Source organism: Williamsia sp. M5A3_1d, from assembly GCF_053345315.1.
Genome location: NZ_JBKEZX010000003.1, coordinates 914,484 through 1,006,544 on the forward strand (window position 1 = coordinate 914,484; position 92,061 = coordinate 1,006,544).

The 92,061-nt window shown below is 69.7% G+C and carries 80 protein-coding genes, 1 pseudogene and 1 riboswitch (1 of these 82 cut by a window edge); of the genes and pseudogenes, 52 read left to right on the forward strand and 29 right to left on the reverse strand.

Features of this window, described 5'->3' with window-relative positions:
* Nucleotides 1-120, forward strand: a riboswitch (cyclic di-AMP (ydaO/yuaA leader) (it extends 82 nt beyond the left edge of the window).
* Between the two features lie 16 nt (nt 121-136).
* From ACLBW1_RS16545 to ACLBW1_RS16590, 10 genes are all read left to right on the forward strand, one after another.
* Complete coding sequence (locus ACLBW1_RS16545) at nt 137-730, forward strand: C40 family peptidase (RefSeq protein ID WP_447812875.1); 594 nt, start codon at nt 137-139, stop codon at nt 728-730.
* 199 nt (nt 731-929) lie between these two features.
* On the forward strand, nt 930-1,964 hold the full coding sequence (locus ACLBW1_RS16550; RefSeq protein WP_447812876.1) for an NlpC/P60 family protein: 1,035 nt from the start codon (nt 930-932) through the stop codon (nt 1,962-1,964).
* A 2-nt stretch (nt 1,965-1,966) separates the two neighbouring features.
* Nucleotides 1,967-3,301 (forward strand): hypothetical protein, encoded by a 1,335-nt coding sequence (locus ACLBW1_RS16555; RefSeq protein WP_447812877.1) that lies wholly within the window; start codon nt 1,967-1,969, stop codon nt 3,299-3,301.
* Nucleotides 3,302-3,315: 14 nt separating this feature from the next.
* Nucleotides 3,316-4,434, forward strand: coding sequence for a glycosyltransferase family 4 protein (locus ACLBW1_RS16560; RefSeq protein ID WP_447812878.1), 1,119 nt, complete (start codon nt 3,316-3,318; stop codon nt 4,432-4,434).
* A 111-nt stretch (nt 4,435-4,545) separates the two neighbouring features.
* Nucleotides 4,546-4,959, forward strand: a complete 414-nt coding sequence (locus ACLBW1_RS16565) for a hypothetical protein (protein WP_447812879.1) — start codon at nt 4,546-4,548, stop codon at nt 4,957-4,959.
* A gap of 4 nt (nt 4,960-4,963) precedes the next feature.
* Nucleotides 4,964-5,401: an SRPBCC family protein gene (locus ACLBW1_RS16570; RefSeq protein WP_447812880.1), complete on the forward strand. Its 438-nt coding sequence runs from the start codon at nt 4,964-4,966 to the stop codon at nt 5,399-5,401.
* Nucleotides 5,402-5,406: 5 nt separating this feature from the next.
* A complete protein-coding gene (locus ACLBW1_RS16575) occupies nt 5,407-6,570 on the forward strand; it encodes an ArsA-related P-loop ATPase (protein ID WP_447812881.1) in 1,164 nt (387 codons plus the stop codon).
* Nucleotides 6,571-6,669: 99 nt separating this feature from the next.
* Nucleotides 6,670-7,050, forward strand: coding sequence for a hypothetical protein (locus ACLBW1_RS16580; RefSeq protein ID WP_447812883.1), 381 nt, complete (start codon nt 6,670-6,672; stop codon nt 7,048-7,050).
* On the forward strand, nt 7,047-8,024 hold the full coding sequence (locus ACLBW1_RS16585; protein WP_447812884.1) for an ROK family protein: 978 nt from the start codon (nt 7,047-7,049) through the stop codon (nt 8,022-8,024). The genes ACLBW1_RS16580 and ACLBW1_RS16585 overlap by 4 nt, the downstream gene beginning before the upstream one ends.
* Before the next feature lie 71 nt (nt 8,025-8,095).
* Nucleotides 8,096-8,818: a lysophospholipid acyltransferase family protein gene (locus ACLBW1_RS16590; RefSeq protein WP_447812885.1), complete on the forward strand. Its 723-nt coding sequence runs from the start codon at nt 8,096-8,098 to the stop codon at nt 8,816-8,818.
* Here ACLBW1_RS16590 and ACLBW1_RS16595 read toward each other — a convergent pair.
* Nucleotides 8,740-9,981 carry a glycosyltransferase 87 family protein gene (locus ACLBW1_RS16595; protein ID WP_447812886.1) on the reverse strand — a complete coding sequence of 414 codons (1,242 nt, stop codon included), beginning with the start codon at nt 9,979-9,981 and terminating at the stop codon, nt 8,740-8,742. The genes ACLBW1_RS16590 and ACLBW1_RS16595 overlap by 79 nt on opposite strands.
* Before the next feature lie 33 nt (nt 9,982-10,014).
* On the opposite strand from ACLBW1_RS16595, the gene ACLBW1_RS16600 reads away from it, so the two are divergent.
* Nucleotides 10,015-10,497 carry a polyadenylate-specific 3'-exoribonuclease AS gene (locus ACLBW1_RS16600; protein WP_447812887.1) on the forward strand — a complete coding sequence of 161 codons (483 nt, stop codon included), beginning with the start codon at nt 10,015-10,017 and terminating at the stop codon, nt 10,495-10,497.
* Between the two features lie 54 nt (nt 10,498-10,551).
* Complete coding sequence (locus ACLBW1_RS16605) at nt 10,552-11,952, forward strand: class II 3-deoxy-7-phosphoheptulonate synthase (RefSeq protein WP_447812888.1); 1,401 nt, start codon at nt 10,552-10,554, stop codon at nt 11,950-11,952.
* Here ACLBW1_RS16605 and ACLBW1_RS16610 read toward each other — a convergent pair.
* Together ACLBW1_RS16610 and ACLBW1_RS16615 are read right to left on the reverse strand one after the other, a co-directional pair.
* A complete protein-coding gene (locus ACLBW1_RS16610) occupies nt 11,908-12,525 on the reverse strand; it encodes a GNAT family N-acetyltransferase (protein WP_447812889.1) in 618 nt (205 codons plus the stop codon). The genes ACLBW1_RS16605 and ACLBW1_RS16610 overlap by 45 nt on opposite strands.
* 118 nt (nt 12,526-12,643) lie before the next feature.
* Nucleotides 12,644-13,867: a protein kinase domain-containing protein gene (locus ACLBW1_RS16615; protein ID WP_447812890.1), complete on the reverse strand. Its 1,224-nt coding sequence runs from the start codon at nt 13,865-13,867 to the stop codon at nt 12,644-12,646.
* Nucleotides 13,868-13,977: 110 nt separating this feature from the next.
* Here ACLBW1_RS16615 and ACLBW1_RS16620 point away from each other — a divergent pair, with 110 nt between their 5' ends.
* On the forward strand, nt 13,978-14,343 hold the full coding sequence (locus ACLBW1_RS16620) for an Rv2175c family DNA-binding protein (protein WP_447812891.1): 366 nt from the start codon (nt 13,978-13,980) through the stop codon (nt 14,341-14,343).
* A gap of 31 nt (nt 14,344-14,374) precedes the next feature.
* On the opposite strand, the gene ACLBW1_RS16625 is transcribed toward ACLBW1_RS16620, so the two are convergent.
* Complete coding sequence (locus ACLBW1_RS16625) at nt 14,375-16,150, reverse strand: S53 family peptidase (protein WP_447812892.1); 1,776 nt, start codon at nt 16,148-16,150, stop codon at nt 14,375-14,377.
* Nucleotides 16,151-16,378: 228 nt separating this feature from the next.
* On the opposite strand from ACLBW1_RS16625, the gene ACLBW1_RS16630 reads away from it, so the two are divergent.
* Complete coding sequence (locus tag ACLBW1_RS16630; RefSeq protein ID WP_447812893.1) at nt 16,379-17,248, forward strand: cutinase family protein; 870 nt, start codon at nt 16,379-16,381, stop codon at nt 17,246-17,248.
* Between the two features lie 6 nt (nt 17,249-17,254).
* Here the strand turns inward: ACLBW1_RS16630 and ACLBW1_RS16635 are convergent, their stop codons facing one another.
* The 4 genes from ACLBW1_RS16635 to ACLBW1_RS16650 are packed head-to-tail and all read right to left on the reverse strand — an operon-like array spanning nt 17,255 to nt 22,387.
* Nucleotides 17,255-18,157, reverse strand: a complete 903-nt coding sequence (locus ACLBW1_RS16635; RefSeq protein ID WP_447812894.1) for a phytoene/squalene synthase family protein — start codon at nt 18,155-18,157, stop codon at nt 17,255-17,257.
* On the reverse strand, nt 18,154-19,722 hold the full coding sequence (locus ACLBW1_RS16640; protein WP_447812895.1) for an alpha-(1->6)-mannopyranosyltransferase A: 1,569 nt from the start codon (nt 19,720-19,722) through the stop codon (nt 18,154-18,156). The genes ACLBW1_RS16635 and ACLBW1_RS16640 overlap by 4 nt, the downstream gene beginning before the upstream one ends.
* A complete protein-coding gene (gene crtI / locus ACLBW1_RS16645; RefSeq protein WP_447812896.1) occupies nt 19,719-21,239 on the reverse strand; it encodes a phytoene desaturase family protein in 1,521 nt (506 codons plus the stop codon). The genes ACLBW1_RS16640 and crtI overlap by 4 nt, the downstream gene beginning before the upstream one ends.
* A 14-nt stretch (nt 21,240-21,253) precedes the next feature.
* Nucleotides 21,254-22,387, reverse strand: coding sequence for a polyprenyl synthetase family protein (locus ACLBW1_RS16650; protein ID WP_447812897.1), 1,134 nt, complete (start codon nt 22,385-22,387; stop codon nt 21,254-21,256).
* 104 nt (nt 22,388-22,491) lie between these two features.
* Between ACLBW1_RS16650 and metF the strand changes: the two genes are divergently transcribed.
* Entirely contained in the window at nt 22,492-23,427 is a 936-nt protein-coding gene (gene metF, locus ACLBW1_RS16655) for a methylenetetrahydrofolate reductase [NAD(P)H] (protein WP_447812898.1), read from the forward strand.
* A gap of 48 nt (nt 23,428-23,475) precedes the next feature.
* Here the strand turns inward: metF and ACLBW1_RS16660 are convergent, their stop codons facing one another.
* The 5 genes from ACLBW1_RS16660 to ACLBW1_RS16680 are packed head-to-tail and all read right to left on the reverse strand — an operon-like array spanning nt 23,476 to nt 28,556.
* Nucleotides 23,476-24,657 carry a glycosyltransferase gene (locus tag ACLBW1_RS16660; RefSeq protein ID WP_447812899.1) on the reverse strand — a complete coding sequence of 394 codons (1,182 nt, stop codon included), beginning with the start codon at nt 24,655-24,657 and terminating at the stop codon, nt 23,476-23,478.
* Nucleotides 24,658-24,684: 27 nt separating this feature from the next.
* A complete protein-coding gene (locus ACLBW1_RS16665) occupies nt 24,685-25,401 on the reverse strand; it encodes an LppM family (lipo)protein (protein ID WP_447812900.1) in 717 nt (238 codons plus the stop codon).
* 26 nt (nt 25,402-25,427) lie between these two features.
* Nucleotides 25,428-26,288, reverse strand: a complete 861-nt coding sequence (locus tag ACLBW1_RS16670; RefSeq protein WP_447812901.1) for a carotenoid biosynthesis protein — start codon at nt 26,286-26,288, stop codon at nt 25,428-25,430.
* Nucleotides 26,285-27,964 (reverse strand): phytoene desaturase family protein, encoded by a 1,680-nt coding sequence (locus ACLBW1_RS16675; RefSeq protein ID WP_447812902.1) that lies wholly within the window; start codon nt 27,962-27,964, stop codon nt 26,285-26,287. Before ACLBW1_RS16675 ends, ACLBW1_RS16670 begins: the two co-directional genes overlap by 4 nt.
* Entirely contained in the window at nt 27,948-28,556 is a 609-nt protein-coding gene (locus ACLBW1_RS16680) for a GNAT family N-acetyltransferase (protein WP_447812903.1), read from the reverse strand. The genes ACLBW1_RS16675 and ACLBW1_RS16680 overlap by 17 nt, the downstream gene beginning before the upstream one ends.
* 294 nt (nt 28,557-28,850) lie before the next feature.
* On the opposite strand from ACLBW1_RS16680, the gene ACLBW1_RS16685 reads away from it, so the two are divergent.
* Nucleotides 28,851-29,336 (forward strand): SAV_6107 family HEPN domain-containing protein, encoded by a 486-nt coding sequence (locus ACLBW1_RS16685; RefSeq protein ID WP_447812904.1) that lies wholly within the window; start codon nt 28,851-28,853, stop codon nt 29,334-29,336.
* Nucleotides 29,337-29,473: 137 nt separating this feature from the next.
* On the forward strand, nt 29,474-29,881 hold the full coding sequence (locus ACLBW1_RS16690; RefSeq protein WP_447812905.1) for a DUF3040 domain-containing protein: 408 nt from the start codon (nt 29,474-29,476) through the stop codon (nt 29,879-29,881).
* A 32-nt stretch (nt 29,882-29,913) separates the two neighbouring features.
* Here the strand turns inward: ACLBW1_RS16690 and ACLBW1_RS16695 are convergent, their stop codons facing one another.
* Entirely contained in the window at nt 29,914-30,159 is a 246-nt protein-coding gene (locus ACLBW1_RS16695) for a hypothetical protein (protein ID WP_447812906.1), read from the reverse strand.
* Nucleotides 30,160-30,290: 131 nt separating this feature from the next.
* Between ACLBW1_RS16695 and mraZ the strand changes: the two genes are divergently transcribed.
* The 20 genes from mraZ to ileS all read left to right on the forward strand — a co-directional run bounded on the left by mraZ (nt 30,291) and on the right by ileS (nt 54,727).
* Nucleotides 30,291-30,722, forward strand: coding sequence for a division/cell wall cluster transcriptional repressor MraZ (gene mraZ, locus ACLBW1_RS16700; protein WP_447812907.1), 432 nt, complete (start codon nt 30,291-30,293; stop codon nt 30,720-30,722).
* A gap of 266 nt (nt 30,723-30,988) precedes the next feature.
* Nucleotides 30,989-31,966 (forward strand): 16S rRNA (cytosine(1402)-N(4))-methyltransferase RsmH, encoded by a 978-nt coding sequence (rsmH, locus tag ACLBW1_RS16705; RefSeq protein WP_447812908.1) that lies wholly within the window; start codon nt 30,989-30,991, stop codon nt 31,964-31,966.
* 88 nt (nt 31,967-32,054) lie between these two features.
* The gene (locus ACLBW1_RS16710) at nt 32,055-33,005 is read left to right on the forward strand and encodes a hypothetical protein (RefSeq protein ID WP_447812909.1); all 951 of its coding nucleotides are present in this window, start codon (nt 32,055-32,057) and stop codon (nt 33,003-33,005) included.
* Nucleotides 33,006-33,146: 141 nt separating this feature from the next.
* The gene (locus tag ACLBW1_RS16715) at nt 33,147-35,081 is read left to right on the forward strand and encodes a peptidoglycan D,D-transpeptidase FtsI family protein (RefSeq protein ID WP_447812910.1); all 1,935 of its coding nucleotides are present in this window, start codon (nt 33,147-33,149) and stop codon (nt 35,079-35,081) included.
* Between the two features lie 141 nt (nt 35,082-35,222).
* Complete coding sequence (locus ACLBW1_RS16720; RefSeq protein ID WP_447812911.1) at nt 35,223-36,842, forward strand: UDP-N-acetylmuramoyl-L-alanyl-D-glutamate--2,6-diaminopimelate ligase; 1,620 nt, start codon at nt 35,223-35,225, stop codon at nt 36,840-36,842.
* Entirely contained in the window at nt 36,839-37,351 is a 513-nt protein-coding gene (locus ACLBW1_RS16725) for a glutamate ligase domain-containing protein (protein ID WP_447812912.1), read from the forward strand. Before ACLBW1_RS16720 ends, ACLBW1_RS16725 begins: the two co-directional genes overlap by 4 nt.
* A gap of 52 nt (nt 37,352-37,403) precedes the next feature.
* Nucleotides 37,404-38,501: a phospho-N-acetylmuramoyl-pentapeptide-transferase gene (mraY, locus tag ACLBW1_RS16730; RefSeq protein WP_447812913.1), complete on the forward strand. Its 1,098-nt coding sequence runs from the start codon at nt 37,404-37,406 to the stop codon at nt 38,499-38,501.
* Nucleotides 38,494-40,119, forward strand: a complete 1,626-nt coding sequence (gene murD, locus ACLBW1_RS16735; protein ID WP_447812914.1) for a UDP-N-acetylmuramoyl-L-alanine--D-glutamate ligase — start codon at nt 38,494-38,496, stop codon at nt 40,117-40,119. The genes mraY and murD overlap by 8 nt, the downstream gene beginning before the upstream one ends.
* A complete protein-coding gene (gene ftsW / locus ACLBW1_RS16740; RefSeq protein ID WP_447812915.1) occupies nt 40,116-41,792 on the forward strand; it encodes a putative lipid II flippase FtsW in 1,677 nt (558 codons plus the stop codon). Before murD ends, ftsW begins: the two co-directional genes overlap by 4 nt.
* Nucleotides 41,789-42,922: an undecaprenyldiphospho-muramoylpentapeptide beta-N-acetylglucosaminyltransferase gene (gene murG / locus ACLBW1_RS16745; protein WP_447812916.1), complete on the forward strand. Its 1,134-nt coding sequence runs from the start codon at nt 41,789-41,791 to the stop codon at nt 42,920-42,922. The genes ftsW and murG overlap by 4 nt, the downstream gene beginning before the upstream one ends.
* Before the next feature lie 53 nt (nt 42,923-42,975).
* On the forward strand, nt 42,976-44,475 hold the full coding sequence (locus ACLBW1_RS16750; protein ID WP_447813005.1) for a UDP-N-acetylmuramate--L-alanine ligase: 1,500 nt from the start codon (nt 42,976-42,978) through the stop codon (nt 44,473-44,475).
* Nucleotides 44,472-45,281, forward strand: coding sequence for a cell division protein FtsQ/DivIB (locus ACLBW1_RS16755; RefSeq protein WP_447812917.1), 810 nt, complete (start codon nt 44,472-44,474; stop codon nt 45,279-45,281). The genes ACLBW1_RS16750 and ACLBW1_RS16755 overlap by 4 nt, the downstream gene beginning before the upstream one ends.
* A gap of 234 nt (nt 45,282-45,515) precedes the next feature.
* Nucleotides 45,516-46,673, forward strand: a complete 1,158-nt coding sequence (gene ftsZ, locus ACLBW1_RS16760) for a cell division protein FtsZ (protein WP_447812918.1) — start codon at nt 45,516-45,518, stop codon at nt 46,671-46,673.
* Nucleotide 46,674: 1 nt separating this feature from the next.
* Complete coding sequence (gene pgeF / locus ACLBW1_RS16765; protein ID WP_447812919.1) at nt 46,675-47,418, forward strand: peptidoglycan editing factor PgeF; 744 nt, start codon at nt 46,675-46,677, stop codon at nt 47,416-47,418.
* On the forward strand, nt 47,415-48,191 hold the full coding sequence (locus ACLBW1_RS16770) for a YggS family pyridoxal phosphate-dependent enzyme (protein ID WP_447812920.1): 777 nt from the start codon (nt 47,415-47,417) through the stop codon (nt 48,189-48,191). Before pgeF ends, ACLBW1_RS16770 begins: the two co-directional genes overlap by 4 nt.
* Nucleotides 48,192-48,279: 88 nt before the next feature.
* The gene (locus ACLBW1_RS16775) at nt 48,280-49,023 is read left to right on the forward strand and encodes a cell division protein SepF (protein WP_447812921.1); all 744 of its coding nucleotides are present in this window, start codon (nt 48,280-48,282) and stop codon (nt 49,021-49,023) included.
* Between the two features lie 56 nt (nt 49,024-49,079).
* Nucleotides 49,080-49,364, forward strand: a complete 285-nt coding sequence (locus ACLBW1_RS16780) for a YggT family protein (RefSeq protein WP_447812922.1) — start codon at nt 49,080-49,082, stop codon at nt 49,362-49,364.
* A gap of 319 nt (nt 49,365-49,683) precedes the next feature.
* Nucleotides 49,684-50,532 (forward strand): DivIVA-like cell division protein Wag31, encoded by an 849-nt coding sequence (gene wag31 / locus ACLBW1_RS16785; protein WP_447812923.1) that lies wholly within the window; start codon nt 49,684-49,686, stop codon nt 50,530-50,532.
* A gap of 81 nt (nt 50,533-50,613) precedes the next feature.
* Nucleotides 50,614-51,240 carry a hypothetical protein gene (locus ACLBW1_RS16790; protein ID WP_447812924.1) on the forward strand — a complete coding sequence of 209 codons (627 nt, stop codon included), beginning with the start codon at nt 50,614-50,616 and terminating at the stop codon, nt 51,238-51,240.
* 277 nt (nt 51,241-51,517) lie between these two features.
* On the forward strand, nt 51,518-54,727 hold the full coding sequence (ileS, locus tag ACLBW1_RS16795) for an isoleucine--tRNA ligase (protein ID WP_447812925.1): 3,210 nt from the start codon (nt 51,518-51,520) through the stop codon (nt 54,725-54,727).
* Here ileS and ACLBW1_RS16800 read toward each other — a convergent pair.
* The gene (locus tag ACLBW1_RS16800) at nt 54,716-55,405 is read right to left on the reverse strand and encodes a TetR/AcrR family transcriptional regulator (protein ID WP_447812926.1); all 690 of its coding nucleotides are present in this window, start codon (nt 55,403-55,405) and stop codon (nt 54,716-54,718) included. The two genes, ileS and ACLBW1_RS16800, sit on opposite strands and share 12 nt — an antisense overlap.
* 110 nt (nt 55,406-55,515) lie before the next feature.
* On the opposite strand from ACLBW1_RS16800, the gene ACLBW1_RS16805 reads away from it, so the two are divergent.
* Together ACLBW1_RS16805 and ACLBW1_RS16810 are read left to right on the forward strand one after the other, a co-directional pair.
* Nucleotides 55,516-55,974 carry a nitroreductase family deazaflavin-dependent oxidoreductase gene (locus ACLBW1_RS16805; protein ID WP_447812927.1) on the forward strand — a complete coding sequence of 153 codons (459 nt, stop codon included), beginning with the start codon at nt 55,516-55,518 and terminating at the stop codon, nt 55,972-55,974.
* 407 nt (nt 55,975-56,381) lie between these two features.
* Nucleotides 56,382-57,758, forward strand: a complete 1,377-nt coding sequence (locus tag ACLBW1_RS16810; RefSeq protein ID WP_447813006.1) for a DNA polymerase IV — start codon at nt 56,382-56,384, stop codon at nt 57,756-57,758.
* Between the two features lies 1 nt (nt 57,759).
* Here ACLBW1_RS16810 and ACLBW1_RS16815 read toward each other — a convergent pair whose 3' ends face one another.
* The gene (locus tag ACLBW1_RS16815) at nt 57,760-58,719 is read right to left on the reverse strand and encodes an asparaginase (RefSeq protein ID WP_447812928.1); all 960 of its coding nucleotides are present in this window, start codon (nt 58,717-58,719) and stop codon (nt 57,760-57,762) included.
* A gap of 259 nt (nt 58,720-58,978) precedes the next feature.
* Between ACLBW1_RS16815 and ACLBW1_RS16820 the strand changes: the two genes are divergently transcribed.
* Entirely contained in the window at nt 58,979-59,515 is a 537-nt protein-coding gene (locus ACLBW1_RS16820; protein ID WP_447812929.1) for a hypothetical protein, read from the forward strand.
* Nucleotides 59,516-59,581: 66 nt separating this feature from the next.
* Here ACLBW1_RS16820 and ACLBW1_RS16825 read toward each other — a convergent pair whose 3' ends face one another.
* Nucleotides 59,582-60,574, reverse strand: a complete 993-nt coding sequence (locus ACLBW1_RS16825) for a hypothetical protein (RefSeq protein ID WP_447812930.1) — start codon at nt 60,572-60,574, stop codon at nt 59,582-59,584.
* A gap of 40 nt (nt 60,575-60,614) precedes the next feature.
* Here ACLBW1_RS16825 and lspA point away from each other — a divergent pair, with 40 nt between their 5' ends.
* The 4 genes from lspA (at nt 60,615) to dnaE (ending at nt 66,555) form a co-directional block, all read left to right on the forward strand.
* Nucleotides 60,615-61,196, forward strand: a complete 582-nt coding sequence (gene lspA, locus ACLBW1_RS16830) for a signal peptidase II (protein ID WP_447812931.1) — start codon at nt 60,615-60,617, stop codon at nt 61,194-61,196.
* Nucleotides 61,189-62,115, forward strand: a complete 927-nt coding sequence (locus ACLBW1_RS16835) for an RluA family pseudouridine synthase (protein WP_447812932.1) — start codon at nt 61,189-61,191, stop codon at nt 62,113-62,115. Before lspA ends, ACLBW1_RS16835 begins: the two co-directional genes overlap by 8 nt.
* Nucleotides 62,105-62,782, forward strand: coding sequence for a hypothetical protein (locus ACLBW1_RS16840; RefSeq protein WP_447812933.1), 678 nt, complete (start codon nt 62,105-62,107; stop codon nt 62,780-62,782). The genes ACLBW1_RS16835 and ACLBW1_RS16840 overlap by 11 nt, the downstream gene beginning before the upstream one ends.
* A 218-nt stretch (nt 62,783-63,000) precedes the next feature.
* Entirely contained in the window at nt 63,001-66,555 is a 3,555-nt protein-coding gene (dnaE, locus tag ACLBW1_RS16845; protein WP_447812934.1) for a DNA polymerase III subunit alpha, read from the forward strand.
* Here the strand turns inward: dnaE and ACLBW1_RS16850 are convergent.
* A complete protein-coding gene (locus ACLBW1_RS16850; protein WP_447812935.1) occupies nt 66,545-66,793 on the reverse strand; it encodes a hypothetical protein in 249 nt (82 codons plus the stop codon). The genes dnaE and ACLBW1_RS16850 overlap by 11 nt on opposite strands.
* Before the next feature lie 228 nt (nt 66,794-67,021).
* On the opposite strand from ACLBW1_RS16850, the gene ACLBW1_RS16855 reads away from it, so the two are divergent.
* Together ACLBW1_RS16855 and ilvA are read left to right on the forward strand one after the other, a co-directional pair.
* The gene (locus ACLBW1_RS16855; RefSeq protein ID WP_447812936.1) at nt 67,022-67,465 is read left to right on the forward strand and encodes a nitroreductase family deazaflavin-dependent oxidoreductase; all 444 of its coding nucleotides are present in this window, start codon (nt 67,022-67,024) and stop codon (nt 67,463-67,465) included.
* A 37-nt stretch (nt 67,466-67,502) separates the two neighbouring features.
* Complete coding sequence (gene ilvA, locus ACLBW1_RS16860) at nt 67,503-68,864, forward strand: threonine ammonia-lyase IlvA (RefSeq protein WP_447812937.1); 1,362 nt, start codon at nt 67,503-67,505, stop codon at nt 68,862-68,864.
* Between the two features lie 81 nt (nt 68,865-68,945).
* Here ilvA and ACLBW1_RS16865 read toward each other — a convergent pair whose 3' ends face one another.
* The 7 genes from ACLBW1_RS16865 to ACLBW1_RS16895 form a co-directional block, all read right to left on the reverse strand.
* Nucleotides 68,946-69,965 (reverse strand): LLM class flavin-dependent oxidoreductase, encoded by a 1,020-nt coding sequence (locus tag ACLBW1_RS16865; protein WP_447812938.1) that lies wholly within the window; start codon nt 69,963-69,965, stop codon nt 68,946-68,948.
* A 20-nt stretch (nt 69,966-69,985) separates the two neighbouring features.
* A complete protein-coding gene (gene treZ / locus ACLBW1_RS16870; RefSeq protein ID WP_447812939.1) occupies nt 69,986-71,767 on the reverse strand; it encodes a malto-oligosyltrehalose trehalohydrolase in 1,782 nt (593 codons plus the stop codon).
* Nucleotides 71,768-71,805: 38 nt separating this feature from the next.
* Entirely contained in the window at nt 71,806-72,915 is a 1,110-nt protein-coding gene (locus ACLBW1_RS16875) for an ABC transporter ATP-binding protein (protein ID WP_447812940.1), read from the reverse strand.
* A gap of 62 nt (nt 72,916-72,977) precedes the next feature.
* Nucleotides 72,978-73,856, reverse strand: coding sequence for a carbohydrate ABC transporter permease (locus ACLBW1_RS16880; protein WP_447812941.1), 879 nt, complete (start codon nt 73,854-73,856; stop codon nt 72,978-72,980).
* Nucleotides 73,856-74,809: a carbohydrate ABC transporter permease gene (locus tag ACLBW1_RS16885; RefSeq protein ID WP_447812942.1), complete on the reverse strand. Its 954-nt coding sequence runs from the start codon at nt 74,807-74,809 to the stop codon at nt 73,856-73,858. The genes ACLBW1_RS16880 and ACLBW1_RS16885 overlap by 1 nt, the downstream gene beginning before the upstream one ends.
* 3 nt (nt 74,810-74,812) lie before the next feature.
* Nucleotides 74,813-76,129: an ABC transporter substrate-binding protein gene (locus ACLBW1_RS16890; RefSeq protein ID WP_447812943.1), complete on the reverse strand. Its 1,317-nt coding sequence runs from the start codon at nt 76,127-76,129 to the stop codon at nt 74,813-74,815.
* A gap of 68 nt (nt 76,130-76,197) precedes the next feature.
* A complete protein-coding gene (locus ACLBW1_RS16895; protein WP_447812944.1) occupies nt 76,198-77,229 on the reverse strand; it encodes a sugar-binding transcriptional regulator in 1,032 nt (343 codons plus the stop codon).
* Between the two features lie 124 nt (nt 77,230-77,353).
* Here ACLBW1_RS16895 and ACLBW1_RS16900 point away from each other — a divergent pair, with 124 nt between their 5' ends.
* Together ACLBW1_RS16900 and ACLBW1_RS16905 are read left to right on the forward strand one after the other, a co-directional pair.
* Entirely contained in the window at nt 77,354-78,397 is a 1,044-nt protein-coding gene (locus ACLBW1_RS16900; RefSeq protein WP_447812945.1) for an NAD(P)-dependent alcohol dehydrogenase, read from the forward strand.
* On the forward strand, nt 78,394-79,899 hold the full coding sequence (locus tag ACLBW1_RS16905) for a mannitol dehydrogenase family protein (RefSeq protein WP_447812946.1): 1,506 nt from the start codon (nt 78,394-78,396) through the stop codon (nt 79,897-79,899). Before ACLBW1_RS16900 ends, ACLBW1_RS16905 begins: the two co-directional genes overlap by 4 nt.
* Nucleotides 79,900-79,944: 45 nt before the next feature.
* Here ACLBW1_RS16905 and ACLBW1_RS16910 read toward each other — a convergent pair whose 3' ends face one another.
* From ACLBW1_RS16910 to ACLBW1_RS16925, 4 genes are all read right to left on the reverse strand, one after another.
* Nucleotides 79,945-81,339: a xylulokinase gene (locus tag ACLBW1_RS16910; protein WP_447812947.1), complete on the reverse strand. Its 1,395-nt coding sequence runs from the start codon at nt 81,337-81,339 to the stop codon at nt 79,945-79,947.
* An 11-nt stretch (nt 81,340-81,350) separates the two neighbouring features.
* Entirely contained in the window at nt 81,351-83,720 is a 2,370-nt protein-coding gene (gene treY, locus ACLBW1_RS16915) for a malto-oligosyltrehalose synthase (protein WP_447812948.1), read from the reverse strand.
* A gap of 3 nt (nt 83,721-83,723) precedes the next feature.
* Nucleotides 83,724-86,075: a glycogen debranching protein GlgX gene (gene glgX, locus ACLBW1_RS16920; RefSeq protein WP_447812949.1), complete on the reverse strand. Its 2,352-nt coding sequence runs from the start codon at nt 86,073-86,075 to the stop codon at nt 83,724-83,726.
* Between the two features lie 121 nt (nt 86,076-86,196).
* On the reverse strand, nt 86,197-88,443 hold the full coding sequence (locus ACLBW1_RS16925) for an acyltransferase family protein (protein ID WP_447812950.1): 2,247 nt from the start codon (nt 88,441-88,443) through the stop codon (nt 86,197-86,199).
* A 142-nt stretch (nt 88,444-88,585) separates the two neighbouring features.
* Here ACLBW1_RS16925 and ACLBW1_RS16930 point away from each other — a divergent pair, with 142 nt between their 5' ends.
* The 4 genes and pseudogenes from ACLBW1_RS16930 to ACLBW1_RS16945 all read left to right on the forward strand — a co-directional run.
* Nucleotides 88,586-89,938 (forward strand): adenosylmethionine--8-amino-7-oxononanoate transaminase, encoded by a 1,353-nt coding sequence (locus ACLBW1_RS16930; protein ID WP_447812951.1) that lies wholly within the window; start codon nt 88,586-88,588, stop codon nt 89,936-89,938.
* A 19-nt stretch (nt 89,939-89,957) separates the two neighbouring features.
* The gene (locus ACLBW1_RS16935; protein ID WP_447812952.1) at nt 89,958-91,148 is read left to right on the forward strand and encodes an 8-amino-7-oxononanoate synthase; all 1,191 of its coding nucleotides are present in this window, start codon (nt 89,958-89,960) and stop codon (nt 91,146-91,148) included.
* Nucleotides 91,145-91,834 carry a dethiobiotin synthase gene (bioD, locus tag ACLBW1_RS16940; RefSeq protein ID WP_447812953.1) on the forward strand — a complete coding sequence of 230 codons (690 nt, stop codon included), beginning with the start codon at nt 91,145-91,147 and terminating at the stop codon, nt 91,832-91,834. Before ACLBW1_RS16935 ends, bioD begins: the two co-directional genes overlap by 4 nt.
* Before the next feature lie 51 nt (nt 91,835-91,885).
* Nucleotides 91,886-92,061 (forward strand): annotated as a pseudogene (locus ACLBW1_RS16945) (biotin synthase BioB); the annotation flags it as partial.

Here is a 92,061-nt window from a genome sequence, read left to right on the forward strand (position 1 = left end):
TGGGAATCGAACGGCCGGTCGGGATCAGATCTCGCACGTCCGCACGACGTCACCGGGGGTAGGGCCAGTCTTCCGGCCCGAATCCGACAGCTAACCCGGTAGGCGGTCGAGGAAGATATTGAGGAGAACTCGCTTCGTGGCGAAACATCGTTTGCAACAGCCGAGCACCGGTCTCAAGACGGCGCGAGGAGCGGTGATCGCAGGGTCGATCACCCTGGGCACCGTGGCGATGGGGGCAGGGCCCGCGTTGGCCGCCCCGGTGAACGTCCCCGGCATCGGGACGTTCGAGATCCCCGGCATCACCGAGAACCAGATCCCGCCGCAGTTCAAGGCCAAGCCGAAGCCGAACGGCCCCGAATCGTCGCCCGATCTCTTCGGACGCAACGGTGCGATCGGTCAGCGCGCCGCGTCGGCCGCGGTCACCCGCATCGGCTCGCCGTACGTCTACGGCGCCGCGGGCCCGAGCGCCTTCGACTGCTCCGGACTCGTCTACTGGTCCTACAAGCAGGCCGGCAAGACCATCCCGCGTGACAGCTACGGACAACTCGGCGGCGGCCGTCCCGTGGCGGAGAGCGACCTGCGTCCCGGCGACGTCGTCATCTTCAACGGCGGCTCCCACGCCGGTCTCTACATCGGCAACGGCACCATCGTGCACTCGAGCACCGAGGGTGTCCCCGTGCAGAAGGCCAGCCTGAAGTCGATGGACTTCTACGCCGCACGTCGCTACTGATCGACACCCGGCGGTCGGCCGATCCGACTGTCGCCGAACGCCCCGCGCGGGGGTCCGGTGACCGCGTATCGTTCGCGGCGGACGCCGGTGGGTACGGAATCTCTCCCGGCTGCGTCGACTGCCCTACGGGCGTCGTGAACCGGAAACCGGTGTGGTGGAAGTGGTGAGTCGACGAATGCGTGTGGTGACGGACAACGCGATGACCCGTGCTCTCGGGGCCATCCAGATGGCTGTCGTGCTCGCTGTCGCTGTCGTTCTCGCCGTGACGCTCGCGGCGCCTGCGGGTGCCGAGCCCGCACCGCGTTCGCCCGACCAACTCCTGACCCGCTACACCTCGCTCGGACGTGAGGCCGAGAAATCGGCCGAGGCCATGCACCGCGCCGAGGAAGAACTCGGCCAGCGACGCCGTGACGTCGCCGCAGCCGACGCACGGGCCGCCAAGGCCACGGCCACCCTCGACGGTCTCTCGTCACGACTCGACGAGCTGCAGGACCGCGTCGACGCGCTGGTGCGTGCCGGCTACCGCGGTGCGCGTGTGAACCGTCTCTATGCGGTGCTCGTCTCCGACTCGCCGCAGTCACTGCTCGACCAGATGTCCGGCCTCGAGATGGTGTCGCGCCAGACCGCGGACGACCTGCGGGCCTACAAGAAGGCCTCCGCCTCGGCGACCGCGGCGCGCACGGAGGCCGTGGCCGCGCGCGACTCCGCCGCCAAGGCACTCGCCGCCGTCGACAAGACCCGCGGCGACCTGCAGGCCAAGCAGAGTGATCTGCAGCTGCAGATCGCTCAGGTCAAGGCGGTCTACGAGTCGCTCACGGGCAAGCAACTCGCAGCGCTACGTGGACCGAACATCGACTTCGACGCCTCCCTCATCCCGAAGGGCACCGCCGCAGCCGTCATCGCGGTGCAGGCCGCGCTCACCCGTATCGGCGACCCGTATGTGTGGGGTGCCACCGGACCGACCCAGTTCGATTGCTCGGGACTGATGGTGTGGGCGTTCAAGCAGGCCGGCGAGACGTTGCCGCGATCGAGCGAATCCCAGCTCTCCGGGGGCACGCCGGTCGCGCGAGGCGACCTGCGACCGGGCGACCTCATCATCTACTACCCCGATGCCACCCACGTCGGCATGTATGTCGGCGACGGGTACGTGGTGCACGCCTCGACGTTCGGCGTCCCGGTCAAGGTCGTACCGATCGACCAGGCCGGCCCGTACAACTCCGCCCGGCGCTACTGACGGTGGCGCGCCGATGGGGTGCGGTCCCGCTGGCGATCGCACTGACGGTCCTGGCCGCCTGCGGCGACGGTGGTGCTGACAGCGCGGCACCGACGTCGTCGACGCAGAACGTCTTCGAACAGCAGCGCACCGACGGTGTCCGAACGACTCTGGACAAGCTGAGTGCGGCGCAGAAGGCCGGTGACGCGAACGCGATCGGGGCATTGGTCGACGTGACCGCCGCCCCGGCGTTCCGGCAGATGCTCGTCGCCGAGGGCGTCGCCATCCACGACGTGGGCCTGTCGACGCTCGACTACCGCATCGATCCGGCCAGCTCCGGCGGCCTGGGCGAACAACTCCTCCCCGAGCCCGTCCAGTCCCGACTCGACGACGCCGGCAGCTCCGATTCCTGGGTCGTCCCCACCGTGGCGCGCTACGCCATCGCCGGCGTCGACGAACCACCGGTCACGGTCACCGACCCCTTCGTGTTCGCGCGCTACGGCGACGACTGGAAGATCGTCGGCCAGGCCGGACCGTTGCTGGGGACGTCCGCGGCTCCCGGGCCACAGTTCTTCGACTTCCCCGGCGTCGCCGCGCGCCGCGTCGCGACCGGCGGCAAGCAGTCGGTGGTGCTCGACTACCCGGGCAGTCGAGCGCTGGGTGCACGCATACAGGCGGCGATGCCGGGAGCGGTCGCCGCGGTCGCCGCGTTCTGGGGTCCCGACTGGCCGCGACGCACCGTTGTCGTGGCGACCGATTCGACCACCACCTTCGCCGCTCTGTCGCGCAGCGCGGCGGCCGATGCGAGCGCTGCCGCGGCCGCCACCGTCTCGGCCTCCGACGACGCGGTGGACGGGTACACCGTGGGCCAGCGGGTGGTGTTCACCCCCGGCGCGATCACGGGTCTGCCCGGACCCGCACTCGACGTGGTGCTGCGACACGAACTCACCCACGTCGCGGCCCGCACCGCGACGAAACCGACCGCCGCGACCTGGGTGACCGAAGGTGTCGCCGAGTACGTCGGACGAGCGGGGACCTACCGGTCGATCTCCGACGCCGCCCCCGACCTCATGGCCGAGGTCGCCGCCGGATCGGTGCCGGCCGGGTTGCCCGCCGACGACGCGTTCACGGTGTCCGGGGCAGGGGCGCCGGTGGCCTACCAGACGGCCTGGTCGTTCGCGGCCTACGTGGCACAGACCCACGGAGCAGCCGACCTGAAGAAGCTCTACCTGTCGCTCTCGGGTGGTCCCAGCACGCCCGCACAGCAGGCGCAGGCCATGACCGCGGCACTCGGTGGTCCCGGCGCCGCGGTCATCTCGGGCTGGCGGCAGTGGCTGCGCGACGCCGCACGAGGGTGACCCGTGATCGACCGATGAACCGAACCCTTCTGGTGACCAACGACTTCCCGCCGCGACCGGGCGGTATCCAGTCGTATCTGCTGAACCTGGTCGAGCGGATGCCCGCGCGCGACATCGTCGTCTACGCGCCGCGGTGGCATGGCTGCGATGCGTTCGACGCAGCGCAACCGTTCACCGTCGTGCGCCACCGCACCAGCCTCATGCTGCCGACACCCGCGGTCGCCCGACGGGCCCGCGCGTTGATCGCCGAGCACGACATCCACACGGTCTGGTTCGGCGCGGCGGCACCGTTGGCCGTGCTCGCGCCGCACCTGCGGTCCGGCGGCGCCCGGCGGATCGTGGCCAGCACACACGGCCACGAGGTGGGGTGGTCGATGCTGCCCGTGGCCCGCCAGGTGCTCGGCCACATCGGCACCCACGCCGACGTGGTGACCTACGTCAGCCGCTACACCCGCAACCGTTTCGCCGCCGCTTTCGGGGCCGACGCCGCACTCGAACATCTTCCCCCCGGCGTCGACAGCCGGCGCTTCGCGCCCGATCCGGCTGCGCGCGAACGTATCCGGGATCGACACGACCTCGGCGACGCACCGGTGGTGCTGTGTCTGTCACGACTGGTGCCGCGCAAGGGGCAGGACGCCCTGATCGAGGCACTCGCCGACATCCGGCGCAACGTCGCCGGAACCCGGCTCCTCATCGTCGGTGGCGGCCCCTATCGCGAGACGCTCGAACGCCGCGCCCGCGAGGCAGGCGTCGCCGAACACGTGGTGTTCACCGGATCGGTGGCCGCCGAGGACGTACCGGCCTATCACGCGGCCGCCGACGTCTTCGCCATGCCGACCCGCACCCGGGGGCGTGGTCTCGATGTCGAGGGGCTCGGCATCGTCTACCTCGAGGCCTCGGCGTGCGGCGTGCCCGTCGTCGCCGGCGACTCCGGTGGCGCACCCGAGACCGTGCAGGAGGGCGTGACCGGCACCGTGGTCGACGGTCGCGATGTCTCGGCCGTCGGACTGGCGATCTGCGCCATCCTCTCCGATCGGCCACACGCCGCGCAGATGGGTGCAGCGGGCCGCGACGTCGTCGTGTCCGACTGGCAGTGGGATTCCATGGCCGCGCGCCTCATGCAGCTGCTGTAGAACCATGGGCCACGGACCGATGCACAGCGGTACACAGCCCGGTCGCGGACGGCCGCGACGATGCGGCACGCTGCGGTGTGTGCGCCGGGGTCGATATGTGAAGCTAGTGCGGTGAGCAGCATCCAGGTCGCCGACGAGACGTTCGTCGCCGCGTCGGCGCACGACGCTCCGCGCGTCCTCGCCGATCGATCACGATGGCGTCGATGGTGGCCCGACCTGCAACTCACCGTTGTCGAGGACCGCGTCGAGCAGGGGATGCGGTGGTCGATCACCGGCGGCGCGAACGGCACCATGGAGGTCTGGCTCGAGGAGGTGCTCGACGGTTTCGTCCTGCACTACTTCATGCACGCCGAACCCGCCGAGAACGCCGATGGTGTCGCTGAGGGTTCCGCGCGCCGCCGCGCCGCGTGGTTGGCGTCGGCCAACCACCGTCGTCGCGTCGCCGGGCGCACGATGTCCACCGAGGTGAAGGATCGCCTCGAAGCCGGGCGAGCGGCCGGGGAACCGGCCGTGGGGAGAGGGTGAGTCGATGGCCGACCGCACCGAACAATCCATAGTCATCAACGCCGACGCCGAGGCGATCATGGCGGTCATCGCCGATTTCGCGCGGTATCCCGAATGGGTGTCGGCGGCCGACGAGGTGACCATCACCGACCCCGGCGACGGCCACCGTGCCAAGCAGGTGCGCTTCCGTCTCGACGCCGGGGTCCTCCGAGACACCTATGAGCTCTCCTACGTCTGGGCGCCCACCGGCGATGCGGTCGAATGGGATCTGATCAGCAGCGACCTGCAGACCGCGCAGCAGGGGCGGTACAGCCTCGTGCAGCAGACGTCGGGCTCGACGAAGGTCACCTACGAACTCATGGTCGACCTGGCGATCCCGATCATCGGGGCGCTCAAGCGGCGCGCCGAGAAGGCGATCACCGACGTCGCGTTGAAGGAACTCAAGAAGCGAGTCGAGGGCTGATCGACGTGGCGCCGGTCCACATCGTGCTGGGGCCGGGGGGAGCAGGTGTGTCGACCATCGCCGCAGCGGCCGCAGTCGGGCCGGTGCGGGGCGGATCCGACGGGCGAGCGCTGCTGATCACCCTCGACCGGTTCCGGCAGGCGTCACGTGTGTTCGGGGTGTATTCCACTCCGGGCGTTGCCGTTCCGATCTCGCAGGGCGCCGCACTGCTCGAGATCGACACCCTCGCACTGCTCGGTGAGGCATGGTCGGGACTGCGGGCCCCGGTTTCTCTTGCCGGCGGCACCCTCACCGAGGGCCTGGGCGACATCGATCCCGAGGAGCTGACCGGACTCCCCGGAGTTGCCGAACTCCTCGCGTGGCGTCGCATCCGCGACGAGGCCGTCTCCGGCCAGTGGTCGCGGATCGTCGTCGACTGCTCGGGCGGGATGGACGCCCCGGGCTTCCTGGGCGTCCCGGCCATGGTCGCCGACTACGTGGAGCGGCTCTGGCCTCGACACCGTCGTCTGGCCGGCGCCGCCGAGAACCCCCGACTGACCGGTGGCGCGGCGGTCGTCGACGCACTGGTGGCCGATTGTCTCGACATCGTCGAACTCCTGGTCGACCCGACATGCGTGCACGCGCACGTGGTCGTCCCGACCGGTGTGCACGGCGCCGAGATGGCGCAGCGCCACGTCGCCGTGCTCGACCTCATGGGCATCGTCACCTCGGAGGTCTTCATCAATCCCGGTGTCGCCGCCGCCGAACCGGCGACCGACACCGACACCGTCTCGCCCCGTACCGGCCTGGATGCGGTTGTCGTGCAGTCACTCCCGGTTCCGCCGCGCACCGTGGCCGCGCTACGCAAACTGGATGTGTCGATCTCCGACCGGCCCGGGACGGCGGTGGGCAGCCGTGCGGCAGAGGTCGAGCACCTCACCGGTACCGGGGTGACCGCGACCTATCGGCTCTCGTGGCGCCAACCGTTGCCCGATCCACGATCGCTCGCACTCGGTCGCAGCGGCGACGACCTGTTGGTCACGCTGAGCGGCGTCCGGCACCGCGTGTCGCTGCCCTCGGTCCTGCGCCGATGCACGGTGACCGACGCCCGATGGGAGGATGGCATGCTGAACATCCGGTTCCAGCCCGATCCCCGGGTGTGGCCCCGGACCGGGCAGGGTGTCGACTGACATCCACCCGTCGCCGGGGGACAGCGACCGACGACGACCGGACGACGAGATGACGCGTGTCCCGCCGACACGTGTCGGCGAATGCTCGAGGGAGAAGGAATGGACGAATCGGCCCGCGGGGAGAGACCTCCCGACGCGGATCCGATGCGTGCACTCGTCCTCGCGATGCTCGACCGGATCGAACAGTTCGCGACCACCGTCATCAGCGATCGCGACGGGGGATCGGTTGCTCAAGGCGACCGGGCGTCGGCCGATCTCGGTCCCGCCATCCGACAGGCCGTCGATCAGATGATCGCCGAGATCGGTGACATCGTGAACCGGCTCATCGCGGCTGCCATCGCCGTGCTCGAGGCCATCTCGGCGGGGCTGACCGAAGCCGTCGGCGAACGTGCCCAACGCACCTCCTCGACCCGGCCGGCCCACACCACCGGGTTCGTGCCGATCACCGTCGAGGTCGAGACCGGGGAACCCCAGCTGTGACCGGCGATCTGACGATCGGGATCGACATCGGCGGCACCAGCATCCGTGCGGCCGTCGTCGACGAACGCGGTCAGATCGTCGACACCGCACGCGCTCAGACGCCCGCCACCGCGTGGGCACTGGAGAAGTGCCTCGACCACATGGTCGACCGGCTCCGATCGCGATCCGAGGTCGTCGCCGTGGGACTCGCGATCGCCGGGTTCCTCACCCCGGATCGTTCGGTGGTCCGCTTCGCGCCGCACCTGCCCTGGCGTGAGACCGCCGTCGCGGCCGAGATGTCGCGCCGCACAGGACTTCCCGTGTCATGCGAACACGATGCGAACGCTGCGGCCATCGCCGAGCGCCGCTTCGGTGCCGCAGCCGGTGGCCACAACACCATCGTCCTGGCCATCGGCACAGGTATCGGCGTCGGGTTCCTCCTCGAGGGCGAGATCTACCGCGGGAGCCACGGCGTGGCCCCCGAATTGGGGCACCTGCAGGTCGTCGTCGACGGCCGTCCCTGCTCGTGCGGCAAGCGCGGGTGCTGGGAGAGGTATTGCAGCGGAACCGCTCTCGTCGACAATGTCGTGGAGATCGTCGCCGACGGCAGGTTCCCGACGAGCGCCCTGGCCCGGGAGATCGCCGAGGACCCGGGATCGCTGACCGGTCGACGGGTGGCCGCGGCCGCGCACGACGGTGACCCGGTGGCGGTGGCAGCGTTCGCCGACTTCGCCCGATGGCTCGGTCAGGGCATGGCGATGATCGCCGACATCTTCGATCCCGACCTCATCGTGCTGGCCGGCGGTGTCGGTGCCGCGGGGAGTCTCTTCCTCGACGAGGCCCGCGAACACTACGGCGCGATGGTCACCGGCAGCGGTCATCGACGACTGGCCCGCATCCGCAGCACCCAACTCGGTGAGGCCGCCGGGATGATCGGCGCCGCCGCCGTCGCCAGATCCGATCTCGCCGACGGTGTCCCCGCACTGCATGGGTGAGTAGAGTCGTCCGCAGGTTGCGAGTGGTTGCGGATTCGGGGCACGACGGGGTCGATCGGAGTTGCTGGGGTATGTGGTACTGGCTGTTCAAGTACGTCCTGTTGGGACCGATCCTCAAGGTGGTCGGCCGCCCGCGTGTCGAGGGTCTCGAGAACCTCCCGTCGCGAGGCCCGGCGATCCTCGCCAGCAACCACCTCGCCGTCGTCGACAGCTTCTACCTCCCGATGGCCGTCCCGCGTCGTATCTACTTCCTCGCCAAGAGCGAGTACTTCACCGGCACCGGCATCAAAGGTGGCTTCCAGCGCTGGTTCTTCACCGCCGTCGGGCAGATCCCGATCGACCGCAGCGGCGCCGACGCCGCCGAGAACGCGTTGATCTCCGCGCGACGTAAACTCGAATCCGGTGAGTTGATGGGTATGTATCCCGAGGGCACGCGCTCACCCGACGGACGGTTGTTCAAGGGCAAGACCGGTCTCGCCCGTATCGCCATGGAGACCGGCGTCCCGGTGATCCCGGTCGCGATGATCAACACCGACAAGCTCAACCCGCCCGGGACCACCATCCCCCGACGCGCCCAGATCACCGTGAAGATCGGTAAGCCGCTGGACTTCTCACGCTACGAGGGCATGAACGGCAACCGCTTCATCGAACGCGCGGTCACCGACGAGATCATGTACGAACTGATGCGCCTGAGTGGTCAGAAGTATGTCGACATCTATGCCGCCAGCCTGAAGAACGCCCCCGAGGGTGCCGCCCCGGCCATCCCGGGGGAGCGGTCGGAGCCCGCCGCCTGACCGACGACGACGATCGTCACGAGGACCGCGAGTCCCCACAGGCAGTACGCATTGCCCGCGACGACGTCGACCCCCGACCAGCGTGAGGCGTGGGCGGGCAGGAACTGGAACGGTCCGGTCGCCATCACCAGCAGACCGACCCCGGCGAGAGCTGCGTACGCGCGGCGTACCCGTCGATCGTCGGTGCGCGCCGCGACCACCGACAGCGCGATGATCGCCGGGACCGCCCACACCCAGTGATGCGCCCACGACGTGGGCGAGACCATCACCGCCCACACGGCGACCACCGACACCGCGAGCACGTCGCCGCCGAGGCGATCACAGTGCCGGACCGCCACGACCGCCAGTGCGGTCAGGGCCACCACCGACAGCGCCCACACCACCTGCTCGGCCGGCCCCGACCACCCGAGCACCCGGATCCAGAACCCGTTGACGCTCTGGTTGATACCGCCGGACAGGTCGCCGATGCGGTCGGTGTGGAACACGGTGTGGCCCCAGTAGCGCACGGAATCCACCGGCGCCCACACCAGTCCCAGCAGGGCCAGCCCGACGAACACGCCGATCGCGCGCACTGTCGCCCGCCACTCGCGACGCACGATCAGGAACAGCACGAACGCGAGCGGGGTCAGCTTGATCGCCGCCGCCACCCCGATCAGGGTCCCGCGCCACCGGGACTCCTTCGGCAGCACCAACAGGTCGACGGCGACGAGCAGCATCAGCACGACGTTGACCTGTCCGAAGCCCAGCGTCATCCAATACGGGTTGGTCCACAGCGCGGCCGTCGCGACCGCGAGGGCGAGCGTCCCACGGCGGGCGGCGGGTCCGATCCGCAGACGCGTGACGACGATCCGCGACACGGCCACCGTCGCGACGACGGTGACGAGCGCGATCGCGGCGCCGGCGACCACGAGGGGCACCACGGTGAACGGCAGGAACGACAGGGCGGCGAACGGGGGATAGGTGAACGGCAGCCAGATCCCGTCGGTGGTGAACGGCATCGACCCCGCGGCGTACAGCGATCCGCCGTTGCGCCACAGTTGCGCCCCGAGTCGGTAGACGTCGATGTCGATGCGTGCGAAGTCGCCGAACGAGTGGGTGAGCGGCATGCCGACCACCCGGACGAGCGCGGTGACGGCGAACGCCGCGACGACCACGGCGGTCACCGTGTGTGCGGCGAAGCGCCTAGGCTTTTCCGAATGCGCTTCTTCTACGACTCCGAGTTCATCGAAGACGGACGAACCATCGAGCTCGTCTCGATCGGTGTCGTCGCCGAGGACGGGCGTGAGTTCTACGCGGTCTCCTCGGAGTTCGATCCCGAGCGCGCCGGGGACTGGGTCAGGGCTCATGTGTTGCCACACTTGCCGTCGCCGTCGTCGAAGGTGTGGCGTAGCAGGCGACAGATACGTGACGATCTGCTGAACTTCTTGACCGCGTCCGGCGACGACATCGAGTTGTGGGCGTGGATCGGCGCCTACGACCACGTGGTGCTGTGCCAGCTCTGGGGGTCGATGACCGCGCTGCCGCGGCCGATCCCGCGTTTCACCCGCGAGCTCCGCCAGCACTGGGAGGCGCTGGGGCGTCCACCGCTGCCACCGTCGCCGGCCGATGCCCACGACGCCCTCGTCGACGCGCGACACAATCTGGCCCGCTGGAAGGCCATGACCGAGCTCACCGCCTGACCTGCGCCACGACCGCTCCGAGGGGCCGCGCGGCGTGGGCACTAAGCTGGGCCGGTGGTGAACTGGACCGTAGACGTACCGCTCGACGAACTGCCCGAGCTGCCCCCGCTCCCCGGCGCTCTGGCCGATCGATTCGCCGCGGCGCTCGAACGGCCCGCGCTGCAGCAGCCGAGCTGGCCCGAGGACAAGGCTCGCGCGATGCGCACCGTGCTCGAGAGCGTGCCGCCGATCTGCATGCCCGAGGAGGTGCACCGCCTGTCGGGGCAGCTGGCCCAGGTGGCCCGCGGTGAGGCTTTCCTGCTGCAGGGCGGCGACTGCGCCGAGACGTTCGTCGACAACACCGAGCCGCACATCAAGGGCAACATCCGCACGCTGCTGCAGATGGCCGTGGTGCTCACCTACGGCGCGAGCATGCCGGTGGTGAAGGTCGCGCGCATCGCGGGTCAGTACGCCAAGCCGCGGTCGTCGAACACCGATGCCCTCGGCCTGCCGTCGTACCGCGGCGACATGGTCAACGGATTCGTCGCCGACGAGGTGGTGCGCGCTCACGACCCGTCGCGCCTGGTGCGTGCCTACGCCAACGCGAGTGCCGCGATGAACCTGGTGCGCGCCCTGACCGGCGCGGGCCTCGCCGATCTGCACCGCGTGCACGACTGGAACCGGGAGTTCGTCCGTACATCGCCCGCCGGGGCCCGCTACGAGGCGCTGGCCTCGGAGATCGATCGCGCCCTGCGTTTCATGGACGCCTGCGAGGTGCGCGACTCGAACCTCGAGTCGGCCAACATCTTCGCCTCCCACGAGGCGCTGGTGCTCGACTACGAGCGCGGGCTGCTGCGCCTGGCCGAGAACCCCGCCGACCCCGACGGCGACCCGGTGCTGTTCGACCTGTCGGCGCATTTCCTGTGGATCGGCGAGCGGACCCGTCAGCTCGACGGCGCGCACATCGCACTCGCCGAGCTGATCGCGAACCCGATCGGCGTGAAGATCGGCCCCACGACGACGCCGGAGCAGGCCGTCGAGTACGTCGAGCGTCTCGACCCGCACCGCGTCGACGGGCGGCTGACGCTGGTGGCGCGGATGGGCAACGGCAACGTGCGCGACGTGCTCCCGCCGATCGTCGCGGCCGTGGAGGCGACCGGTCACAAGGTGATCTGGCAGTGCGACCCCATGCACGGCAACACCCACGAGGCGTCGACCGGTTTCAAGACCCGGCACTTCGATCGCATCGTCGACGAGGTGCAGGGGTTCTTCGAGGTCCACCGTGCCCTGGGCTCGCATCCGGGTGGGGTGCACATCGAGCTCACCGGTGAAGACGTCACCGAATGTCTCGGTGGCGCACAGGACATCTCCGACCTCGACCTCGCCGGCCGTTACGAGACCGCCTGCGACCCGCGCCTCAACACCCAGCAGTCACTGGAGCTGGCGTTCCTCGTCGCGGAGATGCTGCGCGGCTGACGCCACCCGTCCGTGGAAGTGCATGTCGTGCCATCCATCGACGTGCGGGACCGAGGATCGGTGGGTCCCCTCTGCGGGGAAGCCGGCGCGTTCGGCGGTGCGGCACGATGCGTGGTTCGCGACGGAGTGCTCTAGATGGAGCCGGTGGAAGCCCGCGTGGTCGAATGCCCACTGCGACATGGCATCGACCGCGGCCGAACACATCCCGTGGCCACGGGCGGCAGGCACCATCCAATAGGCGACCTCGGCGTTCCCGTCCTGATGATCGACCCGTTTGAGCGCCACCCGCCCCATGAGTTCCGTGGTCGTGGAGTCGACAAGCGCCCACTGGCATCCTGTGCCGGTGGACCATGTCGACCGCCATCGCTCCACCATCTCGAGCGCTTCGTCGGAATTGTCGACGCGGCGACTGTGCCACCGCTGAATCGACGGGTCGGCATAGGCCCTCCTGACCGCGTCGGCGTCGTGCCGCTCCCACGGGCGAAGGACCGCACCCCCGACCACGTCGAGCGTCGGTTGCGACGTGCGGACGAAGAACTCCGCGTCCAGAACGGGATCGACGAGGTTGGGCATCGGTTCATGGTGGATCACCCCGGGGCGCGGCGTCCACAAGGTTCACCGATGAGGTGCGGCGTGTGGACTATCCACACGGCGACCCTCTGCGGTGATCGTTGTGGACGACGGATCCGGTTCAGGCGACCTGGGTACCGAGCCACCAGCCGCCGGCGGCCAGGGCGACGGCCAGTATCGCGATCAGCACCGTGAGGACCTGTGCTCGCCGGCGCGCCCGCAGTCGGGCCTCGGTGAATTGCGCCGCATGCGCGGCCAGGCGGGGCCGCGCACGGTCGATGTCGTCGCCCCGGGGGTCGTCGCGTGGATCGTCCCGGTCGTCGAAGCGTGTCCGGGAGGTCGGCGGCGGACCGACCGGGCCCGAGTCCATCATCCGGGTGTCGGTGCGCGGCACGGGTCCTCGCGGGGGCGGCGGGGCCACAGGGGCACGATTGTTGCGATAGGCGACCACCGTCTCGCGCTCGGCCGACCGCGCCGGGGCGGGAACGGTGAACGGCGGCAGACGCAGGTCGTCGATGATCGACTCGAGGGCGTCGAGCATGTCGTCGCCGTCGGCGAAACGCGCCGAGGGATCGCGGGCGGTCGCCGTCAGCACGAGATCGTCGAACTCGCGCGGCACCCCGGCGATGACCCGACTCGGGGGCCCTACGTCGCGGTGCAACCGCGCGTACGCCAGCGCCAGTGACGTGTCGCCGGTGAACGGGGTTGTCCCGGTCAGCATCTCGTAGACCAGGATGCCCATCGAGTAGATGTCGCTGCGCGCGTCGGAGTCAGCCGACTCCACCTGCTCGGGCGACAGGTAGGCCGCGGTGCCGAGGATGACACTGTCGGAGGTGATGCCCGCCGCGGCGATGGCGCGCACGAGGCCGAAATCGACGACCTTCACGTCCCCGCGCTCGGAGATCAACACGTTCTCCGGTTTGACGTCGCGGTGGACGAGGCCGTGCGCGTGCGCCGCGCCCAGCCCACCGAGCACCGGCACCGCGACGGCCGCCACCGCATGTGGCGGCATGGGACCGCGCTCGGTGAGCAACTCGCGCAGCGTCCCGCCCTCGACGAGTTCCATGACGAGAAAGGCGTATTCGCCGTCGACACCCTGGTCGTAGACCGGCACCAGCCCGGGATCCTTGAGGCGGGCGACCGAACGCGCCTCGAACTCGAACCGCGACAGGAACTGCGGGTCGGCGCTGTACCGCGGATCCATCACCTTCACCGCGACCGGCCGGTCGAGCCGCAGATCCATCCCCAGGTACACGCTCGACATCCCACCGCGCGCGATGAGCGCATCGATCCGGTAGCGGCGTTCGAGTCGGGCGCCCAACAGGACGTCGCGCACCGCACTCACGAGCGCACGCCGATCTCCGCGATGTCCATCCGATCAGCCTAGCGAGCCAGGGGCATGCGACCGGTGCAGGCGTGTTCGTGCCGGCGTCGCGTTGGGTAGGGTCTTCTCCCGTGGCCTCCCTCCCGATGACCGTTGTCGACCTGCCCGACGGCGAGCCGCTGCTCGACATCTCCGGTGTGGCCCGGCGCCTCGGTCTCTCGGCGGGGAAGATCCGCGCGATGGTCGCCGAGCACGAGTTGTTGGCGGTCAACGTCGATGGTCAGCCGATGATCCCCGAGGTCTTCTTCGACGACGACGGCATCGCCAAGCACCTCACCGGGCTCATCGCCGTCCTCTACGACGGCGGCTTCGACCGCGACGGGGTCGTGCGGTGGCTGTTCACCGTCCACGACGATCTCGGTGAATACCCCGCGCGTGCACTGCACGGACATTCCGCCCGCGAGATGATCCGGCGGGCCCAGGCGCTCGGCTTCTGACGAACCACCCCGTGACGGTCGCGGTGAGGGGTCACGGAGCCGCGATCGCGGTGGCGTAGGCCGGATTGTTCGGTGTCCCCAGCCCTGTCGTCTTGTCGTACCCGACCGTGGTCGCGTAGACCGAGGCGTTGCCGGTGATCGAGTTGGTCCCGCCGGTGATGTCGTGGAACGCCGCCGGGGTGGCGGTCGCGACCCGGTAGAGCGTCGGGTTGATGTTGCCGAAGCGGGTACCGCCCGCCTTGGCCGCGGCCAGGGCGAAGAGGCCGGCGTTGAGCGGTGCAGCGCCGCTGGTGCCCGCCGAGGCGCTCCAGCCCCCGCCGTTGTCGTTGCCGCTCTGGTCGATCAGCTCGGTGTAGACACTGAACTGGTACTCGGCGGCGACCGCCGAGATGTCGGGCACCTGACGCTTGGCGCTCGTGTCGACACCGGAACCGGTCTGCCACGACGGCCGGGCGAAGTAGGTCGACACACCACCGCCGCCGGCGCCGCGGAACGACGTGTCGGTGCCCGCGGCGTAGTCGTTCCACACCTTCTCGTTGGCCCACGCCCCGGTCGTCGAGTTGATGTAGAGCCGGGTGCCGCCGACACTCGTCACGTTCGGGTCCGATGCCGGGTAGTCGACGGTGACGGTCGTGTCGCGCGAGCTCGGGTCCCACTGGTCGGATGCGCCGTGGTCGCCGGCGGCGTCGACGAACGTCTGTCCCTGCGCCACACCCTGGGCGATGATGTTCGACAGCGCGCGGATGCCCGAGGTGCCCTCGCGCAGTTCCGAGGCGCCCCAGCTGATCGACACGATCGATGCGCGGTTGTCGGACACGATCTTCCCGTAGAGGTCGACGTCGGCGCTGTCGGTGTTCGGCGCCTGGTAGTCGAGGATCGTCGCCTTCGGTGCGATCGCGTGCAGCACCTCGATGTCGAGGTCGACCTCGCCCTGCCCGGAGAGGTCACCGCCGGGTCCACCGTCCACGTTCACCGTCTGCACGGCGGGGGCGGTGATCCCGTACTGCGCGTCGTACGCCTTGTAGTTGGCCGGGTGGTACCCGGAGAACTCCACGAGCGCGATGGTCTGGCCGGCGCCCCCGCTGCCGCCGATGGTGGTCGCGGCGTAGGCGGTGTTCAGTTCCTTTGCCGTGAACCCGCCCTTCGGTCCGGTGCCCTTGTCCGTCGCGGCGTTGGGCACGAACTTGGGCGTCTGCGTGATCTGTGTCGTCGGCGGCGGGGTGACCGGCAGCGGGTTGTCGGTCAGGCCGGAGACGTCGGTGATGATCGTCGCCGCGGCCGGAGATGCCTTGGCGCTGCTGTCCGCACCGACGAACTGAGCGCCGTTCTTCGGGTCGCGGTACTGCGAGATCGAGGTCCCGAACGTGTCGCTGAGTTGGCTCACCGTCCCCGTGGCGGGGATGGTCTGCGTGCCCGGCACCAGCTTCCCGACCCGCAGACCGTGTGAGGTGAGGTAGTCCGAGACCGTCGCGACCTGTGCCGGGGAGGGGCCGAACCGGTTCGCGAACTCCCCGGGCGTCAGGAACTTCCGGAACTGCGGCGACGCGGGGTCGCTGACCGCGGCGTCGAAGTCGCTCAGTCCCTGCGGATCCCGCGAGGCGAGGGCAACGGTGACCGTCCGACGCTCCTGCGCGGGAACGCTGCCGACCTTCGCCGACCGGGCGACGCGGGGGCTGACCTGGGCGCGACCGTTGTCGACCGGCGCGACCGGCGCATCACCCGGCGGTGCCGCCGAGGCGACCCCCGAGCCGAGGGCGACGGCGACCACCGCCACCGCGGTGACCGGTAGGAGGCGTCTGAAGGCCATGTCGTGTCTCACTTTCCTTGTGCGCGCGAGCAGTCGTCGTGGGTCACGGCGTCGCGCGTTCGTCGATGATGGGGAAGTTAGCAGTTGATGAGGAGTGGTAACTAGCTATACGAACAGTTCTGATCGAAACTGACGGGACCGTTACGTCGGCGACATCGAAAGCGGGCAAACCGACCGGCGATCGGTCGTCTCGCCCGCGAGATCGCGGTGTCGTGCATGATCAGGTCCATGAGAACTGGTGTCGTGCAGGGTGTGTTGGGGCTGTGTGCGGTGCTGCTGATCGGATCGGTGGCGCCGGCGGGTGCGCAGCCGACACCGGCGTCGCCGGGCGCCCGGGCCTGCCCGGCCGCGGTGGTGATGCCGGCGCGGGGCAGCGGCGACCCGGTTCTCGCGCCCCAGCGCTACGGACGGGTGGTCTCCGACGGTTACGAGGGCCCGCTGTTCCACACCCTGCTCGCGGCGACCTACGCCGGCGACCCCGCGGACATCGCCGGCGTCCCGGTGGTGACGACCGGCCCGGGATATCAGGCCGTGTCGATCGAGAACGGCACGCGCAACCGGTCTTTCGGTGCGTCCATAGCATCCGGGGTCGTCGCTCTCATCGCCCGATACGACAGCGCGGCGGCCGCGGGAGGGCCCGGCTGTCGTCCGAAGGCGGTCCTGCTCGGCTACTCGCAGGGAGCCGCGGTGGTGCGCACGGTCGCCCGGCGGCTCGCGCCACGCGGCGTGGTGGGCGCGGTGATGCTGTTCGGTGACCCCCTGCAGATCCCGGGAGCCGACGGCGTCCACGGCGCGGGGTCGAGGGGCACGGGGATCTGGCGCACCGACGCCACCGCCGCGATCTCGGGTGTCGACAACATCGGCGCCGACGCCTACTACCGGTTGCCCCGCATCGCCCGGTGGTCGCTGTGTCACGGCGGTGACCCGGTGTGCGGGTTCGGTCCCGGGGCCGACCTCGTGGGGCAGCAGCACGTAAACTACCTCCGCAGCGGTCTGCGGTACGTGCCCGCGGCAGGGCGACCCGCATCGGCGCGAACCGAACTCCAGGAGGCGGTCTCCGTACTGCGTGGTTACCTGCGCAGCGCGTCGACCCGCTGATCCACGTCAGCGTCGGGTGATCAGAGCCCCCAGGGCCCGGCGCGCCCGGCGACGGTTGGGCACCACCACGCGGTGATCGAGGATCTGGTGGTCGGCGGCCTCGATGCGATCGAGGATGTCGCGGTACAGCTCGAACGCTGCGCGGATACCGGGACGACTGCGCGGTTCGATCAGGGCGATACCCGGCTCGGCATCGCGGTATCGGGCGCGTGTGACCGCGATGCAGTGCGCCAGCGCCCGTCGCACCTCCGGCGGTGTCACGCCGGTCCGGCGGCCCTCGAACAGCATCGCCTCGTCGACCCCGAACGTCGCGAGTTCGTCGGTGGGGAGGTAGATCCGGTCGCGGTCGAGGTCCTCACCGATGTCGCGGATGAAGTTGGTGAGCTGGAACGCCTCGCCGAGCGCGATGGCGGGTTCGCGGGCCGCTTCGGGATCGAGCGTGCCGATGATCGGCAGCATCTGCAGACCGATGACCGCCGCCGACCCCCACATGTACTCACCGATCTCGGCGAAGGTGCGGTACCGCGACCGGAACAACGTGCTCTGCGGCAGATCCATCCGCATCGAGGCCAGGAACGCGGTGAAGTACGACTCGGGGATGGCGAACCGCGCGATGGTGTCGGCCAGGGCGAGAACCACCTCGTCGACGTCGGAGAGGTCGTCGGTCGGGTCGTGTCGCAGTGCGCGCGACAACTGTTCGTCGATCGCATCGACCCCGCCGACCGGATCGGGATGGCCGGGCACGTCGACGATGTCGTCGACCATCCGGGCGAAGCCGTAGAGCGCGTAGACCCCGCGACGGCGGTCCGCGGGGAGCAGTCGCGTACCGAGGTAGTAGGTACGACCGTGTGTCGCGGTCGCCTCGAGTCCACGTTCGTAACCGCGCTCGGTGCGCTCGGCGACGGTCATGAGGCTCCTGTCGGTCGTACGAGGTTCTGCGGTCGCACCGAATCCTTCCGTACCAGCGACCACGCCGCCAATCCGGCGATCGCCAGGGCGACCATCACATCGACCGGCTCGTACAGCAGGATCGAGTCGTCGGGTTGGAAGGCGATCAGCGCGAACGTGCACCCCGCGACGATGGCGGCGAGCGACCGCCGACCCAGCGCGGCCGCCCCGGCGAAGACCAGCGCCCAGCTGTAATACCAGGGCAGGGTGGACGGTTCGAGCGCCAACACCGCGGCCATCGCGACCGCGACACCCACGACGGCGGTGCGCTCGTCATGACGGTATCGCCACCATGTGGCGACGAGGATCACCGCGAGGGCGACGGCGCCGACGGTCCGGAGGACGGAGAGCACCGGAGGCAGGGGCAGGGCGGTGAACGGTGCCGCCACCAGCGTCACGAGATGTGCGACGGCGGTGGGGACGGTGAGCCAGTTGACGATTCGATCGGCGTACCCCAGGCCCGTCAACCATCCGAGTCCGTGACCGACGATCACGGTCGCGGCGGCGAACACCACCCCGGTGATCGCGACGATGGCCGCCGCTATCGTGGCGACGTCGCGGGGGCGCACGGGGCGCCGAGACCGGATGTGTGACAACCAGATCCAGAGCACGAACGGGACGGCGACGCCGGCGGTGATCTTGATCGACACCGCGACGGCCAACACGAGCAGTCCGGTGACGTGACGACGCGCGACGACCAGGGCCACGCCGGCCACCAGGAGTCCCGCCATCAACATCTCGACGTGCGGTCCGCCGACGAGATGGATGACGAGCATCGGGTTGAACACCGCGAGCCACAGTGCGATACGCCGATCGCGCCCCAGTCGGTGCGCGAGGGCGGGCACCGCCCAGATCGCGAGCAGCCACCCCGGCAGCATCACCACGCGCATCGCGAACACCCCGGCGACCGGGTTGTCGCCCGTGACCTCGGTGACGCCGCGGGCGATCTCGACGAAGAACGGACCGTAGGGCGCGGTGGTGGTCGCCCACACCTGCGCCATCGAGTCCAGCAGGGGCCCGGGAGAGGTGGCGGGTCCGTCGGCGTAGGGGTTCAACCCGTCACGCAGCAGCGCGGCCTGGGCGAGGTAGGCGTACACGTCGCGGCTGTAGACCGGGACCGCCAGCATCAACGGCAGTGCCCAGGCGACCGCCCACCAGCGCAACAAAGAGATCTCGCGATCCATCGGGGGATCCGCGGCGGGGGAGCCGTCGGCGACGAGGGAGTCGGGATCGGATCGGCGCGCCAGGAATGCGCGCCCCAACCGCACCCAGGCCCACACCATGAGGGCCACACCGACCCAGAAGAGCAGGCCGGCAGCAGATTTGCCGTGTCCGTAGGTGACCCACGCCATCGACGCGTCCTGCAGCCACGTGTTCGCGCGCGGGATGTCGCCGACGCCGTAGCTGCCCACCGTTACGAGGACCGATCCCACGAGACCGATCCGCAGCGACGCGACAACCGGTGAACGTAGGCCGTTCTCGCGCGGCGTCGCGGTGGTCACCGCGTCGGCGGGCACCGACGTCACCCGGTGATGCGTTCGGCGGCGAGCCGACCCGACACCAGTACCGGCGGGATACCGACGCCGGGAACGGTCGAGCTGCCCGCCAGCACCACGTTGACCGCGCCGGGCCACAGATTCTGGGTACGCAACGGCCCCGTCTGCGACAGGGTGTGCGCCGCGGCGAACGGTGTTCCCGCAGACATCCCCGAGCGGGCCCACACGCCGGGGTCGTCGATGCGCATGATCTCGGCGTGCTCGGAGATCCCGCGGTAGCCGCGGCTCTCGAGGACCGAGAGTGTCTCCGCGACGTAGGGACCGGCCAGCGACTCCCACGGCAGGTCGGCGCTGTCGAGGTTCGGGCACGGGGCCAACACGCTGACCGACTCCATCCCGTCGACGATGAAGTTCGTCGGGTCGCTGATCGCCGGTCGGTTCATCAGCAGCGACGGGTCGGTCATCAACCGACCCGATCGTGCGGTCAGCTCGCGGAAGGTCTCGGTCCAGGCGTCGCCGAAGTCGATGGTGTGGTGACCGCCGGGCCAGACCGCGGTCAGGTCGGTGGGCACCCGCAGGTGCGCCACCACGGCGCTGGGGGAGTGTCGGATGCGGCGGCGTCGCGACGGGGCGCCACCCTGTGCCAGCAGCCGATCGGTGACCGGGGTGTCGGTCGTCATCACCACGGCGTCGCATTCGATCTCACCGTCACCGGTCACGACGGCCACCGCGCGCGGTCCGCCCGGGGCGGTGCGGTCGAAACGGACTGTCCGCACCGGGGCGTCGTAGATCACACTGCCGCCGGCCTCGGTCAGCGCGCGCGCCATCACCGCGCCGACACGTCCCATGCCGCCCCGCGGGTACGAGACTCCCATACCGATGTCCATGTGCGAGATCACGGCGTAGATGGCCGGCGCCTGCGACGGTGGGACGCCGGCGTAGAGGGCCTGAAAGGTGAACGCTCGCTGGAGTCGCGTGTCGGTGACGAAGCGGTTGATGGCCGGTGTGAGTCGCCGCACGGCACCCATCGTCACGAGATCCTTGACGCCGGTGCGCATCCGGCGGGTGGTCACGTAGTCGAGGAGGCCGTCGGTGTTCTGGTCCATGAAGTTGTCGAACTCGACCTCGTAGAGCCGCTGCAGCCAACTGCGCAGGCGCAGGTACCCCGATTCCTGGTCGGGGCCGAACGTCTTGCCGATCGCGGTGGCGAGCTCGTCGGTGTCGCGCGGGACGGCGAAGTCGGTGCCGTCGGCGTAGCGCAGGTGGTAACTCGGGTCGAGCGGGATCAGGTCGAGCAGTGTGCCGGCGGTCGCGGCGGAGATACCGACGGCGGCGAGCGGGGCCTCGATGAGCGACGGCATCGTCAACACCGATGCGCCGGTGTCGAACAGCGAGTCACCGAGTTTCTCGGTGCGTACCCGTCCGCCCGGTGTGCGCTGCGCCTCCACCACCGTGACGTCCACACCCTGACCGCGCAGATACAGCGCGGCCGAGAGTCCGGACAGACCGGCGCCCACCACGACGACGTGGTCGACGGGTCCGGTCACCCTGCGGTCTCCGGTCACATGCGCCTCCCGGCGATAGCGGTGGCGTACGCCACCAGTTCCTCACGCGCGCCTGCCTCGACGGGGGCCGAGGCGAGGATGTCGACCGATTCGTCGACCAGGCGTGTGATGTGGTCCTCGACGGCGCGCACCGCACCGACGTCGTGCAGGATGGCGCGCGCCCGGTCGAGTTCACCGGCGTCGAGCGGGCGTCCGACGAGACCACGGAGCTCGGCCGCCACCCGCGGGGCGTCGGCGTCGGCGTTCTGCAGGGCCAGGGCGAGCAGGGCCGTGCGCTTGCCCGCGACGAGGTCGTCGCCCGACGGCTTACCCGTGCGTTCGGGATCGCCGAACACGCCGAGCAGGTCGTCGCGGAGTTGGAAGGCGATACCCAGGCCGTCGCCCACCTGACCGAGGGTCGCGACGAGGTCGTCGGGTGCGTCGGCGGCGACGGCACCGAGCTGCAACGGCCGGGCGACGGTGTACCCGGCGGTCTTGAAGCGCATCACCCGGAACGCGGCGTCCACCGATTCGTCGTCGCCCGCCTCGCCGACGACGTCGAGGATCTGTCCGGCGAGGACCTCGGTGCGCATCGCCGACCACACCGGACCGATCCGCGCACGGATGCCGGGACCGAGATCGGCCGCGATGATGAGGTCGTCGGCCCAACTCAGGGCCAGATCGCCCAGCAGGATCGCGGTCGACATGCCGAAATGGTCGGCGTCTCCCGACCACGACCGGTGCCGATGGGTCGCAGTGACCGACCGGTGCACGGTCGGGTTCCCGCGTCGCGTCTCCGACAGGTCGATGACGTCGTCGTGGATCAGGGCGCAGGCCTGGATCAGTTCGAGCGCCGCGCACACGTCGAGCGCGGCGACGGCGTCCGAGGTGCCGAGTGTGCCGCCCGCGCACCGGTATCCCGACCACGCGAACACCGGACGGACCCGCTTGCCCCCGCTGAGGGTGAACGTCGTGACGAGATCGGTCAGGTCGGCGACCTCGGGCGCGATGGCTGATGTCTGCTCACGGCGGGCGGCGAAGACCCGCTGCAGTCGCGCCTCGGCCGCCGCGGGGACGTCACGCAACGACACCGGTGACACATCGCCGACGGTCGGGGCGGCGGCGAGCTCGGTGCCCGGCGCCCCTGTCACCGTTCGCTCCCGCGGGTCTCACCGGTACACACCATGACCTCGACATTACCGACCCGGCGATCCGGGCACGTCGCAGGCGGGGACGCCCACCGTATGATCGCAACGTGACCTCACCGATCGCCTCGCCCACCGTCGTCTCGCGGTTGTCCGAGCCGCACAGCGGCCCGGTGCCGTTCTCGGTCGAGTTCTTCCCACCGAAGGACGCACCCGCCGAGGAACGTCTCTGGCGCGCCGTCCGCATCTTCGAGCGTCTGCGCCCCGCGTTCGTGTCGCTGACCTATGGAGCCGGCGGCGGGACCCGCGACCGGACCGTGCGTATCGCCGGGGAACTGGCCCGCGAGACCACCCTGACCACCGTCGCCCACCTCACCGCGGTCAACCACAGCCTCGACGAACTGCGCGCGATGGTCGGCTCGTACGCCGATCAGGGCATCACCAACGTCCTCGCGCTTCGCGGCGACCCGCCCGGCAACCCGATGGGCGAATGGGTCAAGCACCCCGAAGGTGTCGCCTACGCCGAGGAACTCGTCCGACTGGTCGGCGAGCTCGGTGACTTCCAGGTCGGCGTCGCCTCGTTCCCCGAGGGCCACCACCGGTCACCGACGCTCGAGGAGGACACCCGCTTCCTCCTCGGGAAGCTGCGCGCCGGTGCGGAGTACTCCATCACGCAGATGTTCTTCGACGTCGAGGACTACTTCCGCCTGCGTGACCGGGTGGCGGCAGCCGACCCCGAGCAGGGTGCGAAGCCGATCATCCCGGGCATCATGCCGATCACGTCGCTGGCGTCGGTACGCCGCATGCTCGAGCTGTCGGGATCGAAATTGCCCGCCGATGTCGATGCCCGCCTCAGCGCGGCCGCCGGCAACGACGAGGAGGCCAACCGCGAGGCGATCCGCGCGGTCGGCATCGATCTCGCCACCGAGATGTCGGAGCGACTCATCGCCGAGGGCGCGCCGTGTCTGCACTTCTGCAGCCTGAACTTCGCCCGCGCCACCACCGAGGTGCTCGACCGCCTCGGCATGAACGTCCTCGTCCCCTGACGATCGGGTCGCGGACACGCTGCGCCGGTCCACCGACCGACGTGCCGGTCAGCTGATCGATCGGCCCTTCCACTCCAGTCGACCGGTCCGTGTGTGCACGGCCGAGTCGGCGATGAGTGCGGCAGCAGCAGCCATCGACACCGGGTGCGCTGTGGCGTCGAGGACATCGGACGGCCCGAGGGCACCGGTCTCGACACGGCGGGAGATCATGCGTCCCGCCGCACCCAGCACGAGAGCGGCCGCCGCAGGCGTGCGTCGTCGGCCGAACACGGCCCGCAACGCCGGGGCCACCTGACCTACGAGCAGTAGAGCGACCACCGCCCATGATCCGCGCGCCCCGCCGAATTCCGTTGCCGTCCATCGTCGGTATCCGGCCCGGAGGTCACCACCGGAGCGATACATCCGGCACCGCACCATGTGCCCGCCACTGCGGTTGACGGTGCGCATCCCTGCGCGGCGGAACACCCTCGCCAGCGCGATGTCGTCAGCGGGTTCGGCGGCCACCGACCGGTGTCCGCCGACGTCGCGGTAGACCCCGAGTCGTGTCGTGAGGAACTGTCCGTTGGCGACGGCGGTCGAGGTCCGCAACTGTCGCTCGGTGACCGCCTGCGGCAGCATCGAGAACCACGACCAGAACAGCAGCGGCTGCACCATCCGCTCGAGCGCCGACCCGACGACCTGGGCGGGCCACACCGACAGCAGTCCCGGTGGTGGGCCGGGTGTGTCGGCGAGGGAGTCGAACACCGCGACCGCCGCCGCGATGGCATCGGGACCCAGGCGGACGTCGGCGTCGACGAGGCACAGTCGCGTGTCCGGTGGGTCGTCGGCCAGGTCGGTGGTCAACCGGTGCAGCCCCCACGCCTTGCCGGTCCAGCCCGGGGGTTTCGGCGTGCGTGTGCCGTCGATGACGTCGATCCGGTCGTCGCCGTCGATCGCACCTCGGGCGATGTCGGCGGTCCCGTCGGTCGATTCGTCGTCGTAGATCCGCACACGCAGGTCGGGCACTCCGCGTTGCGCCCGCAGGTCGGCCACGAGGTCGGCGATCACCTCGACCTCGTTTCGGGCGGGTACGAGCACGAGCACCGGACCGGCCACCGGGTGTGGCGGTGCGCTCAGCGGGTGGACGTGCCGGGCGTTGACCGCCGCCATCGCGAGCCCGGAACCGGCGAGGACGAGGGCCACCGTGTCGACGGCGACCGTCGGACGCCCTCGGCGTCGGGCCGTGCTCACCCGCGCACCGCGCTCAGCTGCACACCGTCAGGTTCGGCCGGCGCGGGGGGAGGCGTCGCGCGTCGTGTAGGCGACGCCGCCGATGATGAGCACGACGGCGAGGGTGATCCCGGCGAGGAGCCACGTCCAGTCGCCGAACGCCGCCGTGCCGGGGTCGGAGTACTCCGCCTCGGCGCTCAGATCGCTCACCTTGCCCGAATCCGGTGTCCACGTGACGGTGTCGTCGGAGGACTGTTTGCCGTTGGTGGCGCTGATCGGCCCGGCGAACTGCACGGTCAGCGACACAAGATCCTGGCCGGCGGTGAGGCTGCTCAGGTCGGTGGAGCCACGGAACCGCACCACGTCGCCGTTGCGTTTGGTGCTCAGGTCCATGCTCACCGGACTGTTCGGATACGCCTCGAGCAGCAGATCGCCGAGTTCGTTGAACTGTCCGACCGGCAGCGCGCTGTAGGTGACGCGGGTGCCCACCATGCCGTTGTCGGAGTAGGCGTCGGCGACGACGCTGCCCGCCATCGACTGCGGGATCTCGATCTGCGGTCCCTTGCTGTCGCCCGAGGCCTTGGCGGCCACCACCAGCTCACCCCACAGTCGGTCTCCCACGTACGGCGACCGTTCCATGCACGACGTCAGCGACAGCGAACCGATGAGCACGGCCAGCAGTGCCGCCGCGGTGCTGACGGCGCGACGGCGGGAACGGGACCGCGGGGCGGTGCGCTGGGGCGGGGGGACCGGAGAGGCGGGCACCACGACATCGTGCCAGGGCGAACGGGTCACCGACGACGACCCGCCGCGTGTGGTGCGTCGGTGTGTGTCGCGGCGCCCGGCGTGGGACCGCGCCGCGAGGCCGCGACGACGACCGCGGGCACCGCCAGGACACCCATACCGACGATGCCGTAGGCGACGCCCGAACGCAGTGCGCCGTCGGAGAGCAGGAAGATCTGCGCGAACGCCGAGCCCGCCCAGGTCCAGCACAGCCACACCAGCGGTACGACAGGGGTCGCGCCCCGGGCGGTGTCGGGCGGGTCGAGAAGTTCGAACACCCCCATGACCACGAGTCCGACCGCGGCCCAGCCGGCGAAGTTGGTGAGCGGGATGGCCTCCATCCCCGGCAGGCCGGCGTCCTTCGCGTCCCAGGTCCACAAACCCGCCGCGACCATCTGCGGATCGAGGTAGAGATCCCAGCTCACCAGGCCCACGACCCCGATCGCGACGCGGCCCGCCCGTGCGGTGGGCACCACGAAGGCCGCCACCCGCCAGACCGCGTACGCACCCATGAACCAGGCGGCGGTGATGAGGATGGGGACGTCGGCCACGGCCGGCCCGATGCGGTCGGTGGCGTACCCGTAGGCGCCGAAGGGGAATCCGGTTCGGGTGCCGATCACCTCGGCGGCGAACACGATGGCCGACACCGCGGCGATGATCGCCACGCCGCGACCGGCGCCTCGGCGTGCGACGACGTCGACGATCATCGCGATCGACCCTGCACACAGGACCGCCATCGTCGCGGTGTCGCGCGCTGATCCCTCGACGAGCGAGTAGACGATCTGGGCGAGCACCCATGCGGCGACGGCGGCCAGCGACACCACACGAGCGGTGCCGGTGGTGGCGCGTGCAGCCGTCGGGGTGGTCACCTCGTGGGCCTGCCGATCAGCGGTGCCCTCCGACGCACCGCCGTCCACGCCGAGCCCAGCGCGTCACGCACACCGTCGGCCACGCCGGTGCGGTCGGAGAGCACGAGGTCGGCGGCCAGAGCCCCGCTGATCCCGCTGACACCACCGCCCGGATGGGTCGAGGCACCGGCCAGGTAGAGGCCCGGCACGCCCGGTACCCGATGGCCGCCGAGGTCGGGGTGCGGCCGGAAGGCGAACATCTGGTCCATCGACATCTCGACGTGCATCACGTTGCCGCCGACGAGGCCCAGCTCGTCCTCGATCCGGTCGGGGGTCTGTACGTGCATGTGTTCGATGGTGGACGAGAACCCGGGCGCCTGTCGATCCATCTCGGCGACGATGTCGTCGCCGGCCCGCTGTGCGAGATCGGTCCACGAACGGTTCTCGGCCAGGTGGCGAGGATGCCACTGCGACCACAGGGTGATCGAATGTCGTCCGGGAGGGGCCAGACCCGGATCGATGGCGGAATAGCTCATGGCCACCAGGGCCGGCCTGCGCGGGAGTTGGCCGGCGCGGGCGTCGCCGTAGGCAGCGGCCAGATGGGCCCGGTCGGAGACGAGGAGCCCGAGGCCCGAGTGGACGCCGTGGGCGGGGAGGTCCGAGGGCAGGCCGGGATAGTCGGGGAGCGCCGAGGCACCGATCCGGACGGCACTGCCGATGCCCGGGCCGACCTCGATGCGGCCGCGCCATCGGCGCACCTGCTCGGGTGCAACACCACCGGCGGCGAGGGCGTCGAGCGTGGTGAGGATGTGGCAGGCCGCGACGACCGATCGGGCGCGGCGGACCGCACCGCCCGTCGATGTCACCCGCCAGTGGTCTCCCGCCCACGCGAGCGACTCGACCGGTGCGTCGAGGACGAGCTCGCCGCCGTGGGACCTCAGCGCCGAGACGAGCGCCTCGGTGAGCGCGCCGCTGCCGCCGACCGCTCGGCCGGGCGGGAGCGTGTGCATCAGTGCCGCGATGCCGACCATCGGCGCGGTGCCGGGCTCGCTCATGGGTGGTCCCGACTGCGCACCGAACCAGGCGAGCGCGGCCTTGAGGCGCTCGGAGTCGAACCAGCTGTCCAGCAGGGCATCTCCCGAGCGGAGGAACTCCTGGGCGAGATTCGCCCCGGCGGCCCGGCCGGTGACCCCGTCGCGGGTGGGCATGCCCCAGAACGACCGGGCGAACCCACCGACGGTGGGGCGGTGGGCGAACATGCGCATCACCGCCGCCGAACGTGGCCCCCACACGGCCACGAACTGTCGGTACGCGTCCGCCTCGCGCGCGCCGCACGCGGCCTCGATGGAGGCGCAGGTCGCGTCGAGGTCGGTGCGGAAGACGATGGCCGGTGCGTCACCCTGCGCCGGCGCGAACGCCCACGGGTCGCAGTCGATGTATCGCAGACCGTGGGATGCCAACGACAGGTCGTCGATGATCGAGGTGTGCCGGATCATGATGTGGGCCGACGAGCCGCGATCGACCCGGTAGCCGGGGAAGCGGGCGACCGTCGACACCGCGCCGCCGGGGATGGTGTCGCGTTCGACGACGGCCACGTCGAGCCCCGACTGCGCGAGGTAGGTGGCCGCGACGAGCCCGTTGTGCCCGGCGCCCACCACGATCGTGTCGTGGATGCGGGTGTCACTGCTGGCGGTCATGAGGGCCCATCGGTAGTCGGCGTCCGAGTACGGCGAACGGTCGCGGGTCGCCCGCGAAGCTGAAGTGGCGGAGGAGGTCGGCGAAACCGACGCGCCGGTAGAGGCGCCACGCCCGATTGTCGTCTGCGGGCACCTCCGGTGTGGAGAGCAGCACGCTCTTCTCGGTGCGGCCCTCGAGGAGTCGTGCGAGCAACGCCTCACCGATCCGGTGACCCTGCAGGCGGGGATGCACGTGGAGTTCGGTCAGTTCGAAGTAGTCGCGGGTGATCTCGTCGATCTGCTCACGTGTGTACCCGCCGTGCCGCAGACCCGCGCAGAGTTGCTGATGCCACCACTGGTCACCGGCGCCCGTGTAGCCGTAGGCGATCCCGATCAGGGACTCGCCGGTCGACGACCCGTCTGTCTCGTCGTCGGGGGACCGGTAGGCCCCGACCGCGGTCCAACCCGGTCGGCGCATGTGATCACGCCACAGCGGAGAGCGATGTGTCTGCGTACCCCGGGGGTACCCCATGGCCTCGACGTAGACGTCGAGAGCGGGGTTCAACCAGTCCCCGGCGTCGTCGGGGACGAGGCCGACCAGGCGAACAGACACCGTTCTGCGCCTCCTCTTGAGACCTTGTCGGGGGGTAGCTATATTGAATAGGTCGAACGGGTGTTCGAGTACTCAACCTCCGCGACGAGTCGCATCGTGACCCGACGACCGACGGCCGGTCCGGCGGTGGACGAGGGAAGCGTCTGCGGCCGGGCCGGTCCGATCGTCGTCACGGCCGCGGTGCACGACGGATGTTCTGTTGCTCACGTTGTCGGTGGGCGCCGGTATGACTGATCCATCCGAGGAGGTTGAACCTCCACAGGTACACGACGAGACCATGAGAGGGGTGTGACGATGACCGGAACGCGTACGACGACACGGCGCACCGCCACGGTCGACCCACGACTCGCCCTGCGCGCCCGGGAACTGCTCGGTCGTGCCGAGGCGATGGCGGCGCACGCCGCGGACTCGCCGGAACCGACCGAACAGCTCCGTGCGCTCTACCTGGCCGCCCTGCGTGCCGCAGGTGCCGCGTTGGTGGTCGGGGAGAAGTCCACCCTCCGCCCGCGACGGGGATCGGTCAGTGCCTGGGCGCGCCTGCCGCGGGCGCTGCCCGAGCTGACCGTGTGGGCCACCTACTTCGCCGGGTTGTCCCGGCTGCGGGCCGACATCGAACTGGGCGTCGTCCGCGACATCGATCCGGCACGTGTGCGGGAGACCCGCTCGCGTCTCGTCGACTTCCTGGCCGAGGTACAGACGCAGGTCGTCGCGCTCGAGCACGGCACTCCGGTGCCCGCGAGCCATCGATCGGCGACTCTGGCCGAACTCTCAGCCGGGTAATGGTGGTCGGTTTCTCGATCACCTCGTATCATCGTCAACAGGGCTCGCGACACGAGCCCACCGACCCCGACACACCTGCCGCGGGTATGCGTTCGACACCGTCCGGTCACCGGACCGAAGTGCTGTAAGGAGGGGCGGTGCCACTCTCGGAGCACGAGCAGCGAATGCTCGAACAGATCGAGAACGCGCTGTACGCCGAAGATCCCAAGTTCGCCTCGAACGTCCGGCGTCGCCGGGTACGCGGCGGGTCGACCACGCGTAAACGTCTGCAGGCGGCGGTTCTGTTCGTCGTGGGATTGCTGCTCCTCATCGGAGGGCTGGTCGTCGACGTCACCGTCGGCGGGTTCCCGATCCTCAGCCTCGTGGGATTCCTCGTCATGTTCGCCGCCGGCCTCATCGCGCTGTGGGGGATCGGGTCGTCGGGACCGCCGGCGTCGGGATCCACCTCGGAGTCGTCCTCGGGACGTCGTTCACGAGGCAACGGGTCACGCTCGTTCAGCGAGCGGATGGAAGAGCGTTTCAACCGACGGTTCGAGCAGGAATGACCCCCGGCGGGACGCACGTCGCCCCGCACTGATCACAGACCGCAGAGACCGCGCACCGAATCCCGGTGCGCGGTCTCTTCGTCGTAGGGGACGGTGACCGCGCCGCCGCGATCGTCCGGCCCCGCGCATCCACTCGTCCCCACTTTGCTCCACCCCGCCGACTCGCGCGCCTCCTGCGCTGACCGTGTGCCGCAGTCGACCGCGAATCCCCAGGTCGCCGGGTCGGCGTCGACGTCGCGTCGCGAATGTCCCCCCACCGCATTTTGTGCCTCTGACATGCCGTTTTCCGCGTCAGGTCCATCGAGATGGGCAACTGGGGGTGGAAAGTGGGGGGAAGTGGGGTACTGTGGTGCACGGAGGAGAGAGTGCCGGACTCGCGACTCCGCCCGGCAGGAGGTGTGGGGAGAACATGTTTCTCGGCACACACCTGCACAAGTTGGACGACAAGGGGCGGCTCACGCTTCCCGCGAAGTTCCGAGAGCAGTTGGCAGGAGGCATGATGGTCACTCGCGGTCAGGACCACAGCCTCGCGATCTACCTGCCCGAGGACTTCGTCGAGCGGGCCAAGCGAGCTGCCGCGGCGTCCAAGGTCGACGAGAAGGCGCGGATGTACCAGCGTCATCTCAACTCCAGCACCGAGGAGATGGTGCCGGATGCTCAGGGTCGGATCACCCTGTCGGCCAAGCACCGGTCCTACGCAGGCCTCACCAAGGAATGCGCGGTGATCGGCAACTACGACTACGTCGAGATCTGGGATGCCCAGGCCTGGGAGCAGTACGAGTCCCAGCACGAGGAGAGCTTCTCGCGGGCTGACACCCCGTCCCTGGAGAACATCCTGTGATCACCGTCCCGCCGCCCAGGACCACGGCGGGACCGCACGGCCCGGATCGCCTCGGCGAGCTCAGGCCTCTGCCCGAGATGTCCCTGGCGCACTTCCCCAGCGCCAGGTCCGTCATCGGGCAGGGACCCGGACTCACCGCAACGACATCCCGGCCACGCCGACAGCACGACGCCACGTCGTGCTGCCGGCGACCGGTCCGATCGAACCGCACCGCAGGGCGCAGCCACTCCGCAGGCGCAGTGCGCAGCCATTCCGAAAGGCCTCCGGTGGAGCACAAGTCGGGCGAACACGGTCACATCCCGGTGATGGCGGATCGGATGCTCGACCTCATCGCTCCCGCTCTCACCCACACCGCCTCCGACGGCACCGGTGCCACGTTCGTCGATGCGACGCTGGGGGCCGGCGGCCACAGTGAACTCGTCGCGACCAGGTTTCCCGGCGTCGAGATCATCGCCATCGATCGCGACGGCAACGCGGTCTCGTCGGCGTCGGAGCGCTTGGCGCCGTTCGCCGATCGCGTCACCATCGTCCGTCGTCGCTACGACGAGATCGCCGAGATCCTCGCGGATCTCGGACGAACGAGGTATGACGCGGCACTGTTCGACCTCGGAGTCTCGTCGATGCAACTCGACCAGCACGATCGTGGCTTCGCCTACTCCGTCGACGCCCCGCTGGACATGCGGATGAACGACGCCGACACCCTCACCGCCGCGGACATCCTCAACACCTACTCCCACGGCGAGATCGCCCGGGTCCTCTCGGAATACGGCGAGGAACGGTTCGCCGGGAAGATCGCCTCGGCGGTTCTGCGAGAGCGGGAACAGCGGCCGTTCGACACCAGCGCCCGTCTGGTGGAACTGCTCTATCGGGCGATCCCCGCGGCCACCCGCCGCACCGGTGGCCACCCCGCCAAACGCACGTTCCAGGCGCTGCGGATCGAGGTCAATCGTGAGATGGAATCGTTGCAGCGGGCGATGCCCGCCGCGGTCGACCACCTCGCCGTCGGTGGACGCCTGGTGGTGATGAGCTATCAGTCGCTCGAGGACCGCATCGTCAAGCGGGAGTTCGCACATCGGGTCACGTCGAAGACGCCCCCCGGTCTGCCCTTCGACCTCCCCGGGACCGCGCCCGAGTACCGCCTGGTCACCCGCGGGGCCGAGCGCGCCGACGAGGCGGAGATCGAGTCCAATCCGCGGTCGGCGCCGGTCCGGCTGCGGGCCATCGAACGACTGGCCCCGCGATGACCGCGGCCCGAGGCCTCGCCGACGAACGCAGTGTGTACGAGTGGGACGAGACGGCGACGGTGGATGCCGTGACGATGGAGGTACGGCGATGACGGTGGCAGACCGAGGCGCGATCGTCGCCGGGACAGCGGAAACCGATTCGGCGAACCCCGATGCGGCCGAGGCCGACTGGGATCCGGATCTCGACGAGGCGGGCGGTTCGGCCTCGGGTACGAGGCGTCGTCGTGATCGCACCGGCGTGGCCGACCGCCCGCGGGAGAACCGGTCACCGGCCGCGCAACGGGCCATCGACCGACGCCGCCGACGCGCGACCCAGCGGTCGACGACCACTCTCGTCGACCGGCGCGACGCGCCGACCGGTGGTGTCCTCGCCCGCATCGTCGCCTCGCCTGCAGATCTGTTGCGGCGGATGCCGTTCGCCGTCCTGGTCGTCGCGATCCTCGCTGTGGGCCTGGGTCTCACGTTGTGGCTGTCGACGACGGCGGCGCAGACCTCTTACGAACTCTCGGCGAAGCGTCAGGAGAACCAGACGCTCATCGACCGCCGTGACGCCCTGAAGAAGTCTTTCGAGTCCGGCGACTCGGCACCGGAGTTGTCCGACAAGGCAACTGCACTCGGCATGATCCCGGCGAGCAACGTGCCACGTCTCGTCGTCGCGCCCGACGGGCGTACCCGCATCGAGGGCGAGATCGCCCCCGCCACAGGGACCGCGGCGCCGTCGATGAACTCCGGCCGTCCCACCGCCGTGACCCCGCAACCGGGTTCGTCCACCGGCGGCAACACCGCGGCGCTACCCGCGGAAACGGGAGCACCGGGTGCGGCGGCGTCAACCGACGAACCGCTGGCGGCGAACGTGTTGCCGGGGACCCCGGGGAGCGCCGGTACCCCGACCACCACCGCTCCGACCTCGACTGCCGCGGGATCGTCTGCCCCGTCTACGAATTCGACCACCCCGACCGGTACACCGCGAACGGGTACCGCACCGTCCGGGTCTGCCCAGACCGCACCGGCACCGGCCGATTCGCAGATCCCGCGATGATCGCAGTCGCGCCACGCCGACGGTGATGCGGATCGATATCGTTCACACAGTGGAGAATTGGGGCATGTCAGCTTCCCGCATGTGCGTCGCCGGCGCACCATGTCACGGTGTGATCGCGTCGAGTGATCAAGGCCGTCTCCGATGAGCGCCGACAAGCGTCGCCGACCGCCGGCCGCCGCGCGAAAGTCGGCGTCTGGAGCGGCCAACCGTGCTGATTCGCGTGCGCGGCCCCGCCGCGCGTACTCGGCGGGTATCCGCGACGACGCCGGTGTCACCGCACGCGGCGACGGTGCGCGGCAGTTCATCACCCGCACCCGTCTCGGCGCACTGGTGATGGGCCTCGCCGTCGCGTTGGTCGCCGGAAAACTGCTGATGCTGCAGACCGTCGAGTCGTCGTCGCTGTCGGCGCAGGCCGCCGACCAGCGGGCGGTGGTCGAGACGTTGCCCGCCAAGCGTGGCGCCATCGTCGACCGCAACGGCAAGCCGATCGCCTACACCGACGAGGCGCGCGCCCTCACCTTCCAACCGGTGCGCGAGCGTGCGGCGATCGACGCCGCCCACGCCAAGGATTCGAAGGTCCCCGACTCCGCGACCCGGATCCGCGAGATCGCCTCCGGCGTCCACGATCTGCTGGGCGGCGCGGTGTCGCAGGAGTCGCTGCAGCAGCAGCTCGCCAGCTCGGAACCGTTCGTCTACCTCGCGCGGTCGGTCAGCCCCGAGGTCGCGGGCAAGATCACCGACGAGTTCCCCGAGGTCGGGGCCGAGCGGCAGGACATCCGTCTGTACCCCGGTGGCCCGCTGGCGGCGAACATCGTCGGCGACGTCGACTTCGACGGCAACGGACTGATCGGACTGGAGTCGTCGATGGATTCGGCGCTCGCCGGCACCGACGGGTCGCAGACCTACGACCGCGGCTCCGACGGCGCGGTGATCCCGGGCAGTACCCGCAACGTGCACCCGGCCGAGAACGGCAGGACCGTGGAGCTCACCATCGACTCCGACGTGCAGTGGTTCGTGCAGAACCAGGTGCAGAAGGCCAAGGAACTCTCCGGCGCCCGTAACGCCTCGGCGGTGGTGCTCGACGCGAAGACCGGCGAGGTCGTCGCGATGGCGAACGACAACACCTTCAACCCGGCGAAGCCGTTGGCCGAACAGGGCAGCGCCCAGCTCGGCGACCTGCCGGTGACGTCCCCGTTCGAACCGGGCTCGGTGAACAAGCTCGTGACCGCCTCGGCGGCCATCGAGTACGGACTGACCGATCCGAACCAGGTGCACCAGGTGCCGGGCAGCATCGATCTCGCGGGGGTCACCGTGCGCGACGCATGGGTGCACGGTGTCGCTCCGTACACGACCACCGGGATCTTCGGGAAGTCCTCGAACGTCGGGACCCTGATGTTGGCCAAGCAGGTGGGCCAGGACCGGTTCGCGAACATGTTGCAGCGCTTCGGACTCGGCCAGCGCACACAGGTGGGCCTGCCCGGCGAGAGCGCCGGCGACGTCCCCGCCCGCAGTCAGTGGTCGGGCGGCACGTTCGCCAACCTGCCCATCGGACAGGGTCTCTCGATGACGCTGCTGCAGATGACGAGCATGTACCAGACGATCGCCAACGACGGGATGCGCGTGGCCCCGCGGATCGTCAAGTCCACCGGTGACGACGCGGCGGATCCGCCGGCGGGTGTGCGGGTGGTCAGCCCCCAGACGGCGACCACCGTGCGCAACATGTTCCGTGCGATCGTGCAGTCCGATCCGACCGGCGAGCAGCAGGGCACCGGATCGAAGGGTGCAGTGCCTGGATACCAGGTGAGCGCGAAGACGGGCACCGCGCAGCAGGTCGATCCCAACTGTGGGTGCTACTCGAACTCGAACTACAACATCACTTTCGCGGGTATCACCCCGGCCGACAACCCGCGCTTCGTGGTGGGGATCATGCTCGATCGCCCCACCCGCAGCACCGACGGCTCGGGCGGCCAGTCGGCGGCACCGCTGTTCGAGAGCATCGCCGCCTGGATGTTGCAGCGTGATCGCGTCCCGCTCTCGACCAGCCCGACACCGAAGATGATCCTGCAGGCCGTCTGACGTCACCGCGCACCGCCGCCGGCGATCCGGGGTCCGGGAGGTCCCCGCGTAGGGTGATCTGCCGGGCGGTCGCGCGACCGGGCACTCCAGGACCTAGGCGGGTTCGCCCGCCGTGAACGACGCAGACGAGAGGGGTGCGCGATGGCCGGATCGGGAACGCGACACCCGCGAACCCGGGCCCCTGATCCGACTCGTCCGAGTCGGGTGGAGCCGTGCGGGGTGGATACGTTGGCCGCCGCCTCGGGGGCCCGTCTCGATCTCATCGGGTCGGCCGCGCCGACCGTCGGCGTCACCGGGGTGACGCTGCGCGCGCAGGACACCCGACCGGGAGATCTGTTCGCCGCACTGCCCGGCGCACGAGCCCACGGCGCACAGTTCGCCGCCCAGGCCGTCTCGGCCGGTGCCGTCGCCGTGCTCACCGACGCCGCCGGCGCCACGCTCGTCACCGAGGCGATGGCCTCGGCGGAGACGCCCACGCCCTCGTTCGTGCTGCTCGTGCACCCCGACCCGCGCGGCGTCCTCGGCGACCTCAGCGCCCGCGTGTACGGGAACCCGTCGCTGCGACTGCGCCTGATCGGTATCACCGGGACCTCCGGCAAGACCACCTCGAGCTATCTCACCGAGGCCGCGCTGATGGCTGCGGGCCGGACCGTGGGACTCATCGGCACCGTCGAGACCCGGGTCGCCGGTGTGCGGCAGGACAGTTCGCTGACCACGCCCGAGGCGCCCGCGCTGCAGGGGTTGCTCGCGGCGATGTGTGAACAGGGAGTCGACACCGTGGTGATGGAGGTGTCCAGTCACGCCCTCGAGCTCGGTCGGGTCCGAGGCAGTTCCTTCGCGATAGGCGGTTTCACGAATCTCTCGCAGGACCACCTCGACTTCCACCCCACGATGGTCGACTACTTCGAGGCGAAAGCTCGTCTGTTCCGGCCGGATTCGCCCGAGCACGCCCTCCGCTCGATCGTCTGCGTCGACGACGAGTGGGGTGCCCGGATGTCCGAGATCGTCGGCCACGGTGTGGTGACGGTGTCGACGCGGCACAGTTCGGCCGACTGGTACGCCGGGCCGTCTCGACTGCGCGACGACGGGTCGCAGGTCGTCACCGTCCGCGACCCGCAGGGCACGCCGCACACCGTGCGGGTGCCCCTCCCCGGTCGCTACAACGTCGCCAACGCCCTCGTCGCGCTGGCCATCGCCGACGCCGCGGGGGGGTCGATCGCCGACGCCGTCGAGGGCATCGCCGGGGTCGCGGTACCGGGTCGTGTCGAGCTCGTCGACGGGGGCCAGGACTTCCTCGCCGTCGTCGACTACGCCCACAAGCCGGCCGCTCTCGAGGCTGTCATCGCGACCCTGCGCGGGCAGACCCGGGGCCGCCTGGCGGTGGTGGTCGGTGCCGGAGGCAACCGCGACACCGGGAAACGTCCCCTGATGGGGGAGGCGGCGGCACGGGCAGCCCACCTGGTGATCGTGACCGACGACAACCCCCGTGACGAGGATCCCGCCGCCATCCGCGCCGAGGTGCGAGCCGGTGCGCAGGCGGTGGCGCCCGGTGAGCGCCCCACCGGATCGGAGGCGGGCGTCGAGATCGGCGACCGTGCGGCGGCGATCGCGCATGCGGTCGCGTGGGCCCGGGCGGGGGACACGGTCCTCGTCGCAGGCAAGGGCCACGAGAGCGGACAGGAGGTCGCGGGCGTGAAGACCCCCTTCGACGATCGAGACGTACTGCGGCGGGCACTCGCCGACCGGCAGGAGACGACATGACCCCGACCATCCGCGTGATCGACCTGACCGGAGCCGCCGACGCGACGGGGCCGGACACCGACGAGGCGATGGACCGCGCCCGCGATGCGCTGCGGACACTGGTACAGACCGCCCGCGAGGGAGGCCGCGACGCCGGGGGCGGTCGCAGCTTCGCCGTACTGGGCGAGTTCGGCGGCACCGAACCCGACAACGACCGGGCCGTCGCCCACGACCGGGTGGGCCGGCTGGCCGTGCGACTCGCCGTCGACATCGTGATCGCGGTGGGCACGACCCGCATCGTCCGCGCACTGCACCAGGGGGCGGTGATGGAGGGTTCGTGGGGCGACGAGGCCCGGATGGTCGCCGACGCCGAGGCCGCCGTGGAGATGCTGATCGCGGAGATCGGCGACGGCGACGTGGTCCTCGTCGCGGGCGACGGATCCGATTTGTCGGCGGTCGCACGCAACCTGTTGGATGACCAACGGTGTGCGGCGACACTCGTGGCGCCCCCGGACGGGGCCGACGGCTGACCCGCCCACCCCAGACAGTGCCCGCGAGACGACCCCGGACGGAGACGAGAAGGTGACGCAGATCCTGATAGCCGGTGCGGTGGCGCTCGCGGTGTCGATCCTGCTGACCCCCGTGCTCATCCGGGTGTTCTCGCGCCAGGGTTTCGGGCAGGAGATCCGCGTCGAGGGCCCGCAGAGCCATCAGACGAAGCGTGGCACCCCGTCGATGGGTGGCGTCGCCATCATCGCCGCCCTGTGGGCCGGTTACTGGGCGTCCCACCTGACCGGACTGATCAACGGTGGCCAGGGTCCGAGTGCCTCGGGGATCCTGGTGCTGTCGCTCGCGACCGTCCTCGGCGGTGTCGGGTTCCTCGACGACTTCATCAAGATCCGTAAACAGCGCAACCTCGGCCTCAACAAGACGGCGAAATCGGTCGGGCAGCTCGTCGCGGCACTGCTGTTCGGTGTGCTGGCCCTGCAGTTCCGCAACGGCAACGGCGACGCCCCGGCGAGCGTCAAGCTGTCCTACGTCCGCGACATCAACGCGGTCACACTGGGCTCGGTCGCCTTCGTGATCTTCTGCTGGCTCGTCGTCGCCGCCTGGTCGAATGCGGTCAACTTCACCGACGGTCTCGACGGACTCGCCGCGGGTTCGATGGCGATGGTGCTCGGCTCCTACGTGTTGGTGACCTTCTGGCAGTACCGCAACGCCTGCGCAGGCGGTCCGAAGGTGGGCGCCGAGGTGAGCCCGGGCTGCTACAACGTGCGTGATCCCCTCGATCTCGCGCTGATCGCGGTGGCCGGCGGCGGCGCCTGTCTGGGCTTCCTGTGGTGGAACGCCGCGCCGGCGAAGATCTTCATGGGCGACACCGGATCGCTCGCGCTCGGCGGCATGCTGGCCGGACTGTCCATCACCACCCGTACCGAGCTGCTCATGGTCGTCGTGGGTGCACTGTTCGTCGCCGAGATCGTCTCGGTGGTCATGCAGATCGCGTTCTTCCGCACCACCGGGCGACGGGTGTTCCGGATGGCTCCCTTCCACCACCACTTCGAACTGGGCGGTTGGGCGGAGACCACGGTCATCATCCGGTTCTGGTTGCTGACCGCGATCGCCTGTGCGCTGGGCCTGTCGCTCTTCTACAGCGAGTTCCTCACCTCCAACGGTGGGTGAGGTGAGCCGCGCACGCACCGCCGATCCGGCGACGCTGCCCGACCTCCCCGGCCTCCGGGTCGTCGTCGGCGGAGCCGGGACCGCAGGGGCGTCGGCCGCCCGGTTCCTCGCCGCCCACGGCGCGGTGGTGACCGTCGCCGACAGTCGCCCCGCAGCGGGCGTGGCGCTCGCCGACGCCGGTGTCGCGGTGGTGGGTGTCGACGCCGTGATCGCCGACCTGCAGGCCGACCTGGTGGTCGTGTCGCCGGGTTTCCGTCCCGACTCGCCGCTCGTCCACGCCGCCCGCGCGGCGCGGATCCCGATCTGGGGTGAGGTCGAACTCGCCTGGCGCGTCGACGCATCCGGCCTCCTCGGTCCGCGGCGGACGTGGGTGGTGATCACCGGCACCAACGGCAAGACCACGACGACCTCGATGGTCGAGGCCGTCGTCGAGGCATCGCCGCACACGGTGGCGGCGTGCGGCAACATCGGACTGCCGGTGCTCGATGCCCTCACCCGGACGCCGCGCGTCGAGATCCTCGCCGTCGAGATGTCGTCGTTCCAGTTGCACTGGGCGCCGTCGGTCGTTCCCGACGCCGGTGTCGTGCTCAACATCGCCGAGGACCACCTCGACTGGCACGGCTCGATGGACGCCTACGTCGCCGCCAAGGTCGGTGCCCTGCGTGGCCCGATCGCGGTGATCGGCGCCGACGACCCGGTGGCCGGTGCGCTGGCCGCCACGACGCCCGGGGCACGGACGGTCGGTGTCCGCGCCGGTGCGCCGATCGGCGACGACATCGGGGTGCAGGACGGGGTCCTGGTCGACCGCGCGTTCACCGGGACGGGTGAGTCGTCACGGGCGATCCTGCCCGTCGCCGACATCCGCCCGGCCGGTCCGTCGGGCGTGGTCGACGCGGCCGCGGCTGCGGCCCTGTGCCTGGCCGTGGGCATCGACATCGGTGCCGTCACGGCCGGGCTCGCCGGTTTCGTGCCGGGCCGCCACCGGGGCGAGATCGTCGCGACGCTCGACGGGGTCACGTTCGTCGACGACTCCAAGGCGACGAACCCCCACGCTTCACAGGCGTCGATCGACGCGCACGACCGGGTGGTCCTGGTGGCCGGGGGACTGCTGAAGGGCGCTGCGGTCGACGATCTGTTCGCTGCCACGGCCGACCGGTTGGCCGGGGTGGTGCTGATCGGCGCCGACCGGGAAGCGATGGCGTCGGCGATTCTGCGACACGCCCCTGCAATCCCAACAGTCACACTGTTCACAGGGGACGATGACCGGGTGACAGCCACGCCGCTCGCGCCGCCCACCGTTGACGGCGTCGCGACCGCCCCGCCCACCAGCGTCGACGGTGCCCGCGCCGCGGCACTCGCGGCGTACGACGCCGACGTTCGACGTACAGACGAGGTGTCGGCGCCCGACCGGGTGATGGATGCGGCGCTGACGGCCGCGTGGTCGATGATCTCCTCCGACCGGGCCGCCGGCGGGCGACCCGAGGCAGTGCTCCTCGCCCCCGCCGCCGCCTCCCTCGACATGTTCGCCGGATACGGCGTACGGGGGGACTCGTTCGCCCGCGCCGCGGTCGCGATCGGTGCCGTCCCGGTGCCGACCGACGCGTCGGGACGCCGATGACCGCGGCATCCGACGGCGTGCGCCGCGCCGGGGCGTGGTGGGACGGCCCCCGCGGCGTCATCGACGCCGTCCTTCGCCGGCCACTCGCGTCGTTCCACCTGATCGTGACCCTCACGGTCATCCTGACGGTGTTCGGCCTGGTGATGGTGCTCTCGGCGTCGTCGGTGGAGGGCTACTCCAAGAGCGGCTCGGCCTACGGCCTGTTCACCACCCAGGTGGTGTTCGCGATCCTCGGCACCGTCCTGTTCTACGTGGCGCTGCGCATCCCGGTGCGGTTCATGCGTCGCCTCGCGGTGCCCTCGATCTTCGTGACCACACTGCTGCTCGCCCTGGTGCTCATCCCGGGTGTCGGCACCGAGAGTCAGGGCGCGCAACGCTGGTTCGTCATCGGCGGTCTGTCGATCCAGCCCTCCGAGCTCGTGAAGTTGGCCCTCTGTGTGTGGGGGGCCCACCTGCTCTCGGCGCGACTGCGTGACCGCGCGTCGCTCAAGGAGCTCTTGGTCCCGCTGCTGCCGGTGGCGCTGCTCATCTGTCTGCTGATCTTCCTCGAACCGAACTACAGCACGATGATCACCATCGCGATCATCGTCGGCACGCTCCTCTGGTTCGCCGGACTGAGCGTGCGGGTGTTCGTGAGCTTCACCGTCGCCGCGGTGGTCCTGGGCATCCCGCTGATGCTGATGGAGGGCTACCGCTCCCAGCGCGTGCTGAGCTTCCTGGGCAACATCGACGACCCACAGGGTGCCGGCTACCAGGCGCGACAGGCCCGGTACGCCCTGGCGAACGGCGGCCTGTTCGGGGAGGGCCTCGGACAGAGCCGGGCGAAGTGGAACTACCTCCCCAACGCCCACAACGACTTCATCTTCGCGATCATCGGCGAGGAACTCGGACTGCTGGGCGGCCTGCTCGTCATCGGGCTGTTCGTCCTGCTGGCGTTCGTCGGTCTGCGTATCGCGCTGCGGGCGGTCGACCCGTTCCTGCGGATGATGACCGCGACCATCACGGTGTTGATCAGCGCCCAGGTCCTGATCAACATCGGTTACGTCATCGGCCTGCTGCCGGTCACGGGCATCCAGCTCCCGCTGCTGTCGGCCGGAGGTACCTCGACGTTCACCGTGCTGGTGATGCTCGGTCTGCTGGCCAACGCCGCGCGTCACGAACCCGAGGCCGTGGCCGCGCTCGCCGCCGGCGGTGACGGACGCATCGGTCGGTTCCTGCGCCTGCCGCAGCCGGAATCGTATGCACCGCCGCGCGTACAGGCCTGGCGTGCCCGACGCGACCGACTGGCCGACCCGTCGGGTCTGCCGTCGCGCACCGCACCCCCGCGGGTCCGCTCCGCCGCCTCCGATCCGCGCACCCCCGATCCCCGTGTCACCGGCCGCCGCGCCGCGCGCCGCGGGCCGGCCGCCTACTTCGGATTCGGTGGTGCCGCCGCCGATCCCGTTCCCTCGAGTCGGCGCGGCGCACAATCGGGCCGTCGTGTGCCGCCACGTGCGGAACACATTCGCACCGACCACGCCGGTGCCCGCGACGCCGGTCGTCCGCGGCGATACGACACCGGGGGACAGGGCAGTTCGGCGCCGCGCGTGCGATACCGCACCTATCCCGAGGCGATGCCGACGGCCCGCGGATCGCGTCACGACGACATGATGAGCCCGAGGTATCGCCGGTGACCCGCACCGACCGCGACGGGCCGATCTCGGTCGTGGTCGCCGGGGGCGGCACCGCCGGACACATCGAGCCGGCCCTGGCGGTGGCCGACGCGATCCGGGCGATCGACCCCGACGCACGCATCACGGCCCTGGGCACGCCGCGTGGACTGGAACGCACCCTGGTACCCGAACGCGGGTACACCCTCGAGATGATCCCGCCGGTCCCGTTGCCGCGCAAGGTCAATCGCGATCTGATGTCGGTCCCGTTGCGGTTGCGGTCATCGGTGCGCGCCACGCGACGCATCCTCGCCGCCGTCGACGCCGACGTGGTCATCGGGTTCGGCGGATACGTCGCGCTGCCGGCGTACCTGGCCGCGCGCGGACATCTCCTGCGTCGCTCGCGGATCCCGGTGGTGATCCACGAGGCGAACGCCTCCGCCGGCATCGCCAACAAGGTCGGCGCGCGGTTCGCCGATCGGGTCCTCGCCGCCGTGGACGGCTCCGGCCTCGACGCCGAGGTGGTCGGTATCCCCGTCCGGGGGTCGCTGGCGAGCCTCGACCGCGCGGCCACCCGCGCCCAGGCTCGCCACTACTTCGGACTCGATCCCGACGCCCCGACGCTGCTCGCGTTCGGTGGATCGCAGGGAGCACGCACCATCAACGAGGCGGTCGCCGACTCCGCCGATGCACTCGGTCGAGCGGGCATCGGTGTGCTGCACGCCCACGGCCCGAAGAACACCGTGGCGCCGTCGTCGCCGCCCGGCGCGCCGCCCTACGTCTCGGTCGGCTACCTCAAACGCATGGATCTCGCCTACGCCGCAGCCGATCTCGTGATCTGTCGCTCCGGTGCGATGACCGTGGCCGAGATCTCCGCCACGGGCCTGCCCGCCGTGTACGTGCCGCTGCCCCACGGCAACGGTGAACAGCGCCTCAACGCACTGCCCGTCGTCGACGCCGGTGGTGGGGTGCTGCTCGACGATGCCGACCTGACCGCGCGGTGGGTCTCCGACACCGTTCCCGATCTCCTCGGCGACCCCGATCGACTGGCCGCGATGTCGGAGGGTGCACGTCGGGTCGGACATCGCGACGCCGCCGCCGCCGTCGCACAGGCGGGATTAGACGCCGCCCGGGCACGGCGGGGGTCGTCGTGACGATCCCGACGTCCACCGTGCCCGCGCTGCCCCCGGAACTCGCCCGCGTCCACATGGTCGGCATCGGCGGTGCGGGCATGTCGGGGCTCGCCCGGATCCTGCTCGCGCGCGGCGCCCAGGTGTCGGGGTCCGACGCCAAGGACGGCCGCGGGGTGAAGGCTCTGCGCACGCGCGGGGCGGTGGTCCGCATCGGCCACGACGCGTCGGCACTCGACCAACTCGACGGCGGTCCGACCGTCGTCGTGACCACCCACGCGGCGATCCCGAAGACGAATCCCGAACTGGTGGAGGCACATCGGCGCGGTGTCCCCGTGACGCTGCGGCCCGCGGTGCTCGCCACCCTGATGGAGGGGTACCGCACCGCGCTGATCGCGGGCACCCACGGCAAGACCTCGACGACGTCGATGGTGGTGGTGGCCCTGCAGCACTGTGGACTCGACCCGTCGTTCGCCGTCGGTGGCGAGCTCAACGAATCCGGGACCAACGCCCACCACGGCACCGGCGCGGTCTTCGTCGCCGAGGCCGACGAGAGCGACGGCTCGCTGCTGCAGTACCGACCCGACGTGGTGGTCATCACCAACGTCGAGTCCGACCACCTCGACCATTTCGGCACCACCGAGGCCTACGTCGCGGTGTTCGACGAATTCCTCGACCGGACCGAACCCGGTGGTGTGGTGGTGGTCTGCCTCGACGACCCCGGCTCGGTCGATCTCGCCGCCCGTTGTGTGCATCGCCTGCTCGACCGCGGCGTGCGGGTGATCGGTTACGGCGCAGGAACCTTCGCCGATCGTGTACCCGAGGTCGACCACGTCGCGATCCTGCGGGACTGGCATGTCCACGGCGTCGGGGGGCAGGCCGCCATCACGCTGCGTGGGATGCTCGCCTCCGGCTCGGGTGGAATGCTCGCCTCCGGCTCGGGCGGAATGCTCGCCTCCGGCTCGGGAAGTTCGGGGGAGGGGTCCGAACACGTCGTGACGCTCGGCGTCCCGGGAATCCACATGGCGCTGAACGCACTCGGAGCGATCGCGGCGGCGGTGTCGGCGGGGGCTCCCACCGACGGCGTGATCGCCGGGGTGGAGAGCTTCACCGGGGTCCACCGGCGATTCCAGCTGCGCGGCCGCGTGGGTGAGGTCGCGGTGTACGACGACTACGCCCACCATCCGACCGAGGTGCGGGTGGTCCTGACCGCCGCCCGTGAACTGGTGGCCGCCGCCGGTTCCGGTCGTGTGGTCGCGGTGTTCCAGCCCCATCTCTACTCGCGCACAGCGGCGTTCGCCGCCGAGTTCGCCGAGGCCCTCGACCTCGCCGACCAGGTCATGGTCCTCGACGTCTACGGCGCCCGGGAACAGCCGCTCGACGGCATCAGCGGGCGGACCATCGCCCACCTCGTCACCGTCCCGGTCGTCTTCGCGCCCGATCTGTCGCAGGTCGCCGAACTCGTCGCCGATCTGGCGGCGCCGGGCGATGTGGTGTTGACGCTCGGGGCCGGCGACATCACGATGCAGGGCCCCGAGATCGTCGAAGCGCTGCGCAGGCGAGGAGAGACACCATGAGTCGCACCACCACCACCTACGATCCCGACGCCTTCGAGGCCGATCTCAACGACGAGTTCGACGACGAACACGGCGACGACCGGTTCGACGCGGACGCCGACGAGCGACAGCGACCGTCCCGGACGCGTCGCGGACGACGTCCCGTGCGTGGGACCCGCAAGCTCCTGGGCACCATCGCCGCGATCGTCCTGGTGATCGCCGGCGGTGTGGTCGCCTACGCCACACCGCTGATGTCGGTGCGATCGATCTCGGTCGGTGGCGAGTCGGCCGTCGACCCGGCGAGCATCGTCGCCGCGTCGCGGATCGCGATGGGCACACCCCTGCTGCAGGTCGACACGCGACCCGCCGCGCAGCGCATCGCCGCGATCCCGCGGATCAAGTCCGTGCGGGTGACACGCAGCTACCCGTCGGGGATCGACATCGACGTCGTCGAACGTGTCGCGGTGGCCTTCGTCATCCGTGACGGCGCCTCACACCTCATCGACGTCACCGGTGTCGACTTCGCGTCGCAGAAGCAGTTGCCCCCCGTGCCGCGGATGACGATCGCGAACCCGTCGTCGTCGGACCGCGCCACCCTCGCCGCGCTGAAGGTCGTCTCGGAGCTGCCGGACGTGCTGCGCCGCCAGGTCATCGAGATCGGTGCCCAGTCGGCCGCCGACGTGCGCATGACCCTGCGTGATCGCCGGACGGTGGTGTGGGGCGACGCCGACCGCACCGCCGACAAGGCGCGGACCCTGATGTACCTGCTGCCACGCGACGGCACCTCGTTCAACGTGTCCTCACCCGAGTACCCGACTTTCCGCTGACCCGCCGGTGGCGACCAGACGGATTGCGACCGCGACACGCCGAGCGCTTGCTGGCCGGAGCCGGGTTGGGTGCCTACCGTTTGTCCCAGCAGTCCGCTACTTGACATAACTCTAAGCCTGTGGTTGAGGTTGAGAGTTTCGCGATCCGGTTCGCCGGTGTCGTCGGTGACGGTCTGCGGCAGACATCCGCTCCCACACGGGGGCGGAGCAATCCACGCACAGAAGGCGAGTGACATGACGCCACCGCACAACTACCTGGCCGTCATCAAGGTCGTCGGCATTGGCGGCGGTGGCGTGAACGCCGTCAATCGCATGATCGAGCAGGGCCTCAAGGGTGTCGAGTTCATCGCGATCAACACCGACGCGCAGGCGCTGTTGATGAGCGACGCCGACGTCAAACTCGACGTCGGTCGCGACTCCACCCGCGGCCTCGGTGCCGGCGCCGACCCCGAGGTGGGTCGTCGTGCCGCAGAGGACGCCAAGGACGAGATCGAAGAACTGCTCAAGGGCGCCGACATGGTGTTCGTCACCGCCGGCGAGGGCGGTGGCACCGGCACCGGTGGTGCACCTGTCGTGGCGAGCATCGCCCGCAAGCTCGGCGCACTGACCGTCGGTGTCGTGACACGCCCGTTCTCGTTCGAGGGCAAGCGACGCGGCGGCCAGGCCGACGAGGGCATCTCCTCGCTCCGTGAGTCGTGCGACACCCTCATCGTGATCCCCAACGACCGCCTGCTGCAGCTCGGCGACGCCGCGGTGTCGTTGATGGACGCGTTCCGCAGCGCCGACGAGGTCCTCCTCAACGGCGTGCAGGGCATCACCGACCTCATCACCACGCCCGGCCTCATCAACGTCGACTTCGCCGACGTCAAGGGCGTCATGAAGGACGCGGGCAGTGCACTGATGGGCATCGGCTCCTCGCGCGGGGAGGACCGCGCGAAGAAGGCCGCCGAGGCCGCCATCAACTCGCCGCTGCTCGAGGCCTCGATGGAGGGCGCCCGTGGCGTGCTGATGTCGATCGCCGGTGGCAGCGACCTCGGGCTGTTCGAGATCCACAACGCCGCGACCCTGGTCCAGGAGGCCGCACACGAGGACGCGAACATCATCTTCGGCACGGTCATCGACGACAACCTCGGCGACGAGGTGCGGGTCACGGTGATCGCGGCCGGTTTCGACGCCGGTGCGCCGTCTCGGATCCGCACCACCGCGGGTCGGGGCGCCGTCGGTTCGGCCAGTGCCGGCAGTGTCGCGGCCGCGGTCCCGCCCGCGGCCGAGTCGACCTTCGCCGATCGTCCCTCGGGCGATCCGTTCGCCGACGCGCCGGCCCCACGCCGCAACGCCGTCACCCTCGACGACGACGACGATGTGGACGTCCCGCCCTTCATGAAGCGTTGACGTGACGACGGCCCCGGGTCGGGTCGGCCGGGTCCGTCGGGTGACCACCACACGTCGTGGCGGTGTGTCGCTCGCGCCGTACGACGAGTTCAACCTCGGCGATCACGTCGGCGACGACCCCGATGCCGTGCACGCCAACCGTCTGCGTCTGGCCGAGCTGATCGGTGTGTCGCCCGATCGCATGGTGTGGATGGAGCAGATCCACAGCCCGACCGTCACCGTGGTCACCGGTCCCGTCGACGGTCCGGTACCGGCGACCGATGCACTGGTCACCACCACACCGGATCTCGCGCTGGTCGTCGTGACGGCCGATTGCGTCCCGGTGCTGTTGAGCGACGACACCGCCGGCGTGATCGCGGCGGTGCACGCCGGTCGTGTCGGTGCCCGTGTGGGCATCATCGGCCGGGTCCTCGACGCGATGACCGATCAGGGGGCCGAGCTGTCCCGGATCGGCGCGTTCCTGGGGCCCGCGGCGAGCGGTCGGGAGTACGAGGTGCCCGCCGCGATGCAGCGTGATGTGGAGAAGCACCTGCCCGGCAGCGCATCGCGCACCACGAAGGGCACCCCGGGACTCGATCTGCGGGCCGGGATCCGACGCCAACTCCTCGAGGCGGGCATCGCCAGGGTGGCGGTGGATCCCCGTTGCACCATCTCCGACCACACGCTGTTCAGCCACCGCCGCGGTGCCCCGACCGGACGGCTGGCGTCGGTGATCTGGACCGACACCTCCGGCGCCGCGACGTGACCTCCGCAGACGACATCGCCGACACCACCTCCGCGCCGGACACCGCGACGCCGGAACGGGTCCGCGAGCTCTCCGACAATCTCTACGCCGCACGCGAGCGGTTGGCGCAGGCGTGTGCCGCGGCCGGGCGCGACGTCGGCGACGTGGACCTGCTCGTCGTCACCAAGTTCTTCCCCGCGGCAGACGTGCGGGCCCTGATCGGGCTCGGAGTACGCGCCTTCGGCGAGTCTCGCGAACCCGAGGCGGGTCGCAAGGCCGCCGAACTGCGGGCCGACACCGACGAGTCCCTCGCGTTCCACATGATCGGGCAGATCCAGCGCAAGAAGGCCAAGACCGTCGGCCGCTGGGCCGACCGTGTGCACTCGCTGGACTCCGCCCGGTTGGCCGATGCACTCGACACCGCCGTGGCCGCGGCGCTCGACGACGGTGACCGGAACGACCCGCTCGAGGTGTTGCTACAGCTCAACCTCGACTCCGACCCCGACCGCGGCGGCGTCGTAATGGGCGACCTCGAGGGGTTGGCCGATCACGTCGCCGGGCTCGACCATCTGCGCCTGCGGGGGCTGATGGTGATCGCGCCGCAGTCGGAGACGCCGGAGGCGTGGTTGGAGCGGGCCGCGTCGATCAGGACGGGATTCCTCGCGCATCGTCCCGACGCCGTCGAGTTCTCGGCCGGTATGTCCGGCGACCTCGACGAAGCCGTCCGTCATGGTTCGACCTGCGTGCGTGTCGGTACCGCGATCATGGGCGCTCGGCCGATACGCTCGCCGTAGCTAAACCACATGAGCCACATGAGAACCAGCGACACCACTTTTCACAATCGCTCTCGTACGGCGCGCCGACGGTGAGGAAGGCAGCAACATGACCACGATGCAGCGGTTCAAGGCGTACTTCGGCATGGTCCCGCCCGGCGACTACGAGGACGACTACCTCGACGAGCCCGGCGCGACACGACGCGACCCCTACGAGCGCGAGTACCGCGACGAGTACTACGGTCGCGCACCGCAGCGCGGGTTCGCCGGTTCCGACCACGGCATGCGCGAGTACGAGGACGAGATGGCGCACTACGAGGGCGCCGGCCAGTTCGAGCAGGCCGCCTACGACCACGTGCCCGATTACGCCTACGCCGGACCGGTACGTGCGTCCCAGGGGCACTCGGCGCTCTCCGTCGATCGCGGCGTGCCGATGGAGCGTCTCGGCCGATCGGGACGTCTGGAGCCGTTGGGTGCCCGTGGAGGGGTGTCGCGTGCGTCGGCCGGCCGGGTCACCACCCGTGGCGCGCTGGCCATCGACACGATGGATCGCGTCTTCGAGGAGGGGAACCCGTTGGCGAAGATCACCACGCTGCGTCCGCGTGACTACAGCGAGGCCCGCACCATCGGGGAGCGTTTCCGCGACGGCAGCCCGGTCATCATGGACCTCGTCGAGATGAGCAACGACGACGCCAAGCGGCTGGTCGACTTCGCCGCCGGACTGGCCTTCGCCCTGCGTGGCACGTTCGACAAAGTCGCCACCAAAGTGTTCCTGCTCTCGCCCGCCGACGTCGACGTCTCGCCCGAGGATCGTCGCAAGCTGGCCGAGACGGGCTTCTACAACCACAGCTGACACCCTGCGAGCTGGGCTTTTCGGCATCCGGTGACCGAATCAGGCAGAGTTGACGCGTGACGATAGCCCGAGAGGTCATCTACTATCTGCTCTTCATCTTCTGGCTCCTGCTGTTGGGGCGCCTGGTGATCGAGTTGGTGCGGACGTTCGCACGTGAGTGGCGCCCGACGGGACTGTCCGTCGTCGTCATCGAAGGCGTGTTCACCACCACCGATCCACCGATCAAGGCGCTGCGTCGTGTGCTGCCGCCGATCCCGTTGGGTCCGGTCCGTCTCGACCTGTCGCTGATGATCACCATGATCGTCGTGCTGATCGCCATGTCGTTCGTGGCGCCCGTCTGACTCGCGCCACGCCGCGCGAATCGACCGGTGGTGATCGCACAGCGCGCGACGCCGGATATTGTGACCGGAGTCCGTCATCCTGGAGGGACACCGAGAACCGCGTCGACGCCGTGGACCTGCCCACCTCGACCGCGATCATCCGACCACGTCGGGGATTGCGCTCGACGAAGTGCGACGAACGGTTCTCATGTGACAGGATGGGACGCCAGTTACACTGACGACGCTGTGGACCTCCACAACGCCTCGTCACCGGGGTCCCGCGAGAGATCGCATCGAGACCTGGCCACCACTAGCCACACAATTGTTAAAGGGGACCGACATGCGGCTCACACCGGCTGATGTGCACAACGTCGCGTTCAGCAAACCGCCGATCGGTAAGCGCGGATACAACGAGGACGAAGTCGACCAGTTCCTCGACTTCGTCGAGGCCGAGCTCGCGCGCCTCCTCGAGGAGAACACCGAGCTGAAGCAACGCGTCGAGGATCTCGAAGGTGATCTGTCGCAAGCTCGTTCGAGTGCCTCCTCCGCGCCGCGCGAGGAGGAGGCGCCTGCGCCGACTCAGGCCTTCAGCGCCGCCGCTGCCCCCGCGTACTCCGAGCCGGCAGCCCCCGCGGCACCGGCCGCGCCGGTGGGCGAGGACCACCACGTCCGCGCGGCGAAGGTGCTGAGCCTCGCCCAGGACACCGCCGACCGCCTCACGGCGAACGCGACGACCGAGTCCGAGGCGCTCCTCGCCGACGCGCGGGGTCGTGCCGACGCGATGATCGGCGACGCCCGCTCGAAGTCCGAGGCCATGCTCTCCGACGCTCGTCAGCGGTCGGAGGCCATCCTCGCCGACTCGCAGACCCGCGCCGAGACCACCACGCGTCAGGCGCAGGAGAAGGCCGACGCGCTGCAGGCCGACGCCGAGCGCAAGCACACCGAGATCATGGGCACCATCAACCAGCAGCGTTCGGTCCTCGAGGGCCGCATCGAGCAGCTCAAGACCTTCGAGCGCGAGTACCGCACCCGCCTGAAGACCTACCTGGAGTCCCAGCTCGAAGAACTCCAGCAGCGTGGCAGCGCGGCCCCGGTCGACAACGCGCGCTCCGGCGGAGACGCGTTCTCCTCGGATCCGGGCAACGGTGGGTTCACCAACTCGGGTGGATTCTCCAAGCCCTCGAACTGAGACGCCCGTCGGTAGAACCGTGGCGGGCCGAGATCGACTGATGTCGGTTCGACCCCGGTAATCGGCGGAAAGGTCAACGCGGTGCTCGTGTCGGCGCTGGTCGCCACCCTGGTGGGATTCGGGCTCCTCGTGGTGGCCCTCGTCACCGGCACCCTCTGGTTGGCGATCGCCTGCATCGTGGTGTGCGTCCTCGGTGCGCTGCTCCTCCTGGCCGACATCCTCGGCCTCGGTCCGACGATCGCCCGCCTGCGGCCCCGGCTGCCGGCCCGCCGCAACCCCCGTGCCGACGCGACCGGTGACACGCCCGCACTCACCGGCGACGATCCGGACACGGCGATCACCACCGAGATGCCCCGGGTCGTCGACGAGCCGGTCCCAGACCTCTCGACCGACCATGCGGAGCCTTCGAGGGACCCCGTCCCGGTCGATGTGACCGCCGACGCCCCGTCCGACGCCCAGGTCGCGGCCGCCTACGCCGCCGCGCATCACGGCCGGCACGAGAGTCCCGACGACGAGCCCGTCGACACCCACGCCCACGTCCGGCGCGACGCCGACCCGCCCTCGACGATGCCGTGGCTCACCCCCGCCACCCCGCGACGACCCACGCGCCATTCCGGCGACACCGACACCGACCCCGTGGCGGGCGGCGATCCGGTGTCCGACGCCGACACCGCGACCCCCCGCCGTCACCGCCACGCGGCGGACTGACCGCTCCCGCGGACCGTCTACACTGAGTCGCGCAACGATCCGGCCATCACCGGGGAGCATCCGGAAGAACCGACGCCGCCACATCCGGGTGGTGTCGCAGTAGAACCGGACGGGAGCGGCCCGACACAGCCGCAGGCCCATCGGACCGAGAGATCTGACAGGTCACCGAGTGGCACCCGATGTCCGAGGTGCAAGCGGGGTGGTACCGCGGCGAGCGATCGTCGTCCCCGTGCCCAGCGTCGCGACGACGACGCCCACCGGCACGAGGAGAACCGCAGTGAGCACCGACCCCGCATCGACCCACCGACAGCGTCGCGTCTACCCGATCGTCGACGTCGCGGGCACCGGTTCGGCCGTGCCGTCCTTCCCCGACCTCGAGACCCGTGTCCTCGACTACTGGGCTTCCGACGACACCTTCGTCGCGTCGGTGCAGCAGCGGGCAGACGCCGATGAATTCGTCTTCTACGACGGTCCGCCCTTCGCCAACGGGCTCCCGCACTACGGCCACCTGCTGACCGGCTACGTGAAGGACCTCATCCCGCGATTCCAGACCATGCGCGGGAAGAAGGTCGATCGCCGGTTCGGTTGGGACACCCACGGTCTCCCCGCCGAACTCGAGGCCGAGCGCCAGCTGGGCATCACCGACAAGTCCGAGATCGAGACCATGGGCGTGGAGAAGTTCAACGACTACTGCCGGGAATCGGTGCTGCGCTACACCGGCGAGTGGCGGGACTACGTGACCCGCCAGGCGCGCTGGGTCGACTTCGACAACGACTACAAGACCCTCGACATCGACTTCATGGAATCGGTGATGTGGGCGTTCAAGACGCTCCACGACAAGGGCCTGGTCTACCAGGGCTACCGCGTGCTGCCCTACAGCTGGTACGAGCAGACGCCGCTGAGCAACCAGGAGAGCAAGCTCGACGACGCCTACAAGATGCGCCAGGACCCGGCGGTGACGGTGTCGATGCCACTGACCGGCGGCGTACCCGACGACTTGCTCGGCGTGAACGCGCTGATCTGGACGACCACGCCGTGGACCCTGCCGTCGAACCTCGCGATCGCGGTCAACCCCGATGTCGAGTACTCCCACGTCCGCGGTTCCGACGGCGAGCAGTACCTGCTCGCGACCGCCCGTGTCGGCACCTACGCGCGGGAACTCGGTGACGATCCCGAGGTGCTCGGCACCCACACCGGGCGCGACCTCGCGGACGCCACCTATACGCCGCCGTTCGACTTCTTCGTCGGTCATCCGAACGCGCACCGGACGCTGCTCGGCGATTACGTCACCACCGACAGCGGCACCGGGATCGTCCACCTCGCACCGGCATTCGGTGAGGAGGACATGGAGCTCTCGACGGCCAACGGCATCGAGGTGGTGCAGCCGCTCGACCCGGGTGGTCGTTTCACCTCGCTGGTGCCGCCGTACGAGGGCCTGATGGTCTTCGACGCCAATCCGGTGATCATCAAGGACCTGAAGTCGACCGGTCGCATCCTGCGCCACGAGACCATCGAGCACTCCTACCCGCACTCGTGGCGGTCGGGAAAGCCGTTGATCTACATGGCCGTTCCCTCGTGGTTCGTCGCGGTCAACGAGTTCAAGCCCCGCATGCTGGAACTCAATCAGCAGATCACCTGGTCGCCCGCCCATCTCCGCGACGGCCAGTTCGGCAAATGGCTCGAGGGGGCGAAGGACTGGAACATCAGTCGAAATCGCTACTGGGGTGCGCCGATCCCGGTCTGGATGTCCGACGACGAGTCCTACCCGCGTGTCGACGTGTACGGGTCGCTCGACGATCTCGAGCGCGATTTCGGCGTGCGTCCGACCAACCTGCACCGGCCCTACATCGACGAACTCACCCGGCCGAACCCCGACGACCCGACCGGCCGCTCCACCATGCGCCGGGTGCCCGAGGTGCTCGACTGCTGGTTCGAGTCGGGCTCGATGCCGTACGCGCAGGTGCATTACCCGTTCGAGAACCGGGACTGGTTCGAGGGCACGGACACCGAACCGGGCCACAACCCGGGTGACTTCATCGTCGAGTACAACGGTCAGACCAAGGGGTGGTTCTACAACCTGCACGTGCTCGCGACCGCGCTGTTCGACCGGCCCGCGTTCCGCACCGTGGCCGCACACGGCATCGTGCTCGGCGACGACGGTCAGAAGATGAGCAAGTCCAAGCGCAACTACCCCGACGTCAACGAGGTGTTCGACCGCGACGGGTCCGACGCCATGCGCTGGTTCCTGATGGCGTCGCCGATCCTGCGGGGCGGCAACCTCGTCGTCACCGAGCGCGGTATCCGTGAGGGTGTCCGCCAGGCGATGCTGCCGCTGTGGAACGCCTACAGCTTCCTGGCGCTCTACGCCGATCGCCCCGCGGAATGGCGAACCGACTCGAAGAACGTGCTCGACCGGTACATCCTGGCGAAACTCGCCGCCACGCGCGACTCGATGACCACGGCGTTGGAGACCTACGACGTGGCCGGCGCGTGCGACGACTTCCGGGAGTTCTGTGAGGCGTTGACGAACTGGTATGTCCGGCGTTCCCGTCAGCGGTTCTGGGCCGGGCAGGACACCGACAGTGAGGCTTTCGACACGCTGTACACGGTGCTCGAGGTCGCGTGCCGTCTCGCCGCGCCGCTGCTGCCGATGATGACCGAGGCCCTGTGGCGTGGACTCACCGGCGGGCGTTCGGTGCACCTGGCGGACTGGCCGCGCGCCGATGAACTCCCCGCCGACGCCGAACTCGTCGCCGCCATGGACGAGGTGCAGGGGGTGTGCTCGACGGCGTCGAGTCTGCGCAAGGCCAACAACCTGCGCGTGCGACTCCCGTTGCCCGCGTTGACCGTCGCCGGTCCGTCGGCGGCGCGTCTGACCGATTACACCGCATTGATCGCCGACGAGATGAACGTCAAGGCCGTGCATCTCGACGCCGACGCCGACCGTTTCGGCCGCGTCGAGGTGGTGGTGAACGCGCGGGTGGCCGGGCCTCGGCTCGGGAAGGACGTCCAGAGGGCGATCAAGGCCATCAAGTCGGGGAACTGGTCGCTGGCCACGATCAGCGACGCCGACGGGATCGTCTCGGAGAAGGTCGTCGCCGACGGCGTCGAACTCTTCGACGGCGAGTTCACGCGCAAACTCGTTGCGGTGGAGCCGGGTTCGACCGCCGAGCTGCCCTCCGGCGGTGGACTGGTGGTGCTCGACACCGCGGTCACCGAGGATCTCGAGGCCGAGGGCTGGGCCAAGGACCGGGTGCGGGAACTGCAGGAGGCGAGGCGCTCGCTCGGTCTCGACGTCTCCGACCGGATCGTCGTACGCCTCGGCGTGCCCGCGCACCGGTCGGAGTGGGCGCAGCGTCACCGCGATCTGATGGCGGGGGAGGTGCTGGCGACGACACTCGAGGTGGTGGCACCGGACGCCCTCGAGGGGTCGGTGACCGAATTGGGTGACGGCGTCGTCGCGTCGATCGACCGGTCAGGGCAGTAACCGGGTCAGCACGGTCGTGAGCTGGAGGTCGAAGAGGACCTCCGGCTGCGCGAAGGTGTCGGCGCCGTACTGGCCGAAGACCTCCAGACTGATCGCTCCGAGGATCACCGACCACAGGCAGGTGCCGACGGCCAACGTCGTGTGATCGAGGTCGAGGCCGAATTCGGCGTTGACGGAGTCGAATTCGGTCGTGAGTCCCGCGGGCATCGGCGTGCGCTCGTCGAGCACGGTGTCGCGGAGCTCGCGGAGCAGCATCGCGACGAAGCGGGTGCCCGGGCCGGTGGTCTGCTCGCCCGGGGCGGTGTAGCCGGGCACCGGGCTGCCGTAGATGAGCGCGTACCGCGACGGCTCGGCGACCGCCCACGCCCGCAGCGCATGCGCCGCGATCCGGATCCGCGCGCGTGTTCCGGCGTCGGCGGGTGCCGCGGTGAGGGCGGCCTCGACACGGTCGGCGGACTCGTCGTAGGCGTCGACGACCAGCAGCGTCAACAGGTCGTCGCGGTTGCGCACATACCGATAGACCGCCGAGGACACCATGCCGAGATCGCGGGCGATCGCTCGCAACGACAGCGACGCGGCCCCGTGCGCGGCGAGGTGTTCGCGTCCCACCCGGATGATGTCCTGCTCGGTCTGAGCCCGCGCCGCGGCGCGGGGTGTCGAGGGCCCGCGTGACTGCATGCCAACCATCATGACAGAAACGAGAGCAGTGCTCTTGCTTTCTGTCGGCCGGCGTGCCACTCTCTCAAGTGAGAGCAGTGCTCTCGTTTCGATCCAGACGAGGAGATCCCATGACCACCACCCATTACGCAGAGCCGACCGGCCGCATGCAGCGCGGCTTCAACGAACTCGTCCGGCGGCTGTCGGCCCGGGGGATCGGTCTGGCCGGCGCACGGACTCTGACCGTCGTCGGACGTAAGTCGGGCACCCCGCACACCACGCCGGTCAATCCGCTGGTGATCGACGGGCGCACCTATCTGATCTCCCCTCGCGGCAACACCCAGTGGTCGCGCAACCTCCGCGCCGCGGGGGTCGCGACCATCGGGCACGGACGCCGCATCGAGGAGTTCCGGGCCACCGAGGTCGACGATGCCGCCAAGATCGCGTTGCTGCGTCCCTACCTGAAGCGCTGGGGCTGGGAGGTCACGAGCTACCTGCCGGCGAAGGTCTCGCACAGGTCCACCGACGCCGAACTCGCCGCGGTCGCCCCGTCGGTCCCCGTCTTCGAACTGCGCGCAGCCATCAGCTGACCGTGTGGAAACGCGACCGTGGTGCTGATTGTCCCGAAATGCGACCGTAGTGCTGACTGTGCGGAAACGCGCGCTCGAGGGTGCTGACAGCGGTCCGTGAGATGAGTTGTGGACAGCGCACACTCGACGCGGGGCTTCCGCACTGTCAGCGGCATGAGAACGGTGCCGCGAGTGTCCCCGGGTCGCCGACGGTGCGGAAGCCCGTCATCGAGTGTGCGTTGTTGTCGAGGTTCGTCGCGCCAGGTGTGGAGCACACTCGATGACCGTTTCCGCACAGTCGGCGCGTTGTGATTCGCGCACACTCGACCGCCGCTTCCTCACAGTCGGCACTTGGCGGTACTCGATAGGCTCGACGGGTGGCGGGTACCGACGAGCGACGCGGAGCGCGGTGGGTCCTGCACATCGACATGGACGCGTTCTTCGCCTCCGTCGAGCAGCTGACCCGCCCGACGTTGCGGGGCCGTCCGGTGCTCGTCGGCGGCGTCGGCGGCCGTGGGGTCGTCGCCGGCGCGAGCTACGAGGCGCGACGTTTCGGTGCGCACTCCGCGATGCCGATGCACCAGGCCCGCAGGCTGATCGGTTCCGCGGCGGTGGTCGTACCGCCGCGAGGTGCGGTCTACCGCGTGGTCAGCGCTCGGGTGTTCGCGATGATCCGCGAGGCGATACCGGTCATCGAGATGCTGTCGTTCGACGAGGCGTTCGGCGAACCCGAGGCGCTCGCCGGAGCCACGCGCACCGAGGTGATCGCGTTCGCCGAACAGATCCGTTCGCGGATCTCCGACGAACTCGGCCTGGCCGCGTCGATCGGTGCGGGTAGCGGGAAGCAGATAGCGAAGATCGCCTCGGGGATGGCCAAACCCGATGGCGTGACGGTGATCTCACCCGGGGCCGAACAGGACTTCCTCCGCCCGCTATCGGTGCGGAAGCTGTGGGGGATCGGACCCGTGGCCGGCGATCGGCTGCACCGGCTGGGCATCGACACCATCGGCGACCTCGCGGACCTGTCGCCGATGGAGGTGGCCTCGGTGCTCGGATCGACGGTGGGTCCCGCGCTGCACCGACTGGCGCAGGGCTTCGACGACCGGCAGGTCGCCGAACGGACCTCGGCGAAACAGATCAGCGCCGAATCGACGTTCGCCGACGACGTCGTGTCGATGCCTCGACTGCGCGAGGCCATCGCGTCGTCGGCCGCCTCGGCGCATCGTCGACTGCTCGACGACGGCCGCGGGGCACGCACGGTCGTCCTCAAACTGAAGAAGTCGGAAATGTCGGTGCTCACCCGGTCGACGACCTTCGCCCCGGCCACCACCGACCTCGCCATCCTGGCCGCGGCCGCCCAACGCCTGGCCCTCGACCCCGTCGACATCGGACCCGTTCGTCTTGTCGGCGTGGGGTTCTCCGGTCTCACCACCGACGAACAGTTCCTGCTGTTCGGCGACACCACCGACCGCACGGTGACCTCCGCCGACACCACGGAGGAGCCGGTCATCGATCCCGCCCCCGACGACCCCACGCCGGGTGGTCCGATCGCGGAGGTCGGGGTGCAGAAGGCGTCGGGTCGGGTCGTCGGTCCGGACGGCGCGGTCACGTGGGCGACGGGCACCGACGTCACGCACCCCGAATTCGGTCACGGTTGGGTGCAGGGGAGCGGTCACGGCGTGGTGTCGGTGCGCTTCGAGACCCGCGCGACCGGACCCGGACGCACCGCGACGTTCCCCTCCGACACCGCCGACCTCACACCCGCGGACCCACTGGACAGCCTCGACTGGCCCCTCACCCGGTAGTTCAGACGCGGGCCGGTCCGGCGGCGAAGAACGAGGCGATCGCGTCGGGGTCGGCGCCGACCGACAGCAGCGCCGCGAGGGCCACCCGGGCCTGCGGCGGACGTAGCCACGGGGAGACGACGGCACCGGCGGCCACGAGATCCACCGCACCACCGCCGCCGCCGTAGGTGGCGACCACCTCGCCGAACGGGACACGCGTGGAGACGATCACCGGGACACCCCGGGCGATCGCCCCGGCCACCGCGTCGCGAACACCCGGCCCGACGTTGCCCGAGCCGAGGGCGGCGACGACGAGCCCGCGGGCCCCGGTCGACACGAGGTGCCCGATGACGTCGGGTACGAACCCGGGGTGGACGGTGACGATGTCGACGCGGGCATCGACAGGGGACCGTGCACCGACATCGACACGCGGACGTGCGAGCCCGGGGGTGGTGCAGTCGAAGGCGCGCAGATCCGACGCGCTGATCTTGACCGTCCCGCGCGCGGGCAGGACGCGACCGCCGAACGCCACCAGCACCCCGCGGGAGCGGGAGTCGGGGTCGGCGGCACACTCGACGGCCGCGGCGAGGTTGGCGGGCCCGTCGGCACCGTCGGCGTCCGAGGGCCGCTGCGCACCGGTGAACACCACCGGTCGGGGATCGTCGTGCACCAGGTCGGCGAGCATCGCCGACTCCTCGAGGGTGTCGGTGCCGTGGGTGACGACGACGCCGGTCACCGCGGGGTCGTCGAACTCGGTGGAGATGGCGCGCACGAGCGTCCACTGGTCCTCGGGGGTCATCGCCGAACTGTCCAGCGACAGCACCGTCCGCGGACGCAGCTCGACGTCGCCGATGCCATCACCGCGGGGACCTGTCCGCAGCAGATCGGCGACGTCGACCGCGGGCACCACACCGCCCACCCGGTACCGCGAGGCGATGGTGCCGCCGGTGCCGAGTACTGCGATGACAGGTGTGACGGACATGGGACGCCAGCTTGCTGACCTCGGTCGTCGAGGTCAAATCGGGGTCGAAAGGCGTGCGCGGTTCGCCCGATTGTCGTTTGCTCACACATCGGTTTGGCATAGTGGTGTCCGATCCGGGGGGATCGTGGTCGTCCGCGACCGCCCCCATCGGTACACAGGAGTCCCCGGGTTCGAAGACATCGGCCCGGATGCCGGCGGTCAGTACCGCCGGCCCCGGGTTCGACAGCCCTGACGACGACAGACGAGAAGAGGACAATTCGTGAAGCTCCAGAAGATCGCCACCGCAGGCATGGCCGTCGCGGCCGTGTTCATGATCGGTGCGTGCAGTGACAACTCCGGCGACGGGACGACCACCGAGGCGACCTCCACGACGACGTCGTCGGCCACGTCGAGCGACGGCACCGGCACCGGCGGCGGAGTGAACGATCCCTCGAAGCCGCCGAGCGCCGCGACGCTCAACGGTCTGCTGGAGAAGGCGCTCGACGCGAACGTGCCCGCCAGCGAGAAGACCAAGCTGGTGCAGGGTTCCGACGCCGACCCGCAGCTGTTCGACAAGCTCGTGAAGGCCCGTCAGGACAACCCCGACATCACCTACCAGCTGCAGGCCCCGGTCATCGCGACCGGCAACGGCCAGGCGACCGTCAAGGTCAAGGTGAAGCTGCCCAACGTGCCCGAGCAGACCGTCGACGCCGCCATCGTCTACGACGACGGCAGCTGGAAGCTCGCCAAGACCACGGTGTGCCCGCTGCTGCTCGCCAACAACGTGCAGAGCGCCATGTGCCCGGCGGCCAACTGAGCCCCGACTTCTCACACCGCTCGCAGCGACTGCCCCCGGACCACTCGGTTCGGGGGCAGTCGTGTGTCAGCGGATGGTCTCCCAGCGGATGTCGACGCCGGTCTTCTGGACCAGAGGCCGGGCGGGATCCGACCCCACGAGTGACCGGCCGCCGTCGATCGTCATCTCGCCGCCCACCGGCAACCCGCGCGTGAGGTCGAGGTCCATCGAACCCGACCCGCTCATGGAGTACGACGCGATCGTGAGCGTCTGATCGGACCCGGGGATGGTGAACACCGCGTTGACCGGTTCTTCGTCGACGGTCACGTCGATCTGCAGCCTCGATCCCGTGCGGGCGCGCAGCGTGGAGGTGATGGTCTGCCGCACCGTGGCCGCACCGGTGATGGTGCGCACCGAGCGCCAGCGGGCGCCCACGCCGATCGGGTCGCGGGGGAGCGTCACCGACCGTTGCAACGCCTGCACGAGGGTCTGCTCGATCGCCGAGCGGGCCGTGTCGTCGGCCGCCGCGGCGGGCACGATGCGCAGGGCGATCGGCACCGATCCGGCCGCAACGGCCAGACCGGCCCGGGAGCCTCGGACCGCGGCGAGTGACCGCGCCAGGTCGGGTGATGGCGACGACGCCGCGCCGAGGGTGAGTTCGACGTCGGTCGGGTCGCCGCACAGCACCTGCGCGGTGATCGGCAGGTCCACGGTCTGGGCGTCGTCGCTCGGGGCCTGGCCCTGCGAGAGGCTCGTCGACGACGACGTCGTGACCAGGCGGACCCGCTGGGCCGAGGCGGTGCTCGGCGCCCCGACCGGCGCGAGAAGCGGTGCGGCACCTGCATCGAGGACCTCGACCGTCGCCGGTGGCACCGGCAGCAGCGACGCACCGGCGGCACCGACGGTCGAGGAGGTGGTGCATCCCGCGGCCGCCGACGAACTGCTCGCGGTGTCGGGGCCGGGGTCACCGGAGCCGCACCCGGCGACGACCGCCGTGATCACCGCGCACACCCCCACCGCCTGTGCTCGACGGACGCGAGGTCGGATGATGCGGGCGGTGGGCACTGGGGCAGCGGACACGCATTCAGGTTATCGACCGCGGTAGGGGACAATGGTCGGCGTGAGCAACGACCCCGCCGCCGATCCCGCCGAGACCAGCCGACCGGCGCCGCGGTCGCGACGGATGATCGCGCTGCTGCCCGCGGTCGCGGTGATCATCCTGGTCGCCGATCTGGTGACGAAGATCGTGGTCGTCGCGACCATCGATCCGCTGCGTCCGATCTCGATCATCGGCGACACCGTCACGCTGCGACTGGTCCGCAACTCCGGTGCGGCGTTCTCGATGGCCACCGGTTACACGTGGATCCTGACGATCGTCGCGCTCGCGGTCGTCGTCGGCATCATCCGGTACAGCTCCCGCCTGAGGTCACCGCTGTGGGCGCTGGGTCTCGGACTGATCCTCGGTGGCGCCCTGGGCAACCTCGTCGACCGACTGTTCCGCGATCCCGGTCCGCTGCGCGGTCACGTGGTCGATTTCGTGTCCATCGGCTGGTGGCCGGTGTTCAACGTCGCCGACTCCGCGGTGGTGTGCGGTGCGGTCCTGTTGGTCGGGCTGACGCTGTTCGGCGTGGAACTCGACGGCACACGCGCGTCGACCCGTACCCGCGACGACGCCCGCACACCGGTGGCGCCGGATGCGTGAGAGTCGGTCGATGCCCGTCCCCGACGGCATCGACGGCATGCGACTCGACGCCGGGGTCTCGCGGATGATGGGTTTCTCGCGCACCGTGGTCGCCGCGCTCGCCGACAACGGCGACGTCAGCGTCGACGGCACCGCGGTCGCCAAATCGCATCGGCTCACCGCGGGCGCCTGGCTCGAGGTGCTGCTCCCCGAACCGGCACGCCCGGTCGAGAACCTGGTGCAGCCGATCGAGAACATGGACATCCTGTTCGCCGACGACGACATCGTCGTGGTCGACAAGCCGGTCGGTGTCGCCGCGCACGCCTCGGTCGGGTGGACCGGGCCGACGGTGATCGGTGGTCTCGCCGCCGCCGGGTACCGCATCTCCACCTCGGGCGCCCACGAGCGACAGGGCATCGTGCACCGACTCGACGTCGGCACGTCCGGGGTGATGGTGGTCGCGACCTCCGAGCGCGCCTACACGCTGCTCAAACGTGCCTTCAAGGAACGCACGGTCGACAAGCGGTACCACGCCCTCGTGCAGGGTCACCTCGATCCGTCGAGCGGCACCATCGACGCCGCCATCGGCCGCCATCCCGGCAACGAGTGGAAGTTCGCGGTCACGACGGCGGGCAAGCCCAGCGTCACCCACTACGACACCCTCGAGATGTTCGCCGCGGCCAGTCTCCTCGACGTGCACCTCGAGACCGGTCGCACGCACCAGATCCGCGTGCACTTCTCGGCGCTGCACCACCCGTGCTGCGGCGATCTCACCTACGGCGCCGACCCGGCCCTGGCCACGCGCCTGGGGCTCGAACGCCAGTGGTTACACGCCCGGGCGTTGTCGTTCGCCCACCCCTCCGACGGGCGCCTCGTCGAGTTCACCAGCCCCTACCCGGACGATCTCCGGGGCGCGTTGGACCTGCTGCGTGCGACCTGACGGTCTCCGACGCGCGTTCGGGTCCGTCGCCGTCGCCGCGATCGTCGTGCTGGTCGTCATCGGCGGTCTCTACGCACTGGGAGCCGCGCACCCGCCGCGACGTCCCGCGGTGGCCACCGACCGCCTCGGCCCCACCGGTGGGGAGTCGGTGACCGACTACCTCGCCTCCGCCGCGGCCGGGACCGCCCGTGCCACGGGCATCCGGTGGGCGCTGGTGTCGCCGCGAGCCCCCCTCGACGACGACGCGGCGTGGTCGTTGATCGCCGGGACCGGCCCGTCGCAGGTCGCCTTCCACGTGACGGTCGATGCTGTCGCCACACCCACCACGTTCGAACCCCTCACGCGGGACCGGGGGTCGCTGCGCACCGCCCGCGACCTCGCTGTCGCTTTTGTCGCACAGACGGTCGGACCCGATGCCGTCGGTCGGGACGGGCAGATCGCCGCCCTCGTCCGGTCACGGCTCGCGGGTGGTTGTGCGTGCGTGGTCGCGCTCGTCGTGCGTGGTGACGCCGACCGTCTGCGGGCGATCGCCGCCGACCGTCGGGTCCGTGCGGTCGAGGTGCTCCCGGCCGACGCCGGCGGGCGGTTCACCGTCGGCGCGTTGCTCCCCGAGCAGTCCGGACGGGTCGGTCCGTTGCCCGACACCGCGCCCGTGCCGTCGAGCTGATCTGGAGCGAATCACATCCGCACCAGCCGTCCCATCGGTCACGGCGTGTCGGCGGCGTGTCGATGATCGGGTCGGTGCGCTCCGTGTGGCACCGGAGGTGTGTGGGTGCCCCCACCTAAACTCGGTCGAGCACCACGAAGGGTCGGCGTCGAGCCCCCGGGTGGTCGCACCCGTGCTCCCGCGGTGTTCGGGGCAAGCGTTCGTCGAGAGGTCTTGAAGTGTCGGATTCGTTCGTCCATCTGCACAACCACACCGAGTACTCCATGCTCGACGGGGCCGCGAAGGTGGCGCCGATGTTCGCCGAGGCCAAGCGGCTCGGGATGACGGCCATCGGGATGACCGACCACGGGAACATGTTCGGCGCCAGCGAGTTCTACAACGTCGCCAAGGATCACGACATCACGCCGATCATCGGCATCGAGGCCTACATCGCGCCCGCGTCGCGCTTCGACACCAAACGCGTCCTGTGGGGCGACCGCGACCAGAAGAGCGACGACGTCTCCGGCAGCGGCGCCTACACCCACATGACGATGGTGGCCGAGAACGCGACCGGTCTGAAGAACCTGTTCACACTGAGTTCCAAGGCGTCGATCGAGGGACAGCTCGGCAAGTGGGCTCGCATGGACGCCGAGCTCATCGCCGCGCACGCCGAGGGCATCATCGCCACCACCGGTTGCCCGTCGGGTGAGGTCCAGACCCGTCTGCGGCTCGGCCATCAGCGCGAGGCCCTGGAAGCCGCCGCGAAGTGGCAGGACATCTTCGGTAGGGACAACTTCTACCTCGAGCTGATGGAGCACGGCCTCGAGATCGAGCGCCGGGTGCGCGACGGCCTGCTCGAGATCGGCCGGCAGCTCGGCATCAAGCCGATCGTCACCAACGACTGCCACTACGTCACCAAGGGCCACGCGGTGACCCACGAGGCGCTGCTGTGCATCCAGACCGGCAAGACCCTGTCGGATCCGACGCGCTTCAAGTTCGACGGCGACGGGTACTACCTGAAGTCGGCCGCGGAGATGCGCGAGCAGTGGGACGACGTGGTGCCCGGCGCCTGCGACAACACCGTCGAGATCGGCGAGCGGGTGCAGAGCTACGCCGAGGTGTTCACCCCGCGCGACCGGATGCCGATCTTCCCGGTGCCCGAAGGTGACACCCAGGAGACGTTCCTGCGCAAAGAGGTCACCGCGGGCCTGGCTCGTCGCTTCCCCGACGCACCTGTGCCGCAGGACTACACCGATCGCGCGAACTACGAACTCGACGTCATCATCCAGATGGGTTTCCCTGCCTACTTCCTGGTGGTCGGCGACCTCATCCGCCACGCCCACGAGGTCGGCATCCGGGTCGGTCCCGGCCGAGGCAGCGCGGCCGGATCCCTCGTCGCGTGGGCGCTGGGCATCACCAACATCGACCCCATCCCGCACGGTCTGCTGTTCGAGCGGTTCCTCAACCCCGAGCGTGTGTCGATGCCCGACATCGACATCGACTTCGACGATCGGCGGCGTGGCGACATGGTCCGCTACGCCACCGAACGGTGGGGCAGCGACAAGGTCGCCCAGGTCATCACCTTCGGCACCATCAAGACCAAGGCCGCGATCAAGGACTCCGCGCGCGTCCAGTTCGGTCAGCCCGGCTACGCCATCGCCGACCGCATCACCAAGGCGCTGCCGCCGCCGATCATGGCCAAGGACATCTCGGTCGCCGGTATCACCGACCCCGACCACGATCGCTATGGCGAGGCGTCGGAGGTCCGTGCGCTCATCGAGACCGACCCCGACGTGAAGAAGATCTACGACACCGCGCTGGGTCTCGAGGGACTGATCCGCAACGCCGGTGTGCACGCGTGTGCGGTGATCATGTCGTCGGAGCCGCTCACCGAGGCGATCCCGGTGTGGAAACGCGCCCAGGACGGCGCGATCATCACCGGCTGGGACTACCCGTCGTGTGAGGCCATCGGGCTGCTCAAGATGGACTTCCTCGGGTTGCGCAACCTGACGGTCATCAACGACGCCCTCGAGAACATCGCCACCAACCGCGGCATCGACATCGACATGGACACGCTGCCCCTCGACGACACCACCACCTACGAGTTGATGGCGCGCGGTCAGACGCTCGGTGTGTTCCAGCTCGACGGTGGGCCGATGCGCGAGCTGCTCAAACGCATGCAGCCCACCACGTTCGAGGACATCGTGGCCGTCGGTGCGCTCTACCGGCCCGGCCCGATGGGCATGAACGCCCACAACGACTACGCCGACCGCAAGAACGGTCGCCAGGACGTCAAGCCGATCCACCCCGAGCTGGCCGAACCCCTCAAGGACATCCTCGGCGACACCTACGGGCTCATCGTCTACCAGGAGCAGATCATGCAGATCGCTCAGAAGGTGGCCGGGTACTCCCTGGGTCGAGCCGACATCCTCCGCCGCGCGATGGGCAAGAAGAAGGCGTCGGTGCTGGCCCAGGAGTTCGAGGGCTTCGAGGCGGGCATGGTCGCCAACGGCTTCTCCAAGGCGGCGATCAAGGCGCTCTGGGACACCATCCTCCCGTTCGCCGGCTACGCGTTCAACAAGTCCCACGCCGCGGCCTACGGGTTGGTGTCGTACTGGACCGCCTATCTCAAGGCCAACTACCCGGCCGAGTTCATGGCGGGCCTGCTCACCTCCGTCGGCGACGACAAGGACAAGGCCGCGATCTACCTCGCCGACTGTCGCAAGCTGGGCATCACGGTGCTGCCGCCCGACGTCAACGAGTCGCAGCGGTACTTCGCGGCCGTGGGCGAGGACATCCGCTTCGGCCTGGTCGCGGTGCGCAACGTGGGGACCAACGTGGTCACCGCCATCCTCGCCGCCCGCGAGGAGAAGGGGAAGTTCCACAGCTTCTCGGACTACCTCGGCAAGATCGACGTCACCGCGTGCAGCAAGAAGGTCACCGAATCCCTCATCAAGGCAGGCGCTTTCGATTCGCTGGGCCATCCCCGCAAGGGTCTTTTCCTGGTGCACGTCGACGCCGTCGACGCGGTGTTGGGCACGAAGAAGGCCGAGGCCGTCGGGCAGTTCGACCTGTTCGGTGACGCCGGCGGCGCCGACGACGCCGGCGCGGTCATCGACGACGTCTTCGCGGTGCGGGTGCCCGATGAGGAGTGGGACACCAAGCACAAGCTCGCGCTGGAACGGGAGATGTTGGGGCTCTACGTGTCCGGGCACCCGCTCGGCGGCATCGAGCACGTCATCTCGGCGCAGACCGACACCTCGCTGACCAGCCTCCTCGAGAAGAACGTCCCCGACGGCGCGCAGATCGTCATCGGCGGCATCATCTCGGCGGTGACCCGGCGGGTGAACAAGAAGGGCGAGCCGTACGCGGTGGTCACCCTCGAGGATCTCGTCGGCGGTGTGGAGGTGTACTTCTTCCCGCGCGCGTTCCAGGCCTACGGGATGGACATCGTGGCCGACGCGGTCGTGCTCATCAAGGCCCGTGTGAACATCCGCGACGACGACAACATGATGATCAGCGCCAACGATCTCGCGGTGCCCGATCTGTCACACGTGGGGGAGGCGCGGCCGCTCGCCCTGACGATGTCGACACGACTGTGTACGCAGGACCGGGTGAGTGCGCTCAAGCAGGTGCTGATCCGTCATCCAGGGACCTCGGATGTCCACGTGCGGTTGATCAGCGGCGAGTCGGCGACCACCCTGCGTCTCGACGACAACCTCCGGGTGACCCCGAGTTCGGCGCTGATGGGGGATCTGAAGGCTCTGCTGGGACCGACCTGCCTCAGCGGCTGATCGGGCGGCGGGGTGTCGCGAGGCGGCCGGTCCACCAGACCGCGGTCGCCGCGATGGTGACGGCCCACGCGGTGACCTCACCGGAACCGGTGAGCACGCCGACGACGACGGCGACCACCAGCGCGGCGAGCACCGCGGCCAGCTTGTGCATCGGCCACGCCACTCCGGCGATCGAGACGGTGGGCGCCGCGGTGCGCTCGGAGCGTGCGGGCGCGGCGTTCACGCTGATCGTCGTCATGGCCGAGAACCTCCTGGATGCGAACGCGACGGGTGGCCGTCGGGCTGTGCGAACACCAGTCTACCGCCGGTACGAGCAAAAGTTTTCGGTCACCCGAAAACGTGCTCGCGTCGGCGTGTCGCCGCAGCTCATGGCCGGTTGCGCGGACGCCCTCGCCGCCGTCGGTCTTTCGCTAGAGTCAAAGGCGCTCGACCGCACACCGACCCGACCGATCAGAGGAGATCCGCCATGCCGCTCGAAGGTGAATACGCACCGAGCACCAGCGACTGGGCTCGTGAGCAGGCCGAGAGGATCGAGAACTCGAACGGCACCGAGGGCACCGACATGCAGGGGATGCCCGTCGTCCTGCTGACCACCGTCGGCAACAAGTCCGGCAAGCTGCGCAAGACCCCACTCATGCGCGTCGAACACGAGGGCGCGTACGCGGTGGTGGCCTCGCTCGGCGGTGCCCCGAAGCATCCGGTCTGGTACTTCAACATCGCGGCCAACCCGAACGTCGAGCTCCGGGACGGCGAGAAGGTGTTCGACATGGTCGCCCGCGAGGTGTTCGGCGGCGAGAAGCAGATCTGGTGGGACCGCGCGGTCGAGGCCTACCCGCCGTACGCCGACTACCAGGAGAAGACCGACCGCGAGATCCCGGTGTTCGTCCTCGAGGCCACGCCCGAGAGCTGATCGTCGTCATCGGGTGCCATGGTGAGACGATGGGCGTGTGAGCAGTCCGCCCCGCGTCCCCGTCTCGGCCCCGGCGTCACCGACCCTGGACGTCGAGTCCATCCGTGCTGCCGCCGAGCGTGCGAAGGCCGTGGTCGACCGCACCCCGTTGCAGGCCAATGCGCGGCTGTCCGCGGCCACCGGCGCGCAGGTGTACCTCAAGCGGGAGGACCTGCAGTCGGTACGGTCGTACAAGATCCGCGGTGCCTACAACACGATGGGCCTGCTGACCGGCGAGGAGTTGTCCGCCGGTGTCGTCGCGGCGAGCGCGGGCAACCACGCGCAGGGAGTGGCCTACGCCTGCAAGGCGATGGGTGTGCGCGGTCGTATCTACGTACCCACCACCACCCCGAAGCAGAAGCGTGATCGGATCATCTGGCACGGCGGCGACTTCATCGAGCTGATCCCGGTGGGGGACACCTACGACGCCGCCGCGGCTGCGGCGCAGGCCGATGTCCTGACCTCCGGTGCCACCTGGATCCACGCGTTCGACGACGTCCGCACCGCCGCGGGACAGGGCACCATCGCGCTGGAGATCGTGGAGCAACTCGGTCGGGTGCCCGATGTGGTGCTCGCGCCCGTCGGTGGTGGCGGTTGCCTTGCCGGCATGGCGACGTACCTGCGTGCACTCGATCCCGACGTCGTCCTCATCGGGGTCGAGCCCAGTGGCGCGGCGTCACTGGCCGCGGCCCTGGTGCACGGAGGCCCGGTGACGCTGGATGTCATCGATCCGTTCGTCGACGGTGCGGCCGTCAAGCGCATCGGCGATCTGGCCTACCGGGTGTTGTCGCCGATGTCCCCGACGGTGGGTGATCACCCTGATCTGCCTGCTGCACTGACCATCTCGTCGACGGACCGGCGCCTGACCCCCGGATCGGCACACGTCACCCACGTCGACGAGGGCGCGCTGTGCTCGGTGATGCTCGAGCTGTACCAGGACGACGGCATCATCGCCGAGCCGGCGGGGGCCCTGGCGGTCGCGGGTCTCGACGGTCTGCGCTTCGCGCCGGGCACGACGGTGGTGTCGCTGCTCTCCGGCGGCAACAACGACGTCTCCCGCTACGGCGAGATCATCGAACGATCACTCGTCCACCGGGGCCTCAAGCACTATTTCCTCGTCGACTTCCCGCAGGAGCCCGGCGCATTGCGCGGCTTCCTCGACGAGGTCCTCGGACCCGACGACGACATCACGTTGTTCGAGTACGTCAAGCGCAACAACCGTGAGACCGGCGCCGCGCTGGTGGGTGTGCAGTTGAGCTCCGCCGACGGGTTGTCGCCGCTGCTCGACCGCATGACGGCCTCGCGGCTCACCTCGGAACGCTTGGTACCCGGCTCACCGGCCTACCGCTACCTCACCTGAGACCGACGTGCTTCTCGCGATCGTCTCCCGCTCCCGCGACAAGGATCCCGGTCGCGAGAGGGTGATCCGGTAGCGGGAGGATCAGGCGGCGGGGACGGCTGCGCCGAGGATGTCGGCGACGATCCGGTGTGACTCGAGGCGGGCGTCGAAGTCGGCCAGCGTCGAGCTGATCATGATCTCGTCGGCCCCGGTCGAGTCGACGAGACTCCGCAACTCGTCGGCCACACGGTCGCGGCCGCCGACGATCCACGCCGAACTCGTCTCCGCCACCGCGGATTCCTGCATCGGTGTCAGTGGCGTGGCCGCCGCCTGCTCCGCTGTCGGGTACCGCCCGGCGGTTCCACTGCGCAACCGCGCCATCGCCAGGCGTTGCGGACCGGCGTGATAGCGGGCCGTGTCATCGTCGGATGCGGCGACGACGGTGGCGGTGACCATCGCGTATGGGGCGTTGAGGACGGCGCTGGGTCGGAAGTTGTCGCGGTACGTCGCCAGTGCGGCGAAGGTCTCGCGCGGCGCGAAGTGGCGGGCGAAGGCGAACGGCAGACCCAGCAGCGCTGCGAGTTGCGCGCTGTACGTGGACGATCCGAGGAGCCACATGTCGGGTGACGCACCCTCACCGGGGACGGCAGTGATCGCGGAGTAGGGATGCTCGTCGGGGAACGCGCCGGCGAGGAACGCTCGTAGCTGGGCCAGCTCCTGCGGGAAGTCGTCGGCGGAGAGTGCGCCGGGCGAACGGCGCAGGGCGTGCGCGGTGACCTGGTCGGTGCCCGGCGCGCGACCGATCCCGAGGTCGATGCGACCGGGGAACAGGGCGTCGAGGGTCCCGAACTGTTCGGCGATCACCAGCGGTGCATGGTTGGGCAACATGATGCCGCCCGATCCGACGCGCAGGGTCCGGGTCGCCCGCGCGACCTGACCGATCACGATGGCGGGACTCGAGCTCGCGATGCCGGGCATGTTGTGGTGCTCGGCGAGCCAGAACCGCCGGTAACCCCAGCCCTCCGCGGCGACCGCGAGGTCGACGGCATGCTGTAGGGCCTCGCCGACGGTGGTGCCCTCGACGACGGGTGCGATGTCCAGGACGGAGTACGGAACGGTCATGACAGGGTCAACGCCCGCGGTCATGTCGGTATTTCGCCCACGCCCCGTCGACGCCCGATGACCACGTTGTGTCCGGTCGAGGTGAACCCGTTGTCGGTGGTGTCGGTGGGATCCCAGACCAGCACGGGGTCGAGCGCGATCGGCACCTCGGTGTCGTCGGCGGACAGCACCACCACGGTCGACAGAGCCCCCCGGTGCATCGCGAACCATCCCGCGTCGTTGTCGAACTCGACCTCCACCGAGGTCAGCGAGTTCGCGGCGATGTCCGGCGAGGCGGCCCGTAGCGCGATGAGGGATCGGTAGAACTCGAGGATGCGGCCGTGCGCGGGCTCGCCGGGCTCGGACCAGTCGAGCTTCGACCGGGTGAACGTCGCCGGGTCCTGCGGATCGGGGATCTCCTCGGCGTCCCATCCGTGATCGGCGAACTCCCTGATCCGGCCGGTCGCGGTGGCCTCACCGAGTTCGGGTTCGGGATGGGAGGTGAAGAATTGGAACGGTGTGCTCGCACCCCACTCCTCACCCATGAAGAGCATGGGTGTGAACGCCGACGTCAGCACCAGGGCCGCCTTGATGGCCAGCTGCCCCGGTGTCAGGTAGGCGGTCGGCCGGTCGCCGATGGCGCGGTTGCCGATCTGGTCGTGGTTGCACGTGTAGACCACGAGCGACGTCGACGGCACCACCGCGGGGTCGATGGGTCGACCGTGGCGTCGCTTGCGGAACGACGAGTAGGTCCCCGCGTGGAAGAAACCCCCGGTGAGGACGGCGGCGAGGCATTCGTAGCTCCCGAAATCGCCGTAGTAGCCCTGCCGTTCTCCGGAGACCGTCGTGTGGATCGCGTGGTGCACGTCGTCGTCCCACTGCGCGGCCAATCCGTAGCCACCGAGGCCGCGGTCGGTGATCAGCCGCGGGTCGTTGAGGTCGCTCTCGGCGATCAGCGACAGCGGACGACCGAGGTCGGCGGCCAGCGCGTCGGTCCGGACGGCGAGTTCCTCGAGCAGGTGGATGGCGGTGTGATCGACCAGGGCGTGCACGGCGTCGAGGCGCAGTGCGTCCACGTGGAATTCGCGCAGCCAGCGCAGGGCGTTGTCGAGGATGTACTCCCGCACGGGGTCGGAACAGGCCTGGTCGAGGTTCAGCGACTGGCCCCAGGTGTTGGCGCCGTCGGTGAGATACGGGCCGAAGCGGGGCAGGTAGTTGCCCGACGGGCCGAGGTGGTTGTAGACCACGTCGAGGACCACTCCGAGACCCCGGGAGTGGCAGGCGTCGACGAAGCGCGCGAATCCCGCAGGCCCGCCGTAGATCTCGTGGACGGCGTACCAGGCGACCCCGTCGTATCCCCAGTTGTGGGTGCCGTTGAACCCGTTGACGGGCATCACCTCGACGAACCCGATGCCGAGGTCGACGAGGTGGTCGAGACGCTCGATCGCCGAGTCGAAGGTGCCGTCGGGGGTGAAGGTCCCGATGTGGAGTTCGTAGATCACCGCGCCGGCGATCGCGCGCCCCGGCCAGTCCCCGTCGGTCCAGAGACCCTCGTCGACGGTGAACGGTGCGGACCGGGCGTGGACGCCGTCGGGCAGGCGCGGCGACCGCGGGTCGGGGAGCACGTCTTCGCCGTTGTCGTCGCTCTGGTCGCTCTCATCGGCGCGGTGGACGATGAACCCGTACCGACCGGGACCCGTTGGCGCCGTTGATGTCCGCCACCACCCGTCGTCGGGCGACATCGCGATGGGGTCGGCGTCGTCGATCACCACCGACACGCTCGTCGCGTCCGGCGCCCACACCTCGTATGTCTGCTGTGCCACGCCTCGACCGTAGCGGTCCCGGGACTCCGGGGTGCGGTTCAGTCGCCCAGCCGCTCGCCGGTGGTCGGGTGGAACAGATGCACGGTCGGTTCGGACTGCTGCAGGCGGATCTGCTCACCGATCTTGGCCGGCCCGCGCACCGAGGTGCGCGCCACCAGGGTGACCTCGCCGCCGTCGATGGTGCGCACGGCCGAGTCGTCGACGGTCGCGTACACGTAGGTCTCGCTGCCCAACTCCTCGAGGAGACTCACCGTGGCCGGTACGCCGTCGCCGGTGTCGCTGAGCGAGAACGCCTCCGGACGGACGCCGACGATGGCGGAGTCGAGACCGAGCTTGCCGATACCGGCCAGCGCGGTGCGCGGGACGGCGACGGTGGATCCGCCGATGGTCACCCCGTCGTCGGTCAACGGCGCGGTGAACAGGTTCATCGCCGGTGAACCGATGAACCCGGCCACGAACGCGTTGACCGGGCGGTCGTAGAGCTCGGTCGGGGTGGAGAACTGCTGCAGCTTCCCGTCACGCAGGACCGCGACGCGGTCACCCATGGTCATCGCCTCCACCTGGTCGTGGGTGACGTAGACGGTGGTGGTGCCCAGACGCCGCTGCAGGGCGGCGATCTGGGTGCGGGTCTGCACGCGCAGCTTGGCGTCGAGGTTGCTGAGGGGCTCGTCCATGCAGAACACCTGGGGGTCGCGGACGATGGCGCGGCCCATGGCGACACGCTGGCGCTGGCCACCGGAGAGTTTGCCCGGCTTGCGGTCGAGGAAGTCGGTGAGATCGAGGAGTTTGGCCGCCTCGGCGACCTTCTGCTTGCGTTCGTCGACACCGATCCCGCGCATCTTCAGCGCGAAGCCCATGTTCTCGCCGACGGTCTTGTTGGGGTATAGCGCGTAGTTCTGGAACACCATCGCGATGTCGCGGTCCTTCGGGGCGACACCGACCATGTTGGCGCCGCCGATGGTGATCGCACCGCTGTCGATCTCCTCGAGACCGGCGAGCATGCGCAGCGCGGTGGACTTGCCGGAGCCCGACGGCCCGACGAGGACGACGAACTCGCCGTCGGCGATGTCGAGGTTGAGCGAGTCGACGGCGAGCTTGTCGGCGCCGGGATAGACGCAGCAGGCGTTGTCGTAGGTGATGGAAGCCATTGTCTTCTCCTGAGATAGGGAGGGCGGAGGGGGAGGTGAGCGGGTCTAGGCGATGGGCGCGGTCACTTGATGGCGCCGAAGGACAGGCCGCGGACGAGCTTGTTCTGGGCGATCCAGCCGCAGATGACCACCGGGAGTGCGGCGAGGACCGATGCCGCGGACAGCTGCGCCCAGAACAGGCCCTGCCCGGACATGAACCCGGTGAGGAACACCGGCATGGTCTGGGCGTTCACCGCGGTCATGTTGACCGCGAAGAAGAACTCGTTCCACGAGAAGATGACGCAGATGAGCGCGGTGGCCGCGATACCGGGCGAGATCAACGGCAGGATGACCTCGCGGACCGAGGTCCACAGGCTCGCGCCGTCGATGCTGGCGGCCTCGAGGAGCTCCTTCGGGACCTCCATGAAGAACGACCGCATCATCCACACCGCGATGGGCAGGTTCATCGCCGTGTAGAGGATGACGAGTGTCCACACGTTGTCGAGCATCCCGATCTTCCCGACGATGACGTAGAGCGGGATGATCGCCGCGACGATCGGCAGCATCTTCGTGCTGAGGAAGAAGAACAGCGCGTCCGAGGTCTTGCGGACCGGCCGCAACGACAGCGCGAAGGCCGCGGGCACGCCGAGCAGGAGCACCAGGATCGTCGAGGCGACGGTCGCGAACACCGAGTTCAGCAGCGGTGTTCCGATTCCCGCGTCGAAGACGTTGCGGAACTGTTCCAGCGTCGGAGTGAAGAAGAAGGTCGGCGGATTGGTGTTGGCGTCGGCCTCCTTCTTGAACGCGGTGAGCACCATCCAGAGCACCGGGAAGAAGAAGCCGATGGCCAGGATCCACGTGAAGGCCGTGAGCAGGCCGGCCTGCGGCCGGCGCCTACGCCGGATGGCCGGGGCGGGTGCCGACCCGGTGGTGACGGGACGGGTGGGGGTCGTGGTGGCCATCAGACCGCCTCCTGGGTTCCGCTGAAGGACTTGAAGATGAGTCTCAGTGCCAGCGTCGCGACGACCATCGTCCCGATGACGGTGACCACGCCCATGGCCGCGGCCTGGCCGATGTCGAAACCGAGGAACGCGCGCTGGTAGATGTAGAACGGCAGGTTCGAGCTGGCCACACCGGGTCCACCCGAGGTCATCATGTAGACCGCGTCGAACGTGTTCACCAGGTAGATCGCGCCGAGCACCGTGCCGAGTTCGATGAACCGCCGCAGGTGAGGCAACGTCAGTTCGCGGAACAGTCGGAAGCTGGTGGCGCCGTCGACCTTCGCGGCCTCGGAGATGTCCTTGGGCATCGACTGCAGGCCGGCGAGGATGAGCAGCATCATGAACGGTGTCCACTGCCAGACCAGTTCACCCATCACGCTCGCGAGGGGGTACTCGCTGAGCCAATCGGTCTGCACGCCGAACGGACTGAGCGCGTAGTTGAGCAGGCCACTCGTGGGGGAGAGCAGGCTGGTCTTGAACAGTAGCGCCGACGCCACCGGGGTCACGAGAAACGGTGTGATCAGCAGCGTGCGGACGATGCTGCGGCCTATGAACTTCCGATCGAGCAGCAGCGCGAAGACGAGCCCGAACACGACCGAGATGATCACCGTCCCGACGATGAGCAGCACCGTGTTGAGGGTGACCGTCCAGAATTGGGTGTCGCGGAACACCTGGACGTAGTTGTTGAGCCAGTTGAACTGTCGTGATCCCGGGCGGACCAGGTTCCATGACTGCGTCGAGTAGTACAGCGTCACCACGAACGGGATCTGGGTGACGATCACCATGAAGATGAGAGCCGGGAGCAGCGGTCCCCGTCGCCGCCATCCCTCGGCGCGGCTGATGTGATCTCTACCGGAGGTCAACGGCGCTGAGTCGCGCGGCGCCTGTGCCGGTTCGACGAGTGCGGTGGCCACAGGTCACCTCTCTTTCTGGTAGGTCTTGCCGACGGTCTCGGCGTAGGTCTGCGACTGCTTCAATGCGTCGGTGACGCTGATCTGACCCGCGATGGCGGCCGAGATCTGTTGGCTCACCCGCGTTCCGAGATCCTGGAACTCCGGGATCGCGAGGAACTGCACCCCGGTGTAGGGCACCGGTTCCAACGAGGGCTTGAGTTGGTCGGCCGCCTTCATCGCCGACAGCGTCGGCTCGGCGTAGGCCGACGACACCGCCTTGTATGCGGGCAGTTCGTAGGTGGACAGACGGCTACCGGGCGGTACGTGACTGGCCCCGAGCTTCTCGGCGACGTAGGCGATGTAGCGCTTGTTCGTCATCCAGTTGATGAACTTCCAGGCGTCGTCCTTCTTGGTGCTGCTCTCCGGGATGCCCAGCGACCAGGTGTAGAGCCAGCCGTTGTCGCTCTTGGCCATGCTCGGGGCCTGGGCGTAGCCGACGTCGCCCGCGATGGTGGAGGTGTCGGGACTCTCCAGCACCGAGACGGCCGACGTCGCGTCGTACCACATGGCGGTCTGGCCTTGCGACAACAGGTTTCCGCATTCCTGGAAGCCCGACGACGCCGCGCCGGGTTCGCCGTGCTCGCGCACCGTGTCGACGTAGAACTTCACCGCGGCGGTGACCTGCGGGCTCGTCAGCTGTGCGTTCCAGTTCTCGTCGTACCACCGACCGCCGAAGGCGTTGATGACGGTGTCGAGCGGGGCGAGGACCTCGCCCCATCCGGGCTTGCCGCGCAGACAGATCCCCGAGACGCCGGGCTTGTCGAGCTTGGCCGCGGCCTCGGCGACCTGGGGCCAGGTCGGCTTCTCGGGCATCGTGACGCCGGCCGCGGCCAGCATCTTCTTGTTGTACATCAGGAACGACGACTCGCCGTAGAACGGTGCGGAGTACATGCCACCCCGGTAGGACAGCGCCTCCTTCAGGGTCGGGATGAAGTCGTTCGCGTCGTAGTCGGGAACAGAGTCCATGTACGGGGTCAGGTTCACCAACCAGCCGTTCTCGGCCCACTGCTTGGTCTCGTAGTTGCTGATCATCACCACGTCGAACTCGCCACCGCCGGTGGACACCGAGGCGGTGATCTTCGCGCGCGCCTGATTCTCCGACAGCGTGACGAACTTGAGCTTGACGCCCGGGTTCTCCTTCTCGAACTGGCCCGACAGCGAGATGGCATCGGTCATCTGCGAGTTGGAGACCAGTGCGATGGTGACCGATTCGCCGCCACCGTCGGTGAACGAGCCGGCACCCGCGCATGCGGTGGCCGCGAGGCCGACGGTGACCGCCATGGCGACACCTGCCGTCACGCGGCGCGGAGACCATCGGCGACCGACCCCTCCGATCGTGAGTTGTTCAGTCACCGTTGACCTTTCTGTTCTGTGAGCAGCCACTGTGCGGTCTCGAGATCGGTGACCAGGATGGTCGCGAACCCGCCGCGCAGTGCCCCGAGGATCGACTCCTGGCGATGGGCTCCGCCGGAGACGAGGATGGTGGTCGGGCAGTCGTGGACGCGGGGCAGCGGCACCGACACGGTGCGCCCCACCAGTGACGAGGCGACGGGGACACCGTGGATGTCGTAGAACCGGCCACCGATCTCGCCGACGGCTCCGAGATCGGTCAGCTCGTCGAGCACCGTCGCGTCGATGAACGCACCCTCGAACAGGGTCGTCGACGTCGACACCGATCCGACGCCGAACAGCATCACGTCTGCGTTCTCGGCTGCCCGTAACGGCTGCGACAGAATCGAGTCGCGCTGCATCGCGGCGACGGTGTCGATGTCTGCGTACAGAGGTGCGATCAGTCGCATCGGTTGTGCGCGTAGCTGTTCGGCGAATCGGGACAGTGCGTGATCGACGCCGGTGTGGTACTCGACCGATGTCATCGACCCGTCCATCTGCACCACCCGCCGGCAGGACGCCGTGCGGTGCGACAAACCGTCGGCGACGGCCACCTGCTCGGGCCCCCAGGTGAAAGCCAGTGTGTCGGTGGGGTTGATGCGGCGGGCCAGCACCGACGACCCGGCCCGGCCGAGGGCCGCGTCGCCCGATGCCGTGCCGTCGGCGGGGGAGTCCATGATGAACACCTCGTCGAGTCCGAACGCCGTCTCGACCGCGCGCTCGGTCTCGGGATGGATCGATGTGCCCACGCCTGCGGGTGCCGCGACGGTCACGGTCACCAGTCCCTGCGCCCGGGCCCGCGCCACCAGTCGTCCGGCCGTCGGTCGTGAGACGCCCAGACGTGCGGCGATCTCGGCCTGGGTGGCGCCCTCGAGGTGGTACATCGTCGCCGCGCGCAGCAGCAGGCGTACGTCATGGCCCGACTCGGTGCCCGGGCCCCCCGACTGCAGTGACTGACGGGGGGATCGGCGCGGCGCCTGCGGTGCGGTCATCGTCGACCTCCTCCACGATGAGGGTGAGCAGATGCTCACTAGCGGTTCATATGTTCAATACGCTAGCATCCCAAATGTGACGCAGACAACACTTTCTCCGCTGAAACCGGAAGTTCCCGACACAATGACCGCCTCGGTGTTGGTGGAGACCGGGCGCGTGGAGACCGAGACCCGCCCGGTGCCGACACCGGCCCGCGGCGACGTCCTCGTCGAGATCGCCGCGGTGGGGGTGTGTGGATCCGACGCTCACTACTACCGCCACGGACGGATCGGGGACCATGTGGTCACCGGACCCATCGTTCTCGGGCACGAGGCATCGGGGCGCATCGTCGCGGTGGGCGACGGGGTGTCTCCGGCACGGATCGGCCAGCGGGTGTCCATCGAACCCCAACGGCCCGATCCGGACTCGGCGGAATCGCGTCGCGGCGACTACCACCTGTGTCCACACATGGAGTTCTATGCGACCCCGCCGATCGACGGGGCACTGGCCCAGTACGCGACCATCGGCGCGGCGTTCGCCCACCCGGTGCCGGACTCCGTCGGCGACGTCGCGGCCGCCCTGTTCGAACCGCTCTCGGTGGGGATCGCATCGATCCGCAAGTCCGGCGTCACCGTGGGTGGTTCGGTGCTCATCGCCGGGGCGGGACCGATCGGTTTGATGTGTGCGCAGGTCGCCCGCGCCCACGGAGCGACACGGATCGTGCTGTCCGACATCGACTCCGACCGGCTCGCCACGGCCGCGGGGTTCGGCGCGACGGGCATAGTCGGTCCCGACGAGGTGGCGGGCCTCGAGCCCTTCGACGCGTTCGTCGACGCCTCCGGTGCGCCGTCGGCCATCACCGCGGGCATCGGGGCGGTGCGCCCCGCCGGACGGGTGGTCCTCGTCGGCATGGGTGCCTCCGACCTCACCATCCCGGTGTCGATCGTCCAGAACCGCGAGCTCGTCCTCACCGGTGTGTTCCGTTACGCGAACACCTGGCCCACCGCCACGGCCCTGGTGACCGCGGGACGCGTCGACCTCGACGCGATGGTCACCGGACGGTTCGCCCTCGACGAGGTGGCCGATGCCCTCGAGGCCGACCGCCTCGCGGGCAGCATCAAGGCGGTCGTCTTCCCCCAGCGCCTCGCAGGCGACGGTGCCCCATCACGTGAGAGGCAGACATCATGACCCGGACCGTCCGTGACACGTCCTCGCCGGTCGGACTCGACGAGGCGCATCTGCCCGACATCGGATCGATCGCCGTACCGACCTATCGTCGGCGCGACAACCCCTGCGGCATCGTGCACTTCGGGGTCGGGGGGTTCCACCGGGCGCATCAGGCGATGTACGTCGATCGCCTGCTCGCCGCGACCCCCATGCCGCCGTGGTCGATCTGCGGCGTCGGCGTGCTGCCCGGCGACGCCCGTATGCGTGACGCGCTCGTGCCGCAGGACGGGCTGTACACGCTGACACTCAAACACCCCGACGGCGCGGTCGAGACCTCGGTCATCGGGTCGATCGTCGACTATCTCTTCGCCCCCGACGACCCGGAGAAGGTGATCGAGACGATGGCGGCGCCGACCACCCGGATCGTCTCGCTCACCGTCACCGAGGGCGGGTACAACATCTCGAGTTCGACCGGCGAGTTCGATCTGTTGGCGCCCGACGTCGCGGCCGATCTCGTGCCGAACGCCATCCCGCGCACCACGTTCGGGCTCATCACCGAGGCTCTCCGGCGACGTCGCGCGAGGGGTGTCGCATCGTTCACGGTGATGTCGTGTGACAACATCCCCGGCAACGGCCACATGGCACGCCGGGTGTTCACCGCCTTCGCCGGTGCCGCCGACCCCGAGCTCGCACAGTGGATGGAGCTGCACACCGCGTTCCCCAACTCGATGGTCGATCGCATCACGCCGGCCACGCCGGCCGAACTGGCCGACGAGGTGATCGCTCGCACCGGTGTCGCCGACCGCTGGCCGGTGGTGGCCGAGCCCTACACCCAGTGGGTGCTCGAAGACGAGTTCTCCGCGGGACGGCCGGCGTTCGAGGCCGTCGGTGTGCAGATGGTCGCCGACGTCGCGCCCTACGAGCTGATGAAGCTGCGGTTGCTCAACGCAGGCCACCAGACGCTCTGCTACTTCGGACACCTCATGGGATACCGACTCGTCGACGAGGCGGCGAGGGACCCCCTGCTGGAGAGGCTGTTACGCGCCTACATGCAGACCGAGGGGCGACCCACGCTCGCCGCGGTGCCCGGCGTCGACCTCGACGACTACATCGACACCCTCATCGAGCGCTTCGCCAACCCCGCCATCGGCGACACCATCGCCCGCCTCTGTGCCGAGTCGTCCGATCGCATCCCGCAGTGGCTGGTGCCCGTCATCGCCGAACGTCTCGCCGACGGCGGCTCGGTCGCGTGTGCGGCCGCGGTGGTCGCGGCGTGGACCCGCTACGCCGAAGGGGTCGACGAACAGGGCGATCCCATCGAGATCGTCGACCAGCGACGGGATCTCCTCATGCCGCTCGCGCAGGCCAGTCGCGACGACCCCCGTGCGTTCGTCGGCGTCACCGACCTCTTCGGCGATCTCGCCGACCGCGAGGACTTCATGGAGCCGTACACGTGGGCACTGGAGAGCCTGCGCGAGGACGGTGCGCGCGCCACCCTGGAGGCCCTCCTCCACGACCGCTGACGGTGCCACGACACCGCGCCCGCGTTCGAGTCCACGGAGCGCGGATCAGCGGTAGGTCTGTGCTTGCGCGGCGCGGTACCGCGAAAGGATCGCCGGTTGCGGGTCGGCCTCGAACCGCTCGGTGGCCGACAGCGCCCACCGCGGTGGGGTGTCGGCGCCGGTCAGTGCCCACGCGGCCTGGCGTGCGGCTCCGTCGGCGACGTACTCGCCCGGTTCGGGCACCAGCACGGGCAGACCGAAGACGGCGGGCGCGATCTCCCGGACCGCGCGGGAGCGGACCCCGCCGCCGACGAGGATGATCCGCCGGGCCGACACACCCTGGGCGACGATGAAGCCGAGGCCGTCGGCGAGGGAGCACAGCAGGCCCTCGACGGCGGCACGTGCGATGGTCGCCGGGGTGGTGTTGGCCATCGAGAGTCCGGCCAGGGTCGCACGCGCGTCGGGGAGGTTCGGCGAGCGTTCGCCTTCGAAGTACGGGATGAGTGTCGCCCCACCCGAGCCCGGCTCCGCCGAGAGCGCGAGGTCGGAGAAGGTGTCGAGATCGACGCCGAGCATCCTGGCGAACGATGCCAGTACCGGGGCCCCGTTGAGGGTGCACACCAGCGGCAGTTGACGTCCGGTCGCGTCGGCGAAACCGGCGACATAGCCTGCGGCGTCGTGCGATCCGACGTCGGTCACCGCCGACACGACACCCGAGGTGCCGAGTGACACGATCACGTCGCCCGGCTGGGCGTCCAATGCCAGTGCGGCCGAGGCGTTGTCGCCGGCACCTGCGCCCAGGCGGGCTCCGGCGGGGGTGTCGCCGGGGGAGTCGCTCGGGCCCAGCACCACCGGAAGCGCCGGCGTCCGTCCCCGCAGGGCCATCGACAGCAGTTCGCGGTCGTAGTCGCCGGTCACGGCCGAGAAGTATCCGGTCCCGCTGGCGTCGCTGCGATCGGTGGTGAGATCGGCGATGTCGGTGCCGCCGCGCAGCTGCCAGGTGAGCCAGTCGTGGGGCAGGCACACCGCAGCGGTCGCGTCGGCGTGGTGGGGTTCGGCGTCGGCGAGCCAGCGGAGTTTCGTCGCGGTGATCGATGCGACCGGAACCACCCCGATGCGCTCGGCCCATGCCGCCGCGCCGCCGAGCTCGTCGACGAGATCGTTCGCGGCCGACGCGGAGCGGTTGTCGTTCCACAGCAGTGCATCCCGGATCGGGTTGCCGTCGGCGTCGAGGCAGATCATGCCGTGCTGTTGCGCGCCGACCGCCACCGCGTCCACGTCGTCGAGTCCACCGGCGTCGGCGACCGCGGTCTCCATCGCCGTCAGCCACTCCCGCGGATCGATCTCGGTGCCCGCCGGGTGGTCGGCGCGCCCGGATCGGATGAGGGTTCCGTCGTCGGCGTCGCGGACGACCACCTTGCACGACTGCGTCGACGAGTCGATTCCGGCGACGAGACCCACGGTGGTTCCTCTCAGGCGACGCGTTCGAGAACGGCGACGGGTCCGGCGGACCACAGCGTCGCCACGTCGACGCTACCGGCCGCGGCCGCGCCGGTGATGGGTGATCGCCATCTGCCCTCGGGGAGTTCGACGGTCGTGCCCGTCGGGTCGCCGAGGCGCTCGATCGCCGCGCGCGCGGCCACCACGACCACGTCGAGCTCGTGGGCGTGTCCTCTGGCGAACGCGATGACCTCGTCGGAGGCGGCGCCGTGAGCGGTCAGCGGCACGTATCGACCGCCCGGCCCGAAGGATTCGCGGTGACCGCGGCGCACGGCGAGTGCGACGGTGACCATCGCGGTCTTGGGGTGATCGAGGGACTGCGTGTAGTCCACCGGCCGGCGGTTGTCGGGATCGACCAGGCTGTCCTCGAACCACTCGGTGCCCTGGTACACGTCGCCGAAGCCCGGCATGAACAGTCCCAGCGCCTTGTGGACGACGCAGGCGTCGACGATCTCGGGCCCCAGATCGGCCACGAGCGTCGCGATGTCGGCGCCCACGGGTCCGTCGAGCACGGCATCGATCCAGGCGTGCACCCGTTCCTCCACCTCGGTGTCCACGCGGGTCCAGGTGGTGATGGTCCCTGCCTCGCGGATTGCCTTGGTCGCGTAGTCGTGCAGCCGCTCGCGGAGGTCGGCCGAGACCGCCGCCGCGTCGAGGGGCCACACCCCGATGATGTTCTGCAGCAGGAACAGTCCCGTCGTCGCATCGGGCGATGGGGTCGTCGACACCATCCGGTCGACGATCGCCCGCCACCGATCGGGGTGACGGGTCAGCAGGCCGATGCGGGTGCGGACGTCCTCGCCGCGCTTGGTGTCGTGGGTCGACAGTGTCGTCATCGCCGAGGGCCAGTCACGGGCGCGGGCCACGCAGAAGGCGTGGAAGTCGGCGACGGAGGTGCCGAACAGGCCGGGGTCGCCACCCACCTCCTGCAGGCTCACCAGACGCGCGGTGCGATAGAACAGACAGTCCTCGACACTCTTCGCGGTGGTCGCGCCACACACCTGGGCCAGTCGCGCCGAGGCCTCGCCGTCGACGGCCACTGCGGTCTCGATCGTGTCCAGAGCAGACGACAGATCGGGACGTCGTCGCTCCACCTCGGCGAAGGTGTCGAGGAGGCGTTGGCGCAGGGTCGGATAGTCGGCGCGGTACACACCCAGTGACGCCACCACCTCGCCGATGGCGGCATCGAGATCCGCGGCGTCCACGGGCGGGGTCCCGCCGTCGGTGGTCGCGACGATCGCGCGTCGAAGCCGGGCGCGTTCGGCCCCGAACAACTCCGACAGCTTGTCGAGCTTGATGGCGTGTTCGTGCTCGTCGATCCAGGCGCGGTCGCCGGGGTTGCCGGTGACCGATCGGTGGACTGCGGTGAACGCCTCGGCGGCCGAGCGGTCGACGAGGACGCCGTCGAGCACGCGGAGCGCCTCGTAACCAGTGGTCCCGTCGACCGGTAGCGACGGGTCGAGATCCTCGTCGGTGGAGAGGATCTTCTCGATCAGCAGCAGCCTGTCGTCGCCGATGTCGGCCCGCAACCGGGCGAGATAACCCACCGGGTCGGTCAGACCGTCGGGATGGTCGACGCGCAGGCCGTCGGTGAGATCCTCGTCGATCAGCAGGCGCACCAGGGTGTGGGTCGCGTCGTAGACCGCGGGCTCCTCCTGCCGCATCCCGGCCAGGCCGTTGACGGCGAAGAACCGCCGGTAACCGATGAGGCCGGCGTCCCAGGGCACCAGCCGGTAGTGCTGGGCGTCGTGGGCGGCGCGCGCATCGGAGGTGTCGGTGCCGGGGGCAAGGGGGAACCGGTGTTCGTAGAAGGCCAGTTCGGCTGTCCCCGAGGCGGTGTCGATGGTCAGGGCGTCGAGGTCGGCGGCGTCGCCGAGCACCGGCAGCGCGATGCGACCGTCGACGCCGTTGTCACGGGCGACGTCGATGTCGAAGTACGAGGCGTACTGCGAGTCGCGACCGTGGGTGAGGACGTCCCACCACCACGGGTTCTGTCGTGGGTCCTCGACGCCGGTGTGGTTGGGCACGATGTCGACGATGATCCCCAGTCCCGCCGCGCGGGAGGCCGCACGCAGCGCGCGCAGGCCGTCGAGTCCACCGAGCACCGGCGACACCTCCGGCGGTGGTACCCAGTCGTATCCGTGCGTCGACCCGGCCATGGCGGTGCCGATCGGTGACAGGTAGAGGTGGCTGACCCCCAGGGCGGCGATGTGCGGCAGCAGATCGACGACGTCGGCGAAGGTGAGGTCGGCGGTCAGCTGCAGGCGGTAGGTCGCGACGAACACGGGAGGCCATGGGGGAGCGGTGGTCTCGCCGGCAGCCGTGGTCTCTGGCTCACCCACCGGTCAGCCGGCCTTGCGGAGCACGAGCAGCGAGCGGTCGCGCACGGTGACCGTGTGACCGCTCGATGCGGCGACGGTGGTGGCGCCGGTGGCCGACGCCGAGTCGAGGACGCCGACCCACTCCGAGCCGTAGTAGCTCGAGGGCAGCACGAAGTCGAGCGGTTCGTGGTGGGCGTTGAAGCACAGCAGGAAGGTGTCGTCGACGACCGGGCGGCCGCGGACGTCCTTCTCGCCGATGCCTTCTCCGTTGAGGTACACCGCGAGGCTCTTGCCGAAACCCGAGTCCCAGTCCTCTTCGTTCATCTCCACACCGGCCGGGGTGAGCCATGCGATGTCGCGGGCCTGATCGCCCGAGCGGATGGGGCGTCCGGCGAAGAACCGCCGCCGGCGGAACACGGGGTGTTCGGCGCGCAGTGCGATGGCCGCCCGGGTGAACGCGACCAGGTCGGAGTTCTTCTCCGCCAACGACCAGTCCATCCACGCCAGCTCGGAATCCTGGCAGTAGACGTTGTTGTTGCCCTGCTGCGTCCGGCCCATCTCGTCGCCGTGGGCGATCATCGGTGTGCCCTGGCTGAGCACCAGTGTCGCGAGGATGTTGCGCTGCTGACGTCCACGCAGTTCCTCGATCTGCGGGTCGTCGGTGGGGCCCTCCACCCCGCAGTTCCACGACCGGTTGTGGCTCTCCCCGTCGCGGTTGTCCTCGCCGTTGGCCTCGTTGTGCTTTTCGTTGTAGGACACCAGGTCCCGCAGCGTGAAACCGTCGTGCGCGATCACGAAGTTGATGCTCGCGCTGGGTCGGCGGCCGGTGTCCTCGTACAGGTCCGACGATCCGGTGAGCCGGGAGGCGAACTCGCCCAGCGTCGCGGGCTCACCGCGCCAGTAGTCCCGCACGGTGTCGCGGTACTTGCCGTTCCACTCCGTCCACAGGCCGGGGAAGTTGCCGACCTGGTAGCCGCCCTCCCCGACGTCCCACGGTTCGGCGATCAGTTTGACCTGGCTGACCACGGGGTCCTGCTGCACGAGATCGAAGAAGGCCGAGAGCTTGTCGACGTCGTGGAGCTCGCGGGCGAGGGTCGAGGCGAGGTCGAAACGGAAACCGTCGACGTGCATCTCGAGCACCCAGTACCGCAGCGAGTCCATGATGAGCTGCAGCGTGTGCGGATGACGGACGTTGAGGCTGTTGCCGGTTCCCGTGTAGTCCATGTACATCTCGGGTCGGCCGTCGACGAGACGGTAGTAGGCGGCGTTGTCGATGCCGCGCATACAGATCGTCGGGCCCATGTGGTTGCCCTCGGCGGTGTGGTTGTAGACCACGTCGAGGATGACCTCGATGCCCGCCTCGTGGAACGAACGCACCATCGCCTTGAACTCGGTGACCTCGCCACCGGCGCGCCGGTTGGCGGCGTAGTCGCCGTGCGGGGCGAGGAAGCCGAAGCTGTTGTAGCCCCAGTAGTTTCGTAGCCCCTGATCCAGCAGCGTCTGATCCTGCAGGAACTGATGGACCGGCATCAGCTCGATCGCGGTCACGCCGAGGTCGGTGAGGTGATCGATGATCGCCGGATGCGCCAACCCCGCGTAGGTGCCGCGGAGTTGTTCGGGCACCTCCGGATGTGTCGCGGTCATGCCCTTGACGTGCGCCTCGTAGATGACGGTCTCGTGGTACGGCCGATTCGGGGCGCGGTCGTGCTGCCAGTCGAAGAACGGGTTGATCACCACCGAGGTCATCGTGTGGCCGAGGGAGTCGAGCGCAGGCAGGCCGGGGACGTCGGGGTCGGCGAAGTCGGCGTCGATGGCGTTGCCGTCGTGGACCGATTCCTCCTCGGGCTCGACCGGCTCGGGTTCGGGCTCGGTCGGCGCGGCGGACTCGGTTTGCTTCTGCTGTTGCTCGGGCGCGGTCACGACACCGTCGCCGATCTCCTCGGCCCCGCGGTCACCCGCCGGTTCGTCGTCACCGGGGAGGTCGATCGGGTACGAGTACAGCGACCGGTCGCCGTCGAACTCCCCGAAGAACGACTTGCCGTACGGGTCGACCAGCAGCTTCGACGGATCGCACCGCAGACCGTTCGCCGGGTCGTAGGGGCCGTGCACGCGGAATCCGTAGCGCTGGCCCGGCGCGACCGACGGCAGGTAGCAGTGCCACACGTACCCGTCGACCTCGTCGAGCCGGATGCGGGTCTCGGAGTCGTCAGGGGAGATCAGGCACAGCTCGACCGCGGTCGCGACCTCGGAGAACACCGAGAAGTTGGTTCCCGCGCCGTCGTAGGTGGCGCCGAGAGGGTAGGCCGTTCCGGGCCAGACCATCAGCTGATCGGGGGCCGGGGTCACCGGGCCGGTGGTGCCGGGAGCTTCGGTCATTCCCACCCTCGCGTATTCATGCACCGACCCTAGCCGCCCCGGGCGGTGCGCTCATCTCGGACGGGTCCGGGTCGGACGCGACCATCCTGCGCCCGTCGGGGGTGTCGTTGCCGAAAGGGGCTCAGGCCCAGGGGAACACGGCCTGCAGCTGACGTTGTAGCTCGGGGGCGAGGCTGCGGACGAAGGTCGCGCTGAGGTGATGCCAGTCGTGATAGACCGACACGTTGCCGATGATCGCGGGGCAGAAGCTGTCGTCGCACCAGCCCCGACTGAGGTCGATCGGGTGCAGGTTCGGGAACTGGGCGACCACGGCCTCGGTCGGGTTGACCGCCCCGTACGCGGTGTCGCGGGAGGTGCCGCAGCTCTTGGCGTTGCCACCGTTGGCCAGGCAGGTGGGGGAGTCGATCGCGCCCTTGCCGTTGTGCGGCCACACGCTGTCGCGCACGCCCAGGACGGGGATGCCGGCGCGATTGAACTGATCGAAGATGCCCAGGTAGTCCGGCGGCACCCATTCGCCGATGATGCCGTCGCGCGGGCGGGTGGAGTTGGTGAAGACGGCGTCGGGTCGGTCGGCGATGATGCGCCGCATCGTGCCGCGCACCCACTCGGCGCACTGGGGATAGGGCACGCCGTTCTCCTCCGGCGCCGGATCGGTCGAGAGGGGACAACCCATCTTGAGGTAGGTGGTGACCTTGAAGTGGTACTGCTTGCCCAACAGGTCGAGCGCGGAGATCCAGTACTCGGCGTGCGATCCGCCGGCGAGGGCGATCGTGCGCGTCGCGGTCGGGTCGCCGTACACGCCGACGCGCAGCTCCGGGTCGGTGAAGTTGCTGATGAAGCCGTCGTAGGACGTCTCGGGCAGGTCCTTGAGCACCTCGAGGGCCTTCGGGACCGGGTCGACGTGCGGGACCGGCGCACCCTCGAGGAACGCCCGCGCCCCGGGATAGATCGTCGGGTCGAGGTTGCGGGTGTCGACGGTGATGCCGTCGACATGGCGTTGCCAGGCGGTGATCCCGACTCCCGCGACGAGCACACCCACCACGAGCAGGGAGGTGAGCACCCCCGCGTAGGAGATGGCGCGCCGGGCGCGTCGGTGGCGTGCGCGTCCGGTCGGGACGGGTTCACGCAGCGTCGCGGAGGTGCCCGCGCCGTCGGCGACGAGGCGATCGGGCGAGGCGTTCGTGCGCGCGCCGGTCGCCGACCGTGATGCACGCAACGGATCCTCGACCCACCGCTTGGTCGACCACGCCAGGCCGATCGACACGGCGATCAGCACGACACCCTCGACGAACGACGCCGAGTTCTTCTGACGCCACGCCAGATAGAAGATGAGCAGCGGCCAGTGCCACAGGTACAGCGCGTAGGAGATCGAACCCAGCCACACCGGGAACCGTGAGGCCAGCCCCCGGTTGACGAGGGGCATCGCGACCCGCTCGCCGCGCTGGGTCGCGGTGGCACCGGAGAAGATGATCGCCAGCGTCGCGAGCACCGGCACGAGGGCCAGTGGTCCGGGGTAGGAGTCGACCCCGACGATCCACCACCCGCAGGTGACGATGAGCCCCAGCGCGACGACGGCGACGACGTTGCGGATCCACACCGGCACGCGCACGCGGGGCATCCACACCGCGAGGAGGCCGCCGGCGAGTGGTTCCCAGGTCCGCGCGATCGTGTCGTAGTAGTTGAACGGCTGGTTGATCGGCATCCGCATGTGCGCCCAGTAGAACGACACGGCGGCGACGGCGAGGATCGCGAGCGACACGATCGCCCGGATCACCGCGGGCCTGCGCAACGCGGGCAGCGCCGACGATGCGATCTTCAGCAACCCGGCGAACGCGAGCGCGGTGAGGATGGTGACGACGAAGAACTGCCCCTGGACCGACATCGACCAGAGGTGTTGCAGCGGGCTGTTCGCCGAGCTGGCCGCGGTGTAGTCCTGGGAATTGAACGCCAGGAACCAGTTCTGGTAGTACAGCGCGCTGGCGATGACCTCTCGGCCGGTGGCGGCCCAGCGTGTCTGCGGCAGGACGACGACGGTGAGCACCGTGACGGCGAGCAGCACCGTGACGAGTGCGGGGAGGAGACGTCGGGCCAGGCGCGTGAGGCGGCGCCACGGGTTGACCGCCGTGGCCAGCGACACCGACGGGCTCTGGCTGACGATCACGTGCTTGAGCAACGAACCGACGAAGAAGTACCCGGAGAGCGTGAGGAACACGTCGACGCCGCCGGAGACCCGACCGAACCAGATGTGGAAGCACGCCACCAGCGCGATCGCGATCCCGCGGAGCCCGTCGAGGTCGGTGCGGTACGCCGACGCCGGATCGACGTTCGTCTGCGTCCGCTCCTCGGAGCGTGTCGGGGCGGTCACCACGTCGTCAGTCCCACTGCTCTCTCGCCGATCCTCACAAGTGTTCTTCGCGTTGCAATGTACCTTTCGCGGGCGGGTAATCCACGTCGGTGACGCCCGGGCACGCCGGTCGGACCTGGCCCGACGGCGTCGATACGCTCGACGGATGCCCGCCGATCCACCCCCCACCACCGTCCCCGCCGCCGCGTCCCTCACCGTCGAGCCCCTGACCGCCGAGGCCGTGGTGGCTACCGATCGCGAACTCATCTGGCATCCCTACGGATCGATGACCGCCGACGCGACGGCGCCGATCGTGGTGGATTCCGCGGGCGGCACACGCCTGCACCTCGCCGACGGCCGCTCGGTCGTCGACGGCATGAGCTCCTGGTGGGCCGCGGTCCACGGCTACGCCCACCCGGTGCTCGACGCGGCGGTCCGCGACCAGATCGAGAAGATGGCGCACGTCATGTTCGGTGGCCTCACCCACGAACCCGCCGCGCGACTGGCCCGTCTGCTCGTCGACATCACCCCCGCCCCCCTGCAACGGGTGTTCTTCTGCGACTCGGGATCGGTGTCGGTGGAGGTGGCGGTGAAGATGGCGCTGCAGTACTGGCGCGGACAGGGCGTCACCGGCCGACGCCGTCTGCTGACGTGGCGCGGCGGCTACCACGGCGACACGTTCACCCCGATGAGCGTCTGCGACCCCGACGGCGGGATGCACGCGCAGTGGACAGGGGTGCTCACCGAACAGGTCTTCGCCCCCGCACCCCCCGCGGAGTTCGATCCCGCCCACATCACCGAGATCGAGCGGCTCGTCGAGACCCACCGCGACGAACTCGCCGCCGTCATCGTCGAGCCGGTCGTGCAGGGCGCCGGTGGCATGCGGTTCCACGACCCGCGGTACCTCGTCGAGCTGCGGCGCATCTGCGACGACCACGGCCTGCTGTTGATCTTCGACGAGATCGCGACCGGGTTCGGCCGCACCGGCGAGCTGTTCGCCGCCGACCACGCGGGCGTCGCGCCCGACATCATGTGCGTGGGCAAGGCCCTCACCGGCGGCTACCTGTCGATGGCGGCCACGCTGTGCACCGCCGACGTCGCGACGGTGATCAGCGAGGGCGAGATGGGGGTCCTCGCCCACGGGCCGACGTTCATGGCCAATCCTCTCGCGTGCGCGGTGTCGGTCGCCTCGGTACAGCTGCTGCTCGCCGGCGACTGGCGTGCTCGGGTCGCGCACATCGCCGACGTCCTCGACGCCGGGCTCGCACCGCTGTGTTCACGTCCGGGCGTCGCCGACGTCCGGGTTCTCGGCGCGATCGGGGTGGTCGAACTCCACGAACCGGTCGACATGGCCGCCGCGACCGCGGCCACCCTCGACGCGGGGGCCTGGCTGCGACCGTTCGGGCGGCTGGTCTACACCATGCCGCCGTTCATCTGCGACGACGCCGACCTCGCCACCATCGTCGCGGGCATCACCGCCGTCGTCGACGCCCACGAGGCGGCCTCGACGCCGGCGTGATGTGAGACGCTGACGGGCGATGACCGCCGGCGAGATCTCCGACCCGACCGTCCGGAACGCCTCGGCGCTGGACTGGCTCACCGAGGCTGCCCGGGTCCGCGAGAACGCCGGACTGCACCGTGTCCTGGCCCCGCGCGCGGCCGACGACACCGCGCTGAACCTGGCCTCGAACGACTACCTCGGGCTGTCGTCGGATCCCCGCGTCGTCGCCGGCGCCGTGGAGGCGACCACCCGCTGGGGTGCCGGCGCGACGGCGTCGCGGCTGGTGGTCGGGACCACCGGGGCCCACACCGCACTCGAGGCCGATCTCGCCGACTTCCTCGGCACCGAGGCCGCGCTGGTCTTCTCCTCGGGATATCTCGCCAACGTCGGTGTCATCTCGTCGCTGATGGGACGCGGCGATCTCATCGTGAGCGACGGCGGGGCCCACGCCTCGCTCATCGACGGATGTCGGCTGTCGCGGGCTCGGGTGGTGGTCACCGACCGCGGCGACGACCGCGCCGTCGCAGACGTCCTCGCCGCGCGCACCGAGGCGCGCGCGATGGTCGTGACCGACTCGGTCTACAGCATCGACGGCGCCGTGGCGCCGGTCGCCGAACTGCACGACGCCGCACGTGCCCACGGCGCGGTGCTCGTCGTCGACGAGGCGCACGCACTGGGCGTCCGCGGCCCCGGTGGCCGGGGAGTCGTCGCCGAACTCGGCCTCGCCGGGCACCCGGATCTGATCGTGACCGCCGTCCTATCGAAGTCGTTGGGTTCGCAGGGAGGCGTGGTCGCCGCATCGACGGCTGTGTGCGACCACCTCGTGGATCGTGCGCGCAGCTTCATCTTCGACACCGGTCTCGCCCCGGGCGCCGTCGGAGCCGCGGCCACCGCGTTGCAGGTGTTGCGCGCCGAACCGACCCTGCCCGAACGCGTACGCGCCGCGGCCCGACGTCTCGCCGACCGGTGCGGCGCGTCCGTCCCCGACGGCGCCGTCGTGTCGGTCGTCATCGGTGAGCCGTCCGACGCCGTGGCCGTCGCCGCCGCCTGCCGCGACCGGGGCGTGCTCGTCGGGTGTTTCCGGCCGCCGTCGGTGCCACCGGGCACCTCGCTTATCCGACTGACCGTGCGCGCCGATCTCACCGACGCCGAGATCGACCACGTCGCGCAGGTGCTGCAGTCCGCACGCGCCGAGGTGACCGGCACGTCCACGAGAGGTGACCGATGACCGTCGTCGTGGTCACCGGCACCTCGACCGACGTCGGCAAGACCGTCGCGACCGCGGCGCTGGCCGCCACCGCCCTGGGGGCCGGGCTGTCGGTCGCGGTGTGCAAGCCCGTGCAGACCGGTGTCGGCGTCGACGAACCGGGCGACCTCGCCGAAGTCGAGCGGCTCGCCGGGATCACCACCGGGATCGAGTGCGCGCGCTACCCCGAACCGCTTGCCCCGGAGACCGCGGCGACCCGCGCCGGGATGCCGATGGTGGCGCTCGCCGACATCACCGCCGCCGTCGCCGACGCCTCCGCCCACCACGACCTCGTGCTCGTCGAGGGGGCCGGCGGCGTACTCGTCCGCCTCGCCACCGACCTCACGATGCTCGATGTCGCCGCGGCGCTGGGCGCCCCGGTCGTCGTCGTCGCCGACGGCGGTCTGGGCACGCTGAACCACACCGAACTCACCGTCGACGCACTGCGTGCCCGCGGCCTCACCGCCGCCGGGATCGTGATCGGGTCGTGGCCCGCCGAGCCCGACCTGGCCACGCGTTGTAACCGCGATGACCTGCCGCGTCTCACCGGTGTACCGGTGACGGGCGTCGTCCCCGCGGGTGTCGGCGCGATGACGCGACCTGAGTTCACCTCGCAGGCGCCGACGTGGTTCGACACCGAGTGGGTCACCGGACTCGTGTCGGGATAGGGCACACTGACCAGACATCCGCTGTCCGTACGACGTGATCGAGGAGGGCTTGTGACCCAGGCTCCTGTCCGCCAAGCAGTTCCCCAGACGCCTTCGGGTGCCGCTCCCGCGGCCGCCGGAGGTTCGGCCGACATCCTCGAGGTGGCGCGTGCGCAGGTCCTCGAGGGCGGGGAGGCGCTGCGTCAGGACCAGGTGCTCGAGGTGCTCCGGCTCGGCGACGACCGGCT

Coding starts and splice junctions, on each gene's coding strand:
- ACLBW1_RS16550 (WP_447812876.1), top strand. CDS start 930: ATGACCCGTGCTCTCGGGGCCATCCAGATGGCTGTCGTGCTCGCTGTC.
- ACLBW1_RS16560 (WP_447812878.1), top strand. CDS start 3,316: ATGAACCGAACCCTTCTGGTGACCAACGACTTCCCGCCGCGACCGGGC.
- ACLBW1_RS16570 (WP_447812880.1), top strand. CDS start 4,964: ATGGCCGACCGCACCGAACAATCCATAGTCATCAACGCCGACGCCGAG.
- ACLBW1_RS16580 (WP_447812883.1), top strand. CDS start 6,670: ATGGACGAATCGGCCCGCGGGGAGAGACCTCCCGACGCGGATCCGATG.
- ACLBW1_RS16590 (WP_447812885.1), top strand. CDS start 8,096: ATGTGGTACTGGCTGTTCAAGTACGTCCTGTTGGGACCGATCCTCAAG.
- ACLBW1_RS16600 (WP_447812887.1), top strand. CDS start 10,015: ATGCGCTTCTTCTACGACTCCGAGTTCATCGAAGACGGACGAACCATC.
- ACLBW1_RS16610 (WP_447812889.1), bottom strand. CDS start 12,525: ATGCCCAACCTCGTCGATCCCGTTCTGGACGCGGAGTTCTTCGTCCGC.
- ACLBW1_RS16625 (WP_447812892.1), bottom strand. CDS start 16,150: ATGGCCTTCAGACGCCTCCTACCGGTCACCGCGGTGGCGGTGGTCGCC.
- ACLBW1_RS16630 (WP_447812893.1), top strand. CDS start 16,379: ATGAGAACTGGTGTCGTGCAGGGTGTGTTGGGGCTGTGTGCGGTGCTG.
- ACLBW1_RS16635 (WP_447812894.1), bottom strand. CDS start 18,157: ATGACCGTCGCCGAGCGCACCGAGCGCGGTTACGAACGTGGACTCGAG.
- ACLBW1_RS16675 (WP_447812902.1), bottom strand. CDS start 27,964: ATGACCGCCAGCAGTGACACCCGCATCCACGACACGATCGTGGTGGGC.
- ACLBW1_RS16685 (WP_447812904.1), top strand. CDS start 28,851: ATGACCGGAACGCGTACGACGACACGGCGCACCGCCACGGTCGACCCA.
- ACLBW1_RS16695 (WP_447812906.1), bottom strand. CDS start 30,159: ATGTCAGAGGCACAAAATGCGGTGGGGGGACATTCGCGACGCGACGTC.
- mraZ (WP_447812907.1), top strand. CDS start 30,291: ATGTTTCTCGGCACACACCTGCACAAGTTGGACGACAAGGGGCGGCTC.
- ACLBW1_RS16710 (WP_447812909.1), top strand. CDS start 32,055: ATGACGGTGGCAGACCGAGGCGCGATCGTCGCCGGGACAGCGGAAACC.
- ACLBW1_RS16715 (WP_447812910.1), top strand. CDS start 33,147: ATGAGCGCCGACAAGCGTCGCCGACCGCCGGCCGCCGCGCGAAAGTCG.
- ACLBW1_RS16720 (WP_447812911.1), top strand. CDS start 35,223: ATGGCCGGATCGGGAACGCGACACCCGCGAACCCGGGCCCCTGATCCG.
- ACLBW1_RS16725 (WP_447812912.1), top strand. CDS start 36,839: ATGACCCCGACCATCCGCGTGATCGACCTGACCGGAGCCGCCGACGCG.
- ftsW (WP_447812915.1), top strand. CDS start 40,116: ATGACCGCGGCATCCGACGGCGTGCGCCGCGCCGGGGCGTGGTGGGAC.
- ACLBW1_RS16750 (WP_447813005.1), top strand. CDS start 42,976: ATGGTCGGCATCGGCGGTGCGGGCATGTCGGGGCTCGCCCGGATCCTG.
- ACLBW1_RS16755 (WP_447812917.1), top strand. CDS start 44,472: ATGAGTCGCACCACCACCACCTACGATCCCGACGCCTTCGAGGCCGAT.
- ftsZ (WP_447812918.1), top strand. CDS start 45,516: ATGACGCCACCGCACAACTACCTGGCCGTCATCAAGGTCGTCGGCATT.
- ACLBW1_RS16775 (WP_447812921.1), top strand. CDS start 48,280: ATGACCACGATGCAGCGGTTCAAGGCGTACTTCGGCATGGTCCCGCCC.
- wag31 (WP_447812923.1), top strand. CDS start 49,684: ATGCGGCTCACACCGGCTGATGTGCACAACGTCGCGTTCAGCAAACCG.
- ACLBW1_RS16800 (WP_447812926.1), bottom strand. CDS start 55,405: ATGCAGTCACGCGGGCCCTCGACACCCCGCGCCGCGGCGCGGGCTCAG.
- ACLBW1_RS16805 (WP_447812927.1), top strand. CDS start 55,516: ATGACCACCACCCATTACGCAGAGCCGACCGGCCGCATGCAGCGCGGC.
- ACLBW1_RS16810 (WP_447813006.1), top strand. CDS start 56,382: ATGGACGCGTTCTTCGCCTCCGTCGAGCAGCTGACCCGCCCGACGTTG.
- ACLBW1_RS16815 (WP_447812928.1), bottom strand. CDS start 58,719: ATGTCCGTCACACCTGTCATCGCAGTACTCGGCACCGGCGGCACCATC.
- ACLBW1_RS16835 (WP_447812932.1), top strand. CDS start 61,189: ATGCGTGAGAGTCGGTCGATGCCCGTCCCCGACGGCATCGACGGCATG.
- ACLBW1_RS16850 (WP_447812935.1), bottom strand. CDS start 66,793: ATGACGACGATCAGCGTGAACGCCGCGCCCGCACGCTCCGAGCGCACC.
- ACLBW1_RS16855 (WP_447812936.1), top strand. CDS start 67,022: ATGCCGCTCGAAGGTGAATACGCACCGAGCACCAGCGACTGGGCTCGT.
- ACLBW1_RS16865 (WP_447812938.1), bottom strand. CDS start 69,965: ATGACCGTTCCGTACTCCGTCCTGGACATCGCACCCGTCGTCGAGGGC.
- ACLBW1_RS16875 (WP_447812940.1), bottom strand. CDS start 72,915: ATGGCTTCCATCACCTACGACAACGCCTGCTGCGTCTATCCCGGCGCC.
- ACLBW1_RS16880 (WP_447812941.1), bottom strand. CDS start 73,856: ATGGCCACCACGACCCCCACCCGTCCCGTCACCACCGGGTCGGCACCC.
- ACLBW1_RS16890 (WP_447812943.1), bottom strand. CDS start 76,129: ATGGCGGTCACCGTCGGCCTCGCGGCCACCGCATGCGCGGGTGCCGGC.
- ACLBW1_RS16895 (WP_447812944.1), bottom strand. CDS start 77,229: ATGACCGCACCGCAGGCGCCGCGCCGATCCCCCCGTCAGTCACTGCAG.
- ACLBW1_RS16900 (WP_447812945.1), top strand. CDS start 77,354: ATGACCGCCTCGGTGTTGGTGGAGACCGGGCGCGTGGAGACCGAGACC.
- ACLBW1_RS16905 (WP_447812946.1), top strand. CDS start 78,394: ATGACCCGGACCGTCCGTGACACGTCCTCGCCGGTCGGACTCGACGAG.
- glgX (WP_447812949.1), bottom strand. CDS start 86,075: ATGACCGAAGCTCCCGGCACCACCGGCCCGGTGACCCCGGCCCCCGAT.
- ACLBW1_RS16930 (WP_447812951.1), top strand. CDS start 88,586: ATGCCCGCCGATCCACCCCCCACCACCGTCCCCGCCGCCGCGTCCCTC.
- ACLBW1_RS16935 (WP_447812952.1), top strand. CDS start 89,958: ATGACCGCCGGCGAGATCTCCGACCCGACCGTCCGGAACGCCTCGGCG.
- bioD (WP_447812953.1), top strand. CDS start 91,145: ATGACCGTCGTCGTGGTCACCGGCACCTCGACCGACGTCGGCAAGACC.